112 protein-coding genes and 1 tRNA gene (1 of these 113 only partly in view) are annotated in these 115343 nt (G+C 56.0%); 77 read left to right on the top strand and 36 right to left on the bottom strand.

Annotation, left to right across the window (positions count from 1 at the left end):
- Positions 1–467: 467 nt before the first annotated feature.
- From H8K03_13480 to H8K03_13505, 6 genes are all read right to left on the bottom strand, one after another.
- A complete protein-coding gene (locus H8K03_13480) occupies positions 468–1154 on the bottom strand; it encodes a hypothetical protein (GenBank protein UVT18825.1) in 687 nt (228 codons plus the stop codon).
- A gap of 44 nt (positions 1155–1198) precedes the next feature.
- Positions 1199–2302 carry a hypothetical protein gene (locus H8K03_13485; protein ID UVT18826.1) on the bottom strand — a complete coding sequence of 368 codons (1104 nt, stop codon included), beginning with the start codon at positions 2300–2302 and terminating at the stop codon, positions 1199–1201.
- A 10-nt stretch (positions 2303–2312) separates the two neighbouring features.
- Complete coding sequence (ppk1, locus tag H8K03_13490; protein UVT18827.1) at positions 2313–4391, bottom strand: polyphosphate kinase 1; 2079 nt, start codon at positions 4389–4391, stop codon at positions 2313–2315.
- Between the two features lie 328 nt (positions 4392–4719).
- Positions 4720–6450, bottom strand: a complete 1731-nt coding sequence (locus H8K03_13495) for an ABC transporter ATP-binding protein (protein ID UVT18828.1) — start codon at positions 6448–6450, stop codon at positions 4720–4722.
- Positions 6451–6543: 93 nt separating this feature from the next.
- Positions 6544–6762, bottom strand: coding sequence for a hypothetical protein (locus tag H8K03_13500; GenBank protein UVT18829.1), 219 nt, complete (start codon positions 6760–6762; stop codon positions 6544–6546).
- A 30-nt stretch (positions 6763–6792) separates the two neighbouring features.
- Positions 6793–6888, bottom strand: coding sequence for an AURKAIP1/COX24 domain-containing protein (locus H8K03_13505; protein UVT18830.1), 96 nt, complete (start codon positions 6886–6888; stop codon positions 6793–6795).
- Positions 6889–6982: 94 nt separating this feature from the next.
- Between H8K03_13505 and H8K03_13510 the strand changes: the two genes are divergently transcribed.
- Positions 6983–7501: a hypothetical protein gene (locus H8K03_13510; protein ID UVT18831.1), complete on the top strand. Its 519-nt coding sequence runs from the start codon at positions 6983–6985 to the stop codon at positions 7499–7501.
- A gap of 2 nt (positions 7502–7503) precedes the next feature.
- Positions 7504–9138, top strand: coding sequence for an L-aspartate oxidase (gene nadB / locus H8K03_13515; protein UVT18832.1), 1635 nt, complete (start codon positions 7504–7506; stop codon positions 9136–9138).
- Here nadB and H8K03_13520 read toward each other — a convergent pair.
- From H8K03_13520 to H8K03_13535, 4 genes are all read right to left on the bottom strand, one after another.
- Positions 9071–9688 carry a lytic transglycosylase domain-containing protein gene (locus H8K03_13520; protein UVT22480.1) on the bottom strand — a complete coding sequence of 206 codons (618 nt, stop codon included), beginning with the start codon at positions 9686–9688 and terminating at the stop codon, positions 9071–9073. The genes nadB and H8K03_13520 overlap by 68 nt on opposite strands.
- Before the next feature lie 187 nt (positions 9689–9875).
- Entirely contained in the window at positions 9876–10751 is an 876-nt protein-coding gene (locus H8K03_13525; GenBank protein ID UVT18833.1) for an aminotransferase class IV, read from the bottom strand.
- 16 nt (positions 10752–10767) lie between these two features.
- Positions 10768–12243: an anthranilate synthase component I family protein gene (locus tag H8K03_13530; GenBank protein UVT18834.1), complete on the bottom strand. Its 1476-nt coding sequence runs from the start codon at positions 12241–12243 to the stop codon at positions 10768–10770.
- Positions 12158–12382, bottom strand: a complete 225-nt coding sequence (locus H8K03_13535) for a hypothetical protein (protein ID UVT22570.1) — start codon at positions 12380–12382, stop codon at positions 12158–12160. The genes H8K03_13530 and H8K03_13535 overlap by 86 nt, the downstream gene beginning before the upstream one ends.
- A gap of 26 nt (positions 12383–12408) precedes the next feature.
- Between H8K03_13535 and H8K03_13540 the strand changes: the two genes are divergently transcribed.
- The 4 genes from H8K03_13540 (at position 12409) to atpF (ending at position 14259) form a co-directional block, all read left to right on the top strand.
- Positions 12409–12627, top strand: a complete 219-nt coding sequence (locus tag H8K03_13540) for an AtpZ/AtpI family protein (GenBank protein ID UVT18835.1) — start codon at positions 12409–12411, stop codon at positions 12625–12627.
- 31 nt (positions 12628–12658) lie between these two features.
- The gene (locus H8K03_13545) at positions 12659–13408 is read left to right on the top strand and encodes a F0F1 ATP synthase subunit A (GenBank protein UVT18836.1); all 750 of its coding nucleotides are present in this window, start codon (positions 12659–12661) and stop codon (positions 13406–13408) included.
- 36 nt (positions 13409–13444) lie between these two features.
- Positions 13445–13675, top strand: a complete 231-nt coding sequence (gene atpE / locus H8K03_13550; GenBank protein ID UVT18837.1) for an ATP synthase F0 subunit C — start codon at positions 13445–13447, stop codon at positions 13673–13675.
- A 77-nt stretch (positions 13676–13752) separates the two neighbouring features.
- Entirely contained in the window at positions 13753–14259 is a 507-nt protein-coding gene (atpF, locus tag H8K03_13555; protein UVT18838.1) for a F0F1 ATP synthase subunit B, read from the top strand.
- Between the two features lie 23 nt (positions 14260–14282).
- Here atpF and larE read toward each other — a convergent pair whose 3' ends face one another.
- From larE to rlmN, 4 genes are all read right to left on the bottom strand, one after another.
- Positions 14283–15092 carry an ATP-dependent sacrificial sulfur transferase LarE gene (larE, locus tag H8K03_13560; protein ID UVT18839.1) on the bottom strand — a complete coding sequence of 270 codons (810 nt, stop codon included), beginning with the start codon at positions 15090–15092 and terminating at the stop codon, positions 14283–14285.
- Between the two features lie 19 nt (positions 15093–15111).
- Entirely contained in the window at positions 15112–16509 is a 1398-nt protein-coding gene (locus tag H8K03_13565; protein ID UVT18840.1) for an insulinase family protein, read from the bottom strand.
- A gap of 6 nt (positions 16510–16515) precedes the next feature.
- Positions 16516–17814 (bottom strand): insulinase family protein, encoded by a 1299-nt coding sequence (locus tag H8K03_13570; GenBank protein UVT22481.1) that lies wholly within the window; start codon positions 17812–17814, stop codon positions 16516–16518.
- 103 nt (positions 17815–17917) lie between these two features.
- Entirely contained in the window at positions 17918–19018 is a 1101-nt protein-coding gene (rlmN, locus tag H8K03_13575; protein UVT18841.1) for a 23S rRNA (adenine(2503)-C(2))-methyltransferase RlmN, read from the bottom strand.
- A 135-nt stretch (positions 19019–19153) separates the two neighbouring features.
- On the opposite strand from rlmN, the gene H8K03_13580 reads away from it, so the two are divergent.
- The 9 genes from H8K03_13580 (at position 19154) to H8K03_13620 (ending at position 28536) form a co-directional block, all read left to right on the top strand.
- Entirely contained in the window at positions 19154–21457 is a 2304-nt protein-coding gene (locus H8K03_13580; GenBank protein UVT18842.1) for a transglycosylase SLT domain-containing protein, read from the top strand.
- Between the two features lie 64 nt (positions 21458–21521).
- Positions 21522–21776, top strand: a complete 255-nt coding sequence (gene zapB, locus H8K03_13585) for a cell division protein ZapB (GenBank protein UVT18843.1) — start codon at positions 21522–21524, stop codon at positions 21774–21776.
- A complete protein-coding gene (locus H8K03_13590) occupies positions 21769–22065 on the top strand; it encodes a cell division protein ZapA (GenBank protein ID UVT18844.1) in 297 nt (98 codons plus the stop codon). Before zapB ends, H8K03_13590 begins: the two co-directional genes overlap by 8 nt.
- Positions 22066–22613: 548 nt before the next feature.
- A complete protein-coding gene (rny, locus tag H8K03_13595; GenBank protein UVT22482.1) occupies positions 22614–24185 on the top strand; it encodes a ribonuclease Y in 1572 nt (523 codons plus the stop codon).
- On the top strand, positions 24182–24961 hold the full coding sequence (locus tag H8K03_13600; GenBank protein ID UVT18845.1) for a TIGR00282 family metallophosphoesterase: 780 nt from the start codon (positions 24182–24184) through the stop codon (positions 24959–24961). The genes rny and H8K03_13600 overlap by 4 nt, the downstream gene beginning before the upstream one ends.
- 173 nt (positions 24962–25134) lie before the next feature.
- On the top strand, positions 25135–26436 hold the full coding sequence (gene xseA / locus H8K03_13605) for an exodeoxyribonuclease VII large subunit (protein UVT18846.1): 1302 nt from the start codon (positions 25135–25137) through the stop codon (positions 26434–26436).
- Between the two features lie 55 nt (positions 26437–26491).
- Complete coding sequence (xseB, locus tag H8K03_13610; protein UVT18847.1) at positions 26492–26749, top strand: exodeoxyribonuclease VII small subunit; 258 nt, start codon at positions 26492–26494, stop codon at positions 26747–26749.
- A gap of 54 nt (positions 26750–26803) precedes the next feature.
- Positions 26804–27574 (top strand): TlyA family RNA methyltransferase, encoded by a 771-nt coding sequence (locus H8K03_13615; GenBank protein UVT18848.1) that lies wholly within the window; start codon positions 26804–26806, stop codon positions 27572–27574.
- Between the two features lie 41 nt (positions 27575–27615).
- Positions 27616–28536: an SDR family oxidoreductase gene (locus tag H8K03_13620; GenBank protein ID UVT18849.1), complete on the top strand. Its 921-nt coding sequence runs from the start codon at positions 27616–27618 to the stop codon at positions 28534–28536.
- Between the two features lie 88 nt (positions 28537–28624).
- Here H8K03_13620 and H8K03_13625 read toward each other — a convergent pair whose 3' ends face one another.
- The 7 genes from H8K03_13625 to der all read right to left on the bottom strand — a co-directional run bounded on the left by H8K03_13625 (position 28625) and on the right by der (position 35131).
- Positions 28625–28945: a rhodanese gene (locus H8K03_13625; protein UVT18850.1), complete on the bottom strand. Its 321-nt coding sequence runs from the start codon at positions 28943–28945 to the stop codon at positions 28625–28627.
- A gap of 112 nt (positions 28946–29057) precedes the next feature.
- Positions 29058–29747 carry a leucyl/phenylalanyl-tRNA--protein transferase gene (locus H8K03_13630; GenBank protein UVT22483.1) on the bottom strand — a complete coding sequence of 230 codons (690 nt, stop codon included), beginning with the start codon at positions 29745–29747 and terminating at the stop codon, positions 29058–29060.
- Between the two features lie 63 nt (positions 29748–29810).
- On the bottom strand, positions 29811–31517 hold the full coding sequence (locus H8K03_13635; protein ID UVT18851.1) for a hypothetical protein: 1707 nt from the start codon (positions 31515–31517) through the stop codon (positions 29811–29813).
- A 28-nt stretch (positions 31518–31545) separates the two neighbouring features.
- Positions 31546–31851, bottom strand: a complete 306-nt coding sequence (locus H8K03_13640; GenBank protein UVT18852.1) for a zf-HC2 domain-containing protein — start codon at positions 31849–31851, stop codon at positions 31546–31548.
- A gap of 26 nt (positions 31852–31877) precedes the next feature.
- A complete protein-coding gene (locus H8K03_13645; GenBank protein ID UVT18853.1) occupies positions 31878–32492 on the bottom strand; it encodes a sigma-70 family RNA polymerase sigma factor in 615 nt (204 codons plus the stop codon).
- 62 nt (positions 32493–32554) lie between these two features.
- On the bottom strand, positions 32555–33601 hold the full coding sequence (locus tag H8K03_13650; protein ID UVT18854.1) for a hypothetical protein: 1047 nt from the start codon (positions 33599–33601) through the stop codon (positions 32555–32557).
- Between the two features lie 171 nt (positions 33602–33772).
- On the bottom strand, positions 33773–35131 hold the full coding sequence (gene der, locus H8K03_13655) for a ribosome biogenesis GTPase Der (protein UVT18855.1): 1359 nt from the start codon (positions 35129–35131) through the stop codon (positions 33773–33775).
- 93 nt (positions 35132–35224) lie between these two features.
- Between der and H8K03_13660 the strand changes: the two genes are divergently transcribed.
- Positions 35225–35923 carry an HAD hydrolase-like protein gene (locus tag H8K03_13660; GenBank protein ID UVT18856.1) on the top strand — a complete coding sequence of 233 codons (699 nt, stop codon included), beginning with the start codon at positions 35225–35227 and terminating at the stop codon, positions 35921–35923.
- On the opposite strand, the gene H8K03_13665 is transcribed toward H8K03_13660, so the two are convergent.
- Positions 35901–36551 carry a class I SAM-dependent methyltransferase gene (locus H8K03_13665; GenBank protein UVT18857.1) on the bottom strand — a complete coding sequence of 217 codons (651 nt, stop codon included), beginning with the start codon at positions 36549–36551 and terminating at the stop codon, positions 35901–35903. The genes H8K03_13660 and H8K03_13665 overlap by 23 nt on opposite strands.
- Positions 36552–36720: 169 nt before the next feature.
- On the opposite strand from H8K03_13665, the gene H8K03_13670 reads away from it, so the two are divergent.
- Genes H8K03_13670 through holA form a run of 3 tightly spaced genes read left to right on the top strand, consistent with a single transcriptional unit; the run spans position 36721 to position 40945 of the window.
- A complete protein-coding gene (locus H8K03_13670) occupies positions 36721–39156 on the top strand; it encodes a leucine--tRNA ligase (GenBank protein UVT18858.1) in 2436 nt (811 codons plus the stop codon).
- An 11-nt stretch (positions 39157–39167) separates the two neighbouring features.
- Positions 39168–39827: an LptE family protein gene (locus H8K03_13675; protein UVT18859.1), complete on the top strand. Its 660-nt coding sequence runs from the start codon at positions 39168–39170 to the stop codon at positions 39825–39827.
- A 5-nt stretch (positions 39828–39832) separates the two neighbouring features.
- Positions 39833–40945 (top strand): DNA polymerase III subunit delta, encoded by a 1113-nt coding sequence (gene holA, locus H8K03_13680; protein UVT18860.1) that lies wholly within the window; start codon positions 39833–39835, stop codon positions 40943–40945.
- Here holA and rpsT read toward each other — a convergent pair.
- Positions 40917–41195 carry a 30S ribosomal protein S20 gene (rpsT, locus tag H8K03_13685; GenBank protein UVT18861.1) on the bottom strand — a complete coding sequence of 93 codons (279 nt, stop codon included), beginning with the start codon at positions 41193–41195 and terminating at the stop codon, positions 40917–40919. The genes holA and rpsT overlap by 29 nt on opposite strands.
- 85 nt (positions 41196–41280) lie before the next feature.
- Here rpsT and pyrF point away from each other — a divergent pair, with 85 nt between their 5' ends.
- The 3 genes from pyrF (at position 41281) to H8K03_13700 (ending at position 42671) form a co-directional block, all read left to right on the top strand.
- The gene (pyrF, locus tag H8K03_13690; GenBank protein UVT18862.1) at positions 41281–41994 is read left to right on the top strand and encodes an orotidine-5'-phosphate decarboxylase; all 714 of its coding nucleotides are present in this window, start codon (positions 41281–41283) and stop codon (positions 41992–41994) included.
- Positions 41995–42056: 62 nt separating this feature from the next.
- Positions 42057–42133: transfer RNA gene (locus tag H8K03_13695), tRNA-His, on the top strand.
- A gap of 79 nt (positions 42134–42212) precedes the next feature.
- Entirely contained in the window at positions 42213–42671 is a 459-nt protein-coding gene (locus tag H8K03_13700; GenBank protein ID UVT18863.1) for a hypothetical protein, read from the top strand.
- 20 nt (positions 42672–42691) lie between these two features.
- Here the strand turns inward: H8K03_13700 and H8K03_13705 are convergent, their stop codons facing one another.
- On the bottom strand, positions 42692–42850 hold the full coding sequence (locus tag H8K03_13705; GenBank protein ID UVT18864.1) for a hypothetical protein: 159 nt from the start codon (positions 42848–42850) through the stop codon (positions 42692–42694).
- Between the two features lie 994 nt (positions 42851–43844).
- Between H8K03_13705 and H8K03_13710 the strand changes: the two genes are divergently transcribed.
- The 22 genes from H8K03_13710 to H8K03_13815 all read left to right on the top strand — a co-directional run bounded on the left by H8K03_13710 (position 43845) and on the right by H8K03_13815 (position 61081).
- Entirely contained in the window at positions 43845–44057 is a 213-nt protein-coding gene (locus H8K03_13710) for a DUF3562 domain-containing protein (GenBank protein UVT18865.1), read from the top strand.
- A gap of 308 nt (positions 44058–44365) precedes the next feature.
- The gene (locus tag H8K03_13715; GenBank protein UVT18866.1) at positions 44366–44716 is read left to right on the top strand and encodes a hypothetical protein; all 351 of its coding nucleotides are present in this window, start codon (positions 44366–44368) and stop codon (positions 44714–44716) included.
- Between the two features lie 686 nt (positions 44717–45402).
- Positions 45403–45831, top strand: a complete 429-nt coding sequence (locus H8K03_13720) for a hypothetical protein (GenBank protein UVT18867.1) — start codon at positions 45403–45405, stop codon at positions 45829–45831.
- Positions 45832–46476: 645 nt separating this feature from the next.
- Positions 46477–49023 carry a response regulator gene (locus tag H8K03_13725; GenBank protein ID UVT18868.1) on the top strand — a complete coding sequence of 849 codons (2547 nt, stop codon included), beginning with the start codon at positions 46477–46479 and terminating at the stop codon, positions 49021–49023.
- Positions 49024–49286: 263 nt separating this feature from the next.
- Positions 49287–49682, top strand: coding sequence for a hypothetical protein (locus H8K03_13730; protein UVT18869.1), 396 nt, complete (start codon positions 49287–49289; stop codon positions 49680–49682).
- Positions 49683–50014: 332 nt separating this feature from the next.
- A complete protein-coding gene (locus tag H8K03_13735; GenBank protein UVT18870.1) occupies positions 50015–50260 on the top strand; it encodes a hypothetical protein in 246 nt (81 codons plus the stop codon).
- Between the two features lie 49 nt (positions 50261–50309).
- Entirely contained in the window at positions 50310–50672 is a 363-nt protein-coding gene (locus tag H8K03_13740; protein UVT18871.1) for a response regulator, read from the top strand.
- A gap of 192 nt (positions 50673–50864) precedes the next feature.
- A complete protein-coding gene (locus H8K03_13745) occupies positions 50865–51392 on the top strand; it encodes a Slp family lipoprotein (protein UVT18872.1) in 528 nt (175 codons plus the stop codon).
- A 224-nt stretch (positions 51393–51616) separates the two neighbouring features.
- The gene (locus H8K03_13750; GenBank protein UVT18873.1) at positions 51617–51904 is read left to right on the top strand and encodes a hypothetical protein; all 288 of its coding nucleotides are present in this window, start codon (positions 51617–51619) and stop codon (positions 51902–51904) included.
- A gap of 26 nt (positions 51905–51930) precedes the next feature.
- Positions 51931–52215 (top strand): hypothetical protein, encoded by a 285-nt coding sequence (locus H8K03_13755; protein ID UVT18874.1) that lies wholly within the window; start codon positions 51931–51933, stop codon positions 52213–52215.
- Between the two features lie 64 nt (positions 52216–52279).
- Positions 52280–52762, top strand: a complete 483-nt coding sequence (locus H8K03_13760; protein UVT18875.1) for a hypothetical protein — start codon at positions 52280–52282, stop codon at positions 52760–52762.
- 593 nt (positions 52763–53355) lie between these two features.
- A complete protein-coding gene (locus H8K03_13765; protein UVT18876.1) occupies positions 53356–53685 on the top strand; it encodes a hypothetical protein in 330 nt (109 codons plus the stop codon).
- Between the two features lie 468 nt (positions 53686–54153).
- Positions 54154–54444 (top strand): hypothetical protein, encoded by a 291-nt coding sequence (locus H8K03_13770; GenBank protein ID UVT18877.1) that lies wholly within the window; start codon positions 54154–54156, stop codon positions 54442–54444.
- A gap of 1862 nt (positions 54445–56306) precedes the next feature.
- Positions 56307–56633 carry a hypothetical protein gene (locus H8K03_13775; protein ID UVT18878.1) on the top strand — a complete coding sequence of 109 codons (327 nt, stop codon included), beginning with the start codon at positions 56307–56309 and terminating at the stop codon, positions 56631–56633.
- Between the two features lie 623 nt (positions 56634–57256).
- On the top strand, positions 57257–57448 hold the full coding sequence (locus tag H8K03_13780) for a hypothetical protein (GenBank protein UVT18879.1): 192 nt from the start codon (positions 57257–57259) through the stop codon (positions 57446–57448).
- A gap of 58 nt (positions 57449–57506) precedes the next feature.
- Entirely contained in the window at positions 57507–57770 is a 264-nt protein-coding gene (locus H8K03_13785; protein ID UVT18880.1) for a hypothetical protein, read from the top strand.
- A 146-nt stretch (positions 57771–57916) separates the two neighbouring features.
- Positions 57917–58348, top strand: coding sequence for a hypothetical protein (locus tag H8K03_13790; protein UVT18881.1), 432 nt, complete (start codon positions 57917–57919; stop codon positions 58346–58348).
- Between the two features lie 186 nt (positions 58349–58534).
- Positions 58535–58864 (top strand): hypothetical protein, encoded by a 330-nt coding sequence (locus H8K03_13795; GenBank protein ID UVT18882.1) that lies wholly within the window; start codon positions 58535–58537, stop codon positions 58862–58864.
- Positions 58865–59436: 572 nt separating this feature from the next.
- Positions 59437–59733, top strand: a complete 297-nt coding sequence (locus H8K03_13800; GenBank protein ID UVT18883.1) for a hypothetical protein — start codon at positions 59437–59439, stop codon at positions 59731–59733.
- Positions 59734–59907: 174 nt separating this feature from the next.
- A complete protein-coding gene (locus tag H8K03_13805) occupies positions 59908–60297 on the top strand; it encodes a response regulator (protein ID UVT18884.1) in 390 nt (129 codons plus the stop codon).
- 215 nt (positions 60298–60512) lie between these two features.
- Complete coding sequence (locus H8K03_13810; protein ID UVT18885.1) at positions 60513–60938, top strand: DUF4282 domain-containing protein; 426 nt, start codon at positions 60513–60515, stop codon at positions 60936–60938.
- Positions 60935–61081, top strand: coding sequence for a hypothetical protein (locus H8K03_13815; GenBank protein ID UVT22571.1), 147 nt, complete (start codon positions 60935–60937; stop codon positions 61079–61081). Before H8K03_13810 ends, H8K03_13815 begins: the two co-directional genes overlap by 4 nt.
- 132 nt (positions 61082–61213) lie before the next feature.
- Here H8K03_13815 and H8K03_13820 read toward each other — a convergent pair whose 3' ends face one another.
- Entirely contained in the window at positions 61214–61960 is a 747-nt protein-coding gene (locus tag H8K03_13820) for a ribonuclease H-like domain-containing protein (protein UVT18886.1), read from the bottom strand.
- 334 nt (positions 61961–62294) lie between these two features.
- Here H8K03_13820 and H8K03_13825 point away from each other — a divergent pair, with 334 nt between their 5' ends.
- Entirely contained in the window at positions 62295–62585 is a 291-nt protein-coding gene (locus H8K03_13825; protein UVT18887.1) for a hypothetical protein, read from the top strand.
- Positions 62586–62879: 294 nt separating this feature from the next.
- Here H8K03_13825 and H8K03_13830 read toward each other — a convergent pair whose 3' ends face one another.
- On the bottom strand, positions 62880–63101 hold the full coding sequence (locus H8K03_13830) for a hypothetical protein (protein UVT18888.1): 222 nt from the start codon (positions 63099–63101) through the stop codon (positions 62880–62882).
- Positions 63102–63305: 204 nt separating this feature from the next.
- Here H8K03_13830 and H8K03_13835 point away from each other — a divergent pair, with 204 nt between their 5' ends.
- Positions 63306–64130: a hypothetical protein gene (locus H8K03_13835; GenBank protein ID UVT18889.1), complete on the top strand. Its 825-nt coding sequence runs from the start codon at positions 63306–63308 to the stop codon at positions 64128–64130.
- A 54-nt stretch (positions 64131–64184) separates the two neighbouring features.
- Here the strand turns inward: H8K03_13835 and H8K03_13840 are convergent, their stop codons facing one another.
- Entirely contained in the window at positions 64185–65465 is a 1281-nt protein-coding gene (locus H8K03_13840; GenBank protein UVT18890.1) for an NAD(P)/FAD-dependent oxidoreductase, read from the bottom strand.
- Between the two features lie 278 nt (positions 65466–65743).
- Between H8K03_13840 and H8K03_13845 the strand changes: the two genes are divergently transcribed.
- Positions 65744–68059, top strand: coding sequence for a mechanosensitive ion channel (locus H8K03_13845; protein UVT18891.1), 2316 nt, complete (start codon positions 65744–65746; stop codon positions 68057–68059).
- Positions 68060–68343: 284 nt separating this feature from the next.
- Positions 68344–68499 carry a hypothetical protein gene (locus H8K03_13850; GenBank protein ID UVT18892.1) on the top strand — a complete coding sequence of 52 codons (156 nt, stop codon included), beginning with the start codon at positions 68344–68346 and terminating at the stop codon, positions 68497–68499.
- Positions 68500–68572: 73 nt separating this feature from the next.
- On the opposite strand, the gene xth is transcribed toward H8K03_13850, so the two are convergent.
- Together xth and H8K03_13860 are read right to left on the bottom strand one after the other, a co-directional pair.
- On the bottom strand, positions 68573–69346 hold the full coding sequence (xth, locus tag H8K03_13855) for an exodeoxyribonuclease III (protein ID UVT18893.1): 774 nt from the start codon (positions 69344–69346) through the stop codon (positions 68573–68575).
- A gap of 104 nt (positions 69347–69450) precedes the next feature.
- On the bottom strand, positions 69451–70359 hold the full coding sequence (locus tag H8K03_13860) for a LysR family transcriptional regulator (GenBank protein ID UVT18894.1): 909 nt from the start codon (positions 70357–70359) through the stop codon (positions 69451–69453).
- Between the two features lie 315 nt (positions 70360–70674).
- On the opposite strand from H8K03_13860, the gene H8K03_13865 reads away from it, so the two are divergent.
- Both H8K03_13865 and H8K03_13870 read left to right on the top strand, forming a co-directional pair.
- Positions 70675–71187 (top strand): DNA starvation/stationary phase protection protein, encoded by a 513-nt coding sequence (locus tag H8K03_13865; GenBank protein UVT18895.1) that lies wholly within the window; start codon positions 70675–70677, stop codon positions 71185–71187.
- 135 nt (positions 71188–71322) lie between these two features.
- Positions 71323–72375, top strand: a complete 1053-nt coding sequence (locus tag H8K03_13870) for a c-type cytochrome (GenBank protein ID UVT18896.1) — start codon at positions 71323–71325, stop codon at positions 72373–72375.
- Between the two features lie 76 nt (positions 72376–72451).
- On the opposite strand, the gene H8K03_13875 is transcribed toward H8K03_13870, so the two are convergent.
- Positions 72452–73294 (bottom strand): mechanosensitive ion channel family protein, encoded by an 843-nt coding sequence (locus tag H8K03_13875; GenBank protein UVT18897.1) that lies wholly within the window; start codon positions 73292–73294, stop codon positions 72452–72454.
- A gap of 9 nt (positions 73295–73303) precedes the next feature.
- On the bottom strand, positions 73304–73753 hold the full coding sequence (locus tag H8K03_13880; GenBank protein ID UVT18898.1) for a hypothetical protein: 450 nt from the start codon (positions 73751–73753) through the stop codon (positions 73304–73306).
- Between the two features lie 172 nt (positions 73754–73925).
- Here H8K03_13880 and H8K03_13885 point away from each other — a divergent pair, with 172 nt between their 5' ends.
- Positions 73926–74906, top strand: a complete 981-nt coding sequence (locus H8K03_13885; protein ID UVT18899.1) for a formylglycine-generating enzyme family protein — start codon at positions 73926–73928, stop codon at positions 74904–74906.
- Positions 74907–75063: 157 nt separating this feature from the next.
- Positions 75064–75882, top strand: coding sequence for a polyphosphate kinase 2 family protein (locus H8K03_13890; GenBank protein UVT18900.1), 819 nt, complete (start codon positions 75064–75066; stop codon positions 75880–75882).
- A 555-nt stretch (positions 75883–76437) separates the two neighbouring features.
- Here the strand turns inward: H8K03_13890 and H8K03_13895 are convergent.
- Positions 76438–77127 carry a glycerophosphoryl diester phosphodiesterase gene (locus tag H8K03_13895; GenBank protein ID UVT18901.1) on the bottom strand — a complete coding sequence of 230 codons (690 nt, stop codon included), beginning with the start codon at positions 77125–77127 and terminating at the stop codon, positions 76438–76440.
- On the opposite strand from H8K03_13895, the gene H8K03_13900 reads away from it, so the two are divergent.
- The 7 genes from H8K03_13900 to H8K03_13930 all read left to right on the top strand — a co-directional run bounded on the left by H8K03_13900 (position 77126) and on the right by H8K03_13930 (position 87893).
- Positions 77126–78148: a ParB N-terminal domain-containing protein gene (locus tag H8K03_13900; protein UVT18902.1), complete on the top strand. Its 1023-nt coding sequence runs from the start codon at positions 77126–77128 to the stop codon at positions 78146–78148. The genes H8K03_13895 and H8K03_13900 overlap by 2 nt on opposite strands.
- Positions 78149–78220: 72 nt before the next feature.
- Entirely contained in the window at positions 78221–78571 is a 351-nt protein-coding gene (locus tag H8K03_13905; protein ID UVT18903.1) for a 4a-hydroxytetrahydrobiopterin dehydratase, read from the top strand.
- A gap of 39 nt (positions 78572–78610) precedes the next feature.
- Positions 78611–80461: a RiPP maturation radical SAM protein 1 gene (locus H8K03_13910; GenBank protein ID UVT18904.1), complete on the top strand. Its 1851-nt coding sequence runs from the start codon at positions 78611–78613 to the stop codon at positions 80459–80461.
- A gap of 392 nt (positions 80462–80853) precedes the next feature.
- Positions 80854–82098 (top strand): hypothetical protein, encoded by a 1245-nt coding sequence (locus H8K03_13915; GenBank protein UVT18905.1) that lies wholly within the window; start codon positions 80854–80856, stop codon positions 82096–82098.
- A gap of 155 nt (positions 82099–82253) precedes the next feature.
- Positions 82254–83141 (top strand): MoxR family ATPase, encoded by an 888-nt coding sequence (locus H8K03_13920; protein UVT22484.1) that lies wholly within the window; start codon positions 82254–82256, stop codon positions 83139–83141.
- 8 nt (positions 83142–83149) lie between these two features.
- A complete protein-coding gene (locus H8K03_13925; GenBank protein ID UVT18906.1) occupies positions 83150–87133 on the top strand; it encodes a formylglycine-generating enzyme family protein in 3984 nt (1327 codons plus the stop codon).
- Between the two features lie 244 nt (positions 87134–87377).
- On the top strand, positions 87378–87893 hold the full coding sequence (locus tag H8K03_13930; protein ID UVT18907.1) for a type VI secretion system tube protein Hcp: 516 nt from the start codon (positions 87378–87380) through the stop codon (positions 87891–87893).
- A gap of 191 nt (positions 87894–88084) precedes the next feature.
- Here H8K03_13930 and H8K03_13935 read toward each other — a convergent pair whose 3' ends face one another.
- A complete protein-coding gene (locus H8K03_13935; GenBank protein ID UVT18908.1) occupies positions 88085–88366 on the bottom strand; it encodes a hypothetical protein in 282 nt (93 codons plus the stop codon).
- 106 nt (positions 88367–88472) lie between these two features.
- Positions 88473–89279 (bottom strand): inositol monophosphatase, encoded by an 807-nt coding sequence (locus H8K03_13940; protein UVT22485.1) that lies wholly within the window; start codon positions 89277–89279, stop codon positions 88473–88475.
- Positions 89280–89488: 209 nt separating this feature from the next.
- On the opposite strand from H8K03_13940, the gene H8K03_13945 reads away from it, so the two are divergent.
- Positions 89489–90004 (top strand): hypothetical protein, encoded by a 516-nt coding sequence (locus H8K03_13945; protein UVT18909.1) that lies wholly within the window; start codon positions 89489–89491, stop codon positions 90002–90004.
- A 222-nt stretch (positions 90005–90226) separates the two neighbouring features.
- On the opposite strand, the gene H8K03_13950 is transcribed toward H8K03_13945, so the two are convergent.
- On the bottom strand, positions 90227–91156 hold the full coding sequence (locus H8K03_13950; protein ID UVT18910.1) for a UDP-3-O-acyl-N-acetylglucosamine deacetylase: 930 nt from the start codon (positions 91154–91156) through the stop codon (positions 90227–90229).
- A 686-nt stretch (positions 91157–91842) separates the two neighbouring features.
- Here H8K03_13950 and H8K03_13955 point away from each other — a divergent pair.
- The 13 genes from H8K03_13955 (at position 91843) to H8K03_14015 (ending at position 112291) form a co-directional block, all read left to right on the top strand.
- On the top strand, positions 91843–93432 hold the full coding sequence (locus H8K03_13955) for a TolC family protein (protein UVT18911.1): 1590 nt from the start codon (positions 91843–91845) through the stop codon (positions 93430–93432).
- On the top strand, positions 93429–94217 hold the full coding sequence (locus H8K03_13960; GenBank protein ID UVT18912.1) for an efflux RND transporter periplasmic adaptor subunit: 789 nt from the start codon (positions 93429–93431) through the stop codon (positions 94215–94217). The genes H8K03_13955 and H8K03_13960 overlap by 4 nt, the downstream gene beginning before the upstream one ends.
- 10 nt (positions 94218–94227) lie before the next feature.
- Complete coding sequence (locus H8K03_13965) at positions 94228–95412, top strand: hypothetical protein (protein ID UVT18913.1); 1185 nt, start codon at positions 94228–94230, stop codon at positions 95410–95412.
- Positions 95301–95609: a hypothetical protein gene (locus H8K03_13970; protein ID UVT18914.1), complete on the top strand. Its 309-nt coding sequence runs from the start codon at positions 95301–95303 to the stop codon at positions 95607–95609. Before H8K03_13965 ends, H8K03_13970 begins: the two co-directional genes overlap by 112 nt.
- Positions 95606–97738, top strand: coding sequence for an HlyD family efflux transporter periplasmic adaptor subunit (locus tag H8K03_13975; protein UVT18915.1), 2133 nt, complete (start codon positions 95606–95608; stop codon positions 97736–97738). Before H8K03_13970 ends, H8K03_13975 begins: the two co-directional genes overlap by 4 nt.
- Positions 97739–97910: 172 nt before the next feature.
- On the top strand, positions 97911–103817 hold the full coding sequence (locus H8K03_13980; protein ID UVT18916.1) for a cadherin domain-containing protein: 5907 nt from the start codon (positions 97911–97913) through the stop codon (positions 103815–103817).
- A 13-nt stretch (positions 103818–103830) separates the two neighbouring features.
- Positions 103831–105744, top strand: a complete 1914-nt coding sequence (locus H8K03_13985; GenBank protein UVT18917.1) for a PAS domain-containing protein — start codon at positions 103831–103833, stop codon at positions 105742–105744.
- On the top strand, positions 105741–106616 hold the full coding sequence (locus H8K03_13990; protein ID UVT18918.1) for a hypothetical protein: 876 nt from the start codon (positions 105741–105743) through the stop codon (positions 106614–106616). The genes H8K03_13985 and H8K03_13990 overlap by 4 nt, the downstream gene beginning before the upstream one ends.
- A gap of 189 nt (positions 106617–106805) precedes the next feature.
- Positions 106806–108053 (top strand): diguanylate cyclase, encoded by a 1248-nt coding sequence (locus H8K03_13995; GenBank protein UVT18919.1) that lies wholly within the window; start codon positions 106806–106808, stop codon positions 108051–108053.
- Positions 108054–108182: 129 nt separating this feature from the next.
- A complete protein-coding gene (locus tag H8K03_14000; GenBank protein UVT18920.1) occupies positions 108183–108863 on the top strand; it encodes a succinate dehydrogenase cytochrome b subunit in 681 nt (226 codons plus the stop codon).
- Positions 108860–110773: a fumarate reductase/succinate dehydrogenase flavoprotein subunit gene (locus tag H8K03_14005; GenBank protein ID UVT18921.1), complete on the top strand. Its 1914-nt coding sequence runs from the start codon at positions 108860–108862 to the stop codon at positions 110771–110773. The genes H8K03_14000 and H8K03_14005 overlap by 4 nt, the downstream gene beginning before the upstream one ends.
- A gap of 8 nt (positions 110774–110781) precedes the next feature.
- Positions 110782–111570: a succinate dehydrogenase/fumarate reductase iron-sulfur subunit gene (locus tag H8K03_14010; protein UVT18922.1), complete on the top strand. Its 789-nt coding sequence runs from the start codon at positions 110782–110784 to the stop codon at positions 111568–111570.
- Between the two features lie 196 nt (positions 111571–111766).
- Positions 111767–112291, top strand: coding sequence for a PilZ domain-containing protein (locus H8K03_14015; protein ID UVT18923.1), 525 nt, complete (start codon positions 111767–111769; stop codon positions 112289–112291).
- 15 nt (positions 112292–112306) lie between these two features.
- Here the strand turns inward: H8K03_14015 and H8K03_14020 are convergent, their stop codons facing one another.
- A complete protein-coding gene (locus H8K03_14020) occupies positions 112307–112606 on the bottom strand; it encodes a hypothetical protein (protein UVT18924.1) in 300 nt (99 codons plus the stop codon).
- 96 nt (positions 112607–112702) lie between these two features.
- On the opposite strand from H8K03_14020, the gene H8K03_14025 reads away from it, so the two are divergent.
- From H8K03_14025 to H8K03_14040, 4 genes are all read left to right on the top strand, one after another.
- Entirely contained in the window at positions 112703–113305 is a 603-nt protein-coding gene (locus H8K03_14025) for a LemA family protein (GenBank protein ID UVT22486.1), read from the top strand.
- 40 nt (positions 113306–113345) lie between these two features.
- On the top strand, positions 113346–114218 hold the full coding sequence (locus tag H8K03_14030) for a TPM domain-containing protein (protein UVT18925.1): 873 nt from the start codon (positions 113346–113348) through the stop codon (positions 114216–114218).
- A complete protein-coding gene (locus tag H8K03_14035; GenBank protein UVT18926.1) occupies positions 114205–114867 on the top strand; it encodes a hypothetical protein in 663 nt (220 codons plus the stop codon). The genes H8K03_14030 and H8K03_14035 overlap by 14 nt, the downstream gene beginning before the upstream one ends.
- 130 nt (positions 114868–114997) lie before the next feature.
- On the top strand, positions 114998–115343 hold the 5' portion of the coding sequence (locus H8K03_14040) for a polymer-forming cytoskeletal protein (GenBank protein ID UVT18927.1). Its footprint extends 155 nt past the window's final position; 346 of the gene's 501 nt are visible here — the first part of the coding sequence; its start codon is at positions 114998–115000; its stop codon lies beyond the right edge, outside the window.

Genomic DNA, 115343 nt, shown 5'->3' on the forward strand with positions numbered 1-115343 from the left:
TTCTCGGACGAGAGCCGGTGGGATCCTCGCGCCCCGTTCCGGCTCTCGTCAGCCCACTTCGCGTTCACGATTGAGTCTCCTTCTACTGAGAATCGATAAGGCAGTTGACTTATTCGCCTTCTGCAGAGAACGCTTTATACATGACTCCCAACACGGCACCCAGCAACAACGCTTCGATAATCAGTGTTCCCATTTCTTTCACCTCCTTTCCCGTCTTGACGGTTCCACACCAGTCTGTCGTCGAGTGCGATCTTTGCCGCTCAATACGGAACAAGCTTATCGAGAGATTGTTTCTGACTGGTTAAGGCCATGCTAAGTCGGTGTGAAGCGCGGTTAAGTCTTAGTTAGGAATGCGTTTTCAGGTGATGAACAAGCGCGGAGCGTCAGAAGGGGGGAAGAATGGGATGGAGTTTCGCTGATGGCGGTTCAAGTCAACCGGGAGTAGAGGAGATGGACGGCGAGCCTCGTTATTCGAATTCCTCCCATCCACTCAATCGGCTGCCGAGCACCAGGGTTCGTCGCGTGGTGGAAACGAGGATAAGACCTTGGTCGTTATCCACTCCCAGGATTTGTTCGTGTACGTCCAATGGTTTCGATGCAAAACCACCGAGCAATGGGGTGAATCCCACCAATCGTTCATTGGTAATGAAGACGGCTCCATAGTCGTTGCTATGGAAGCGACGGATCTTTTCACGCATGGCCAACGGCTCTTCAAGCCATAGGCCGTTGACTCCGCGAAATCCATATACATGACGATCCGTTCTCACGATGCTGAAGGTCGGGAGGATCTTCCGCTCGAGGACCTTTTCGTTGAGATCCAGTTCTTTTTTGCTCCAGGTCAGGGCACGGCTTGAAAACCCTAGGAGGCGGCGAGAGGTCACCACAATGCCATTGATCCCGTTCGCGTCCGAAGCGATCACGACCTCCTGCGCATCTAAAGGTATCTCCCTCCGGCCGCTCAAGAGACTGGTTGCTACGGCAAGGCCGGACTCTACTCGCACGGTGACGTCAGACTGAAGTTCAGCCCGCGTGACGTCTTGAGCAAAGACCCAGAACAGAGCACAAGAGACAGCTAATGGCATGCGGCCCAGCCGGGAAGAGTGTTCGGCTACGTGCATAGTGGATTGGATGGATTCCCCATGTTCCTTGTCCACCAGTCGCACGCTTCATTACTGGAGGACAAACTCCAGCTAAGTGCTTAGCGCCCACCACTCATTGGAACGAACGACAGACCGATGGAGAGCGCGATCAAGACGATGATGATCCACTCAAGGACCTCCATCCGCCTGGTGCCGGCTCGATCCGACATCTTGCCGTAGATACTTTCCAGCGTCTGCAGTTTGCGGAGGATGCTCGCGTCCCAGGCTTCCAAATGGAACCGTTGGGAGACGAGCCGATACACGCGCGCGAGGTACTGATCGCCCAATAACTTCAAGGTGTTGGTGACACGTTCGAAGAGCAGGGCGTTATCGACCTGCAGCTGCGCAATGTGCATCGTGTCTTTTTCATGGGAGCCGGGCAGCGACAGGAGGCGCGGCTTGCGAGATAAGGCCTCGTAGGCCTCGTCCAGCGCTCGGTCGAGTTGTTCGTCGAGGATTCGCATCTCCAGCAATTCGACGTTGGCGAATTCCAGCACAGCGCGCACGTCGTCCATGTCTTTGCCGAACAACACTGCCGAGTGCCAGTCGATGATTGCGGCGTCCTCTCGCCCGAACGAGATCCGGCAGGAGACGGCGTCGGCCACTTCCTGGTCTGAAAACGGGGTCCGTTCGGCGCGCAGGAGATGGGCCAAATCGGGTTCGTTACTCGACCACAGCGGAGGTTTCTCCGGCACTGAGGATTCAATTAAAAAGATGATGTAATCTTCCACATCCTTTGCAATGGATGGCCGCTCGATTGCAGAACCGAGCGCGTGGACCAATTGCTCCACGCGGCTGCGCGATTCAGTCAGCAACCGGTCGTTCTCATAGAGCGACTCGCTCAGATCCAATAACCGATCAAACGGTCCTTCAAGGGGAAAACGATAGGTAATGGTGACGGCTCCAAAATCGTACACCATGACTTCGACCGTCGGGCTGGCCTGATACTGGCTGACATCGAAAACACTCCCTTCCTGAACCAGCCGCAGCGGAGCCGGCCGATACTCGAAGTACTGAGGGGCTCTGGTCTTATGACGAAGACGCCCGCGTTCGGCTCCGGCGATGATATGCCGTTCCGCATCAGTCAGGTCGATGGAGTGCCCCACATCATAGGCAAAGAGGGCGAAGCAGACCCCTTTCGTGATGGTCAGGTTTTGCAACATAGGACTGATCCTATGACGGCCGCATCCAGCTCCCTGCTTGTTCGAGCATCCGCTGTTGGGAATCGAACGGAGGTTCTCCGGGGCTCGGAGCCACCCGCTCATAGGTGCCGTCCCGGGTCATTCGGCGGAGCTGGACCGTGTCTCGTAGATGCGGAAGCAGAATGTCGTCGCGGATCGCCTGTCGGAGGTCGGGTGATTCCACGGGAAAGACCACTTCAATTCGGCCGTCAAGGTTTCGAGGCATGAGGTCGGCGCTCCCGAGCCACAGCTCCTCTTCTTGGCCTGATCGGAAGTAAAAGATGCGGCTGTGCTCGAGAAACCGTCCGACGAGCGAGGTCACCGCGATCCGCTCGCTGACACCCGGGACTCCCGGACGAAGGCTGCATATTCCCCGTACCTGCAAGTCGATCTGCACTCCTGCCTGAGAGGCCCGATACAGCGCCTGGATGCAGGTGGGGTCCGTCAGCGCGTTCAGCTTCAGCGCGATGTACCCTTGGCTGCCGTCATGGTGCCGGGCCGACACGCGGTCGATCCGTTGGACGATCCCTTCTCTGACTCCGTCCGGCGCTACCATCAGGCGGTGATAGTGAATCGAACCGGCGTATCCGGTCAGCGCATTGAACAGCGTGACGACATCAGACGTAATGGCCGGATTGCGGGTCAAGAGCGCCAGGTCGGTATAGACCCGGGCCGTTGCGGGATTGTAGTTCCCGGTGCTGAGATGGGTATAACGGGCGAGGCGGTCTCCTTCTCGTCTTATGATGAGACACATTTTTGCGTGGGTCTTAAAGCCGACCAGTCCATAGACCACGTGAACACCGGCCCGTTCCATTTCCTGAGCCCACTGGATATTGTGTTCTTCGTCGAAGCGAGCCTTCAGTTCCACGAGAGCCGTGACTTCTTTGCCGTTTTCGCGGGCTTGCATCAAGGCCTCCACAACAGGCGACTGGCGCCCCACGCGGTACAGTGTCTGTTTGATCGCCACGACATCCGGATCGGTGGCCGCGAGGCGCAGCCACTCAACGATGGGCATGAAGCTGTCGTACGGGTGGTACACCAGTACGTCTCGGTCTCGAATCGAGGCGAACATATCCGGCTTGGTCAGGATTGGGGTCGGCTTGTGGGCTGCCGGAGGATCTTTCAGATCGGGTCGGTCGAGTTGCGTCAATTCGATCAAATCGGCCATGCCGAGCGGACCGGGAACTGCCTGGATCTGATCCGAGGCCAGTTCAAGGTTGTGCGCGAGCATCTCACGTATCCGGTCCGGCATCTTTCCACTGACTTCCAGGCGGACGGCCGTTCCGAAATGCCGCAGGCGAAGGCTTTCTTGGATCGCCTCAAGCAGATCGGCGGCTTCATCCTCTTCGATGTCGGGGTCCGCATCGCGCGTGACCCGGAAGGGATAGGCCGCGATCACCGCGCAGCCGGGAAACAACAGGTCCAAATTCGCGGCGATGACGTCCTCGATCCACACAAACCCACTGGGCGCCGGCTCAGGACCGGCCCCTGTCGAGAACTCCGGGACGTTGAGCAAGCGCGGGAACAGAGGTGGAACTTTCAGTCGTGCAAACCGTTCCTGACCGTCGGTGTGACGGATGACGATCGCAAGGTTCATAGAGAGGTTGGAAATATGGGGAAACGGATGAGCGGCATCGAAGGCGAGAGGGGTCAGAACGGGAAGAACCGCGGTTGTAAAGTAGTCACGAAGGTGCTTCGTCGCATCCGCCCCGAGATCTGAATGGCTGACAAGGTGAACTCCGGCCTCCCGAAGTTTCGGCAAGAGATCCCCTTCCCAGCAGTTCAGGTGTCTCGTCAACAAGAGATCAAGCTCCCGTTTGATCGATTCAAGTTGCTGTTTCGGTGTCAGTCCATCGGGCGGGGCGTCGACCGCTCCGGTGTGCAATTGCCAATAGAGACCGGACATCCGGATCATGAAAAACTCGTCCAGATTTCGGCTGAAGATGGAGAGGAATTTTACCCGCTCCAGAAGAGGATGCCGGGTATCCAGGGCTTCTTCTAAGACCCGTTCGTTGAAACGTAGCCAACTCAATTCACGATTGATATAGAGAGAGGAGTCTGCGAGGTCCATGTGCCTGTTCCAACCTAAAGCCGACCGTCCGCCGAAGCAGCTGTGATCTCGCTGCCTAGATTGAGGATAGTCGCCTCGGTGGCAATGACTCAAGAGCGGTCGAGTAAATTCTTTGTTAACAGAAGGCGCTGTGTGAGTCCTGTCCGGAACCCTCCACTCCACAATATCGAGTTCCACTTATCCTCAGGCTTGCAGAACCTGTATGACAAGCAGTCGCGAGCATACCACTCCTCAAAGACTCGTCATCGAGCGAAGAGCTAGGGAGGGATCGAGTGAACAGCATGGCTGCGAGAGCTGTATGGCTCAGGGGTGAGTCCAGAACCTAACCTCAAGGACTCGGTTCATTCAAACGGATGGTGTAGAGATAGTGATATAAACCTTTGCGTGCCATCAGTTGCGCATGGGTCCCTTCCTCAACCAGTTTGCCCTTGTCCAACACTAATATGCGGTCGGCGCGCTGAATGGTCGACAGTCTGTGGGCGACCACGAAGGTCGTGCGACCTTCCATGAGATGCTGGAGTGCTTCTTGGACCAACCGTTCAGATTCCGTATCGAGCGATGAAGTGGCTTCGTCCAGTAACAAAATGCGAGGATTTTTCAGGATGGCCCGCGCGATCGCGATTCGTTGACGTTGGCCGCCTGAAAGGTTGACCCCCTTTTCACCGACCACGGTTTGGTACCCATCGGGCAGGGCGGTAATGAAATCATGCGCGTGCGCGGCTTTACTGGCTTCCCAGACCGTGGCGTCACTCGCCGTCATATCACCGTAGCGAATGTTGTCGAGGATCGTTCCACCAAAGAGGATGGTTTCCTGAGGGACCAGTGCGATCTGCCGGTACCAACTCTCGAGGGTCACATCCCGCAGATCTCTGCCGTCAATGGTGATCCGACCTTCCGCCGGATCGTAGAAACGATGGAGCAGGTTGATCACGGTGGTCTTGCCCGCGCCGGTCGGGCCTACCAAGGCGACGAGTTCGCCGGACTTAGCTTCAAATGAAAGGTTGGACAAGACGGGATGGCGAGGATCGTAGCTGAATGTGACGCCGTCCACTCGCACATGGCCGGCGATTGTCACGAGTGGTTGAGCGTCTGGTCGATCATAAATGTCCGGCTGAGCATCCAAAATTTCAAAAACCCGTTGCATCGCTCCCTGAGCCTCTTTGACCTGCGCAAACACGCGGGCGCCCGAGCTGAATGGACCGATCAAGATACCGGCGAATAGGACGAAGGCGAACAGATCGCCCGGAGTGACCACCCCGTCGATGACCTGTCGGCCCCCATACCACAGAACCGCCGCCGCCGATGAAAATGTCAGGAGGCTGATCACCGGGATAAAAACGGCCATGATACCTGCTCGGCGGAGTGTGAGACCGAGTGTTTGATCAACCTGTTCGGCAAAGCGAGTCTTTTCCCGTTGTGTCTGGACGAACGATTTGACGATACGAATGCCGGAGAGTACTTCTTCGACCAGCGTGCTGACCGAGGCGGTGTGATCTTGAATCGAGGTCGAAAGAGATTTCAGCTTGCGACCAAAGACCTTGGCGACCAGAACCAGTGCGGGGAGGAGGATCAAGATCAAGAGGCACAGACGCCAATTCATCATGAGGAGGAAGGTAATGCCGCCGACGAAGGTCACGAGTTGTTTGACGCCGTCGATGGGAGTTTCCGTGACGATGGACTGAATGACCGTCACGTCGTTCATCAATCGGGAGAGCAATTCTCCGGTACGCCGCCGCGCAAAAAAGCTGATAGTCAGCGTTTGTAAGTGGCTGAATAGATGCTTGCGAAAATCGGCGACGACGTGCTGCGAAACCCATGCGGACAGGTAACTATGGCCCATCGAGCACATTCCCTGGAGAAGGACCAAGCCCAAGAAAAGGCCGATCGACTGCGTCATCTTGTCGGCGTCTCGCTGAACGGTGATGAGATCCCAGAGAATGCCCGCAAGCCGAACCAAGGAGAGATTGATGAGTGCCACCCCCGATACCAGCAGCCCTGCCAGGATCAAACGCGGCAAGTAGGGTCGAACAACAGGCAAAAATCGCTTGAAGATCAACATCGCTGGTCAGAAGGCATGATCTGCAACGAAATTGTATTCTCGCCCACGGCGACGTTGAACGCTATCGAAGTGACAGGAGGTGAGACGGAAGGCCTAAAGTTGCGCGATCGACTCAATGAGATTCTTGTTGATCGCCACGAAATCCGACCGATCCTTATCGTTGATGACGACGTCGGTTAGGCTGATGAAGAGACGTGCTTCTTCGTTGATCGCGTCGGAGACACGATTCCGCATGGGAGGGACCAAGAAGTCTCCCACGTAGGTGCAATTGACCGTCCGTACGCGGATGCGGACTTTCTTGCCCTCGGCCACGGTCCCTTCCTCCCGCCATGCAGGCTGAGCTTAGCTTTTTCGGCGCAGAAATTTCTGACGTTGGCGCAGCTTTTTGTACTTATGCTTGCGCATCTTCTTTCGGCGTTTTTTCAACACGCTGGACATGCTGTGTGTCTCCTTAGGGTGGCCGAGTCTAAAAGCTTTCCGCTCAAAATGCAAGCTCACAGCGCCTTTCGCCCCTATGGTATACTGGCCCTTCATGCGTACCTGGAGATCCTATTCATCGGCGTCCTTGTTTCTCGGGTGGCTCATCCTCCTGGCGATGGCGGTAGGTGGATGCCCGTCAAAAACCATTCAGTACCCTGCGGAGCACGAGCGGCTCCTTCGCATCGATCAGGCCGTGGACTCCCTGCGGAGCGCCTATCAACGAAAAGATCGGCCCGGGTTTCAAGCCGTGATGTTGCCGTCGGATCAGATGGAAGACCTTCAGCGCCAGGCGGAGATGGACTTCGAGGCGTTTCACTCCATCGCGCTTGAGTTCATGATCGAACGGGTCGTCATCGAAAAGGACGACATCGACGTCTTTGTCCATTGGCAAGGGACGTGGATGAAAGATGCCAACGACACCGGTGTACGGCAGCGCGGCCACGCGCGATTACAGTGGGTCGGGACACAGTCGATTCTCTTGCGCCGGGTAGAGGGAGATCTACCGTTCGGGATGAAGACGAAACAGATGCTTTCGTCCGAGCCTCTCTCGCCGCAGAACGTTCCGCGATAACGATGCCTCCGAACGCCCAGGAAGCGGATTTTCTCGTGATCGGAAGTGGAGTCGCCGGGCTCCGCGCCGCATTGGAGCTCTGCCGCGTGGGTCGGGTGATCATGCTCACCAAAGGCCATCCTCTTCAGAGCAATTCAATCTTTGCACAAGGCGGTGTTGCCGTCGCGCTGAGTGAAGAAGACGATGTCGCCATCCATTTGACGGATACAGTGAAAGCGGGACATGGGTTGTGTCGTCGTGAAGCGGTGCGCGTTCTGGTCGAGGAAGGACCGGATCGAATTCAAGAGCTTATCCGGTGGGGAGCGAAGTTCGACAAGACCGGGGGGAAATTTGCCTTTGCTCGAGAAGCGGCCCACAGCCGCAGCCGAATCCTCCGGGCTCGAGGCGATGCCACGGGAAACGAGATGGTCCGTGTCTTGATGGCGCAGGCCGCCAGACACAGGCGAATTATCCGATTGGATTACCACTTCACCGTCGATCTTGTGGTCGAGGAAGGCCGATGCTGTGGAGCGGTCGTGCTCGATGAAAATTCAGGACAGCAATTCACGATTCCCGCAAAAGCGGTCGTCCTGTCGACCGGTGGAGCCGGGCAGATTTTTGCTCGGACCACGAATCCGCCCAATGCGACCGGCGACGGGATGGCTATGGCATTTCGTGCGGGAGCGGAACTACAGGATATGGAATTCGTCCAGTTTCACCCAACGTCGTTGTATCTACCGTCGAGCCCGCCGTTCTTGTTGTCTGAGGCCATGCGGGGAGAGGGAGGCCAGTTGCGCAATAATAAGGGAGAGATGTTCATGCAACGGTATCATCCGCTCGGCGTCTTGGCTCCGAGGGATATCGTGGCGCGGGCCATTTGGGCGGAGATGGCGGCGACGCGCGCGCGACATGTCTACCTTGATGTGACTCACCTGGGGGCAGATTTCGTGAAACGACGCTTTCCGACGATCTATGCGACCTGTCTTCGCCATGATATCGATATCACGGAAGAATGGATCCCGGTTTCTCCAAGTGCCCATTACATGATGGGTGGGGTGGCGACCGACATCAATGGGGCCACGACGCTGCCGGGACTGTTCGCAGCCGGCGAGGTGGCATGCAGTGGCGTGCATGGCGCCAACCGGCTGGCCAGCAATTCTCTATTGGAGGGGCTTGTGTTTGGGATGCGGGCCGGTGTTGCCGCTGTCGCGTGGGCGGCTCGCTGTTCGATGCCGACGATGACTGCTCACCCCGAGCGCTTGAATCGCGGCCACGTTGACCGATTGGAGGACGCGGAAAAGGTACGAAGTTCGTTGCGCCGAACGATGTGGGGGCAGGTGGGGCTGGTCCGTTCTCGGGAGTCGTTGATTCGGGCCACGGCTCAGCTTGCCCGATGGGAGCGCATGGTGTCCCGAACCTTTGCGACGCGGGCGGACTTGGAGGTCAAGAACATGGTGCAGGTGGCGCACTGTGTGGCGGAAGCGGCGTTATGGAGAGAGAACAGCGTCGGCGCCCATTATCGCTCCGATTTTCCTGAAGCTCGCCGCCCGGGGTGGAAGCTGCATAGCCGATTGCGTGTGATCGAACGCGCTACTGATCAGGCGGAGTCGAGGAAACAGGGGCAGATAGTGGCACTGCGTATCCCGAAGAGGGGATGACGTGTCCGGCTGAAGCAAGGTCACGTGCAAGAAAGGTTCGGTAGTACCGCAACACCTTGCGAACATATTGACGGGTTTCGTCGATCGGCGGAAGAGTTCGGTAACGGTCTACCACATGTTCCCCCGCATTATACGCGGCAAGTGCCAGAGGGAGATTCCCGCGGAATCGATCAAGCAGTTGTCGCAAATACTTGGTTCCTCCACCGATATTATCTTCCGGATCGTAGAGATCCCGCACATCCAACCTCAACGCAGTCTGCGGCATCAATTGCATTAATCCGATGGCGCCTGCCCGGGATACCGCCTGGGGATCAAAATCAGATTCGGCCTTGATGACGGCACGGATCAGGGCTGGGTGCAGCTGATGTTGCTGTGAGAATCGGCTGATCATCGGTTCCAACTGTTGTTCCGAGATGATGGGGTGCAGCCGATTCGGTTGGAGGTCGACCCGCCGGTACCGAGCATCCGATGGAACATTGGTGAGAGATATGGTCCCCTTGGCATCGATATATTGGTAAATTTCAGAGTGGACACTGGGGGTCGCCATCATCAGGAGAAAGCCGCTGCAGAGAATGCTGGAGGCCGCCATGCGGGGCCACCTGTGGATTGAGTCAGTTTGGCGTCTGAGTATTGGCATCGTCAAACGATAGCAGCCTGGAACAGACAGTCAAGGAAATGCAGTTCTTATGCCTTTGTGGGGATCTGGAAGATGCTGGAAAAACAGGAGGATCAGAAAATCATGTCGAGCCGGCTGGTTCCAAAAAGCGCTCTCGTGCGGCAATGAATTGCTCTCTGAGTTTTCGGGTCATCCGACCCGGTGTTCCGCCTCCAACCGGTGTGTGCCCTACCCGGGTCACCGGCATAATTTCCATGCTGGTGTTCGTTAAAAAACACTCGTCGGCCCGGTGCAACTGATCGGCAGGATAGTGTCCTTCTTCGACGGGGATTTGGAGTTCCCCGGCCAGCTGAATCACGATCCCTCTAGTGATGCCGTCAAGCAGGCCGCACTCCAACGCGGGTGTTCGCAATATGCCGTTCGTCACAAAGAACAGATTGCTGATCGTGCACTCGGTCAGATGTTCCTCCCAATTGAGCAGGATACTATCGAATGCGCCGACGGCAATGGCCTCGCGTTTTGCCAGAATATTGTTCAAGAAATTGATGGCCTTGATCTGCGGCGACAATGCACTCGGCAGGTTCCGCTTCGTGGCAGCGATGATGACATGGACACCCGCCCCATAGAGATGGGACGCCGGAGACACCAGAGGCTTGGCCATCACGACAACAGTCGGTGATGGGCACAGAGACGGGTCTAAACCAATGTCTCCCGCTCCTCTCGAAACGGTGATCCTCAGATAGGCATCGCGCTGGTCAGTTCCAATGTCGTTGCGTGCCATCGCCTCATGCAGAATATCGGCCCACTCCTTCAGGGGAATCGGGATCGTCAACCCGATTGCTTCAGCGGATCGGAACAACCGTGACAGATGTTGATCCCGCATGAAGAGGCGGGGGCCGTACGAACGAAGCGTCTCATAGACCCCGTCTCCATAGAGAAATCCATGGTCGAACACGGAGATCACGGCGTCTTCGCCTCTCACAAACTTGTTATTCAAATAGATCCACATCGGGTCATGAAAAGGCACTGAAAAAGGCCTGAGCCTTATGGATGGTTTCCTCGTACTCATGGGCCGGGTCGGAATCAGCCACAATCCCCGCTCCAACTTGCAGATAGCCTTTCCCCTGCTGCATGACCAGCGTTCGGATGAGGATATTGAAATCAAGGTCACCGCTCCAGCTGAGGTAGCCCATCGATCCGGTATATGGACCGCGGCGGACCGGTTCCAATTCTTCGATGATCTCCATGCAGCGAATCTTGGGGACGCCGGTAATCGTTCCCCCCGGGAACATGGCCTTCAACAGGTCGAACCCAGTTGCGTGATCCTTCAAGGTGCCGCCTACATGTGAGACCAGGTGGTTGACATGAGAATACTGCTCCAAGGTCATCAGTTCGTCCACGTGGACGCTTCCAAAACGGCAAACCCGGCCGAGGTCATTTCGCTCAAGGTCCACCAGCATGACATGTTCCGCGCGTTCCTTTTCATTGGCTCGCAGCTCGCCAACAAGTCGGTGATCGTCGGTCACATTGTTCCCACGGGGTCTGGTGCCCGCGATCGGCCTGGTGTCGGCTTGACGACCGTCGAGGCGAACGAGGCGTTCTGGTGATGAACTGATGAGGCGAACCGCATCGAACCGGAGCAATCCTGAGAAAGGAGAAGGGTTCAACGTCCGGAGGCGACCATAGGCCGACAAATCGGCTTGAATTGCTCCCTGAGAGAGCGTCTCACAGCTCACGGTGAAACGGTGTGAGAGGTTGGCCTGGTATATGTCTCCCGCTGCAATGTACTCCTGGCAGCGGCGGACATTTGTCATATAAGCCGACTGATGCTGCTCAGGTGTGAATGTGAGGTTGCCGAGGTTGCCCTCATACGCCTCGACACGGTTGAGTCCGGTTAACTGGGCTTCGAAAGCCGCGAGGCGATCGTTCCCTTCACGAAGAAGCTTTTCCCGAGGCTCGCCTAAAAATCGTTCAAGCGGTGGGCAGAACATCAGCATCAGATGGCCGAGTTCATGGTCCACGGCTGCGACTAGATCGAAAAATGCGAATTCCAGATCCGGACAGGCAAGGTCATCGAAGGCCAACGAGGGCAACTTCTCGAACTGGCGGGCAAGATCATAGCTCAAGTAACCGACTGCTCCGCCGAAAAACGGCGGAGCTTCGGAAGGACGAACAATCTGCTGGCTCTGCATCAGATGGGCCAAACGTTCAAAAGGGCCCAGCCCCGTTTTCATGTGGCCTTGGGTCGATCGTTCCACGAACTGTTCAGCTGTTCCGGACAACCTGAGATAGGGATCGCTGGCGAAGTAGGAATATCGCCCCATCGTCCCGCTACCGTTGCCACTCTCAAACAGAAAGGACGGGTGACGAGTCGAGGCGGTTTTGGCGTACAGCTCAAAGGAGCTAGCCGAGGGACAAGGGCGCGTCACGATGAGAGGCGAAGGAGGTCCTTGCAAAAATGAGCTCGACGATGGTGCGATCCGCCGCATGTTCAATGACTTCCTTGTACAAGGAGCGTGAGCCCACTATACCGCAGAGATTTCTGGTGGGATAGGGCTCTAACGGCTTGACATTCCTCACGGAGTTTTGCTTAAATTGCTCGCCCATCAACGGCAGAGTTCTGCTCACGTGCTCTCGCCTCCCATGGGTCTCGGATGGCCCCTTCACAAGATCCCTTATACGCGGGGCTCGGCCAAGCGGTCCGGATCGCAACAGATCTGCTCGCTGCGCTGATTGTCGGGGGAGCGCTGGGGTGGGTCTGCGACACATACCTCTTTGATTCTACCCCCTGGGGGATGATTGGAGGTCTTGTGTTAGGCCTCGCGACAGGAATGAGGAATGCGTATCGGTCGGCCCAACGGTGGAAGACGTAACGCCGATCGATAAAGAAAACACAAGAGTATCATGGAAGAAAGCCCGCTCCATCAATTCGAACTTCAGAACTGGATTCCGATTTCGCTAGCCGGATTGGACATTTCCATCAATAAGGCCGTCGTCTTCATGTGGATCGTCGTTGCGGTGACGGCGATGTTGATGGTGATGGCAGGATCGGCCCGCAGGCTGGTGCCCGGAAAGTTGCAGAGCATGGCGGAAATGATGGCGGATTTCATTCGCAGCATGATTTTGGATACGATGGGCAAAGAGGGGATGCGATTTTTCCCTCTCATCGCCACGCTGTTCCTGTTTATTCTCTTCAGTAATCTCATCGGGTTGATCCCAGGCAGTTACACGGTCACGAGTCAGGTAGTCGTGACGGCTGTCTTTTCCTGCGTGGTCTACGGGCTCAGCTTGGTCATAGGATTTTATTTACATGGAGTGAAGTTCCTCGGCATCCTTGTTCCGCCAGGCACGCCCGGCTGGCTGGTGCCCTTGATGATTCCGATCGAAATAATCAGTCAATTGGCACGGCCTGTTTCGCTGGCTGTCCGGCTCTTTGCGAATATGACGGCAGGCCACGTCATGCTTGCGGTTCTGTTCGGCCTGACGATCGGTGGCGGGTTGCTGATCGGGTGGTTGCCCTTTACGTTTACGGTGGCAATCTATGTATTGGAATGTGGTATCGCGTTCATTCAAGCCTATATTTTTACGATATTGACTTGTGTCTACTTGGGGGACGCATTTCATTTGCACGGACATGATGAGCACGCGCATTAGCGCGTGCGCGTTTAGACAAGGGAGGAGTAAGCCATAATGGATTCAGCAGCAGCAGGGTTGATCGGTATGGGATGTGCGGCGGCAGGGTTTGCCGGGGCCGGTGTGGGAATCGGCTACATCTTCGGGAAGATGATCGAAGTGGTGGCCCGTCAGCCCGAAGCAGAAGCTCGCGTCACGAAGTATATGTGGATCGGATTCGCGTTGGTGGAAGCCATTGCCTTGTATGGCTTGGTCATTGCCTTCATCATCATGGGCTTCCGCAAATAACAGTGCCGAGCGGTGAGTGCCCGGTGCTGAATAGCACTCGGCGCTCAGGACTCAGCACACAGCACTTAGGTTAAATTATGCCTCAGTTTGAATCGCATTTTTTCTCTTCCCTGATCTTCTGGGAAATCGTGTCGTTCGCGATTTTGTTTTTTGTGCTCTACAAGTATGCCTTCCCGGGCATCCTGAGCGTTCTTGAAGAGCGCGAAAAGAAAATCAAGGACAGCTTGGATCAAGCCGAGCTTCATCGAACGGAAGCCGAGCGCCGGTTGAAGGAATATGAAGCCAAACTCAGCGCAGCGGGGAAAGAGGCGGAAGCCATCCTTGCCACCGCGAAGGAACGGGCACAACGGCTCCTCGATGAAAACGAGCAACGGTTAACGGCGGATGCGGAACGAATCAAAGGGGAAGCTACGCGTGAGATCGAGCAGGAACGGCGCAAGGCGCTTCAAGACATTCGGACCCAAACGACCGAGCTTGCGTTGATGGTAGCCGAGAAAGTGGTGCAGCGGAGCTTGACTGAGGCTGATCAGAAAAAGTTCGCAGACGAAGCGCTCGACGCTCTTTCCAAATCCTATGGGCGATAACGTATTGTAACGTGCGGGTGGAGTCAGCTCAGCGTGACTCCACCCGCCCGATACCCTTCCAAATCCACGGTCACGAATTTAAACCCCAATTCCTTCAATTGTGCGCTGATTCTGGCGCATCGGGCTGCTTCCATGAACCAAGGCAGTTCGTCTTTCGCTACTTCAATCCTGGCTATTTCCCCGTGGTTTCGCACTCGAAAATGACGGAATCCCTCGTGTTGGAGCACGGCTTCGGCTCTTTCGACTCGGCTTAATTTTTCGCTGGTAATCACGATCCCTCGCGGGATTCTTGACGAAAGACAGGCTGCGGCCGGTTTATCCCAATTTGAAAGCCCAAGTTCTTTGGCCAGGATGCGGATGTCGGACTTCGAGAGTTCAGCTTCGACGAGCGGGCTGCGAACTCCCCATTGGCGAGCGGCGTTGATGCCGGGACGGTCGTCACCGAGATCATCAAGGTTGGTTCCGTCCACGACATACGCAGCTGCCTTGGATTCACGGAGATTCCCAAGAAGCCGGTACAAATCGGTCTTACAGTGAAAACACCGATTTGCGTCATTCTTGACGAAGTCGTCGATGGCCAGCTGATCGGTTTGGACCGTTTCATAACGTGCACCGATTTCCTGGGCGACCCGCTCGGCAGTTTCCAACTCGATCGAGGGGAACGTCGGAGAGACGGCCGTGATACCGACCGCCTTTTCATGGAGTTGCTCGTGAGCGACCTTCAGGACGAAGGTGCTGTCGATTCCACCGGAATACGCGACCACTACCGAGCCCATCTCTGTCAGGAGGGTTCGGAGCCGATCGAGTTTGTGCTGGAGAACAGCCGATTGCATGGAGTGCTCTTCAGGCTGTCTAGTGGCGGACCTTCGCCTTGGTGATGTTGCCGACGACAACAAGCGCGTAGTGTTGAGGATCCAGGTACTGTTTCGCGACGCGCAGCACATCTTCCTTTGTCACCCGTTCGATCCACTTTGTGTACTGACTGAAATAGTCGAACCCCAGCCCAAAAAACTCTACCTGCGCCAAGACCTGCGCCAACTTGGCAGTGGAATCCAGCCGCAACGGGAAGCTGCCCATCAAGAAGGATTTGGCCTCAGCCAATTCCTGATCACTGACCGAGGCCTCCCGAATAGCCTTCATTTCAGCTAAGACACCGCTGATAGCCTGGTTCGTGGTCTCGGTTCGAGTCTGAAGATTGATCCAGAAAGAGCCTGGCATCGCCCGGGCGTCGTAATGGCTCATAATGCCGTACGCGAGCCCCTGCTTGTCCCGAATGGAATCCATGAGACGCGAGGAAAATCCACCGGCACCCAGGATATGATTCATCACGGTCACGGCGTAAAAGTCCGGGTTGGTTCGACTGATTCCGGGGTGACCCAGCACTATCGTGGATTGCGTCAAATCCTTCTCAATGAGCTGCACGGCCTTCTTGTCGATGGCGGCCGGCTTCCTGACCGACCTGGTCGGCCCGGGACCTTTCTTCCAGGATCCGAAATGCGTCTGAACGAGTGCGGTCGCTTGTTCGACCGTCACGTCACCGACGATCGTGAGGATGACTTGGTTGGGGAGGTACTCCTTAGCGTAAAAGCTTTGGACATCCGCTAACGTGATCTTGTTCAGTGTCTCCTCGGTCCCGTTCACCGGCCAACGATAGGGATGATTCTGGAAGACCAACTGATTGAACGCCTTAATGGCGACGTGCCCGGGATCGTCATTGTCGCTGACAATTTCCCCAAGGATTTGTGAGCGAACCCGTTCAAATTCCTGCTTGGGAAATGCCGGATGCTGAAGGATGTCGGCAAGGAGGATGAAGCCGAGGTCGATGTCCTTTTTGAGGGTGCGTGCCGATGCCGTCGTGAAATCTTCGCCCGCTTGGGCTCCCAGCGAGCCGCCGACAAAATCAATCTGCTCAGCCAGCTGTTTAGAAGATCTCGTTCCTGTCCCTTCGTCCAAGAGGCTGGCGACTAAATTCGCCACACCTGCTTTGTCCGGTGGATCTTGCGCGGAGCCGGCCTTGATGAGGGCATGAATTTCAACGATCGGGAGAAAATGCTGTTCCAACACCAACACGGTCATCCCGTTCGGGGTGACGAATCTCGTCGGCGAAATGTCCGCCGCAAACCCTGTCGTCGTGACGCAGGTCAACAACGCAGCACACAAGACCCATCCCAACGCACCTCTTCCAGCGCATCCTCGGACAGATGGCGGATCGGGAGAGCAGCGCTTGTTGGTTCTCGGTTCGTTACCCATAGTCGACTAAGACTTTCCTTCGTTGACCGCTGTGGGATTCGATTCGGGGGGCTTGGACGGCGTGGGAACGAGAATGCCGACGGTCCGATTGTCCTGGGTGAGGTATTGCTTGGCGACGCGCTGGATATCCTTTGCGCTGACGGCGCGAATGCGCTCCACGAATTGATCGACCCGCCGCCACCCGGCACCGACGGACTCCGCTTGCCCCATCAACATGGCATGGCGGAAATTCGAATCCTGCTCGAAGACGCGCGACGCTTCCACCTGGTTCTTGGCCCGCTGAAGCTCCAGATCAGACGGCGGCTCATTCTGAAGCCGCACGATCTCGCGCTGCAAGGCTTCTTCGACCGCCTCAACTTTCGCGCCGGGGTTCACCAATGAGTAGAAATAGAACAGGCCGGGATCTGTCTGCAGCAAGCTGTATTCAGCCCCGACCGCCAATGAGTTTTTCTGCTCATACACCAAGCTCTGGTACAGACGGGAGCTTTTCCCATGCGAAAGGATCGATTCGAGGATGTCGAGGGCATAGGAGTCCTCGCTCGAATAGTTGGGCACACGAAACCCCATCATGACAAACGGCACCTGCGCTTCCCGTTTGAGGATGAAACGGCGCTCACCTCGTTGATCCGGCTCCTGCGGCAGGGCTTGCTTGGGCGAGGGACCTCTGGGGATCGGTTCAAAGAGATGCTTGATCGTCGGAAGCAAGGCGTCGGCCTTGATATCGCCCACGACGATCAGGGTTGCGTTGTTGGGAGAGTAAAACGTGTCGTAGTGGCGCTGTAAGTCTTCCAGAGACATCGCGTCGATATCGGCGAACCAGCCGATCACAGGCCAATGATAGGGGTGGCTGAGGAAGGCTTGGGCAAACAGGGCCTCAACCAGCGCCCCCTGCGGGTCGTCCTCGGACCTGAGCCGGCGCTCTTCCTTGACGACTTCACGCTCGGTTTGGAATTCGCCGTTGTCGAGAAGGAGGCCCTGCATCCGATCGGCCTCCAGTTCCAAGGCCAACCCGACACGATCAGCAGCCACATTCTCGAAGTAGGCGGTGAAGTCTTGGCTGGTAAACGCGTTGTCGATTCCGCCGTTTTTCCGGACGATACGGGAAAATGATCCTTTGGGATACTTCGCCGTGCCCTTGAACATCATGTGCTCGAGCATGTGGGAGAGTCCGGCCCGACCCATGACTTCATTACGGGAGCCGACCCTATACCACACTTGCACCGTGGCCACCGGAGCCTTGGGGACCTCAATCAGCAGCACTTTCATGCCGTTTGAGAGCTGATATTCGTTTGGTTCAGCTCCCATCGACAAGGAGGTCGAGCCAAAGACGAGCAGTGCCCCAAGAATGCGGGTAAACCAATAGCGTTTGGAAGATTGTCTGATCATGATGTTCGTCGAAAAAACCATGCTAGCAACGAGTTTCAATGGGTGTCAAGGTTAGGGGGGTTCGGTTGCCGGAGAGATCTCCGAGTTGTCCGCAGGCGCCGAATACGTCACGTCCTCGGCTCTTGCGAACGAACGCATCGAGGCCGGCCTCGCGGAGGGCGGATTGAAAACGAAGGATGTCTTGTTCCGATGGGCGATGAAAACGACTACCTGGAAATTCATTGAACGGGATCAGATTGACCTTGCACCGTATGGATCTTAGCAACTGTACCAGGCGGCGGGCATCAGCCGAGTGATCATTTACGCCTGCCAGAAGAACATACTCGAACGTCAGGCGCTGATGGGAAGCGAGCGGATAGCGACGACACGCAGCCAAGAGTGCCCTCAGCGAGGCGATCTCGCTCGCGGCAGGCATCAGTTCTCGCCGCTGTTCTTCAGTCGTGGCATTAAGCGAGACGGCGAGATTCACACCGAGCGCCGCAACCTCCGTGAGGCGGGACGCCAGTCCCGCCGTTGAAACCGTGATACGTCTGCGCGACCATCCAAGGCCCCACGGTTTGTTGGTCAGACCGGTGACCGCGGCCTTGAGCGTTTCCAGATTAGCCAGAGGTTCTCCCATTCCCATGAAGACGAGATTCGTGATGCGTTCATTGGAAGCCAGCACATCTTGGGCGCTCAGGATTTGGTCGATGATTTCGTGAAGCTTGAGGTTTCGTTTCAGCCCCATTCTTCCGGTCAGACAGAAACCGCAGTCCAACATACAGCCGACCTGCGTCGACACACACAGTGTCAGCCGTTCTTCATCCGGGATCAGGACGGCTTCGATCGTCATTCCATCATCGAGCGCCAACAGCAATTTCCGCGTTCCATCCTGGGACCGCATGACTGTGACTTGAGCCGAGCGACCAATGGCGGCAGATCGAGACAACATCAACCGATCAGGCATAGGGAGGTCGGTCATATCGGTGACAACCCGTACCCGACGCTGATAGAGCCAGCGCAAGATTTGTTTGGCACGATACGCCGGCCAGCGCTGTCCGCAGACAAACTTCTCCATCTGGGATTCGGTGAAACCCAAAAGATTTGTCGCTGTATTCGAATGGGCCATCGGCACGTCGGGCATAGCGTCCTCGATGACAGGAGCCTACCACAGCGGGAGCTGAGCCGCATACGGCCTCACGCATCACTGGGCTCGAAACTTCTTCCATTGTCGGCGGCCCTGTATATAATGAACGCGGGTGAATGTCGGTGAGTCTTCATGAGAACCTATACTAAGGCTCATTCCATCGTCGGCGTCGGCTTGGTGCTGGCTGCAGGGCTGGCAATTGCGCTCAGCGGTTTGTTCTCACGCGACGCGCATACCGCGCAGGTCGCCACACCGGAACAATCAAATACCGATACCTGTCTCTCGGCAGAGGACTGTTTTCTGGCTGCGGTCTGGCCGAAGGAACGACTCGGCAATAGCTTGACGAAAGATCAAGTTGTGGCCCTGAGGTTGGAACGTCTCCGAAAGGTGATGGAGGGATTTCCTGCTTCGCAGTGGGCTAAACGCGCCGGGTTGCTGTCCGGTGTCATTCTGATAGAACGAAACCCTGCAAGCGCACTTTCTTACCTTCGGGCAGCCCAACGGGATTTTCCGGTGCTCGACGATTACATTCGATTCTGGATCGGCGAAGCCTTGCTGCATGCGGGCGATGCCAAGGAAGCGGCCGATATGTTTGAAGGCGTACCGCAAGCGGTTCCCGATTCCAACCTGCTCAACCAAGTCGCGCTTCGTGCCGGGGAAGCGTGGTACCAAGCTTCCAACTGTTCTGCAGCCGTGGCCTGGCTTGTGAAAGCAGTCAATGGGAATGACAAGGATCCACAGATCGCTCAGGCGTGGTTACGGTTGGCCACTTGTTATCTTCGAGAAAATCAACTGACCGAGGGGCGGGAAACGCTGAAGCAACTCTGGGTGAAGTTCCCGCAGACTAAGGAGGCCAAGGAAGCCGAAACTCTGCTCGGGACCAATATCGGGGGGGAGTCTTGGACAGCTCCGGCCGACACGCATTATGCGCGGGCGCAGGCATTCTTAGCACAGTCGCTCCATGTGGAGGCGATCGATGAGTTGAAAAAGTTCATCGCGCGGGAACCCTCCTCTCCGAATCGCTGGGACGCCAAACTCAAATTGGGTATCGCCCAGGTTCGGCTCAAGCTGTACGATCAGGCGCGCGACACGTTTTATGCGCTGACCGAGGAGCAAGGCCCTCGGGCTGACGAAGCCACCGTATGGTTGGGGAGGGTCTATCTACGGCTGGGACTGGGAGACAAGCTGTTGGAACTTTCCCGCACGCTGTCGAAGCGAACGCTGACTCCGGAACAGAAAGGGCAGATCAACATATTTGCGGGGATCTGGCTGGAGGACCAAGCACGGTTCGATGAATCGATTGCAAAGTATCGACTCGTTGCTAAGTCGGGAGACCCGATGTCGCAACGGACGGAAGCACAATGGCGGGAAGGGTGGGTGCTCTACCGAACGGACCGCCATCGTGACGCGATCCGTGTATGGCAGCAGATCGTCGATCAGAAGGACAGCGACTTTGAGCCGCAGGCGCTTTACTGGATTGCCCGGTCCTACGGCCGTGTCGAGGATGCGAAGTCAAAGGAAGTGTTCGCGCAGCTTTGTCAGCGGTTTCCCTTCACGTACTATTGCCAGTTGGCGCGTGAACAAACGGGCATCTCGACCGCCGGTAGGACGGAACCGGAGCCCTCCCCCATCTCAGCTGCATCCACCCAGCCCGCATCGGAGATACCTTCAGCGTCGGTTCAAGATACTCAGCCAAATAGTCGGGCACAAATCGAGCTGCAGTCATCATACCGGCGGGCGGTCGAACTCAGGACACTTGGTCTCGATCAAGATGCCGCGAGAGAGCTTGCCGCGTTGACGGATCGATATAGTCGTGATCCCGAGGTATTGGCCGCCTTATCGATGATGTTGAACGAGGTCGGCGCGTACCATCATGCTTTGCGTCTGGTACGATCCCGGTTCCGAGAAAAGTTGGAGCGAACCGGCGGAGTGATTGCCGACGGTCTCTGGAATGCGGCCTATCCAACCGGATTGCTCCCTACAATCAAAATGTTGGGAGCGAATGGGGTTGACCCGCTTCTTGTTGCGGCGATCATTCGAGAGGAAAGTCAGTATGATTGGAGAGCTGTGTCTCGTGTCGGCGCCATCGGATTGATGCAAGTCATGCCGGCCACCGCCAATGCGGTGGCTCAACAGCATCGCCTTCCGAGCCTGTCGAGAGAAGATCTATTCGATCAAGAGATCAACATCCGGATCGGAGTCCGGTATGTGGAGCAACTGCTCACGCAGTTTTCCGGCAATCTCGTACAAACGATCGCTGCGTACAATGCTGGCCCGATCGTCGTGGGAAATTGGGCGGCGACCTATCGCGGGCGGAGCGAGGATGAGTTTGTTGAGTTGATCCAGTATCAAGAGACCCGGCAGTACGTCAAACGGGTGCTTCGCAGCTACAAGGAGTATCTGCGTCTAGCCGGGATTCAAAGATCCATTTCTTGACAAGATATTGTGAAGTTTTTATAGTGTACCACAATTCATAGGGCCTAAACAAAGAGGAGTTGCAATGTCGTTGGATCGACTTGATGCCCTGGAAACTCGGATTCGTGACTTGGTGAAGCTGGTTCAAGAGCTCAAACGAAAGAATGCGCTATTGGAAGATGAAGTCAAGACGGCTCGCCAGCGGTTGGTCGCTCAGGATGATGTGAATCAACGATGGGAAAAAGAGCGGATCGATATCAAGGCGCGAATTGAAAAAGTCATGAGTGAGATCGAGTTGCTTGAATGTGTCGAGGAGCCCAAGGAGGTGACCATTGACTAAGACTATTGATGTCGAAATTTATGGTCAACGGTACGCAATCACGGGTGATGGCGATGATGCCTATATCCGACGGCTGGCACACTTTGTCGACGATCATATGAAACATTTGGCCGAAGGGATGAAAACGACGACCCCAACGAAACTCGCGGTGCTGACAGCCATCAATCTTGCCCATCAGCTTTTTGAATCTGAGAAGAAACGAACCCAAGGGGAAGCCGATGTCGAACGACGGATGGTCACGTTGATGGAGTCCATTGATGAGCAGATGCCGACATCTCTCTTTCGATAGGAATTCACCTTGCTTTCCGAGAGTCCCTTTGTTATCGTATAGATAGGTGGGTGTATTGATGGGTAGGAAAAGGATGATATCGTAGAATCGTTGATTATTGGAAATGAGCGTAGTGAGTATAAGAGAGAACATTTTACTGATGGGGTACGAAGAGTTAGTACGGTGGATGCTCATGGTAGTGGGGGTGTTTGGTCAGGGGCTCTTATGTGCTGCGCGTCGACCAATTGCCCAAAGTAAGGATATCCGGCAGCTGCAAGCCGGGCGAAGTGAGTACCTACCGTCCATGCCTGTTTCAGTAACTGGCCCTCCTCAACGACTGAGAGCTGAACACCGACAGCCGTGGAGGAGCGGACAGAGAAGTGTGTTGGGTATGGCATCGTGCCCTGACAATCTCTTATGTTTCCAGACGCAACGGTTCGCAGTCTCCTAAGTCCCTTCCATCCTCACCCCACATTGTGACTCGTGCCCACTTATGCTCGATCTGTTCGTGTGTGTTATGCCGGGTTGAGTAGATTTCGCCTGGCGCTTCCAAGAAGGGGGTGACTCCCATTTCAACCTCAATTGTCGTTTACGTCATACTCTCAGGAATCATCGGCGCGTTGATTGGTGCAGGGATATTTGAGCTTCTGCGGCGCCGCATGACAGGGGCCAAACAAGCTGAGGCGGAAGAGTTGGCCAAGCAGGTTGTGCAGAATGCGCAACGCGAGGCGGAGACTGTGCTCAAGGAAGCCAAATTTGAGGCTAAGGACCTCGTGTTTCAAGCGAAGTCCGAATTCGAGCAAGAGCAGAAGGCAAAGCTTGGTGAGCTCTCGGCGATGGAAAAACGTGTCATTCAACGAGAGGAAGGGTTCGATAGAAAGCTCGCCGCCTTGGAAAAGCGCGAAAATGATGCGCGCAAGCGCGAAGCGGATTTTACGAAACGAGAAGAGGGGCTCGTGGCCAAGGAGTCTTCCTGTGCCAAGGCTGAACGCGAGCATCGCGACGCGTTGGAACGGGTGGCCGGCATGACGGCGGAAGAGGCTAAAAAACAATTGATTGTCGAGATGGAGTCGCAGGCGAAGCTGGATGCCGTCGGGATTGCTAAACGAACGATCGAAGAAGCCCGTGAGAATTCCGAACGGGAAGCCCGGGAGATCATTACCACGTCGATTCAGCGTGTCGTGCGCGACTATGTGTCGGAGTCCACGATCTCGGTGGTTCCCATTCCGAATGATGCCATGAAAGGTCGGATCATCGGTCGGGAAGGGCGGAATATCCGTGCGCTTGAGGCGGCGACGGGCATTGATCTGATCATCGATGAAACCCCTGAGGCGGTGATCATTTCAGGGTTTGATCCATTGCGGCGCGAGATTGCGAAAGTGTCGCTGGAACGGCTGATGCACGATGGACGGATACATCCCACGCGAATCGAGGAGATCGTCGACAAGGTCAAGGTCGACATCGACAAGCTGATGTACGAGGAGGCGGAGAAGATCATCTTTGAGCTGGGGCTCTCTGATTTTCATCCGGAGTTGATCAAAGTACTGGGGCGTCTGAAGTATCGAACGAGCTACGGACAAAATAACCTCTATCATGCCCGCGAAGCCTCTTACATTTGCGGGATCATGGCGTCGGAGTTGGGCCTCGATGTCAGGTTGGCTCGCCGTGGAGCCTTGCTTCATGATATCGGCAAGGCGGTCAGCCATGAAGAAGAGGGACCGCATGCCATGTTGGGGGCCGAGATCGCCAAGAAATACGGAGAATCCCCCCAGATCGTCAATGCGATCGCTGCGCATCACGAGCAGGTGGATCCGATCTGTCCGGAAAGCGTGCTCGTGGCGGCTGCAGAGGCCTTGTCGGCGGCTCGCCCCGGGGCCAGACGGGAGGCCCTCGAATCCTACGTGAAGCGTTTGGAAAAACTGGAATCACTTGCAACCGGCCACAAGGGAGTGCAGAAAGCCTACGCGATCCAAGCCGGGCGCGAAATTCGCGTGATCGTGCGACAGGAAGACATCACCGATGCCGAGTCATTTCAACTGTCCCGTGAACTCGCGAAGAAGATCGAACAGGAGTTGACCTATCCTGGGCAGATTAAAGTCACCGTGATTCGAGAAAGCCGATACGTGGAATACGCCAAATGAAGGTTCTATGTATCGGAGACATTATGGGAGAGCCGGGCCGCCGGTCTGTCGCCCGGGTGGTGCCCCGCCTGATTGCGCAGCGCCAGATTGATGCGGTCATCGCTAACGGTGAGAATGTTGCGGGGGGGTTCGGGATCACGCCGGATCTGGCCGAGGAACTCTTTGAAATGGGCATTTCGGTCATCACGACCGGAAACCACGCCTGGGATAAGAAAGAAGCGGTCGATTACTTCTCTCGCGAACCCCGCGTCTTGCGTCCCGCCAACTATCCGGCGGGAGTCCCGGGAAACGGTCACGTCGTCATTGAAACTGCCGGCGGGGAGCGGCTGGCGGTGCTGCAGCTGATGGGCCGGGTCTACATGCCGACGATCGATTGCCCATTTCAGGTGGCGAAACGTGAGCTCTCGCGGTTGAAGCGAGAGACATCGGCGATTATCGTCGATATGCATGCGGAAGCCACGTCTGAAAAAATGGCCATGGGGCATTATTTGGATGGAGAGGTCGCGGCGGTCGTCGGCACGCATACGCACGTGCAAACGGCCGATGAGCAAATCCTCCCGAAGGGCACCGCATATATGACGGACATCGGAATGACGGGGCCGCTCCATTCGGTGATCGGAGTGAAGAAAGAATTGGCGATCGATAAGTTTTTAACCGGCATGCCGAGACGTTTTGAAGTGGCCTCTGGACCGTCGGTGTTTTGCGCGGTGTTGCTCGAGCTCGATCCCCGCTTGGGCAAGGCGATCGCGTTTGAACGAATTCGCCTCATCGATTAGGTTGGAACACTGAAATAGGCTGGGGCCTGCATGTCTGCGGTGGCTCAGCTGTGATCATTGAGTACCTCGCGAGTGTCATAAGGAGAGGACTCACGAACACATACTCTCGCTCATCTCTATCATCTCCCGATGTCTCCTCGAGGCAGGTCCTCACCGTTTCGGAACTGAACGCCATGGTTCGGGCTTCCCTCGAAACTGACTTTCCCGAGGTGTGGCTCGAAGGGGAAATCTCGAATCTTCGCGCGCCGGGTTCCGGGCATGTGTACTGTACACTGAAGGATCAATCGAGTCAGGTTCGAGTAGTGCTCTTTCGTTCGGTCGCGATTCGTCTGCGGTTCGATTTGGAGGATGGATTGCATGTCGTTGTGCGGGGGCGGCTCTCTGTCTACGAGCCGCGCGGTGAGTACCAGGTCATTCTGGATCATCTTGAGCCCAAAGGGCGTGGCGCTCTCCAACTGGCGTTTGAGCAGCTGAAGCATCGTCTCGAGTCGGAGGGGCTCTTCGATGGGAAGCGCAAACGAGCATTACCGGTATTTCCTTGGACGGTCGGAATCGTGACCTCATTGACCGGAGCGGCGGTTCGAGACTTGATCACCGTGTTGCACCGTCGATGTCCCATCTTGAGGATTGTCATCGCGCCTGTGCAGGTACAGGGGGCCGGATCGGCTGAGCAAATCGCCTCAGCCATTCATGCGTTGAACAAACTGGGCTTTATCGATGTGATGATTGTGGGGCGAGGCGGTGGTTCGATGGAGGATCTGTGGAGCTTCAACGAAGAAGTCGTCGTACGAGCCATCGCTACGTCGCGGATTCCGATCGTGTCGGCGGTTGGTCATGAGACGGACGTCACACTGGCAGATTTTGCGGCAGACGTACGGGCGCCGACGCCATCGGCTGCGGCTGAAACGGTTGCTCCCGTGTTAGCTGAGGTCGTAGCCTGCCTAAGCAGGCTCACCACCCAATGTCGGCAGGCTATAAGCTCGCAGTGCCTGGAACACAATCAGCGCCTTGACCTTCTGCTCGCCCATCTGGTGAATATCCGGTTCAGAATTCTCAAGGAAGCCCAACGTGTGGATGGTGCGGTGGCGGGCATGCGAGAAGCCGTGCGCGCCCAGCTGAAGGAAGCGATGGCGAGCGCGCAAGCATGGACCCACGTGCTGATGTCGAAGAGCCCTGCCATCCAAGTGCGCCGGGATATGGTGATCATTCCACAACTACGATCGCGGTTGATGGGGGCGGTGAGCCATGGCCTGAAATGGAGGGCGCAGCAGGTCCATGCCTATCTCGGCAGATTGAACGGTTCGAGTCCGCTTGCCATCCTAGATCGAGGCTATGGAATCCTCGAGACGGCGCAGGGGCGCCGGGTCATTCGGGATGCCCGGCAAGTCTCTGTTGGAGAAGAGATCCTGGCACGTTTGGCAAGGGGCCGGCTACGCTGTACCGTCGAGGAAGTGACGCCGGACCCGTCGGTTTAAAAGCGAACCAAGACCTCGTTATAATGGCCCTCGTTGCTGCGTAAAGGAGAGCATTGTGGCTGGAGTGAAATTTGAACAAGCGATGGCCAGACTGGAAGCCATCGTGGGTGAATTAGAGAAGGGAGATCTGCCGCTGGATGAATCGCTGAGGATTTTTGAGGAAGGCATCCGGCTGTCCAAGAATTGTCTGAAAGTATTGGAAGACGCCGAACGGAAAGTAGAGGTTCTCGTTCAGGACAAGAATGGAAAGAAGCAGTTGCGCGCCTTCACGTCCGATGACATCGACCTACAGAGTTCCGCAGAGGATTCATAACCGGTCGATCGTCTGATCACCGTTTGGTTCTCATTCGCTCCCCTTTTCAATTCGATGGGTACGAAAGCACGACTCGAGAAAGATCGTTGTGACCATGTGCTGGCGGCCCAGGGATTGGTGCAGAGCCGGGATGCCGCAGCCCGCATCATTCTTGCCGGAAAAGTCAAAAGCAACGGCGTGATCGTCGATAAGCCGTCCAGAATGATTCCTGTCGATGCGTCCATTGAGATTACCGGAGAGAGTACGCCGTTTGTCAGCCGAGGCGGTGAAAAACTGACGGCAGCGCTGGATTCCTATTCGATCGTCCCTCAGGGCATGATCTGTCTCGATGTCGGATGCTCGACCGGCGGGTTCACCGACTGCTTGCTGAAGAGAGGGGCTGCAAGGGTGTATGCCGTTGATGTCGGCTATGGTCAGTTCGATTGGCGACTTCGGCATGACCCGCGCGTCGTGTTGATTGAGCGAACCAACATTCGCTACATCGCGCGCTCTGCCATACCGGAACCGGTTGACCTAGTCGTCGTGGATGTTTCCTTTATCTCTCTGACGAAAGTCCTTCCGCCCATCACTCAATTTCTGCGATCGCAAGCCAGAATCATCGCCTTGATCAAACCGCAGTTTGAAGTGGGGAAGGGCCAGGTGGGTCGAGGCGGCGTCGTACGCGATGAGACCCAGCGAACGGAGGCCGCCCAGAGAGTCGTACGGTTCGCGATGGAAATGGGATTACGGCCGGTGGGGACTATGGCGTCTCCGATCAAGGGGAAAAAGGGAAACCAGGAAATATTAGCAATCTTTGAGTACAACGCCCCGTTTCATGGTATGTAAGGTGTGTCGCAATTGCCGAGACAGATCAATCAGGAGGGCCAATGAAAGTACTCGTGACGGGCGGCGCAGGGTTTATCGGGTCTCATGTGGTGGATCGACTGGTCGAAGAGGGACATCAAGTCGTCATCGTCGACAATTTGTCCACCGGAAAACGCAAGAACGTCAACCGCGCGGCGAGTCTGTATAAGACCGACATTACCAGCGGGCGTCTTGAACGGGTCTTTCGCAATGAACGGCCCAACATTGTTCTGCATCTCGCCGCCCAGATCAGTGTGCGCAACTCGGTGGCCGATCCGGTGTTTGATGCGCAGGTCAATGTCCTGGGAACCATGAACGTGTTGCAGCAAGCCGTTCGGTACGGATGCCGAAAGGTCGTGTTCTCCTCGTCCGGCGGTGCGATTTATGGTGAACAGGAAACATTCCCAGCCTCTGAGTCCCACGTGAATAACCCGCTGTCACCCTATGGGATCAGCAAACTGTGCGGTGAGCATTATCTGTCCTACTTTCAACGCACAAGCGGCATTCCAGTGGTCAGTTTACGGTACGCCAATGTGTATGGACCGCGGCAGGATCCCGAGGGAGAAGCCGGCGTCGTTGCGATCTTCATTCAGAAGATGTTGAACAATGAGCAACCCATCATTAATGGAAATGGCCGTCAAACGCGAGACTTCGTGTTCGTCGATGATATCGCTGAAGCGAACCTGGCCGCCATGGGTCAGGACGCGCATGGGGTCTACAATGTCGGCACAGGGACCGAGACATCCGTGAACGAGCTGTTCCGCGTGCTTGCCGATCTCACCGGTTCCGGTGCCAAGGAAGTCCATGGGCCGGCCAAGCCGGGTGAGCAGCTGCGAAGCGTGATCGATCCATCCAGGATCAAACAGGAATTAGGATGGGAGGTCAAAGTGGATCTCGCCGACGGGCTCAAGCAGACAGTCGAATTCTTCCTGGGGAAAAAGTAGGCGGCGCTTCTGCCACCCATCACCTCTGTCTCGGGAGAGTAACGAGGCCGTCGGGTGCTGACTTTAACTGTGCCAAGATCCGGCTGAATCAGTATCGAGGAACGGACCCATCGACTTGAACAGACCAGGCATCGATCCCACCGACCAAGTTCTTGACGTTGGAAAATCCCTGCTGAAGAAGAAATCCTGTCGCGTCGCCGCTCCTCATCCCGTGGTGGCAGTACGCGATAATTTCGGCATTCTTGTCCAATTTTGACATTGAGTTGGGCAAGGTCCCAAGTGGAATCAGGATGGAATTGTCCAGCTTGGCGAGCTGATTCTCCCAAGGCTCTCGGACATCCAAGAGTATCAGCTTATCTCCATTATCGATTCGGGCCTTCAATTCCTGGGGGGTAATGGCAAAGTTCATGTCACGTCCTCCTCATGGCTGGAGCGAATCATAAGCGACCGGAGAAAAGGCTGTCAAATGCGGCTTGTCACTCAGGCATGCCGGATGTCCTGCGTGTCGCAACTTCCGTAACTCAGGCCGTTTCGAACTGCCATCGCCCTCGTCGATCGGGAAGCGTGAGCGCCTGATCGAGATGGTCGATGAAGTCTGCCCGTGGAATCTCTTCCGCGCCGAACCGCATGACATGAGGCGAAGATTGCTGGCAGTCGATGAGCTGAAAATCCCAGTCCCGGAGCTGTTGTACGAGCCTAACCAGCGCCACCTTTGACGCATCGTCGACGATGGTGAACATCGACTCGGCAAAGAATGCGCCACCGAGCGCCACACCGTAGAGGCCGCCGACCAAACATTCACCGTGCCATGTTTCAACGGAATGGGCAAAGCCGAGTTCGTGCAGCTGCGTGTAGGCGTCCAGCATGTCACTGGTGATCCACGTCCCGCCACCGGGATATTGAGGGCGCGGTCCCGCGCACTGTTCCATGACCTTCCGAAAGCTGGTATCGAGGGTGACCGTAAAGACGCTCCGACGAAGGCTTCGGTTGAGACTGCGTGGGACATGAAGATGTGTGGGGAATAACACGGCGCGGGGGTCCGGCGACCACCACAGAATCGGTTCGTCTTGGTTGTACCAGGGGAAAATACCCTGCCGGTACGCTTCGAGGAGCCGGTCAGGGCGGAGATCACCCCCCACGGCCAGCAGGCCTTCTGGGGATGCCTGATTGACCGGCGGAAAACGAAGATCGTGCTGTTTCAAACGGAACATCGTCACGTACGATACGTGAAGCGACGCAAGACGACGCTGTCCGAAGCAAGATGAATTGGGCAATCACTCTTGGGGTTTCTCGGCCGCCGCCAGGATGGGCCGGAACATCGGATCCGCATCGAGCACCGCCTTTAGTAATTCGCTGTGGAGAAAATAGCGCCAGACCTCATCGTCTTTGTCCGGTATTTCGTCAAACCAATGCTTGGCCTCGGTCAGGTGCCGTAACATTTGTCCCTTGTCCCCATAGTCCGGCATAAAAATCATGCTGTAGGCCATCGTGTATTCCGAGAGAAACTTATCGATCGGCAACTCGGCGATGGCCGACGCCGCACGAGCGTCTTCGTATGCCCGGACACTGTTGGGATCGTGCAACACCCGATTCCAAGCCACTTTGTTGATACGGGACCAAGCCAGCTGAACAAGCGCCTCGGCTTTGGGTGTTTTTCGGTCAGCCGGAATATCGTTGACCAAGGATTCGAACGTGTCGATCATCGGACCTTGATCGTTGTTCCACCGATACGCCATCCCGAGCCGGAAGCGGTTATCCAACTGTTCAGGATGGGTTCGAGCGAGGGTTTCCAACGCGGGCAACAGCCGGTAGAGAAAGTCTGCCGGGGTCGGTTGCGAGAATCCACCCATCTCCATTGCGTTCGAGAGATCCAGGCGGCCGGCGGCTGCATAGATATTCCAATAAAACTCGCCGACGGTCAGGGAGAGCGCCGGATCCTTGACGGTCAGTTTGTGATTCTGGGCGGCTTCGCGAAGCAAGACGGCATAGAGATTTTTGGTCAGGACCATCAGGGCGTCCACCTGATTCGGGTCGATGATCAGGATGCGATTGAGCATGGCGACTCGATCGCGCAATTCGGGAAACGTTGCAGCGCGAGCTGCCGCTGCCGTCAGCGTTCCAGGCTGATCGTCGGGGCCCCACCAGGTAATGGACTCGGGAAGGGGACGGCTCAGTTCGGTCGTGAACGGGATCTTTTCGGCAACCATGCCTGGCGCTTCGGGCCTGGAGTCCAGGGGAAGATGGGAGACAGCGGTGTCTTGCGGGAAACCGTGTTTTCTGAGTCCAGTGAAGACCACCCATCGAGTCGTGATGGATTTCACTGCGCGTCGCTCCCGTTTGATCGTATTCGTCCAGTGGACGATGCCCGGTCCGTACGTAACCGGCGATGCCAGTGGGTCGTGATAGTGGACGGTTAGATCAACCACAGTGGTCGGGACGCTGATGACTTTTCCATTCGGCTTCAGTCGGAAGGATCCATTCGGGATCGAGCGGCTGTTTGTCACAGTAAGATGAAGACCCGTTCCGGGAGGTGAGACCCCAAGAGCATCCATCACAAAGGCAGAGGCTTGAGTACGGGGCAACTCGTCTCCATAAAACGCCAGAGGGCCCGTGCTTGGCCAGAGGACGTTCAATCCAACATCAGACCGTTTCAAGATCGGTGCATGGCCGGCAGTCAGTGCCTGCCAACAACCGTCGTGCGAGGGATCGGCTACAGGGGAGTTCTTGGGGCCGGCCGACGGAACCGTCACGAATTTATACTGGCACGCGAAGTCCAGTTGTCCGGCCGTGATCCTGTCGCCTTTGGCGATGGCCTCGGTATAACGAAGGGCCGTGTCTATGGCGGCCTTGTGGGTGGTTCTGTGCTCCTTCGCCATTGGAGGAAGATTGGATACCGCAGCGGCAAGGTCCGGCGCAGTTGCAGCGAAAACCGTGAGCAGTCCCGAGAGGATCAAGATTCCATAGAGTGTGCGCATATTCATGACGAAAAAGAAAATGAGGTGTTATAGGTTACCGTGTTTGGGCGGTTTGAAGGATCTTTCGGCGCATGAACGCCCGTTCGGCCGTTGATAAAGTTGGGACCTGGCTCCGGCGACAGAGCGACACGATCTGACGCAACGACGCGACAAAGGTCTCACAATTCGAACAGGCCCCCAGATGCCGGCGAATTTCCCGGCAAATACTCCCGGAAAGTTCGTCATCGATATAGGCGGACAGCTTGCGAAGGATATTCAAGCACCGGCTTTTCCCGTGATCGTGCCGGTGCCGAGTCGCTGCGGAATGTTGTTGCCTCCCATACGCGCTACGTTTGGCCATAGAGAGCGTGTCCTCCACAAGCTAAGTCAGTCGTGTTCATGGTCGGTGAACGCCTCATCAAGACCCCGCGCGCTGAGTTGACGGCGCACAAACAGTCGCGCTCGGTGCAGGCGTGATTTGACCGCGCGTTCATTCAAGCCCATGATGGTCCCTACTTCTTTTGCGCTCAGCCCTTCCATATCACGAAGCACCAAGACCATTTTGTACTTCTTCGGCAACTGGCTGATCGCGGCATTAAGGGCCTGCCGTAATTGCTTATTCTGGAGCGCTTCTTCGGGACTGAACCCATCGATCGGGATCTGCAGGCGAAACTCTCCATCGGATGTGGGGATGAATTCCTCGAGCGACAGCTCCCGTTCCGGGGCCCCTTTTCGTTTTCGCCGCATGCGCAAGCACGCCCGTGAGGCGATGGTATACAGCCATGTCGAAATCTGCGCCTCACCACGGAATCTGTCGAAGCCTCGATAGGCATTTAAAAACGTCTCCTGCACCAAATCCTTTGCGGCTTCCGGTTCGCCGCACAGTCGGTGAGCGAAGCGATATATCAGGTCTACATGATCTCTGTATAGAGTATCAAAAGTCTTTGCATTTCGGGAAGGAAGCGAGGCCGGCGGACGGCGAGTGGTGGAAGATGCGCCCATAAGCAGCGCAGTCTACGGGGGGATGGAAAAGAGAGTCAAGACGAAGACGGGAAACTGAAGAACTACTTCAGTCGGTGAAATTCTACGACGCTGCCATGTGCGTCGAGCTCCACCGTGATGGGGGTCCCTTCCCTTAGCCCGTCCAGTGCGGTCTTTCCTGGATCGGTGGGGAAGGTCTGTTCTCCGCTCGGAGTCCAGAGTCTGATGCTGGTTCGATCTGGAGCGGCAAATTCCAACGGACCGGTTACAAAACGACGGACCGGAGCAGGATCACTGGGCGCGGAGAGATCCGTCACGACGTGATGGTCATGCATATGCAACGTCATGGTCTGTCCGACCTTGGGATTCTTGATGCCGATGTTGGCGTTGACATTGATGATGCCGATGGGAGTTCGGAAGAAAATGAAGTTGGATTTCAGTTTTGAGACGGTGCCGGTCAGCAACACGTGTGCACCGGATCCGCTTGCACCGATCTGGCCAATCTGAAGGTCGAATTGAAGGTCATGGACGCCGATGACGGTGTTTGTCTCATCAACTTCAACCGTTACGGGATCGCCCTCTTTACGGGTCGCGAACGCCCGCTCGTGGCTGCCCATGTGGAATGCCTTTTCGCCGTCAGGCGTCCACCACAGCAATCTCTTTTCATCCTCATCGCTTCGTTTAAACGGTCCGCTAAGATAGCGGTGAACAAGCATCCCATCGGTTCGCTTCACGATATCGATCGCAAAATGGTTTTCATGGACCCAAAAGGAGACTTCCTGCGAGGCCGGGAGGGTTTTGAGGGTGGTCTTCGAACTGAGTGAAAGCAGCCCAATCGGTGTCCTTAGAAAGACAATGCCCGGCTTGGCTCGCCAGACCCGGCCTTTGAGTGTGATGGACGGGTTCACCTCGCTGACGGCAGCAGGGCTACTGGTCGAAGGTTCTGCGGCGGTCTCGGGCTGACCCGACTCCTCCGATTCAACCGGCGCCTCGTCCTCGGCAGGCGCCGTATCGGACGGAGGCTGACGCTCCTCTTCCACCGCCAGGCACAATCCGGTCATACCGAGGCTGACAATTCCAATAAGGAACAGGGTACGAAATGCGCGGGAGGTCTGGAAGAATCGAGTCATCGGCATCGAAGTATTCGATCGAGGGATGGCGCAAATTGTCCTGATTGATCTGAATGGCCGGCTCCTCTTGAGCTGTGGCCATAGCAATCAATTATGCGAATAACATGGGCTCCTATCGGAGTCAACCCGAAAGCGAGTTGCCTTGCATCCCGAACGGGGGAAAAGGATCGCCTATTTTTTTCGAACGAGGAGGCGAAGCGGTGTGCCGGTAAACTCGTAGGTCTCGCGCAACTGATTCTCCAAGTATCGCAGGTACGAGGGCGTGAGGTCTTCCGGATGGCCGACGAACAACGCAAAGACCGGCGGTTTGGTAGCCACCTGCGTGATAAACGCCGATTTCGTCACGGCTGAGGGTTTGTGTTTCCGTGCCGGCAACGGATGGGTGACGAGAATCTTCTGTAACCAGGTATTCAGCACGCCGGTGGACACGCGCTTGGTAAACATGGTGTGCACTTCCTTGAGGAGCGGGAAGAGGCGACGAACGGTGGACTCCGGTTTGAGGGCCGATCCATACAGGATCGGAGCCCAGGTTAGGAAGGGAAATCGGCGACGAAGCTCGAGATCATATTCCTGCTTCGCCTTCGCATCTCCGGCTCGTAAGTCCCACTTGTTGATCAGAAGAATGCAGGCACGCCCCTGCTTAAGAATGGCCCCGGCAATCTTGGTGTCTTGTTCCGTGACTCCTTCCATCCCATCCAAGAGAAGGACGGCAATGTTGGAACGACCGATGGCGCGGAGCGACCGCAGCACGCTGTACCCTTCCACTCCACGATCGACCTTGCCGCGCCGTCGAATACCCGCTGTGTCGGTGAAAATGTAGCGTTGATCGTGGTGCGTGACCAGCGAGTCGACCGGATCACGCGTGGTTCCCGGAACATCGCTGACGACGACTCGCTCTTCTCCAAGCAGCGCATTCACGAGGGTAGATTTGCCGACGTTCGGGCGTCCCACAACGGCAACGCGGGGCAGTTGTTCCAGTTCGCCGGATTCGTCAGCCGGTGGGAGCAAGGGATAGATCGCATCCAAGAGCTCAGCGACACCGAGGCCGTGCTCGGCGGATACGGGATAGAGCTGATCGGTTCCCAATCGATAGAAGTCGGCGAGCAACGGATCGGATTTCGGGGTATCAATCTTGTTGATCGCATAGAGAAGGGGCTTCGTCACTCCGCGCAACAGCCGCACGACCTCATGATCCGCGGGTGTCAATCCTGATCGACCGTCCAGCAGCACGATGAGGATATCCGCCTCGGCAATGGCCATTTCCGATTGCCGTCGGATCAGGTTCAGCATGCTGTTGGACGAGGAGAGATCCAGTCCTCCCGTGTCGACCAGCCGAAACTTGCGGTTGCGGTACGCGGCGTCGGCATAGTTGCGGTCGCGTGTGACGCCAGGGACATCGTCCACAATGGCGATTTTTGCGCCCAAGATCTTATTGAATAGCGTCGACTTTCCCACATTCGGCCGGCCGATGATGGCGATGAGAGGAAGCGGCGCTGAGGATTCAGTGCTGAGTGCCGGGTGTAAGGACATAAGAAACAGTCAGGATCCAAAAAGGGAGATGCCGGACCCTAGCATAGGATTTTTCTCAAAGACAACCTGCCTCCTTCGGGTATACTTTCCGCTATGACTCACAACTCGGTCCCCAACACGCAGGACGTCCTCGACTGGACTCACATTGACGATGTGCTGCTCGATATGGACGGGACGTTGCTGGATCGCCATTTTGACAACTTCTTCTTCGAAGAAGAGCTGCCGCGTCGATACGCGACGCTTCACACCCTTTCGTTTGAGGAGGCTCGCAATCGGCTCATGGCGATGTACCGGTCCGTGGAAGGTGAGTTGGCCTGGACAGATCTGCATTACTGGACGAAGCGGGTCGGGATCGATGTGGTGGCCATGCACAAGGAACTCGATCATATGATCGGGTTTCTACCCGGCGCCGAGCCGTTCTTGCGGGGGCTACGTGAACGCGGGAAGCGGATCATTATCCTGACCAATGCCCATGCTTCCGGCGTCTCTGTCAAGACAGCCAAGACAGGTCTGGATCGATACGTCGATCGGATCGTCGATGCCTTTGAGGTGGGCTATCTGAAAATGCGGACGGACTATTGGCCAGTTTGCCGGCGATTGGTGGGATTCGACCCGGAGCGGTCGCTCTACGTCGATGATGATGAAGGTTGTCTTCAGGCCGCGCATCGGTTCGGCATCCGGCATCTGGTCCATAGCGCCAAGTCGAGTTCGCAGTCGCCCGCCCAGGCCTCCGCAACCTTTCCGTCTGTCGAAAGCATGACGATGTTGCTCAATGGCTATTCGTTGCAATGACGTTGTCCCTCCCTTCTTGCGAGGCAGTTCCCCGATACATTTCTCCGCCGATGCGCGGGATCCCCTCCATGACGAAACGGTCGAGTTGTCGAACCACCAGACCGGCATCAGCAATGAGCCGGTCGATTCGGCGATTCAAGTTACAGCCGCAACCGATCAGATTCTGAAGCGGATTCAGTCGATCCTGCCATAGAGCCACACGGGCGTCGTCACTGCGGCCATGTTCGAGAAACAAGAAGCGCCCGCTCGGCTTCAATACACGACGAATTTCCCGGAGAGCTTTCACCGGATCGGCAATCGTACACAGCGTCCAGGTACTGACGGCGCAGTCGAAGGTGTGGTCCGGGTAAGGTAAGGTCTCTGCGCTCTGCTGCGTGATATCAACGGGAAATCCCGCTGAGGCGCAGCGTTGGGCTAGCCGCACAGGGAGCATCGTCACCGGTTCAACCGCCTGCAACCGAGCCACTCCGGCCGGGTACTGCGCCAGGTTTAAACCGGTCCCAAGGCCGATTTCCAAAACCTCTCCCCGCGCTGTCCGCAGCAAGTCTTGCCGAAGCTGCTGAAAAGTAGCTCCGTTCATCACGTGGTCCATCAAGCGCGGGAAAATGTAGGCGCCATACCAACCCATATGAATCGCTTTCGTTTTCGAATGTCTCCCTTGCCTTACCTTACCCTAAGTTCCATGGACGTGGAACGGCCAGGAATTGGCAAGACGCAGCCGCTCAACGTCCTGGCATTGTTGTTGCCCCCGCCGGTCTATGTTAGAGTCCTTCCTTTTTGAAGGGACTTTGACGGCCATGAGCAAAGGGTTCGATCACCACGCCATCGAAGCGAAGTGGCAGGCCTATTGGGACGAACACCGACCCTTTCAAGCTCAGCACGATCCGGCCAAGCCCAAATTTTACTGCCTCGATATGTTCCCCTATCCATCGGGGTCCGGGCTCCACGTCGGCCATCTCGAAGGGTACACCGCCACCGACATCGTTTCTCGGTACAAGCGGATGAGGGGCTTCAACGTGCTGCATCCGATGGGGTGGGATGCATTCGGTTTACCGGCCGAACAGTATGCCGTGAAAACCGGAATCCATCCGGCGAAGACGACGGCCGAAAACATCGCCACGTTCAAGCGGCAGATGAAGCGCGTGGGGCTCTCATATGATTGGGAGCGGGAACTCAGCACGACCGACCCTGAGTATTATCGCTGGACGCAATGGATCTTCTTGAAGCTCTTCGAGCGAGGGCTGGCCTATGTCGCGGAAGTACCCGTGAATTGGTGTCCTGCGCTCGGGACGGTGCTGGCCAACGAGGAAATCATCGACGGTAAGAGCGAAGTTGGCGGGTTCGACGTGATCCGCAAGCCGATGCGCCAGTGGGTGCTGAAGATCACCGCCTATGCCGATCGATTGCTCGAGGACCTGAAACTCGTGGATTGGCCTCCCAGTACGTTGGAGATGCAAAAAAACTGGATCGGGCGTTCGATCGGCGCGGAAGTCGAATTTTCATTGGCCGATCAGAAGGGCGCGATTCGGGTGTTTACGACCAGACCGGATACGCTGTTCGGGGCGACCTATATGGTTCTGGCACCTGAACACCCGCTCGTCGATGTGATCACGAGCGAGGGGCAAAAAGACGCGATTACGGCCTACCGCGAGGCTTCGGCGAAGAAGAGCGATCTGCAACGGCAGGAACTCGACAAGGAGAAGACCGGCGTATTCACCGGCGGCTATGCCGTCAATCCCGTGAACAACGAACGGCTGCCTGTTTGGGTCGCGGATTATGTGCTGATGAGCTACGGGACCGGCGCAATCATGGCTGTACCGGCGCATGACGAGCGCGACTGGGCGTTCGCCCATCACTATCAGCTCCCTATTCGAGAGGTCATTTCCGGGGGACACGTCGAGGAGGCGGCGTTCACCGACACGGATCGCGGGACCGTCGTGAATTCATCGACTCAGGATGGCGGTTTCTCGATCAACGGCCTCACGCCTTCCGAAGCGATTCCGAAGATGACCGACTGGCTGGCGAAGCAGGGAAAGGGAACACGAGCGGTCAATTACAAACTGCGCGATTGGCTCTTTGCCCGCCAGCGGTATTGGGGTGAACCCTTTCCGATCGTGTGGGTTGACGGAGAAGCGCACCCGCTCCCGGAGGAGCACCTTCCCCTCGTGTTGCCGGAGGCCAACAATTTCAAGCCGTCGGGTACCGGCGAGAGTCCCTTGGCGAACTTAGGCGAGTGGCTGGCCACGACGGATCCCACCACGAAGAGACCTGCTCGGCGCGAGACCAATACCATGCCGCAATGGGCCGGCTCTTGCTGGTATTACCTCAGATTCATCGATCCCAAGAACACGGCCCAGTTGGTCGACCCGGTGAAGGAACGATATTGGATGCCTGTGGATCTCTATATCGGAGGTAGCGAGCATGCCGTGTTGCACCTTCTCTATGCACGATTCTGGCACAAAGTCCTGTTTGATGTCGGGGTGGCCAGCACGCGTGAGCCGTTCATGAAATTGGTTCATCAGGGGATCGTGTTGGGAGAAGACAATCAGAAGATGTCGAAATCGAGGGGGAACGTCGTCAATCCCGATGACATGATCGATCAGTTCGGCGCGGATGCCGTGCGGCTCTATGAGATGTTCATGGGACCACTCGAAGCGATGAAACCGTGGAGCACCAGGGGCGTGGAAGGAGTGACGCGATTCTTGGAACGGGTCTGGCGGCTGATGGTCGACGAAGACGGCCGATTGTCCAGCGCCGTCGTCTCAACAACTCCGAGCCTTGACCATCAACGCCTGCTTCATCAGACGATCAAAAAGGTCACGGAGGATATCGAGGCGCTTCGTTTCAATACGGCGATCTCGCAAATGATGATCTTCACCAACGAGATGACGAAGGCCCAGCAACGGCCGCGATCCGTGATCGAGCCGTTTGTCCTGCTCCTCGCTCCGTTCGCGCCGCATGTGGCCGAAGAGCTCTGGGGCTGCCTGGGACACCAACCCAGCGTCTCGCAGCAACCGTGGCCGACCTTCGATCCGGCCATGACGGTGAGCGAGCGCATGACCATTCCCGTTCAAATCAACGGGCGGCTCAGGGCCAAGATCGATGTGCCGGCCGACGCGGCACGCGAAAATGTTGAGCAACTCGGCCGCGAGGCGGCGGCGGAGTGGTTGCAAGGGAAAGAGCCGAAAAAAGTCATCTACGTCGAAAAGAAGCTGATCAACTTCGTGATCTAGGGAGATGCGGCGTGCCGGGTGTTGAGGTCACAAGAGGCATGGGTCACGGGGGAAGGCGGAACCTCCAGTCGGAACTCGGCGCTCTTGTCGCAGTCGTGCTCGTATCGAGTCTCGTCGCCTGCGGCTATCAATTTCGAGTCGAGGGAGCCGGACCCACCATCGGAGGAGCGGCCGCTCCCACTTCCACCGAGCCACCGCCACGACTCATCATCCGGACGTTGCTCAACAACAGCTTCGAGCCGAATCTGGAAACCCGATACACCAATTACCTTCGCGAAGAGTTTTCTGCCGGCAGCGGGACGCAGGTGGTTCCTGAGTCCGACGCGGCGGATCTCGTGCTGACCGGGCAAATTCTGTGGGTGAGCGTGCCGACGCTCAGTTTTTCACAGACGGCAACGTTGGAAAGCAGGGCTGAAGTCGTCGTGACGGTTCGGGTGGAAGATATGCGGTCGAAAAAGATGGTGTGGTCGCAGCTTGCAAAGGGAGCGTCGGAGTTCTTCATCACGCCCGATCTCCAATTTAATCGGGCGTTGCAGAATCGGGCGATGGAGCAGGCAGGTCGCTTTGTGGCGGCGGACTTGGCGGCGCGGTTTCTACTGCAAGTTGAAACCGGTGCACTGACCAAGCCGGTGTCCATACCCGCTCCCGGGCCTCATTCGAACAACGAGTAGAGCCAATGTCATCGGCCGTGAATCATGCGCAGTTGGAATCAGTGCTCAAACAGCAGGCGCCGGCGTCTTTGTATCTGGTCGTCGGGGAAGAAGACCTGCTGAGAGATTATGCGCTCGCCGCGATCAAGCGCGCGGTCCTGGGCAGTGATGGGGATGAATTCAATTATGAGTTGTTCTACGGGGATGAGGCGAGCGGGAGCGATATTCGGAACAGCGTGGCGGCAGTGCCGGTCTTCGCGGAGCGCCGCTTGGTCGTGGTGAAGACGGCGGAAAAACTGTCCGCTCGGGAAAGCGACCTCCTTCTCGACTGTGTGAAAAGTCCAGTGGACTCCACGACCCTGGTGTTCGTTAGCCCAAAGCTGGACGGTCGGCTGAAATTTTCCCAAGCCCTGACCAGAGCGGCCGTTGTGGTCGATTGCTCACCGCTCCGGGATGCTCAGTTGCCTCCGTGGATTGCCCATGAAGCGAAACGGGTGGGGCTTCAGCTGGAAGAAGAAGCGGCGCAATCACTGCAAGAGGCCTACGGCTCATCCCTCTATGGTGTGCGCCAAGAATTGGAAAAGCTGGCTTCGTATGTGCCGCCCGATCGTCCGGTCACCGCTGCCGATGTCCATCTGCTCCGCGGCATGGAGCCCGGTGCGTCCGTGTTCGATTTGACGTTGGCCATCGCAGAGGGCCGTCGTGGACGAGCCCTTTCGATCTTGGCGCGCAACCTTGAGGCAGGGGAGGCTCCGCTTCGGATTCTCGGTTCTCTTGCCTGGCAGTATCGTCGCCTCTGGAAGGTCAAAGAGCTGTTAGCCAGTGGCGGCCGTGATGGGGAAGCCGCCAGAAGTTTGTGCATGGACCCGTGGAAAGTCCGCTCTTTTCTCGATCGGTTTTCCGAACCACATCTTCACGCGGCCCTGCGTCTTTTTCTGGACGCGGACGGGAAGCTCAAAGGGGGAAGCGGCAGCCGTCCACGGATGGTGCTGGAGCACCTGCTGTTGAAGCTGTGTGAGGAGACCGCAGGAAAACGGGTGGAACCGCCTCGCCGTCCCCCTGTGTCACCGAAACGAGTCCCTGCGCGGGTGGTGTCGAACGTGCGAACGATTAAGAGCCGGAACCGGACAGAGCGTTGACACGAAGCGCCAGACGCGACACACGGCGGGAGGCAGTGTTAGGATGAAGGACACCTTTCGAAACGGCTTTTCCGATCGCCGAGGTGGCTTCCAGCAAGCTGGTCTTCGCCTCATCCGCCTTCTTTCCGGCCACGGCGGACTGCACTTTCTTGATCAGCGTCTTGACTGTGTTGATGGTGGCACGATTCCGCTCATGACGCCGCTCGGCTTGGCGAGCTCGTCGAATAGTCGATTTGTGAGTCTGAGGCATCGAGTACTCCTGTAGAAAAGAAAATGACTTCTATCATAGGGCATCGCCGATCGTCAAGGATCGGTCCTGCAGAAGGAGCAAAGGCATGGTGAAAATTGCAGCGCGCGACCGACTCATCTTTGCGTTGGATGTGCCTTCAGCGGCAGACGCCGATCGACTTTTGGATCGACTCCACGGGCACATTTCTTTCGTGAAAGTCGGCCTTGAGCTCTATACGGCTGCAGGCCCTGAGATGGTGAAGCGGATTGTGGAACGAGGAATGCGGGTGTTCCTCGACCTGAAGTTTCTGGATATCGAAGAAACGGTCCGTCGCGCGACGAGCCGGGTTGCGGGGATGGGCGTGGATTTCCTCACCGTCCATGCCAATCGCAAAGCGCTCACCGCGGCCGTGCAAGGGCGGGAGGGTTCATCGCTGAAGCTGCTGGCCGTGACCGTGTTGACCAACTTCGACGGCCAGGATCTGCGGGAGATGGGGATACAACGGACGGTTCAGGACCTGGTCACAGCGAGGGCATTGCTCGCCTCGGAAGTCGGCTGTGACGGTGTCGTGGCGTCCGGTGAAGAAGCGTCAGCCATCAGGCAGAAAGTCGGACCTCGTTTTGCAATCGTCACGCCGGGAGTCCGGCCGACCGGCAAGGGGGTGGACGATCATGCGAGAGCGACGACCCCCACGCAAACGATTGCGTCCGGCGCAGACTATCTGGTGATCGGTCGGCCGATTCGTGACGCGGCAGACCCACCGGCAACCGTCGACGCCGTTCTGGCCGAAATGCAAGCGGCGTTCGATGCACGACAGTAAAGAGTCTTGGTTGCGACGGCAATCCGCGCTTTGTTAATATCATCCTTCCTCAAGCCCTCGTGGTGGGTGTAGCTCAGCTGGTTAGAGCGCCGGATTGTGGATCCGGAGGTCGCGGGTTCGAAACCCGTCATCCACCCCACTTGCCTTCCTCGCAACTACTGGATAGGTCAGCTGATCTGACGATGCTGGCACCGTGAATGCGGCTAAGGAGGAACGCGATGAGAAAAATCTGTTGGTCACTCGCCGTTATTGGGGTCGTTGTGGTCCCATTTGTTCATGTCCTCGGGTTTGCACAAAACTATCCTTCAAGTGTCACTCAGAAGGTACTTTCCGCGCAACGGGACGTGAGGACCATCGGTATGCCTGAGTACCGAAAGATCGTTGATAATCCTGCTAATGCGCTGATCATCGATGTTCGTGAGCCCGACGAGTACGCAGCGGGGCATGTGCCGGGCGCAATTAACATTCCGCGCGGCATGCTCGAATTCCAGATTTGGAAACAGGTCGGCTTTCCTGCCAAGAGCGAACTCGACAAGCCGCTGTATCTTCAATGCTCGAGTGGCAACCGTGCCTCTCTCGCGGCGAAATCCCTTAGAGAGCTAGGTTTTACCGACGTCACTGCCGTGGTGATGAGCCTAGATGAGTGGCAAAAGGCTGCCAATCCGTTTGTGAAGTAGGGGTGTTCCAGGTACAACGTTCATAGCTCACGGTCGTGGTCGTCGATGACCATCGGCTGCTGCGCCAGGAATTGCGGAGCCTTATCAGTGCTTATGATGGCTTCACGATGGTGCAGACCATAGATCTGAAGGGATAAGAACAAGTATTTCCAACGGTTCTGATCCAGGAGTTTACGCATTGTCTATGCCTATGGTACAACGTCGCGCATGGAAAACATCCGACCAGAAGTTGGGAAGTTCCTCCGTTCGTGCGAACACTTGTTTGGCTTCACCCATGAGAGCGGACAGCTCACACCCGAGGAGTGTCAAGTCCTGGAATACTACGTTGAAGAACTTCATAAACAGATAGCATCTCACTGTAGTGCTTCCACTGCTCATTGCCCCGAAAACCCAACTTCTGTTTCTCAGCCTTGAGAACTATCACACCGTCTTGGCCTCTTCGACTTCTGCTCCTGACACCGCTTCCATCATCATTGAGTGTCACGTTGGAACACTTAGGCTCTAGTGATCTGACAACCTCGCATCCCTCGGACTGACTGCTCCTCGGCTGGTAATTTATTCCCTGCGGCATGGAGCGATTACCATAGTGCTGCAGTACGGCGAACCCGGCCGAAACTCTCACAGGGTATTCAACGGGGAATGTGCATGAGCAGTATGTACACAAAGAGTTGATCTCAATGAAGACGCTAGAGGAAGGACATGAACGGTTGCAGTATCTCAAATTCTGCGCGTTTTGAATCACTCTAGAGAATCTTGGGATTTGTCGGGCGGCGTTCCGGATTCGGCGGTTGTTTTGACCATTCGTGTCGCACGAGTATGAAGCGTCTCGTCGGCTTGTAACTCTTCTCTGAATGACCCTAGTCTTCCGAGATATAACCATTTGATATATAATGGATATCAAGTTCTACGAGCGACCCGCTGTCGGCTATGAAGTCCTCCTGTTGAGACCGGTTCAGGATGTAAGCTCTACGACACTCTCCGAACCGTCATTGAGTACCGTTCCGGATCTCTGTACAGCACTATCTATCCCTTCGGCGGGCTGATTCGGGATATGCGGTTGATCGAAAGGCAGTCAAGGAAAACCTAGGCACTTCACTAGTAAAGTTACTGGTTTGGTGGTCTGTCTCTAGACATTTCGTCTGGATGGGATCAGCATCATCGTGGAGTGTACTCATGGTATCTCAAGTAGAGACGAAGGTCATCGAGTATGATGTCAGAGACTTGGCAAAGCGATTTGCTATGCCACCCTCCGAAGCGCATGACATGCTCTGGAATGAAATCCACCAGCTTGAACAGGCCGCTCGCATTCAGGATTTTGTTCCCGTGCTCGCGCCGAAACACGTCAAGGAGCATCTCCGAGATAGGCCCGCCCAGCAATCCGCCTGAACGGTCTGTCGCCTCGGTTAGTGAAGCTACTTCCCCCGCTCGGCGACTCTTAATCCATTCTTGATAGTTACGTAACGACCCAGTGCCACTGTGCGGACAGCGACCGGCGCACTATGATCACTTCGGGAGGCTCGCGAGAGGACAAGGCTTAGGTCACCTCGCAATCTGGGACATCCCCTAGTTGGTCAGGTGATATAGGGGAGATAAGCTCAGTGAGGGATGTCCACTACTAACTAGGTTTTCTGACGACAGATCGAGCACACTTTTCAGAATGAGCCACGACCAGCTTATGGCGAGGAGACGCGATAATGCCCAATACCGTCAGAGGTTTCTTCCACACGCTCGCACACGCGGAACAGACGAAGTTCGAAATCGCAACTCTCAAGCAGATTCCGACTATTGATATGCAGGTGTATGACCAAACCGGTGTTCAACTCACCGCTGGTACCGCCGCATCGCCAAATAGTTCTTTCGAGAGTCTCAAGGACTCCCTTGGATTCGGTCCATTGAGCCTGCCTCTCTACCCGGAGGGCGTTCGCCGTGGTGGGCCGGTTCTCGATATCCAAGCCGATGATCGTCACATCGATGCGATTGCCGATGTGTTGGATCGATGCGGAGCGGAGGACATCTCAATCTTCACAGCAGCAGAACGGAAGTAATTCAACCAGAATCATGGCTGGTAGAAACCGGCGTGACCAATCTATCGAACCCAGGACACAACAATGCCTGACTATAAGCATCGCTGGATCGAGTTGAGTCCTAGACAAGATACTCACGATGGGATGTGGCGCTGTCATTATATGATTATTGAATTCAGGCACATGTCGTGGAGGTATCGCCAAGGATATCCTGACGGAGTCTTCGCGTCCCGTGATGCTGCCGCCTCTGTTGCTCTGGAGGAAGCGCAACGTCTCGTCGATGCAGGCGTCGATCAGATGGCCAGCGTAGGTACTGGTGAACAACAGGGCAGAAGGGAGTACGCCGAAGACGGTTCATGAGCTGGTGGGGATGCTATAGCTTTGTGACGCATTTCTCCTTCCATTCAATTCAATATAGCCCTCCTGACATCCCCAAATGATTCGTGTACTACCCCAACTGCGTCAGCTCGGAAAGCTCTGAGCGACCTTCAAGAGATAGTACTGAATCAGCTCCACTTCAATGTATGTGAGTTCCTCTACCTTTACACTGCAGTCGAGTAAGATTTCTGAGGCAACCATGTATTGCCTGATCTCTTCGCGCAGGGTCATGGGAGAGACTATGCAGTGTTGAAGTGAAGTGGATTCTTAAGGTAAGGTGAGCGTGTGGGTGTCAGCTAAACTGGCAATTGTCTTAGCTTCTGACATCCATGAAGCCGCTTTACTCCGATATTCTGAACGCCTCAAAGTACCGACACAAGTTTCCACCACACGCACTAGTAGACCAAATCAAGTCCGATCTGGCCTCCACCGGCATGGTAGGGAGTGGAGCAGCGATAAAGCTCATCTCCTTGACCTATTGTTTGAGCGCCGAAACGGTCCTGTATGAATTTGCGGCTCATATATTGAGAAATCTCCCGGATCTCGGGCTCACTTCCCAGGAGAGCCTCCTTGAAGTCATCGGCGAAGCGTTCACGACCATCATGGCGGAAGCCAGAGGATGCGCCCTGAGAGAGCTTCCAATCGAGGAGTCACGGGAGTTGGCATCAAGTTACTTCAATGAACGAAGCGGTCGTTTTCTGGAGCAGTTGCAGAGGAAAGTCCACCAAACTCTCAGTGACCAGTTAGAGCAAAGCTAGCCCGATTCTGAAGATTCAGAGCTGTGTTGAGGTGCCCCACCATCCTCTCCCGTTTACGTTAGTACCCTAGGGTTTGTCCTAGTGCCGCACCCCATTGAGGCTGATTAGGCTGGGGCCTTCTGCTTACGAGGAACCCAACCTATCGGTCCGTGAAAGGAGCGCACAACATGACTATGACGGTTAAATACTGTCTTAAATGTGGTGATAGGTTGTCATACACGGCACCGCGGAATGAAGACGAAATCAAATTTTACTGGGCCAAGCTCCGAAGGCATGGTTCGGTCACTCGCCAGGGAATATGTGATGGTTGTGGACGGGAGGCCAGCATAACCAGTTATCCGGTACCAGATTGGGTCACGCAAGCTGTCTAGAGCATCCACGTCGTGACTGTAAGATTTTCATCCACCCCACTTGCCCTGCTCGCAATGACTGGATAGGTCAGCTGATCTGACGATGTTGGCACTGTGAATGCTGCCGCTGGTTGCGCGGGGGCTTGCTGGGGGGTAGCGTCCTCGTCCATCTTGGTGTATGTGTATATGCAGGCCGGTCCACATCAGGGGGCAACCTCGTGCTCTCCAGACCGGTTCTTATCGACCTAGCTCCCATATCGGCACAAGCCAGTACAGTGCTTCCCCTGCTTTACCGATGACGTCCTCCAAGCCCAGTTTCTACCAATTACCCGTACAGATTGCGGCGATCACGGCGGTGGTCGTGGTGACCTGGCTGGCGGCGTGGCAGTATATGCAACAGTCGCTGATACAAACAGCCGGGGAAGCTCTCAGTTTAGGGGCGGCGGAAATCGCCTCGAAATTCGATCGGCTGATTTTTGAACGCTATGATGATCTGCGCGTCATGGCGGTTGTTTTGTCGAATCGTATAAAAGAAGATCCGCCGTTCGTGCAGCATTATCTTCACACGGTTCGGGACACCCGTAAAACATATCATTGGGTTGCGGTGGCGGACAGGGAGGGACGCTTGGTGGCCTCAACTTCGAATGAATCTCCGCGAGGGATGGATGTCAGTGCGACCCCCTGGTTTCAGGAGATCCGCGCACTGGCCTTGACAAGGCCAGATGCCACCTTACTGGGAGGAGTTGATGCCTTCTTGGCCGAGGAAGGTGCACCTGATGCGATCGCGATCTCACGAGCCATCTACGATTCGCGCGGAAGCTTTGCCGGCGTGGTAACGAGCCGTATCACCCTCTCCGTCTTGGAAGAGATTGCAGTGGAAACGCTGCCCAGTTTGCCCAACAAAAGTTCCATGTTGACCGATATCGAGTACCAGATCATCGCTGAGGATGGAGTGGCCTACGTCGACAGTGACTTGGCTCATAAGGGCCGATCCAACTTTTCCGCCCTGAAAATGAGATCGCTGGAATTGGCGCGCCAAGGTAAGGGGCGTTATATCGAGGAAATGAACCTGCGGAAGCACATTCCCATCATCACAGGTTACAGTCACACCAGGGGATGGGGTCAGCCCGATGCGTTTCGGTGGACGGTATTGGTGAGCATACCCACGGCGTCGCTAGTACAGCCCGTTCGAAGTTTTCATTTCAAGGTCGGAGCAGTCGGCGTCGTCATCGTCCTGCCGATCTTCTATCTCCTCATTTGGATGCAAGGACGATTGCTCAAGGAATGGAAGCTCGCCCAGGCGGAACGAATGCGCGCCACGGCGGCCGAGGCACAGTATCATCTGTTGTTGCAGACTACGGATCAGGGCATTTTCGGAGTGGATCACAACGGGCGCTGCACCTTTATGAACCAGTCAGGGGCCAAGATGCTGGGCTATATGCCCTACGAATTGCTAGGGCATCCCTTCCATGATCGTGTGCACCGTGGAGGCGACGTACTCTGTGGCGATCAGTGTGTGCTGCTACGGGCTCTTTCACATGGGAATTCCACGCGACTCGAGGAGCAGGTGTTCCGGCGTAAGGATGGGACTGTGCTGGAGGTGGAATGTTCGGCCTTTCCCCTCACGGAACCCAGCCATACCACTGACTTCGTGTTCACGTTTGTCGATATTACCGAGCGTAAGCAGCGGACCAAGGAGTTGATGCTGTACCAGGGGCGTCTGCAGTCGCTCGCGAATCAATTACGTAAAGCAGATGAGACGGTCCGCCAACGCGTGGCGACCGAGCTCCACGACAATCTTGCGCAGACGCTCGCCCTGTGCCGGATGAAACTGGAAGCCCTGTCGCGCGCCACGACGCCGTCGTGCGCCGCCGGCATTGCGCCAATTACGGAGCTGATCAAGGAAGCGTTGGCAGTCATTCGACAATTGATGAGCGATTTGCGACCACCGACGCTCGGGGGTGACGGGGATCTAGCTGCAGCGGTCCAGTGGGTTACGGAGAAGCTACAGCGCCATGGATTGGTCGTCCGAGTGATAGATGATGGCAAGCAAAAGCTGTTGGATGCCGAGGTATTGCGTACTGCATATCAGTCGCTCCATGAGCTGCTCTTCAATGTGCTCAAGCATGCGCAGGTCACCGAAGCGACGGTGCGGCTGCGCCGAATTGGTGACCATCTTGCCATTCAAGTCAAGGACCGCGGCGCTGGTTTTCAAATGGAGGGCTCGCAGGCACCCACACGGGAGGGTGGGTTCGGTCTGTTCAATCTACAAGAACAACTGCACGCGATCGGCGGACGCATTCGGGTCTGGTCCGTCCCTGGGCGCGGGTCCCGAGTGACGATGCTGTTCCCGTTGCAGACCCGTACGGTCACGGCGCTGGCCGGGTATCAAGGGAAGCAAACCTCCACTGCAGCCCAGCCCGGCAACGGAGATGACCGTCCCAGTCAGCTTCGGATTCTCTTAGTAGATGATCATCAGATCATGCGGCAAGGTCTGCGCAGCATGCTTGAGAGCGAACCGGGATTCGAAATCGCCGGCGAAGCGATGGACGGAGAAATTGCGGTAGAGCTCGCCGCCTCAGTCCATCCTGACGTTATCCTCATGGACATCAATATGCCGAAGCTCAACGGCGTGGAGGCCACCCGTCGCATCAAGCACCAGTTCCCAAACATCGCCGTGATTGGACTATCGATGCACGAGGATCCGAAGCTTGAGCAGTCGATGTACGAGGCCGGCGCCTGCGCTTACTTATCGAAGGGCACGGCCTTCAATGTCGTCTGCGACACGATCAGCAAGGTGCGGGGCGGGGACCGCACGACGGAGAACCATCCTGTCAACTGATATTCCGTGGCGAGACTCGGGCAGCAGATTATGATAGGACAAGCCGATCAGTATGGCCGCTGGCATGGCATGTCTGTGTGGGTGAGTTAGCTCGCTGTTCACCATGAGAATCCAGTTCGAACACGCTTATATGCAGCCAACTCTGGCCATCCTACTGGAGAGATCATGAGATCTGACGAGACGGGGCCAGTGAACGCTCTTTCAGGTTACGCGGGGGAGTAGTCCACGACAGTAGAGACTCAGCGAGCATTCAAAGGCACATCATGCGAGTCGCGCTGGTTCTGATCATTCTCCTTCTCAGCGGATGTTCCCAGGCCAGGCCAGACAGGGCTATCTATTCCGAATCCGGACCTGATCAGGCTATCGACCGAGCTGACAGTTATTGGACAGAAGAACGCAAAGCCCTGTATGAGCGGGCCCGTGAGGGAGCACGTCAGGCCCGTGAACGGTACATCGCGACCAACCGTCCGGCGCTTCAGCAACAATTTCGACAGGAAAACCCCGGTCTGACCGATGCGGAAATCAATGCGCTTGTCGATGATGCGCTGGAGAATGGGTTGCGCCAAGCCGTTGGACGCCGAAGATTGGATCCCGCGAGACCGCCCATTGACTGTATGTCTCCACAATTGGGACGTTCCGTCTTCACGAACTGCTATTAGCAAGCGCTGCACTCGCTAAGAAATGGGCTTGGCGTTTCTCTTCCGTGGCCTTCTTCACTAAATCAACCATATCTCGGCCCACCTCCGGTCACTCACTGAGAGCGGGCGTTGCTTCACTTCGCCTTCGTCGGCGCCTGGGGCATGGGTGCCAGCGGCTCAAAGGGTTGTCAATCCGCTCTCTACGCCCATGGCAACGCAAATGATGTGCTGATTAGGAAACATCCGGACCTCCCATCCCCCCCTTTCGGCGTACCTCGTTCGAATCTGGCTCGAATCTTCATTCCTGATACGGTTGACTCAAGCACGACGCACTTACCAAGAGGAGGACCGAGATGACCTGTACACGCTGTCAGGGATTGATGCTGGAAGAGCAGATGATCGATATGGAAGCCGGGTATGGCGAGATGTGGAGTCGCAGCTGGCGCTGCATCAATTGTGGCCACCGGGATGACGCCGTCCTGCAGCAGTCCCGTCAGCTCCACGCCCAGCCGATCTTGGTCAGCGCCCAGGCCGTGATGGTTGAAGAGACCGTGGAGCTGCCGTGGGAATCGGATTTGTCTGAGCCGCTTGCCGCTTAAGATACCGGCTGGCCCAAGAGGGGCTCTGGCATGGAAAAGGGACAAGCTCATGAGACCAGTCACCATCCTAATCATTGAGGATCATGCGTCAGTTCGCACCCTGCTGGCGCTAAACCTTGAAGATGCCGGCTATCAGGTTTGTGAGGCCGCCAATGGCCGGCAGGGACTCGAACGGTTTCGGGCGCAGCCCGTGGATTTGGTCATCACGGATCTGGAGATGCCAGAGATGAACGGCCTGGAGGTCATCCTGGAGTTGACCCGGGCGTTCCTGAATGTGAAGGTCATCGCCATGAGCGGGCGTTCCGCAGAAGAACTCCAGAAGGCAAAGCTCCTCGGGGCTCGGCATACCTTTCCAAAACCGCTGGATCTCGAGGCGTTGCTCTACGCAGTGCAGTATGAACTGCAGCACTAGCCACGACAGCACCGTCACGCCAACCTCTTCAGAATGAGCGTCGATCTTAGGGGGTTGAGTTTACCGTTCGTTTGATGGATAACGAACAACGATCGGGTACCAAGAACGGAAGATATTCCCACGATATGGCTCGATGCAAATGTGAACGTTTTGACCGCTCAGCGTGCTAAGCTCAACAGTATGCGGATTTGTGTGGGCAGATTGACTCAGGTCCTTTTCCTATCGGCTCTGTGCGTGACCGTCGGGTGCACCGCTGTGCCACGAAAATATCTGAAAGAGGTAGATCCGGGTGTCACGTTGTCTTCGCTGGCCGCCACGCCCGAGCGTTATCAAGATCGGCTTGTCGTATTGGGCGCTGTCATCGTGAAAGAGGAAATTCGGGGTGGAAACCTCTGGTTGCACGTAAAGAATCGCCCACTCAATGAGAATTACCGGCCACATCTTCCCCCCAGCCCAAGCGATCACGAAGGCGGGTGGTATTGGATCGTCGTGAAGAACCATCACACGTTGCCCGGTTCCTACCGCCATTGGGCTGATATGACCATCGTCGGTCGTGTCGTCGGTGTTGGTCCGGAAGGACAGCCACTCCTGAAATTGGTATATGCACGCGGGTGGGGCATGTCCGCGGAACATGATGGCGTGTGGGAACACAGTGTGGATGAGAACTATGGACCCACGACTCCACCAGAGCTCATCCGTGAATCGGACCCATTCCAATAACGAACGAAGAGTACCCCCGTCAGTCTCCCCTTCGAGATTCGCTTCGTCTTAGGCCTATGTAGCGCCTTAGGCATACTCGAGACGGACGAGCTCATCGACGTATGTAAGACGACCGGCATCGTCCGGCTAGGGATCCTACCAGCAAGTAACCGCACTTACTCATGACAAAATGACCTCCGTTATGGATCCTACCCGGTAGGTGCCCTCGCTATGGAGGTGAGCCTATGGCCTCTCAATTAAAATCCGTCACCCTCTGTAACCTGTGTGAAAAAGTCTATGATTCGAACCGATCCTTGTGGGTGAAAGTGAATGACTACCGTGCATATCATGGCGAACCAGCCGACAACTATGTCTTCACCGAAGCGATTTGTGACGCGTGCCACACGCTGTACGCAACAATGATCGGAATGCGCAACAAGGCGAACCGAGTCACGGGCTCGACCGTTGATGATGGCTTCATTGCGGCGCTGGCACCTGACAGCACCTCAACAATTGACCATGGTCTCGCTTAGGCAGGTACTTCAACATGGGAGGTCACATGAAAAAGCGGCGTGCTAAACAAGTTGTGAATGCCACGAAACAACTGATGCGACAGGGGAAGAAGACTTTGCGAGGCAAGGCGGGAGCTGCGGCTCGAAAACTCAAGAAGACCGTGGGCGGCGTTGCATCCACAGCGAGCCGGCGACTGAAGAAAGGAGTCAAGAGGACAAAATCCACGGCCGCTAGTCGTCAGGCGGGGAAGCTCGGTCGAGCCGTCGGCGGATTCCTGGGCCAGGCGATCGGCAGTGCCCAGAAACTTGTCACACAAGTCGTGAAGAAGTAGAGCAGAGCGGAGGTGAAGACGCTGTCATGGAAAAGATGATGACTGAAGATCCATCGAACCGGCAATGTTCACTCCTCTGAGCGACTTTTATTATGCCGGGTGTATGATCAAGTTGACTCCGGATCGACTGGCGGATGGGCAATGGGGATGCCGGTATTCAATTGTTGTGGAATCCCTAAAGCCAAAGTCCAATTTGAAAGAGGGGCATGTCGAGGCAGACTTTTCAACTTCTATAGACGCAGAAATAGCGGCATTGAAAGCCGCGAAGTGCATTATTGATTCAGGTATACCGCTGTTCAATTTTAATGTCCTGACAGAAGGAACTACGGCTCAGAGATTTCAGTATCGCGACTACCATTCTGATGGCCGCACGATCAAATTGCTGCCGGTCCAACTAGCGAATGGGAGCTGGCAATGCGAGTATATACTTTTTGAACCTGGCAAACTCCCAACCGGCAAAAGGCGCGGATTGGCTGATGGCACCTTCGCTACAGTCACGGAGGCCACCGCGGCTGCCTTGAAAAAGGCGAAACGTGTCATCAGTTGATTCAGCAATCGATCAGGCTCACAAACTCGGCTTACCTGCTCGTCAACAACCGGGCAGAGTGGAACGTGACGAAGACAGTTCATGGGCCGGGTTCCCTCCCATTAGACACTTGGTAGCCCAATGGCTTAGGGTGATCTGAGAGTCCACACCCCTAAACGAGGAGTAGGCCCATGCCCGGAATGTTTGGCGCTCATCCTCCGCTCATGCTGATCGCCATTGCCATCGTCATGATAGCGATTGTGGTATTCGCGCTGATGACGGCAGGTTACTAGGTTGGGTCAGTCTGATGCTGACGGTGTCAACGACAGCGATGTTGATCGACTTTAGGCTTCTTCCCGGTCTCCGATCTTAACGATGAAGACGGACAGTTTCTTATCGTTGATCGTGTAGATATGCGGTAAGGGCCTGGCCGAATGCGATCAAGGTCACCCTCGCATTCATCTTCTCCACACCATCTCGACGGAGGGCGAGGTCGAGTAGGGTGGTGAGGGAGAATGCAAAGCGCCCCCTAAGGTCCTTCCTAGTAGGGAGATTACGGCTCATTCGCTACCATCGTGTCGATGTGAGACACGATAGGGCGGCGAGGAGTCCATGTGTCGATTTTTGCCAGCGTGGTGTTGTGCGGTGTTCTGATACTCGTGAGTACAGCGTTCGCTGAGGACGAGCAGATCCTGCTACTGTTATCCGCGAAGGGCACCCAAATGTCGGGCCTCTTTACCGCCAAGGATCACTGGGAGGTGCGTTGGAAGGGCGACGAAGGACTCTCTATCATAACGTTCGATCGCGAAGGCAATCGTATTGCCGCGATTGCCTATGCAGAGCACGGCGGAGGCGGGAGCGCTTCTCAAGAACAGGGCGGGACGTACTCGCTCAAGGTTATCAGCGAGGGGGCCTGGACCGTGACGGTCGTGCAGCAACCATGAGCATTTTATTATGGTGATGGCTGCCTCGACGTGCGTCGAGTAACACAGCGAAACGGACCGAAATGCTTTAAGAGCGACAACCTCATATGCTGCACCGGGATCCGAGAATTCAAGAATATCCTACTGTGACTTTCCTCTAGCATAGTGCAAGCCATCACCCTGGTATCCATTGAGATACGACACGTATCCGTCGAGATACCATAAGAGGATTGGTAGAAACCCAGTGGGATGTCACAAATTCACCGCACCAACCCGATTGTCGATTGCATGTAAGGACGATTGCACTGTTGATCAATCAGCAGCGGTACCGCATCTTCTGCTGAACCAGTAACTGCGAACGCAGGGCCTGTTCAACGGCATATCCGGACACGTGGCGCTATGACCATTCTATTGGGGCGGATTGGCATAGCTTCTGCACTTCCGGAGTCCAGGTGAACACGTTCCAGATATTGACCAGCAGGAGGGATTGTGACGAATCCTGGAGGTAGTGAGCCTGGAAACATTGGAATCATACAGCAGTGCCTTGAAAGGTGGTTTCGTGATGTCACGCCGGGCCCGTACACTGAGCGCTTCGTCTATCACGATGGCGCGCAGACTTCAGAACTCGCACTCGACCGTGAATTCGTCAACGATCTCCGTCCGGAGAACCTCAAGGAGTATATGGAGCATACCGTGCTCCCCACGCTCCGTGCGAGTCCTGGAAAGATCATTCGAGCAGGGACCGACGGCCTCAGTGTCCGTGCAAGACAGACGCACTGACCAAGTGCCCGCGACACGGAAGGAGGCTCATGTTCAAGGGATGGGTGGAGACTCGAGAAAACGACAATGCCGGACTATAAGCATCGCAGCATCGAGTTGGTTCCCAGACGTCAAGCTGATGGGGCCTGGCATTGCGAGTATCGCATTATTGAATTCCGACAAACCTGTTGGGGGTATCACAAAGGGTGCCCAGACGGCGGCTTCCCTTCCCGCGAAGAGGCCCTCGCGGCAGCCCTGGAGGAAGCGAAACCTATCGTCGATTCACTCGAGCCCCCTGCACAGGTTCCATGGTCCGAATACGGCTCGGTTCTAGGAACATACGGGGACAGGGTGAAAAGACTGACTTTCGCTTTCGCTCAGTCGTTGGTCTTCTTTGGTACGAGTGTCCCGCGCAGAGTGTTCTTCCTCCCGAATTGGCGAAAATAGTGGACACCATCGCCTGAGTTCTTCACTGCTCAAAAAGGCCTTTATACATTCTAGGATAGAGTCATGGAGTGGCTTCTGTGACCCAGATAATTGCGCAGACACGCATGGTAGCAGCGTTTGGTACCTCATTCGCAAACTCGGCTTCCGTATGGTACACTTCATGCGTCGAGCTGTGATCCTCGCGCTCATTCCTTCCTTGTGTTGTCCTTGTGTGATCGAATAATAGGTGTGTGGTAGGGTGGTCGGGCAAAGGCCTTTGTGTCAATCATCGAGTCCGGCACTGAGCTGGAGGATGGGTGCAAGCTCAGCAGGCCACACCACGACGAACGCATACTTGGTAGAAGCCTCTCTGAGCGTGAAGATCGTAGCCAAGAACTGATTGACCATGTGCACGGTAATTCATTTCGTACGAGAGATAAGTTATGAGTACCTCGTGGTGGACGAAGCCCTCGCACCGACGGAAAGCACGCATTCGTAGAACGAGGATACGCTGGGATCTTCTGGGACTGCCAGATCCGGCCGGAACCTCCTCCGCACCGTCAATTGAGGATGTTCGCCGCCAAATCATCTCCGCCTCAAGCAATGGGCTGAGCCCTGATACACTCGCTCGTGCTCAGGCAAACGACTCTCTCCGTACATCAGTTCCGAAAGCAACTCGGGCATCTCGAAAGCGAGGGACCCGTTCCTAGAACGCCTCGTGCCTTACGACGCTGTATCAGAAGGAGGACATCATCGGAGGACCAGGAAAAACTACCAGCGGCAAACGTGAACGCGAACGAGCACGTCAACAGAAGCAGCGGACGAAGGAAGAGCGGCGCGCGCAACGTCAGGCCAACAAGGTGAACCGGAGCCCGACGGTCGAGGGGGAAGATCCGGATCTCGCTGGTTTGCGCTGGGGTCCTCAATCGCCCGCGTACTGACGCCGGTATACCCGTGAGCACTTCTCTGCGCTTGCTAACTATTCGATCGCGAGTCACCAAGTAATACTCCGGCCTCTCACCAAAGAGGTCACTCGATGCAACGGACATTTCTAAAGTGGCGGGACAGTCTCGTAATGGCTCCTTGACACCTTCCGACGGTTGCCCTAGCCTTACATCGGTAGTTGGCTATACGTCTAGTTTCCGATGACCCTGACAATTCCTCCCAACGACCGTATTTATAAGTTCGCAGCAATCGGTGGACTCATTCTCATTATCTTATCCGTGTATCTTTCCGAGCAAACGGTTTCATAGTCCCTCAGGCTCCTCCCGTGCCGGCCGCCACAGGCTACTTCTCATAAATTCATAGGATTCGGATGTCACTCTGACCAGGCTGTGCCTTTCCCATAATCCAACATCCAATGCCGGCTCGCTGCTCTCCTCCCTATGTGCTTTCCTAGTACGCCAGCCCCGCGAGGTCCACTATGCTTGGTGAAAATCCTTCACAAGGAGAAACGTATGCGACGACGGAACCATCCTCCCTATGTGCTCATGCTTGCGATCAGCGTGGCGGGGTTCTGTTCACTCGCGGAAGGGTCGCTGGGACCATACGAAGCGAAGGGTGCCAAGCTCAATCACAAACAGATGCCTCAGCAAGCGAGCGATGATTCGTCTCGGCTGGACAACCAACAGCAGGGAGCTGGCGACGTATTCGAAAGGGAGAATGCTAAGGCGCTGCGCAAGAGCCCAGTCGTGTCGCCGTCGAGAGAACAGCGCAATCCTGAAGGGAAGGTACGGCTCAGGGTAGGGGGTCAGGCACCAGTCCCACCAGGCCTTCCGGAGTGAGTGGTGATCTAGAGCCTTCTCTGTGACTCACTGGGATTGTTACTAGGTTCACACTAAGCGATCATTGACTAGAATGACGGTCGTACTCTCTACTCCTCAGCATACGGAGGTCTCGATGGCCATTGCACCAGTCAAGCAGCTATTCCCTCAACGACAGCACTGCGACTCACGGCGTTCCACAGGGGCTCAAGGGCTCTACTCTGACAGAACCAACGAGAGAATCAGGATGGCACATCTGTTCATGGGCGTGCTCAAGTGCTTTGTTCCTCGTATCAAAATATGATGGAAGATGTGCCCGGATGAAAGCGGGGCGCAGTTAGATTTCGTCAAGTTGTGATCATCTCCTTACTCTGTTCGGACTCCACCCATGAGGGCCTAGAACATCACCGCGACATTTGTTGATCGGTGATTCCCCAACACATAGCCCCATCGCTTCTCGAGAAGCCACTCCACTACTCTCTCGTTCCATTGAGAATGCCTGTGAACGGGATATTCTTGGTGAATATTTTCTTCTATCCAGATATATATCAGGTGTGAAGACCCTGACGTCGATTGGTCAGAGAACGAGTTCAAGGTGGATCGCACTCTTTCTCTGTGTCTGTGTGCTGGCGCAGGTGGTCGGCATGCCGATGACGCTCCTGAGTCTGTTGACGACCTCCGATGTGCTCGCGGAATCAGGTTCCGAAGATCCCTCGATGCTTCCCCAAGTGCCTGAGCTCCGTCCCTTCAGCGCCCTACACCTCCGTGTCGACGGACATACGATTCCCCATCTGCCGGTGTTGGCCGCGTCCGTCTTCCATCCGCCCTTGACCTAATCTCACTCCGCACAAGACGTGTATCGGCGACCGGGCTCCTGGCCGTGACGATCCCGCCATGTTCGATGCGCTCAGTGTCGAGATGAAGGGGCTTGTGAGCGGCGATCAACAGGCCGTCACTCGGGCAACGGTCGGGGCTTCAAATTATCAAGTGAGGTGCATTATGCAGCGAGGGCTCCGTCTTTTTCGTGAGGAACCCGTGAGTCTCGTACTGGTTGAACTCCGCACCCCGGGTATGGACAGATTGGATCTGATTCGAATGCTCCACCACACCCATCTGAGGGCGAAGATTATCGCCATGGCCGGAGGTATCGGGGACTGAGAGCATCTCGCGGTGTATCAGGGCGTTCATACGACGCTCCAGAAACCATTCAGTCGGCAGGAACTCTTGGAGGTCGTGCGTGCGCAACCGGCGTCGTCCCGTCCTGTCGGTGTGAGAGACAACCACGTTGAGGAGAAACGATACGAATGAGATGCTTGTTGGCACTGCTCGTGATTCTGACTTCCCCTGTTTTTGCGGTGGCAGGTGAACCGGACACACTGCTCAGCCTCGTGGCGGACTACGCCGACCATAAGCAACGGGTTCAAGACTTTCGAGCGACGAGGGGAAAGGGTTCTTCACGCGACACTGGACAGCTGATTGAACTCAAGAGGGAACTGCTCGTGGCCATCAAGGCCGTCGATGAGTATCGGGCGCGACTCCTTCGAAGTCGAGAGGAGGCCGTCGCACACGATGTGCCGCTTGCACTCAAATATGCCTACCTCGCGATGTTTCATGTCATCTCGATGGAGTTAGATCACACGCTGTATCGGTCAGATTTGGCTCTCACGCTGTCAGAGAAGTATGTCGACATCTGGCTAGCGGTTGATCCGTCGATTCCCGTGATGGCTGTTCCCTAGCAAAATCGCGTGCCGAAATGCTCTGCACTCCTACTGCAACACTGACAAGTATGTATGGATGCCCACAGATCACCTTATCGGACCAAGTGCCCACTAGAAGTTCAGTCGCGGGACAGCTGGTGCTCCCGCGGTGCCCGGATGTAACATGTTGTGATTGGATCCGCGCCGAACAAAAGGAGGGATACCATGTATCGATTGATGAGCGTTGTGATGTGTGGTTCGCTGCTGCTCGCCGGCTTGGTGTTCGCCGCGGAGGAACAAATCATCCAGGAACTCACTGCAAACGGATCGCGGACGACGCGGCCGTTCACCGTGAAAGACGGTTGGGAGGTGCGGTGGACAGCCACGAATGATTTCTCGCTCTTTCTTCTCGATGCTCAGGGACAACAGCTGGAGGCGCTGGGGAATTCGACCGGCGATGCTGCCGGCGCCACGTATCACGCGAAAGGCGGGACCTACTCTCTCAAAATCTCGAGCAATGCGCACTGGACGGTTACGGTGGTGCAGCTTCCCTAGCTCACACGGTTTGTTCAGGTTCCCATAACATATGGATTGTATGCGGAGTCACTCGATAGTGTGAATGGCCATTCACAGAGACCCGATCCCTGGTGGGGGAGCCGAGGGGAAGGCGAGCCGATGCTGAAGGAATTGCATCGTGAGCCGTCACTGAGATAGCTGCCTCTTGTCGGGTCGTGCAAGCGGATCATCCAAACATGATCGCGCCACCCGCACGATTTCGTAACGATGGGTGCCGGCAACGGTAGAGCAAACCGTTGCCGGCCGCGCGAATCACTTTGATGATCCTGTCGGGCACGCGGGGCCGTTCTGTCTGCCGCTTTTGGTTGGCGGAGAATCGTGCCAGGCAAGGGCGGCTTGATGATGCGTGGGGCTCCCCTTGTTCGCCAGCGACTTTGAGTCGCCCAGGATCGCGGCAGGGGAGACGCCTCTTGACTTGCCATCCTTCATAAGATACACGATAACTCGTCGTAGCAAGTCGCATCGTCGGCAGCCTGTCAGGGTGCTCCCTACTGATATTTCTCTTCAGAGAACCTCTGGGCGAGAGCCCTCCACCGAGAAAAACGAACGACGTGCTACGGAACATCAGCGGCGCCACAGACTTCATCGATCATCCACAGGTTACGGTGTGCCTCATTCTTTTACTCTGTGTCTGTGTGCTCGCGCAGATGCTCGGTGCCCCGGTGACTCTGCTCAGTCTGTTGACGAACTCGGACATGCTTGCCGGATCGGTTTCTGAAGATTTCTCGGTACTCCCTCCGGTACCTGAACTCCGCCCCTTCAGTGCCCTGTGTCTCCGTGTCGATGGGCATCCAATTCCCCATCTGCCTGTATTGGCCACCTCGGTCTTCCATCCGCCCCTGACGTAATCTCACGCCAGCCTCCATGTGAGCATCGGCCATCGGGCCTTTGGCCAGAGATGTTACCGCCATGTCCGGTGTTCTCGTGTGCGCGAGATTGAGGGATTCGCGAGCGGCGATTGATCTGCCGCTGTAGCCGAGGCGTTGACCGGTCGGCCTCGAGACCGTGAAAAGGGGTCTATCATGCAGAGAGTGCTCGTGATTGAAGACGAACCAGAAGTACGGCGACATGTTCAACAGGCCTTGGAAATTGAGGGCTATTCTGTCCTGACAGCCGCCGATGGGCACGAAGGGCTCCGCCTCTTACGCGAAGAGCCTGTCGATCTCGTGCTCGTCGATCTCCTGATGCCCGGGATGGACGGTTTGGAACTGATCAGGCAACTCCGCCGTACCTGCCTCACTGCCAAGATTATCGCCATGTCCGGCGGAATCGGGGACTGGAACTATCTCCAAGTCGCCGCGTATCTGGGAGCCCATATGACGCTGCAAAAGCCATTCAGTCGGCAGATGTTGCTGGATGTCGTGCGGGCACAGCTGTCGCCGGATTCAGGGTGCAAGGGCGGCCGCAGCTAGGGAGCGACCTCGCGAGTTGCAACATTCAAACTCTCTAAGTGATATCTCGGGTGTCTTCGACAGTGAGCCGCTCCATGAGGCGAGAATAACCAGCGGATGGATATCGAGGGTTTGCAAAAGAACCGGCTGGGAGCGAGTATGTGGAAAGCGTCTAGCGAGGCGGACCTCACTCGAGGCTCCGCGCATCCATCCACTGTCGACCGGAAGGAGTAGATATGAAATGTCCCGAATGTTTGACGGAAAACGATGTCTCCGCCACGAAATGTTCGGTGTGCGCGCATCCATTTGCCCCACAGCCGGTTCGGCCTGTGGTGTACACCAGTTTCTACGGGGGGTATTTTGCCTTTCGCGAATTGGTGACACCACATCTCATTAAGGTGGTGTATATCGTGGGAGCCTGCTTCATCACTGCGGCAGGGGTCATATCGATCCTGTCACCCGAAACGTTGAGCGGGGGGTATGAGGCGGACCCGATCCTCACCCGCTTTGGAGGGATCATGGTTTTACTGGTTGGAAATCTGGTGTGGCGGATGATGTGCGAAGGCGCCATCCTGCTCTTTAGCCTCCATGAGATCCTTGTCAGCCTCGACACTCGGGCCAGGGTCATGATGGCTCGGCTTCAGCAGACCTCGAGCGTGTGACGCATGACCTGACGGACATCCTCTTTACCCTCTTCATCGTGTTTGTGGCTGCGCAGGTCGGTGCGGAAGTCGTCGGGCGGCTCACGCTCCCTGCTGTGGTCGGCGAGATTGCGGCCAAGGATCGGCCTGGCCGCGATCATTGAGGCGTTTCTGGCCGGGATGGTGGTCGCCGAAAGCCAACAGCGTCATACGCTGGAGCACCAACTGTCACCTAATGATGGCGTTCCTGGTGCCATTTTTCTTTGTGGTGACCGGCGCGCAGGTCGATGCGTAGGTCAACAGCCTTTTAACCGGCGGACCATCTCGGAGTAGAAGATGTCGGCCAGCCGCTCCAAATTCACGCAATCCGCTTCATTATAGCCGAGCAGCCGCTCTCTGGCGGCCTCATCATGGGAGTGCCGCCATCGATTCCACAGCAGGACCGCATCATGACCATCCAAGCCGTGCAGATCTGCCGCGCGAGCAATGTCCAGTTGCGCCTCAATCGCCTTCAGTCCCCCTCGGTATCCAAGCTGCCGGCCAACAAAGCAAAGGTCAATATGAGGTTGGTTCAGGGGAAGGCCGGGATAGTGCGTGAGCAGCATCGGCACATCAAACGTCGTCCCGCAAAAGGTTACCAGTAGATCGTATTGCGACAATTCTTCCCCAAGTTGCCGCTGGTCCAGCGACTCACCTCGAACGAATGAGGTGAAGCGACCATGGGCGTATAACCCCACGACGGTGATTTGTCCGAACGAATCCGTTTCGATATCCAGATACACGGCGCGGTCACGAAGCCATTCATAGAGCCGCCACTGCTCCCGCTGAGGCAAGATCACGCCGAAGTAGCGCGCATCGTCTTGAGAATAATGAGCATGCGCTTCGGCGACACCTTCGTCATACAACGCCTTCCGGCCTGCGCTGATGCCTCGAATGGAGGAGGCCGCGAGAAAATGCGACCAGGTGTCGATCCCTTCCAGCCACAGCCGCCGTTCGCTCGTGCGCCCTATTCCCGGAAGCAAACAAAAGGTGGATGTAATCATGTGAGTCTGTACGAGGCTCGTCCGTACATATCCAGATCGTTAACGCACAATCCCGTCCGGCCAATTGTCTCCCGGCACATATGCCGATTTCAACGTCCATATGTATAAATCGGACGATGAACCAGACTCTTCAACGGTCGACTTCCTCCGATTCGGTCTGGTGCGGTTTTAGTGTTTGTTATAGTGAATCGAAAGGAGTCGAGCACGGACATCTCCATGCTCTCGTGTGCCGGAGTGACAAACATCCTGGTACAATCATCGAGGAGTGTTCAAACCGAGAGCACGTATGCTGCTTGCGTGGGACGGGCTGTCACCACCGGAGAGGAAGGTTGCCATGTCACGACTTATAAGCAGAACGCTAAGCGGTTTCATATTACTGGCCACGACAATGGCCAGCCTACCCAATTCCGCACTGGCAGCTCCGCCCGTGCAAGGAGAAGTGGTATCGATTTCAGCCGGTGTTCCGGGAACGATGGTCGTTCGAGACGATAAAGGGCAGCTTCATATTCTGAACCTCACGCAACAAACGCAACTCGGTGCCCAGTTTAAACCGGGAGACAAAGTGCTTGCCTTCATGAGCCCATATGGCGTGAGCGCGGTTCAGCTCCAGGTGGGAGTTCGCTAGGTAGTTCCTATGACCCGCAAAGAAGCGATCAGCACATAAGAGACCTCCGCGAATTTGAACTCTATTATCAAAGTCTATTGCGGGATTCTCGTGGGATCTCCTAAGGGTCCAGAACTGACGTGTGCTAAGTCACTCATCTGGGAAGAGTCGTGCCCGTCCATGGTCCGTCCGTAGCCGGCCGACCAGGCGTGGTTTACGACCAGCGCCCAAGTCTATCTGCGCGACAAGCTAGGATCGTACACGAGGCATAGCGGTTCTGCCCTGACTCGGAGCGAATTATTTTGTACGTATGCGCTATTCGTGTCGGAATGCAGCGAGGAGCCCCGCCGCGCCGAGAAGCCCGCCTAGGATGATTAGGAACGAGGAAGTGTCAGGCAGATTTGCTTCCTGGGGAGGTGGCCAGTCGATAAAAAGGCCAAGCGCGATGAGAACGGCACCGAGAGCCTGCAAGACCTTCCATCGAATCGAAATCCGCTGAAACGTCTGCTGTGATCCTTCTTCAGACTTCCTATCCATAGCCAGTCTCACGAGCGGTTCAGCATAGCATGGGCTATGGACCGGTGTGTGAGCGATGTTATATCCAGAGGGTTCCGCAGGGGCGGTTTCCGCATCTGTTCCCCGATAGGCAATTACCTTGTGGCGTTCGGTTTCCCCGAGACCTCTGACAAGAGACCTATGTTTTAGAATGCGCTAGGTGTTACAACACTTGACGAGATGTTCATGGAATGGCTGAAGAAGAGCTGGAATTGGTTCTGGCGGCAAAGTGTGCTCAACAAGGTCGTCATCCTCGGCCTCTTCGCCGCATTTGTGCCGTTTGTGCTCCCCACGGTCGTAGCCTGGTTCAGACCGACGATGATTCACGTCGGCGTGTCCTTCTACACGTATGAACGAGGATCCCAACCGCAGGGGATGAATACGCTCTATTTCTTCGAGAGGCGCAACCTTGTGTCCAACTGCAGCATCCGCCGTGACGAGCAGCCTGTTCCGAACGGTCGCGCCAAGGCGCCCGATCCGCAGGCCTGGGTCTTGATCAAGCTGTTGCTCGAAAATGTGGCCGATCGTGACATCACGAATCTCCGGGTCGGTCTGAGGTCTCCCGCCATCAATCAGGGGACGCAGGTTTTGACTGCTCCAAGTTTGGTGGCCTCGGGCAACCGGGAAGCGCCGCCGGACGTGAAGCCCTTGTATGTCCTTTCGATCGCAGCTATTCCGGCAGCGAGCTCGGTGGTTGTCAGCTTGAAGACTCCCCTCGATGACAACTTGCGTGAGTTTATCTATGTCAAACGCCGCCCGGTGACCATTCAGGCTCCCTATGTATCAGCGGATCAATTCAGGCAGTATCCTCCGATCGTCTCGCGCACAAATGCGGTCAAAATGTTGAATCGCGAGGGAGTGTTGCGAACCAGTGACGATGCCTTTACCGATGAAAAGCTCCAGGTGACGATGTTGTCTTCGGATGAGCCGGCCATGAAGGACGGAGGTGTATCGTATCAAGTCCTTCCACGGGCAAAGGCCTGTTCAGAAGCAGAAGCGGGCGTGTGGTGACCTTCAACTCCGGAGAACCGGCGTCAACTGTGCGAATCGACTTGTCAATCACGGTCAGGGCGAGGGGATCTTTGCAGTAAGCAGACTCCTCGCCGCCGACTGTCCAGCCAGCCATCCTGTCGTCCACGCCCATTGAAAATTGAACCCGCCGATGCGGCCGTCGCAATCGAGGATCTCCCCGGCAAGGTAGAGTCCAGAAACCAGCTTCGATTCCATGCTCCGATAGTCGATTTCATCCAATGGCACCCCGCCGGCCGTGACTTCAGCAAAGTTCCATCCTCGGTCTCGCTCAATCGGAAATCGAAACCGGGTCAGGGCATTCAGTAATCGATGCCGATCGACGCGTGAGACCTGAGCCGCAGCTTTCAGCGGGTCGCAAGAGCAGTGGTGGCAGAGTGAATAGGCGAATCGCTCCGGAACCAGCAACGCCATGGTTCGGACCAAGGAACGCTTTGGATGGTCCGTTGCCTGAGCGGCCAACCAAGCCTTCAACTCCTCAGCTGTGCGACTCGGCGCGAAGTTGGCATAGAGATCTACGGGCATGCCTTGAGATGTCGCCAGCACCCAGAAGCGGCTGGCGTCCATCACCACGGGCCCGCTGATCCCGAAATGAGTCCAGAGTAGGCTCCCTATGCGCCGATCCACTTCTCGACCATTCACCAGAGTGATCAACTCCACGTCATGCGACAAGCCTGAGAGCGCCGCATGAAACATGGAATGATCCAGGACCAGAGGGACTAAGGCCGCGACTGTCGGCGTCACCCGATGGCCGAGGGATCGAACCAGCCGATACCCGAATCCATCGCTTCCCGTTCTCGGCAAGGACTGGCCGCCGGTGGCGAAGATGACCCGCTCCGCGCGTATTGAACCACGGCTATGATCCACTAGAAATTCTGAGTTTGCCCAAGATATGTCACTCACACGATGGTCCGGACATATTGTGACACCGGTGTGGCGGGAACGCTCGAGCAATGCATGGAGTACGGTGCGCGCCTTGTCGGTCGTGGGAAACAACTTGCCCGTCGGTTCACGTTTCAATGCAACACCCAGCGACGCAAACCAGGCGATGGTTCGTTCAACGGAGAAGCTCGCAAGAATATTTCTGATCACGTGACGATTGCCGAAAAAATCCCTTGGCGTCACGACATCATGCGTGACGTTGCAGCGTCCGCCGCCTGATATCAGAATCTTGGCGCCTATTTGTTTGGCGCCATCCAGCAGGAGAACCTGTCCTGAATGCCCTGCCTTTGTCAGGGTTTCCGCCGCAGCGATAGCAGCGGTCAGCCCGGCTGCGCCGGCTCCCACCACGGCAATGCTCACGACGTCATCGGTCATCGCATCCTTCGTGCTCAGAGAATTCCCATCGCAGATGTTCTTCTACTTCTCCCATCCCATGCGCGCTTCTGTCTCCCGGGTACTATCTAGCAGGGTTATTCAAGCCGAACTAGTGGATTGCCTAGTAGGCGATTGGGGGAATGGGTCCCTAAAGTGAACAGTTGCGTATCGCAAAGCATTCTGTGACTCAAACGCTTACACATGATCATAGGTCGAATCCCGCGTGCCTACGCGCTGAGTCTTGTCGGAAGCTCTTACCACGATTCGAGGTATAGTTGGTGTCGATCTCTATCGGATTTCCAACCGTCAGGCTTCAACTTCTTTTGATCCTCGCATTCGCCTTGGAGGGATTCGATCGACCCTTCGAGCAATTCGTTCATGCCGCTGAGCCCAATACCACTGTGTCCGATTCCCATGGAAGTGGAAATCAAGACAGCGGGACTATGCCCAGCGGAATCAACCTTACGCTCCTCGGCGATCGACGCAAAGAAGCACAAACGGAACTGAACGCCATACGGGCATCTCTTTCATCCAAGAGGGCTGTCGGCGCTCTTCAAGAGGAGCAGCTGGAACGGCAGGCGCTACTGGAGCAAATCGTGCGCGGCTATGACGAGCAAGTGAGTGATCTTCAGCGGCTTACTGAAGCGCGTCAGCGCCGTACCGATACCCTCCGCAGCGCCGATGAATGGAAAGGCCTTCCAGAACCGCCGCCTTATTCGGTTTTCCTTGCAGATCAGTCGTGGGACGCCGTGTATTCCCTCGAATTAGCTGTAGAGGGTTTGCAGTCTCAACGGGAGTTGCTCACATTGCGATTTGAACAGGCGCGCGAAGCGCTGGCAACGGCTGAGGAGCGGCTGCGGCAGGCGTCGGAACGATTGGAAGCAGCGAAAGATCCTGCACAGGTAGATCGGGAACGCCGCCTTCACGGGCTAGCCGTTCTACACGCTCAGGCTGCTTCCGTTCTCCTTGAAGTGGCGCAGCTCTCAAGGAAGCGGGTTGAAGAAGAGCTGGATGGCACGAAAGCGCGGCTCGCGTTCGAACAGCGGCGGCTTGACGCAGTCTCCGCTCATGTCGTGTTCAGCGAAGCAGATCTTGCCCAGATCAGAAGTCGCTCGGATAAAGAACGTCTGCGATTGGAAGAAAAGCTGGAAGAGACATTCAATGAGCGTCAGCGGCAGTCTCAGGCCGTGCAGGATGCCGAGCGTCGACTGGATCTTCTTCGCCGGAAACAAGCAGGAAAGGCTTCAACGGAGGAGACGCCGGCGCTGTCTCGTGCAAAGGCGGGGGTCGAGCTCGCTCAGGCCCGAATGGACAATCTCCTGACAGAGGCTGACCTCTTGCAGCAATCGATGAACGTCGTGGCCGGAGAGCGCCAGCTGTGGGAGAGCCGTTTCGTCATCGCCCATACGTCCGAGCCAGGGAAAGCACGGGAAGCCTACACACGGGTCATGCCGCTCTTCGACAATTTTCACGCTTCCCGGAATTATTTACGCCAGCAGGGTGGGATTGTATCCGGACAGATCAGCGAGCTGGAGAATCGGGTGCGCCATTCGCCGGCGCCGCAACGTGCGACACTGCAAGACCTGCTGCGCGCATTCCACGAGCGGCAGGAAGCCTATACGCGCGCCTTGCACCGAATGGATGAAGCGGCGAGGTTCATGGAACGGTGGCGAACTGAATTCAAGCAGCAACAGAGGGAATTACCGCTGTTCGACCGCCTTGAAGAATGGCTCGCCCGCAGCGGAAGCGTGATGAAGGACGCATGGACGTACGAGCTTTTCTCAGCGGAGGATACGATTGACGTCGACGGCAAGACGATGACCGGCTACCGCAGTGTGACAGTCGGGAAAGGGCTGACGGCGCTGGCAATCTTTTTGATCGGCTATGTTGTCTGCGTCTATGTGGCACAGGCCATCGGTCGATTGGCCGCGACGAAATTCGGCATGGCGCAGGATGTCGCCAATCTCATGCGCCAATGGAGCCAGGCATTGCTCGTTACGTTTTTGATTGTGTTGAGCTTCACATGGGTCAAGATTCCATTGACGATCTTCGCATTTCTAGGGGGTGCTTTTGCCATCGGCGTGGGATTCGGAGCACAGACGCTCCTCAAAAACGTCATCAGCGGCATTCTGGTTTTAATCGAACGGCCGTTGCGAGTGGGCGATCTCATTGAAGTCGATAACATTCGAGGTCGAGTGACGTCGATCGGCCTTCGTTCGTCCACTGTCAGAGACGTCAAAGGAACGGAGACGTTGATTCCGAACAGCAGTTTCCTCGAGAAGTATCTCACCAATTGGAATTATTCCAGTCGGGTGGGCCGATTTTCCCTTCGCCTCGGTGTCCCATACGGCATTGCCGCTCAGCAGGTGTCGGATCTGCTCTCCGCCCTTGCTTTGCAGCACCCCCAAGTCATGAAACAGCCTCCACCGCAAGTGCTTCTGGATGAGTTTGGGTCGCAAGCCCGCGTCTTTACAATGAATTACTGGCTCGAAATTGCCCCCGAGATAGATCCGAATGGGATTGCCAGCGAGTTACGCTTTGCAATCGAGCAAAAATTTTCGGAAGGCGGGCTGAAAGTCTTGCCGGCAGCCTAATTGAATATCAATAAGAGGGGACACGAATGACCTGTCGAAAATGCAAAGGATTCATGGTTCAAGAGCGACCATCGGGATCGTCCAATACAATCATCCTGCGGTGTCTCAATTGCGGATTGCTCCTCGACCCATTGATTGAGAAACATTGCGGCAATCATGCCCTGAGTAAAAACAGACTGGAGGAAGAGCGCCGATATTAGCGTATTCTAACTAGCTGTTAACACAACGTTAATCTTTGGATGCTACAACACCCTCGAGATTCATAACGGCAAGGAGGGATGCCAATGACGTGTCAAAAATGCAAAGGCCTGATGATCCAAGAGCGGCAACCGGCGGTGTCGTCGAGCACGATCATTCTGCGTTGTCTTAATTGCGGTCTGATCATCGACCCATTGATTGAACAGAATCGCAGCAACCACGTGCGAGCGAAGGCAGCCTAGAAAAAGCTCCTCTTTGGCACGATGCACACAGCTGCATGCATCCGCTTGGTTGGAGTGGGCGTCGCGTACGCAGTCAGACCGAAAATTCTGCCCACACAAAGGTATGGTCTGAAGACTCTTTCGCTCGCCGCGGCTCGACGTCCACATCCGCCTTGACGCACTTTTCCGCGAGTGGTGCCGTCGCCATGATATGATCGATGCGCCATCCCTTGTTGGCTGCCAGCGAACTCGGCGCACGGTAGTCCCAAAACGTATATTGTTGACGAGTCGGGTGGAGCTTCACAAAGACATCCTGGAATCCCCATGCCACCGTTTGTTCATAGGCTTTGCGGGCGGCCTCATGGTAGCAGACATGTTTCAGATGCTTCTCCGGACTGTGAACGTCCATAGGCCGTGGAGCCACATTCATATCCCCACACCAAATAGCCGGAGCCTGCGGCGACAGATGTTTGTCGAAGTAGTTCCGTAGTCGTTCGTACCAGGCTAATTTGTAGGCATACTTCGGCGAATCGATTTCGAACCCTTGCGGCACGTAGGTGTTGACGATGGGAATTCCATCGACGATGACGCTCAGCAAGCGAGCCTCATCCAAGTCTCCTCCATCGTCGAATCCATACGAGACAGCGTCCGGTTTTTTTCTGCTCAGGACCGCCACACCGTTATACGCCTTCATCCCCCGAAAGATCGTCTCATATCCGCTGGGCGCCAAGGCGAGCAATGGAAACTCGCTGTCCTGGACTTTGGTTTCTTGAAGGCATAGGACATCCGGTTTATGCCGATCGAGCCACTCAAGCACGATCGGCAAACGTTTGCGCAATGAATTGACGTTGAATGTCGCGATTTTCATCTCACGCGTGCTCCAAAGTGAAGCAACGCATCCTAGCAAAAGCCCTGGGAGGCAACAAGCGTGCGGAAAGAGGCGCTTCGAGATTCATGGCGGGTGGTTTTGGGTCAGCCTGCGATCATGCGGAGCCCCGGCACCTTGAGCTCATGAACGGCGTCCCGAATGACCTGGATGACTTCGGGCCTCGTGAAGCCGCGTCGCCATGCAAGTCCGATTCGACGACCGGGGACTGGGTCAGCCAGCTTGATTGCCAGCAAGCGTTTGTTCTCGTACTTTGGTGTCAAGGCGCTGCAGGGCAGTACGGTGATGCCCAGCCCTGAGGCTACCATCTGCCGGATGGTTTCGAGAGAATTCCCCTGCCACCCCTCGGTATCGGATCGACTGAGTTCCGGACATGCCTCGAGAACTTGTTGCCGGAAACAATGTCCTGCATGAGGAAGGAGGACCTTCTCGGAACTCAGCTGGCGGGAATCAAGGAGTTTCTTCTTCTGCCACGGGTGTCCGACTGGAACCAACACCTTGAACGGTTCATCGTACAAGGCGGTCGTGAGAATCGCCGGCTCGTCAAAAGGCAAGGCGATCATAATCACATCCAGCCTTCCACTTTTCAGCATGCCGGCCAAGTTCTGTGTAAGGTTTTCTTCCAGTTCCAGCGGCATTTTCGGGGCGCGAGCGTTCAGCAACGGAACCAGATCCGGAAGAATATAAGGCCCGACGGTCGCAATGACGCCGAACCGCAACAGCCCATTCAATTGATCTTTGCCTTGCGCCGCCAGAATGTTGATTCGCTCCACTTCTTCCAGGACTCGCTGAGCCTGATGGACGATTTGCTCTCCGAGCGATGTCAGTTGAATGCGGTCCCGGCGCCGCTCGAAAATCGTCGTGCCTAACTCTTCCTCCAGCTTCTTGATCGCGAGGCTCAGAGCCGGTTGAGTCACGGACACACGCTCGGCGGCACGCCCGAAATGGCGCTCCTGAGCCACGGCAACGATGTACTGTAATTCCGTCAGGGTCATCTCAGCCCATTCTATATAAATTAATTTAATCTTCCATTTATAGAATATCAATTGGACTTATGGCCAAGGGTCGGATACGTTGTACCCAGGCAAGCAAGAATGAACCTGCTTCCGGTTTCAAACCAGGGAGGGCGTCCTGCAAAAGAATGGGTTGTGATGATCGTCGGATTCATGGCTGTCACGGCCTGAGTGACAGTTTCGCAACCGGCCCGCGCTCAGCTGCGCATTGAGTCGATGGCACGAGTCATGATATGACAACCTCCCAATGATCGGCCGGCACCCACCGAATTTGGCCAGGCCGGGGGGAAGGACACCATGAAGAAATCAGAAAACGTCGCCAAGAGAATTGCCGGGAATGGCCCCCAGATCGATCTCGGGATCGAACCGACACAGCGGAAAGCCATCGCTCAAGGGCTGGCGAAAGTGCTGGCGGATACCTATACGCTGTACCTCAAAACGCATAACTTTCATTGGAATGTGACGGGCCCGATGTTCCAGACGCTGCATCTGATGTTCGAACAACAGTACAACGAACTGGCGCTGGCAGTGGATCTGGTTGCTGAGCGCATCAGGGCGCTCGGACATCCGGCTCCGGGAAGCTACGCGCAATTCTCGAAGCTGTCCTCCATCTCCGAAGCGACCGCTGTTCCCAAGGCTGAAGACATGATTCGTCAGCTGGTCGAAGGGCAGGAAGCGTTGGTGCGAACGTTGCGGAACGTCTTTGTCACGGCTGAAAAGGCATCGGATCAGGTGACGATTGATCTGCTGACTCAGCGCATGCAGGTGCATGAGAAAACGGCTTGGATGCTCCGAAGCCTGCTGGAGTGACCTGAGGGCGATCGCGGTCCCCACATACGGGCGATCCGCTTGAGAAGGATCCAGAGGTGGTGAACGATGAAGCGGCGAGTTCACAGAGATAGTCAAGAATCACATGATATGACATGTAGAAGGGAGGAGATAAAGATGAAGAGGCGGAAGCTGACGAATTCGATAGCTGTGCGTGCGTGTATGGTGTTGGGACTGCTGTTGGGATTCTCTTTCGGCGAAGCACAAGCCGAGGAGTACACGCTCAAGATTCCTTACGGTCTCGAAGAGACTGCTGTGGTTATTCCGACGGAGAATCCTTTGACGAAAGAGAAGGTCGAGCTAGGCCGGTTGCTGTTTTTTGACAAACGGTTGTCGCAGGACAACACCATCGCCTGTGCGAATTGTCATATGGCGAAATTCGCGTTCACGGATGGCAAGCGCGTCTCTACCGGCATCCGAGGCCAGAAGGGTGGTCGTAGTGCACCAGCGTCCTTCAACCGGGTGTTCAGCAGCGCACAATTTTGGGACGGCCGGGCCGCGACATTGGAAGCTCAATCGGTCGGTCCGTTTACGAATCCGATCGAGCACGGCTTTGCCAACTACGATGTGATGAACGCGAAGATGATGAAAATCCCAGGCTATCGGAAACTCTTCAAGCAAGTCTTCGGCGATGACACCATCACGACGGAGAGAGTGGGCATGGCCATTGCCAGTTTCCAGCGTACCGTACTGTCCGGGAATAGTCCGGCGGACCGGTTCGATCAGGGAGGAGAAACAGGGGCCATCCCAGAAGCCGCTCAGAGAGGCCTCATCCTGTTCCGTGAAAAGGCACGTTGTACAAAGTGCCACTCCGGGTTCAATTTCACCGACGAAAAATTTCACAACCTCGGCATCGGATGGGACGACAATACAGTAGATCTTGGCCGTTACATGGTCACTCAGAATCCTGAGGAACTCGGCGCATTTAAAACCCCGACCTTGCGTGAGATCGCTCGAAGCGCTCCGTACATGCACGACGGCCGCTTCAAGACGCTTAAAGAAGTCGTCGATTTCTACAACAAGGGTGGTGTCAAGAATCCCCATCAGGACAACCTCATCATTCCGCTAGAGCTGACAGATCAAGAAAAGCATGATCTGCTGGAGTTTCTCCAGACGCTCAACGGCGAAGGCTGGCAACACGTCTCTGCGCCGAAATCATTTCCGAAGTGATCGGACATTCGTAGCGGGCGAGTCATAGAGAGGGACTTCCATCGACGATCGGTCGAGGAAGTCCCTCTTTCATTTCTCAGCCAGGCAAAGATGGCGTGAAGGATTGAGAGAGGTACCGATGTAGAATCGCTTGTTCGATACGCGATCGTCCTCGATCCGGAGCCGGGAATCGAAGCACGAGATGGATCTTGCCGAATTCCGGCAATTGAATCGTGATGCGTGGTTCAGGCGAGGGGGCTTCCAACAGATTGGTCTGTTCCAGCAATTTCATCTGCCGCACCGCTTCATCCATGAACGGTGCGCATTCGTGTTTGGCCGCTTCCAGCAGGGTTCGTTCCGCCCGTTGCCAGTCGCCGTCGCTCTTGATCGGAACCGTCAGCGTATAGAGGCCATACTCCTGTTGTGGGTTCTCTTTGATCAAGGGATTGGTAAACAGCAGGCTGTTGGGGAAAACGGTCACGCGACCGGTATACAAATGAGCCGATTGCCCGGGGCCGATCTCCAATAACTTCGTCGCGAATACGTCGTGGTCGAGGACCACTCCGCGGTGACCGGCGATTTGGATCCGATCACCGACACCATAGACCTTACCGCCGACTCGAAGCGCCGCCCCGCTCCAGCAGAGGATCAACTCCTTCGTCGCCAACACTAACGCGGCCGCCAAGGCGATGATGGAGACGGCGAACGCTTGGAGTTCGTGCGCCCAGATAATCACCAGGCCGATGAGAAATGCGAACACGACCGAATTTCGGGTCGTCACGACCCAGCGCCGCTTGGACTCCATGGTGAGCGTCGGGTTGTTGGCGATCCATCGTACGGCCAACGTTCTGACGATGACCAGGAACAGCAAGAGGATCAGCGACTTCAATCCATCCAGCGCAAACGAGCTGTCGATCGAAATCCACTCGCTTTGGGTCACAGTCGTCCTTTACTTCGTGGTCAGCGTTTCGCGGGTACCCGGCACACATTCCTCGCGCTTCCATTGCTTGAGGACCTTCTCTTCGGAAAACGTCAACATGTACCGATAGCAATACAGTGTCGGTTTGGCGGTGTCTGCTCCTCCTTTGCCCATCATGCTCGTGACCGAATTGGAAGCATCCGCGATAAACGTGGGATTCCAGGTGGTGAGTTCCTGCTCGCTGAGCGCGAACCGATAGGTCCAGAGGCTATCTCCGCCGAGGGCTGGGGTCTTGGCTGTGTGTGGGGGGCCTAGTCGGTCACGCACGTCCTCCTGTGTCAGCCGTCCGACCCCTTTTTTGAGATAGGTGTCTCGCCACGGGCCTCCACATCCAGAGAGGCCGATCACCAGGACGACAAGCAGGACACGCGCTATAGTGGAGAGCCCGTTATTGATCGCGGACGAAATCGAAGCCGACATTCTGATGCCTACGCTACACCGGACGACTTGTAAGTGCAACTCCATGAGACCTTATGCGCAATCATCCTCCTTACGTTCGACGCGTTCTCACCGTTCGGGCAGGGAGGGAGCCGCTCGAGGTGGACTGGATTTAGCCATCGGTTTTCGGTACCTTACCTCACGGGGCAAAGGTATGGGTATCCGACGAATTCTTGCCGTGTTCTTCATAGGTTTTCTCACTCTGTCTCTGCCGTGTGGCGTAACAGCCGCGCCCGAAAGCCGGACGACCAAACCTGAATCGCCTTCGACGACTTTACCGAGACCTGACACTCTTTCCGTTCCCACCAAGCAGCCTGGTTCCAACGGAGAGATCAAGGTCGGAGACAAGATCAAGCCCGCGACGAACGGTGGAACCGTGCACCAGCTCGCCCTGCTCGTCTCGCCTTCTCACGAGATGATTGGAAAAGATGGTGCGCCAATGGTGCTGATTCCGGCTGGTGAGTTTGTGATGGGGAGCGATAAGGGTGATGAAGATGAAGCTCCAACGCATCGCGTCCACCTCAGCGCATTTTACATCGATAAATTTGAGGTGACGAACGGACGATTTGCCAAGTATGTCGATGCCATCCAGAGTGAACCCCCATGGGGATTTGCGGACAAAGAGACGCCTGTCATCCATGCCGATCGTCCGGTTCGGTGGGTGAACTGGATGGATGCCATGGGGTACTGCCTCTGGATCGGCAAGCGCCTTCCTACGGAGGCAGAATGGGAAAAGGCCGCACGTGGGACTGACGAACGGGTGTACCCGTGGGGTAATGATCCACCGACCTCGGTGCATGCGACCTATGGATTGAAGGAAGGTGGTGCGGAGAACGTGTCGATCATCGGCGATCATCAAAAGGGGCAAAGCCCGTACGGCGTGCAAGATCTGGCCGGCAATCTCTATGAATGGGTCATGGATTGGTATGGCGACGACTTTTACGCCCACTTTATCAATAGCCCTGCGATCAATCCGAGGGGACCCAGCGAGGGGACCGCGAAGGTACAGAGAGGGGGATCATATATCAACACTCCGTATCGGCTGCGGTCTTCGTTTCGCACGAAGGGCGATCCGAACGAACAGGATCCGAACGTTGGGTTCCGCTGCGCTCAAGACGTTCCGAAGCAGCCATAACAGGATGCCGATAAGGTTTTCCAACTTCGTCTCGCGTCGCCCGGCGGCTGATATCGACGCGTGTTTCGTCTGATTCCGCAACAATATGTGAGACCTCTTAGAAGGCTTTCGAGCATCGAGCAAGGAAGTCATTTCTGCGCCACGCAGGAGGCAACCAGTGAAACGATATCGTGTGAAACCCGGAACCCCTCTCTCACTGAAGCAGTACGATCCGGACGATACCGGCGAGTACAAGAAGAGCGAACAAGGTAAGGAAAAGGCAAAAGTTGAATTGGGCAAGCTCATTGCCAGTCTCGATGGACTTCAGGAGCGTCTATATGCCAATGCGACGCGATCGCTTCTCATCGTGCTGCAAGGGATGGATACGAGCGGAAAAGACGGAACGATCAAAAACGTAATGTCCGGCGTGAACCCGCAAGGCTGCAAAGTGGTGGCCTTTAAGGCCCCGTCCAACGATGAATTGGCTCACGACTTTCTGTGGCGGGTTCACCGTGAAGTTCCTCGCCACGGACAGATCGGCATCTTCAACCGGTCGCACTATGAAGATGTGCTGATTACCCGCGTCCATGGATGGGTATCCGATAAAGTTGCCAAGCGCCGTTTCGATCAAATCAAGGAATTTGAGGAGCTCTTGACCGAAAACGGGACGGCCGTTCTCAAGTTCTTTCTTCATATCTCAAAGGAGGAGCAGAAGGAGCGATTGGAAGTCCGTATCGCCGATCCGGAAAAGCGTTGGAAGTGGAGTTCCGGCGACCTTGAGGAACGCAAGTTGTGGGATGACTATCTGGAAGCGTTTGAGGATGTCATCGCGGCGACGAGCACCGAGTGCGCTCCCTGGTATATCGTGCCGGCCAACAGGAAGTGGTACCGCAATCTCGTCGTTGCGGATCGTGTTGTGGATGTGTTGGAAAACATGAAACTCAAGACGCCGCCTGCCCCCGAAGGTGTTGATTTCAGCAAGCTGAAGATCGTGTAGCCGGCTGTCTGGAGCAAATCAGGGCACATTAGGTAAAAGAGCCGAAATAACGACTTCGCCACGCCTCTTGACAAGGTTTCTTAATGAGCGTAGGGAAGGAGCCTGCGGCCCATCTATCAATCGAAGTTCGAGAGATCGGGTAGACCGCGCGGCTATCATCCAGGTCTCTCGGTGACTTCATCGCGAGAGGAGGGTGGATATGGACGACACGACGCCACCTGGCCCATTAGGCCCGCCGATGCGAGGGCGGGTTTCTCGTCGGTCATGCTAACCGATTCTCCGTCGGCTGTGCCATAGAGGCACTTTCAGCCCTCATCGGGCGGTAGCCGTCTCAAGCGGGGATATCCGGAGAGCAAGAGGAACACAAGAGCCTGGGATTGACGAGGTCTCCCCCGACTGGATACCTTGCATCACGAGTATCGTGCGGGTCTTTCGGGCCGCGACATTCAAAATCAGAATTCAGGCGTCCCAAGCGCCAAATCGCGGGCGGCCTCCCACCATAGTGCAGGGCCGCCCGCGCTGTTTCTGAATCCTTTCCTTCTTTAGTGTTCCCAATCAGATGCGATCGGGGAAATCTGAGATAAGGCCATCTACGCCGAGTGCCTTCATCTTCTTGATCTCGGCAGGTGTATTGACCGTGTAGGCGAACACGATCAGGCGTGTGTTGTGTAAAGCAGACACGAGGGATTTCGTCACCGTATCGACGCGCAAGCCCACATGAGTCGCTTGCAGCCTGGCGGCGGCGGAACCGGGATCCTTAGGCAGTCGCTTAAAGAGCACCAATGTCTTGGCCTCAGGATCGATCCTTCGAATGTGTTGAAGTTCCTCGTGCACAAAAGATGCGTAAATCACAGGCTTCGTGAAGCCGCTGGCACGGACGATTGCGCAGACATCGTAAGCCAGACCTTCTGTCTTTAGTTCCAGAACCAGTCCGATTCGTCCGCTCGCAGCCCTGAGAGCCTCCTCCAATGTCGGAACCGTCTGACCGCCGCCGGCATCCAGCTTCCGTATTTCTTCCAGTGTGATCTCAGAGACGAGTCCGCGACCGTTCGTTGCGCGGTTCATCCGCTCATCATGCAGGAGGACCAATTCGTCATCGGCAGTTCGTCTGATGTCCACTTCGGTGAGTGAACATCGTAGCGTAATCGCCCGTTTGATGGAGGCTAACGTATTTTCAGGCGTGTGACCGCAGGCACCGCGATGGCCGATGCGGAGGATCCTTCGGTTGGGGCTTCCTTTTGGCATGCCACTGTCCTACCATATCGGCGTGGGAGAAAAGAAATCCAAAAAAGCATCGTTGGCCAAGGGTACGAAACGTCGCCGGAAGCCGGCCGGAGTTTCTACCGGACTGGCCGCTCAAGAATTACAAGCGGCTGCACCGCCTGTCGCAGTGGCGGAGCTGCATCAAGAAATTGAGAAGGATGAAGGACGAGTCCTCTCAATCTACCGCGAACCGTACGGAGGGCGCTGGGTGGTTCTGGCAGCCCTACCGATCGAGCTCGTTGCCCCGACACCGTATCAACGGAATCTCTCCGACTCCCACGTCAAAAAATTGGAAGCGGCGATCGGCAAGATCGGGCAATTTCTTGATCCTATCATTGCCGTGCGCATATCGAAGCCCGATCAGGCAGCAAAGTACTGGACGCCGAATGGACACCATCGTCTTTCGGCCATGCGGACGCTCGGAGCCAGGAGTATCGTCGCCATCGTCGTCCTGGAACCATCGGCGGCCTACCAGATTCTCGCCTTGAATACGGAGAAGGCGCATAACCTCCGTGAAAAAGCGTTGGAAGTCATCCGCATGTACGAGGAACTGGCTCACCTCGATCAGGCGACCGAAGACAGCTATGCCCTGGAGTTTGAAGAGCCGGCGCTGATCACGCTGGGACTCTGCTATAAAGAACGGCCTCGGTTCAGCGGTGGGGCTTATCATCCGGTTTTGAAACGAGTCGACGCATTTCTGCAGAAACCGTTGCGTACAGCGTTGGACGTTCGTAAACGGCGTGCAGGGTCACTTCTCGCCCTGGATGATGTGATCGTCAAACAAGTTGAAGCCCTCAAGACCAAAGGACTGACCAGTCCCTATCTCAAGAGCTTCGTGGTCGCCCGCGTGAATCCGATTCGGTTCAGGCCCAAAGAGGCCCCGGCCCTGTCATTCGAGGACGCGCTTGATCGGATGATGCAGGCTGCGGAGAAGTTCAATCCAGACAAGATCAAGGTGGACGATCTGGCAAAGTCTGGAGGAAGTCCGGACGAGATAGAGTGATCACTCAGTCTTGTTTCCATGCCGATGGCCCCTTTACAATAGTTTCTTCGTCATGTTCCTGAGGAGGTGGTTATGGGTCTTGCCGACAACAAGTGTGTTCCCTGTCGTGGCGATGTGCCACCGTTGCCGAACGATCGGATTCAGGCGTTATTGAAGGAACTGGGTCGAGGCTGGTCGCTCAATGGCCAGGGGCATCTTGAACGGTTGTACACGTTCAAAGACTTTGCTCAAGCATTGGCGTTTGTCAACAAGGTGAGCGCGATCGCAGAGGCTGAAGGCCATCATCCCGATCTCTATCTGGCCTGGGGGAAAACCAAGGTTGAGATCTGGACACATAAGATCAACGGCCTGACTGAGAGCGACTTCTATCTGGCGGCCAAGGCCGACCGGGAATTCGAACCCTTTAGGGCCGCCGCTAGTTAATTCCAATCTAGTGTTTGCCATGAACTTACGGGGCATCCGATGAGTGGCGGAACTCAAGTCGCGCTCGTCAATATGCCGTTCAGCTACGCCAAGTATCCGTCGATTCAACTCGGCACGCTTTCTACGCTCTTGAAATCCAACGGGATTCCCGTCGATTGTCATCATTTGAACGTACGGTTCGCCCACCTGATCGGGATGGATTTGCACGAGGCGATTTGTGAAAAACGGGCGCTCTTCGGTGAATGGCTGTTTTCATACCTCTTGTTTCGAGCCAACCCCAAACGTGCGGAGTATCCGCAGGTGTTTAAGCCGGTGTTCGAACAGGTGTCTCAAGAGAGTGGGAAACCGATCGGATATTTCGAGGAGATGGCGACACGCATTGCCCCGCAGTTTCTGACCTGGGCGCTTCGCTCCATCGATTGGGGGCAGTACAAGGTGGTCGGATTTACCTCGACGTTCGACCAGAACGTGGCGAGTCTGACAATGGCCAAGTTGATCAAGGATCTCTATCCGCATGTCACGATCGTCTTTGGCGGAGCGAACTTCGACGGCGAGATGGGCCATGAGTACTTCAGGGCGTTTCCCTTTATCGATCATGTCGTAGTCGGTGAGGGTGAAGAAAGCTTCCTTCCGTTGGTACGTCAGATTCTGGCCGGCAAGACAGGAGGCTGTCTGAATGGCGTGGCCTATCGGCAAGGGGAGCAGATTGGGTTCACGGAGAATACGGAGCTCTTCTCCGACTTTTCGAAGACCGGACCACCCGATTATGACGACTATTATCACCTGCTCGCGGAACTAGGCCAAACAGCGCAAGGGTTGGACCGCATTCTTCTGTATGAAGGCTCGCGCGGCTGTTGGTGGGGTGAGAAACATCACTGCACATTCTGTGGGCTCAATGCGCAGAGCATGAAGTTTCGGGCGAAAGCGCCACAGCAGGTCATGCAAGAAATCGCTTATCTCTCGCATCGGTACGATGCGGTCCGGTTTCGTATGGTCGATAACATCATCGACATGGCGTATATCGAAGATCTTTTTGGAAGACTGGCGGCGGACCATTGCGACCTGGATGTATTTATCGAAACCAAGAGTAATTTGCAGAAGCGCCAGATCAAGACCTTGGCGGCCGGTGGCGTGAAATGTATGCAGCCCGGATTGGAAAGTCTGAGTCTCGCTCAGCTGCATGCCATGGACAAGGGCGCCACGCCGATGCAGAACATCATCTGCCTCAAATGGAGTCTCTACTATCGCGTGACGGTGCTCTGGAATATCCTGCTGGGTTTTCCAGGGGAGACCAACGAGGATTATCAATGCCAGCTCAACCTGATTCCTTCGCTGCTCCACCTCCAGCCCCCGGAGGCGACGGGAAAGTTCTGGTTACAGCGCTTCAGTCCCTATTTCACCCGACCACACGAATATGGAGTCCGCATTACCGGACCTGGACTGGCATACGAGTACGTCTATGACGCAGGGCAGATCGACCTGAAGAAGATCGCCTATGATTTCGAGTACGCACTCGACAACTGGCCGGTGGATCCTCACGTGTATCAAGAGCTCGTTGCAGCGATCGAAGGCTGGCAGCGAATGCATCGGTCGGGAGATCGCCCGTTTCTGTACTACTCAAAGGCGCCAAACTATGTGACGGTCTATGACGGCAGGGATCCAAAGGCACCGGTTCGCCGAAGATATGAAGGCTTGGCGGCGTCGGTGATCGAGATCTGCAACGAATCGGCAAAAAGCGTGGAGCAGATTCGCGCGGCCGTGACCGGCCGAACCGATTGCAGTGACGCGATCCTCTCCCCAATCCTCGACGATCTCAAGGCACATCGCGTCTTGTACGAAGAGCGCCGCAAGTACTTCACTCTGGCGATTCCGGAGAATCCCTATCTGTAAAGACAGTTGCCTCCATGGGATTTGCCTTCGATATGAAAAGCCGCTGAATAAGATCGGATTGCTATTGTTCCTGGCACTAGACAGTTTCTAGTCCCCACGCTACACTCCCGCCCATCAAACCGGGTCTTTACGTAAGAGCCGCTCGGATCTGTCGAGAGAGGTGGCCATGACGGTTAATCCGACCGTTCTAGGTGTACTCCTCACATCACACTGTGTGCCTGCGCTGCTACGTCGACCATTATTCCTAGTTTCACTCTATAGGTGACCAATTGAAGGAATCAAAAATGCGTCGCAGAGGTTGTCGTCTGGAATCAGATGTGTAGTTCTTGAACAGGACACGGCCTTCCATGTCGTTTGAGAAAAGAAACCTGAGGGTATTCTTGAGTTCCAGCATGGGCGAATTTCGTGCCCATAGAACCGCTGTAAAACAAGAGCTGGATTCCCTTGAGATTCCCAATTTTGTGTTTGAAAGGGAGGGTGCATCCGATCAAGCACCGGAGGAAATCTTTCGGGCGGCGGTGCGGGGAGCCAGTGTGTACATTGGGGTGTTTGGAAAAGCATGCGGAACGTATACGAAGGAAGAATACGAAATGGCTCGGGCACAGCGGGTTGCCTGTCATTTGTATGTTCAACAGATGAGTGATGACGAACGCAGCGAAGAGCTAAAGGAGTTTTTGAAAGGCCTCAGCGGAGTTTCGGACGTACCGACTCTGTACTATTTTCAATCCACAGATGATCTGGTTGCACAAATCAAGCGCGACCTCTGGGCCTGGAGAGATCGGTTAGTAGGTCATGAGAATTGGGATGAAAACCAAATCGATCTGAAAGACAGCCTGCCGATTTTGTGTGATCGAGACCTTCAGGAAATTCAATTGGAGACGCAGGTTGTCTCCTATTTCCAAGTGCGCTCCACACGACCGTTATTGCTGATTTTGCCCGGACCAGTTCAAGAAAAACATGGGCTCTATCTAGAAAGGGTCAAGTTGTGTTCCTTGGGTGAATATTTGGCTAAGGCCAGCATTCGGGGCGAGAAAAAAATCATCCGATTCCGGAAGTCTCCCTGCGCGATGACCACTCCTGCTCATCTCCAGATGGAAATCCTGGGGCTGCTGCGTGGGCAGGAGACGGGAGACGACGGAGTTATCGTGGCCCATATCAAACAAGCACGGATAAAGGCGCTCTTGATCGAAATACAGCTGCTGGCTTCTGAATGCGAGGGGAATCCTCAAAAGCCTCTGCAACTCATCGCGAGCTATCTGGCCGCCTTTCCCGATACCAGGGAAAGTGTCTTGGTGGGTGTTGTGGTGTCTCTGGAGGAGGATGAGAAACAAGGTTGGTTGAGTCGGCTGTGGGGCAGAGGGGGCTCAAACAGATCGGCCGATCTGTTTGAGAGGAGTATCCAGGATTTAGAAGAACGATATCGGGATGGTTCGAAGCTCCTGGTCAAGGTTTTGCCTCGCTTGACTTCTCCGAAAGTGGCTGATGTGCGGCGATGGTTGGAGCATGAGCTTGTGAAGTCCTCGGCCCTCAGGGTAGGGGAGAGAGAAATTGAGGCGATATTTCAAGGTCGCGACAGTCTGCCGATGGACGACCTCTATCCGAAGTTAGCGGACCTATTGGGAAAACGTAGGGGGTAAATCCAGTCGGTTTGCCATCAAATGGAAAACTTTTCCAAGGAGGAGATATCGTGCCATTTCCGTTTATCACAGGAATAGCCTCACAGCCGCCGGCCCAGCCGGTGAATTTGCCACAGCCGTCCAAAGCCAAGCAACTGGATCCTGTCGGCTATCTCATGGATCAGCCGTTGGTGGATGCGGTCAATGTGGCGTTGCTCCTAAGCCAGCCGTTGTTGCTGACCGGCGAGCCCGGCACAGGCAAAACCCAATTGGCCTACCGCGTGGCGTGGGAGTTGGGTTTTGGAGAGCCTCTACGCTTTGATACGAAATCAGGGAGCACCGCGAAAGATGTGCTCTATCGCTATGACACACTGAGCCGCTTTCATGCCGCCAATACGAATTCGGGCAGCCAGAATAATTTGGATTACCTGACCTACGTAGGATTGGGGAAAGCCATTGTCTTGTCTCGCGAACCAAGAGACGTGCAGGGGATTCTCCCACGGAACTTTAGGCACACAGGACCAAAACGCAGCGTGGTCTTGATCGATGAGATTGACAAAGCCTCGCGGGATTTCCCCAACGATCTGTTGTTGGAGATCGATGCCCTGCGGTTCCACATTCCGGAGCTGAATGCGGAGGTCGAAGCGGATCCGGAGCTTCGGCCCGTGCTCGTGCTCACCAGCAATTCGGAGCAGAATCTGCCGGATGCCTTCCTGCGCCGGTGCATTTACTATCACATTCCCTTGCCGGATCGGACAAGGCTGGCTGAAATTGTCCGAAGCCGACTCTCGGGCATCAGTCCGTCGCAAGAGAATTCTCTACTGCTGGATTCGGCATTGGACTTTTTTCATGAAGTACGCGAATTGGATTTGAGGAAGCCTCCGTCGACGGCGGAACTGCTCAATTGGCTGCAGGCGCTTGAACACTATGGCGTTGAAAAGAACAGGAAGGTAACCGATGCTCCAGAGTCTTTGAAAAAGAGTATCAGCACACTCGCGAAAACCCAGGAAGATAGGAATATGTTAATGACCTGGGTGCAGGAAAGATCTGCCAAGCCTTCCTGACGCACCAGATGTTGCATCCAGAGGAGATAGGTGACCTTGCAGACCATCTTAGACGAGAAGGCTATAGACCCTCGCTCTATCAAGTCCTGGCCGCGCAAGAGACGGTCCGCGAGGAATCACAGAGGGCGGTAGCCCTTGGATCCCTGGTGCGGCTTACAACTCTCCTCCGTCCGATCTTCTGTTCCACTCCCGAAGAGCAAGAACGGTTTGAGAAGATTTACCTTGAATGGTTGCGGGCTCGAAGTGGCCGGCCTCAGACCATTTCAAAGAGCCTACCTCCTCCCTCTGACACCGGTGCAACCCCCACACATTGGCGTCTGAAATTTGCGGCGGCTGGTTTGCTCGTCTTGCCCGCCCTTACATCGTGGTTTCTTTGGCAGGATCTTCGCCCACGTGAGGCGGTGGGCCGAGTCATGGCGGACAACCAGCCGGTTGCTCAAGCGACGGTGCAACTGGGTGAACAGACAGTTACAACGGATGCACAAGGCACATTCAAAGTTGCCTTCAAAAATGATGACATGCCGCTGCACTTGCATATCAAAACAAAGCAGTATCTCTCGAGTCAATCTCTTGCCGGGCAAACCATCAAAGCGAGTCGAAAGTTGTTCTACCTGTATCCAATAGATCTGGACACCCAATTCCCGATCGGTGATGTACAACTTGCCAGGGAAGCACCCTTGCCTATCCCGCCGCCGGTATCTGAGGTTACTGCGCTTCAGCCGTCTCCCCCAACAATAAGTCTGGAGAAGACACCAAGCCGTAGACCTCCGATTCCTCCCTGGTGGGCGAGGCTCTCCTATCCAACTGCCCTGGCTGTGCTGGCACCTGGGTTAGTCGTGCTGGTGTGGCTCCTCTACCGGTTCAGCCGCCGAGCCGTGCTTAAACGCCAGTCGAGCCTGATTCCTCCGCAACTCAAACAGATTCAGATCCAGGCCGGGACCCAGCGGATTTTCCCCTCGCTTTCGTTGAGGCACGTCACACAGCGTCTCCGCCAAACGCGCTTTGAGGAGTCTACTGAACTGGACGTCCGTAGCACGATTCACCGCACGATGAATCGTGGGGGCTTATTCACGCCAGTATTTGGCTCCAAACGCGAGCCTGGCTATGTGGCCCTGATCGACCGCGCAACGGTGGCCGACCACCAGGCCAATGTCGCGGCCCAATTGGTGAAGGATTTAGCCAAAGGGTATGTGTTGGTTCGTCAGTATGAATTTGATGAACAGCCGATCATGCTGCGGAGGGTGGATCCACTCCGTGGCGAACCGAAGCATGGAATGGGCGCGGCGGCCGTGGCGGCGATGATAGAGTTCATGGAATTAGGGGAGGTAACGGCCAAGTTTCCCACCAGTCGCTTGCTCTGCTTCGTAGATCCCATGACCTGTTTTGATCCCTTGACTGGAAAAATCCGACCATGGGTCGAAACGCTGGAGGCCTGGGAGGAACGCTTCCTGTTTACCACCCGCACGTATGGTCGATGGGGACATGCAGAACGGATTCTGAGCCGGCGCGGCTTTCAGGTCATACCGCTCTCTCTTCTCGGTCTGCGGCTATTTTCGCAACTTTTGGAGCAGGGCAGTCCGCCTGTAGCGGCTACCAAAGTTGCCTCACGAGAACGGGGGAGCCTCGAGGATCGAACAGCCCAACGATGGCTGGAGCGGCATCCGCCTTCACAGGACACCATAGCAAGGTTGATGAATGACATCCGGAAAGAATTGGGGCCGGACGGGATCCGTTGGTTAGCGGCCTGTGCCGCCTACCCGGAAATTCACTGGGCTCTGACGCTGGAGTGGGGCGTCCGTCTGTTCGGTCACGGCCCTACTGCGGAGGCGCTACTGCCCAAGCTCATGCCACTCATCTGGTTTCGGCAAGCTTTCATGCCTGATTGGTTCCGTCATGCGCTCTATGATCAGTTGACGGGGCAAGAAGCTGATCGGATCAGTCAGGAACTCGGCGAAATTATCAGTGCCCTGAACCCTGAACGGACCACCACACTCCAGCTCCATATCGCCTTGCAGCCGGGCGCGAAACAACAATCAGCCGATGCCGGTGGAGGGAGCAGGGCGTGGTTCCAGAACCTCCGTCGCAGATTGGCGATACAAGAAATGGGGCAAGCTGCTGAGCCGGGGAGCCCCATGCGCGACTACGTCATGCTGCAATACCTGTCCGGGAAACAAGGGAAGTCTCTCACCGCCAATGTGCCCAAGGCGTTGCTTACACTCCTGTTTCCCAAGGGACGACCTTGGTTAGGATTTCGACCGCTTTTCCTCGTGATGGCTGCATGCCTGGTGTCCACTGGCCTCTGGTGGTCGGAGGATCCTGCACCGGTACCCTTGCCGTCACCCATCGCAGATGTGGGGTTTCTTTCGGAGACGAATGAAGTGTTCCTCAAGCGTGAAAACGGGCGTGTGGAACGCTGGGGGCAGAAAGGTCAGGAGTTGGTTCTCCTGGAATCGGGTGAGGAGGGCGCCTTCGCCGATCGCGTGCTCAAGGTCAACATGGGGCAACTTCGCGTGGCTGATCTCACAAAAGAGTTCGAGCTGGCCTATCAGAAGGAAGGGCTGCTCCGTGTGACCGCGCATGAGGATGGACGGGAACTCGCACGAGAACCAGCGCCCGCGGCTCAGGTAGCGAGTCTGCATTGGCCAGCCGGTTTCGACGCATTCTTGGTGGTGGCCCACGCAGACGTTCCCGACTTAGTGAAAGTCAATGGGCTTGAGAGCTTGCGTCAGCGGGAGGTTGCGAGAAAGACGGATGAACAAGCATCTGCTGAAGCGAAGGCCAGAGAGGCCGAAGCGAGGGCCAAGGTAAAAGAGGCGAAAATAGCGGAGGCCAAGCGGCAGGCTGAATTAGCTGCGAAGAAGAAAGCCGCTGGAGATGCGCTACAGGCGGCTGATGAAAAGAAGCGCCAACAGTCTAAAGAGACAACATCAGCCGAGAAGTCGGCACCGTCGATGGACATCAAGCAAAGCGGTGTGCGTGAACCGGAACTCTTCAGGTCAGCGCAACAACAGCCGGAACCAAATATTCACGAACAGTCTCAGAGCCAACAACTGGCAATGAAGCAACCATTACAGGAGCAGCCGGTTGGGAAACTGCTTTCAACAATCACCGGTAAAGATGGTGCTCCGATGGTGCTCATTCCACCAGGGAACTTTCTGATGGGCAGCACGGAAGACGAGGTGGATCGGGCGATCCGATCTTGCGTCAATGAGCTGAAGAAAGATCAGCAAACCTGCGACGGCTTGTACAAGCCCGAACTCCCTCAGCACCAAGTCCGAATCGACGAGTTTTATCTGGACCAGTACGAGGTGACCAACCGACTTTTCCAACAGTTCGTTCAGCAAACCGGCCACCAGACCACAGCGGAGCAGAAAGGCAGCGCGATGTCCTTTAGTGAGGGAAAAGTGTGGAAGGAAGTGAATGGGGCAACGTGGAGGCAGCCGGAGGGTAGCGAGATAGTCTTTGCCTCAGGGCGTGCGGAGCATCCTGTGGTATCTGTGTCTTGGGATGATGCACAGGCCTATTGTCGGTGGGCCGGGAAACAGCTACCTACAGAGGCGCAGTTTGAATATGCGACCCGGGCGGGCACGACGACGGGGTACTGGTGGGGGCAAGGACATCCAGGGGCCCGACGAGTCGAAAACCTTGCAGACGAATCCGCTAGAGATTTCCTAGGAGGCATCATTACCGGCTATGACGATGGTGCGAGGCGCACCGCACCCGTCGGGTCCTATGAGGCAAATCCCTGGGGGCTGTATGACATCACTGGAAATGTCGCGGAGTGGACGGCGGACTGGTACGACGCCAACTATTACAGCAAGAGCCCAGTTCGCAATCCGACAGGGCCCTCTAACGGCCAGTATCGTGTGCTCCGCGGTGGAGCCTGGTCCACTGTACTGGTCTACCTACGTTCTGCATACCGCCTCTGGAGCACACCTACGCATCGGAAGAGCAATATCGGGTTCCGTTGTGCCCAGGACGTTCCGAAGTAACCTTTAACCTCTGTTTCCTTTTCTCCGGGTCTTATATTTTCTATGGTCTGCGGGGTGCATGTGACCGGATATTGCAACTTTTACATTAATCCGTTTGCCCTGAGCTTGTCGAAGGGCTCCTGATTCCGTGTCATTCCGTTCGTGGTTCGACAGGCTCACGACGAACGGAGGATCGTGCGAGGTCGGTAACCATTCATTGATCTACTCAAGACAGGACAGCTACCCACTTTCATAGGAGGATATTATGGCTGACGACTATTTCCTCAAAATCGACGGGATTGAAGGCGAGAGCACGGATGCGCGACACAAGGGAGAAATCGCACTGGATGCGTGGTCGTTCGGAGGGACGGCTGGCTCGGTTGAAGGAAAGCCGTCAGGGCCAACAAGGCCGGGTATCGCCAGCGGAAGATTCAACGCGCAGGACTTTCAGTTTACGGCGAAAGCCAGCAAGGCCTCACCGAAGCTCTTTGAGGCATGCGCCACGGGAATGCGCTTGAGAGATGTCACGCTATTCGCAAGAAAAGCAGGAGACGAAAAACAGGAGTACTTGAGGATCAGATTGACCGATGTCGTGATCTCTTCCTACCAACAGGGCGGATCAAGCGGGGTTAGCGATGCACCTGTCGAACAGGTAGCGTGCAACTTCGCCAGAATTGAAATTGAATACAAAGAGCAAAGCCCCGATGGTTCGCTTGGCGGCTCAGTCACCGCGATGGTCGACGTAAGAAGGATCAAGTCTACTAGAGCGAAGAGTCGCTGACTCCTACGGAGAGGACGGGATCTCCGCTCGATCTGAAAAGTTCCCCTAGTAGGCTGAACGCCTGGAGACTGTTCGGAGATCTACATCGACAACTGCTCGACCAGGTTTCTCATCTGTATGCCATGAACCAGTGAGGCTCCGCCGCAGATCGCGCAGGACGTGGAGAAGGTAAGAAGAGAACGATGGAACGATCAGGCATGACCGGGAGGCATGGGATCGACATTCGAAAGGGTTTCGGAAAATCGATTCCCTACGATGTCGGTGACCTTCGCCATCAGATCCGTCACCTCTTGCCATTCTTTGGGCAGTAAGTCATGCTTTAATTGAGGATGGATGGCCCATTGGGCCTCAACCTGCGTCCCTGTCCTGCTGACGAGAACGCGGAGCAGCTCCACATCCCACGCCGAGTCGGTAGCTTTATTGCTGGAAGGGGTCATGTTCGGTTGTCCGGAAGGGGGAACCGCGCGTGCCATGAGATGACCTCGGTCTTGCGAGCTCGTGTAGCATACCGTATTCAGCGTCAGGTTGTATATCCAGAGATCCACGGGCGAAGGATGTCTTGTCGTGAAGCAAGGCATTCTATCGCGACCCCTCTTGGGCGAGAACCTCAAGCATAGCCGAGTGGATTGGCCCATTGCTGGCCACAAGTTCCTGCCCATAGATGGTAAGGTCTCTCCCGCGGAAATCGGTCAGCCGCCCTCCGGCTTCCCGCACAATCACCGACCCGGCTGCCATATCCCATGGATGAAGTCGGACTTCCCAAAAACCATCGAAACGTCCCGCTGCCACATAGCAGAGATCTAGGGCAGCGGAACCCGTCCTTCTGATTCCCTGTGCCTTGAGGGCAAACTTGGAAAAGTGATCGAGGTTGTTTCGCGGCGATTCCCTGATGTCATATGCGAATCCCGTGACCAAGAGGCTGTTGTCGAGCCTGATTGTGTTGGAAACGTGAATGGAGCGGCCGTTTAACTGGGCGCCGCCATTTTCGATGGCAGTGAACAGTTCATTTCGTGTGGGGTCGTAGATGACTCCGAGGATGCATCGCCCATCGTACTCAAGGCCAATGGACACGCAGTAGGCTGGGTAGCCATGAGCGAAGTTGGTCGTCCCGTCTAACGGATCAATGATCCATAGATAGGGCGATGGAGTGTCTTCGACAGGCCCACGCTCTTCGGCCAAGAACCGATGGGTCGGAAAGCGAGTCTGGATAGAATCGATAACGCACTGCTCCGCGGCATGGTCTGCATCGGTCACCAAGTTGATCGGGTTCTTGTACTCGATATTGAAGCCAGCCCCGGCATACTTGAGAAGAATGGCACCGGCTTTTTGACTGGCGGCAACCGCTGTGTCTAGGAGGAGCTTCGCAGGAACTGATTCGTGAGGAATCGGCACGGCCTGATTTTAGCACGACACAAACTGTTCATATGAATAAATCATGATCCTTTCAGTAGAACAAGGCTTATCCACAGCAATGAGAAAAGTATTACTTGCGTGCAAGAGTACATACGTATAATGAAATGTATTATTCAAATAATATGTCTTGACACAGATTACAAGCAATGCTATAAAGCAAGCATGCTTTAGTCGGGGTGCTTGTGGAAGAATTAACCGACATCCTGGTTGGGCTGGAACAACGAATCAACGCGTATAAGAGCCGGTTCCAGGACCTAGAGAAAAAACGTCGTCGACTTGACGACGAAATCGCGACCATCAAGAAATACCTCGAACTTGCTGAAACCCTCTACCGGGTCGAGGCCGACAAGGCCAAGCTGGCCAGCCTCTCGAACCAGATCATTCCTACAGATGACTCCAAAGGTATGCGGTCTGCGCCTGTTATGGACGTGACCGATCAATCTCGAGAAATTCTTCTTGGGCGGAGTAAATATGTCGGGAAGAGTGTTCCTCAAGCCGCCTATGAAATACTACGCGAGTCCAATCGGGCGATGCATGCGAAGGAACTTGTGCAACGTTTGATTGAAGGCGGGTTGCAGATCAAAGGGAAAACGCCGCTGACTTCTATCGCGACGTCGCTCAAGCGGGATAAACGCTTCAGAAAGGTCGGTCCCAACACGTTCGAAGCCGTGGATGACATGCTGATCCAGGCTGTATAGCACTGGTCATCGGGCCTAACTTGAAACTGCGAAGGGGGGTGAGACTCTTGGCAACAAAGAAGGCAGCGAAGAAGAAGAAGAAGTAATCCCCGCCATGATGTGATACGCCGGGGGTGAGGTCACTTACCCTCGGCGTACCATGTGTCTCATTGCTGAAGACGGAAGAGCGCCCTGCCCGTAAGACACAAGCTACCCTCAACAATATCGATCAATATTGTTATTTTAGGAAGCCTGGAGCGCAACGGCTGATTGGAGGCGGCGCACATGTGTGACTGGGTGCGCTTTTTCAACCGATGGTTCCGCGTTCAGAAGGACCCACTTTTCCGGTTGCTGAAGGATCTGCTGAACTAATCGAGTGTGGAGTGCGTGCCCTGACCGGTCTGCGACGATGTGGCCGATGAAGGATACTCCCAGGAGAGAGAAGTCGCCTATAAGATCGAGGATCTTGTGACGGACGAACTCATCGTCGAATCGGAGCCCGGACTCATTGACGATGCCGTCTCCCGATAGCACGACGGTGTTGTCCAATGTTCCGCCCTTGCCAAGGCCACGAGCCCACAAGGCTTGGACTTCGTGCAAAAACCCAAATGTTCTGGCCTCGGCGATTTCGTTCTCAAACGCGCTCACAGAGCAGTCATAGGTATAGGTCTGTGTCTTGATCAGAGGATGTTCATAATGGATCGAATAGGTGATTCGAGAAGTAGAGGACGGTTCAATCCGTACGCGCTTCGATCCCTCGGCCACCTCAATCGGCGCCATGATCTTAAGGAAAGGCTGTTTTCGATCTAGCGATACGACTCCGGCCGATTGTATCAATCGGACAAACGGCGCAGCGCTTCCATCCATGACCGGAATTTCGGTTGCCGTCACATCGATCAAGACATTGTCAATCTGCAATCCTGACAACGCCGCCAGTAAATGTTCAATGGTTTGAACCTGGAACCCATTCCCGCTGATGGCTGTGCATAATTCGGTTGGGACTCGGTGTTCAACGGATGCGGAAAGATAGACATCAACGTCTGCTTGTCGATTGACAAACACCACTCCGGTGTCAGGGGGAGCAGGTCGTAGCGTAATAGACGCGGATCGACCAGAGTGAAGCCCTACGCCGGAGCATGTGACCGTTGATGCCAAGGTTTGTTGATTCCGCACAAGTCCTCCATTTATAAGATTCGCGTTATCGCTCTGTAAGCAATTAGCGAGCCTATCTAAATAAATCGTAAAGTATTGTTTTATCTATAAAATATGACCATTTATCACAATTCATACTGTATCTAAAAAGACACAACTGTGTATTACAAAAACCTGACACGCGGACAGGTGGCTCCTGTGTGAAGAGAAAGGAAGCTGTCTGAGAAGTAAAAAATAACATGTGAGGCATACGGAGACAACCTAGAATGTCCACCCACTTTGCTGCCGACGCCGGTCCGAATCGTTATAGTGTTGCGGCTGCAAGGCTTGCCGCTTGAATGTGGGGACGACACATCCACTCATACCCATTCTGATCTCATCTCACGCCGCACTGTGGTTCGGCTGGTCGTGTCACGCAAGGAGCCATGATTCGCACACGGCCGCATGACACCAGTCACCTCGACAGCCCAATTACTTGGCGGCATATGGATTCCACACCATAGGGTTGTCGCTGAACGTGGGATTAGTCTCTATACGTTTCCGACTCGTAGCTGCGCCACCCCACAACATGCGTAGTGTCCGAGGCTGCATTGGTCTCACTAGTGGAACGTACCAAAATATGAAAATTGATGACAAACAATTAAAGTTAGATACTCTCTACAAAGCTACGTAAGCCAACTAATCTAATTGATAGCAATGATAATGCTATGAGCGCGCGCTCGGTGTGCATTGGTCCGGTCGAACAGAAGATGAGCGACTCGGTCAATAAGCGGGATTCTTCAAGCGAACGAATGCGTGGTATCACTCGCCTGGCTTCGCCCATGTGGTTGCTGGTCATTGTTGCCCTCGGCACTGGTTGCGCCATTACACCGATACCGTTGACCGCTGATGAGGTCCAGTCACGGGTGAAACAGGATCGGGCAGTTCTGACGAAGGATCAAGAACCTCTCGCTGGCCCGGTGGATCTCTATGAGGCGATGGCCCGGGCGCTGAAGTACAACCTCGACGCACGGACTGAGCTGATGCAGAAGATGTTGGCGCAGACGCAGCTTGATCTATCTCACTACGCCATGCTGCCCCGTCTTGCGGCGAACGCAGGGTTTGACGGGCGGAATAATTTCCCCGGCGGCGTCGCACAATCCTTGCTCACCAGCCGGCAGGTGCTCGAACCCTTTACATCAGCAGAACGAAACATTTTCTCAGCTGATCTGTCGCTGAGCTGGAATGTATTGGATTTCGGTTTGTCCTATATCCGGGCAAAGCAGGCGGCCGATGACGTCTTGATTGCCGAGGAAGAGCGGCGGCGTGTGGCCAATCGAATCATGCAGGATGTGCGCATCGCCTATTGGCGGGCGGTCAGCGCGGAACGGATCCTCCCATCTCTCAAACTGCTCGATGAATGGGTGAGAACCGCCCTTGAAAAAGCACAAGCCGTTCAAGATGAACGGCTGCATACGCCCCTGGTTCCCTTGCAGTACAGGCTCGATCTCCTCAATACGCAACGATACATTCAGCAGTTATTCAGGGAACTCAACACCGCCAAGCTTCAGCTGGCCGCACTGATGAACCTTCCTCCCGAGCAAGAGAAAGAACTGGCCCTCATCGTTCCTGAGCGAGAGGCCCTCACCGTGAAGCTCCCACCCGAGATGTCGGGGTTGGAAGACCGGGCTCTACAGTCGCGTCCGGAGCTGCGCATGATCGACTACCGTCGTCGAATCAACGCGCACGAGGCCAAAGCCGCCATCCTTGAGATGTTACCCAGCCTGAATCTCCAGGCCGGTGGAAACTACAATAGCAACACCTTTCTCTTCAACAATCATTGGGCTGCCTATGCCGCCCGCACCAGTTGGAATTTGCTGAGCCTCTTACGGTATCCAGCTCGGGCCAAGACCATTGCGGCGCAGGATAAAGTTCTCCATACGCAGGATCTTGCTTTGACGATGGCCATCATGTCGCAGGTACATGTCAGCGTGGCACAGGTCGCCTATGCGAAGAAGGAGGTCTCGACGGCCGCTCTGTATTATGACACGCAGTCTCAAATTGCCGAGCAAACGCGTCTAGCATGGCGCACGGCCAAGCTGAGCGAACAGGCGCTGTTGCGTGAGCGTGTGGCACAGGTGGCGGCACAGCTACGCTATGACGCCATGGAAGCTGAGCTCCAAACAGCGTGGGCTTCACTGTTGGCGTCCGTCGGAGAAGATGTTCTGCCCAACAACCTGACGACCGAGCAAGGGCTGTCCGATCTGGCCATCCAATTACGGGCTCGCTGGACGAAAAGCAAGGAGTTGTTCGAGTGATTCGTCGCGACTGGTGTGTCGTCGGCAACTTTTTGGTCGGGATCTCGCTGGTATGGTCCGGTGCACTGCCGGTGAATGCCACCACGCTCGATGCGAAGCCGCCAAGCAGTTCGGCGGAACTCAGCACCATACGCGGTGTCGTCAAGGCGACCGCGCAGGCTACTTTGGCCAGCCAGGTGCAAGGCCGAATCAGCAAGCTACCCTTTAAAGAAGGCCAACGGTTCAAGAAAGGGGCATTGTTGGTAGCGCTTGACTGTTCCAAATACGAAGCGGAACTGGCCAGCGCGCAGGCTGAGTATCGTGGGAAGCAGAAAACCTATGAGAATAATCTGCGCCTGTCCGCACATCAGGCCGTCGGACATCTTGAGCTCGACGTTTCCCAGGCCGAGACAGAGAAAGCACTCGCTGCCGTGAGGGCCGCGCAGGTCAATGTCAGCGGATGTACAGTGCTGGCGCCATTTCCCGGACGTGTAGTCAAGGCCATCGCCAATGAGCACGAAAACGTATTTCCCAACGATCAACTCATCAGTCTCTTGGATGACAGCCGGCTCGAGATAGAGCTGATCCTGCCTTCGCGGTCACTGACATGGCTGAAAGTCGGCCAGCCGTTTGAATATGCGGTGGATGAGACGGGATCCTGCTATTCGGCCGTCGTGGAAGACATCGGAGCAAACGTTGATCCTGCCAGCCAGACAGTCAAAGTAAAGGGACTATTTCGTACGAAACCGGACCGGGTCCTCTCCGGAATGAGCGGTATCGCGTCGTTCGCGGAAGGTCCGCATTGATCACGCCGTTATGGTGTCAGTAGAAGCCCCACTTCACAGCGCACTTCCAAAAAATACCTCGTGGTCTACGCTTCTTCAACTGGAAGGGATGGTGCGGGCCGCCAGAACCACGCAGGAACTGCAATTTCTCTTCGTCAATGAAACGCGTCGCCTGGTCTCCTACCGCCAGGCCGTTTTGCTGATATCTCCTACAACCGCTTCGCCGAAGTATGAGGTACGTGCCGCATCGAGCGTTCCGGTCGTCGATCGCACGATGCCCCTTATCCAATGGACCGAATGCTTGGTTGATGACCTGCGTAAGGCATCGACAAGCCAGGAGATCCGTCATATTGTCGAAATCGATTGTCCTGCCGAATTCAAATCTGACTGGAAGGAATTTACCGCCGGTCATGGCCTCTGGTGTCCCCTCAAGCATCCGGACGGACAGATCGTCGGAGGCTTGTGGCTCACGCGAGAGCAGCCGTGGCCGGATCACGAACGCACGGTTCTACAGCGTCTCAGTGAGACCTATGCCTACGCGTGGCGGGCCGTTGGTCTGTCTCAGAGCTCGCGTTGGCAATGGAGGCTCAGCCGGACAACGACTTGGCTGCTCACCGGAACGATGGTCGGGGCCATGATCATCCCCGTCCCCATGTCGACGTTGGCTCCCGCCAAGATCGTGGCCAAGGACCCGCTGATCGTGAGCGCTCCGATTGACGGAGTCATCTCGGACGTTGTCGTGTTACCCAATACACAGGTCGCGCAAGGTGACGTGTTGTTCAGGTATGAGGACACGACCTTCCGCAGTGAATATCAGATTGCGGAGCGCAATCTTGATGTCGCGATGGCGCAGTATCGCCGCGCGGCTCAGGGAGCGTTCGTGGCAGCCGAACAGAAGGCCGACGTGCCACTGTTGAAAGCCGAAGTCGAGCTGCGGGAAACGGAGCGAAACTATGCGTACGAACGATTGAACAAGGTCAATGTCAAGGCCGAAAGGGCCGGACTTGTCCTCTACACCGACAAATCCGATTGGACTGGGAAGCCGGTTGTCGTCGGTCAGCGCATTTCGGTCAGCGCATTATGGAACTGGCGAACCTTCGGCAGGTGGAAGTCAGGATTGACCTTCCGGTTGACGATGCCATTGTGCTGCGGGAAGGGGCATCGGTGTCGGTATATCTCCACGCCCATCCGTTATCCAGCGTGCCGGCCACGGTGAGCCATGCGAGCTACCATGCCGAAGTCTTGCCGAACAACGTATTGGCCTATCGCGTAACAGCGCAGCTCGTGCAAAGCGAAGCAGAATTACGGATTGGCTGGCAGGGAAGCGCCAAGATCTATGGAGAACGGGTCTCACTATTCACGTATTTGTTCCGTCGCCCGATCTCCACGTTGAGACCATGGATTGGGCAATGACCCCGACGGTACCGCAAAAGAGCACGGTGATCCTTCCGCCAATGCGAGAGGATCTGCAGCTTCTCGCCGGGGTTCCAGCGGACGATGGGTCGCCGACCTGGGTCCTCGTAGACCCCCTCCGCGGAAAATATTTCCAGATCGGGTGGCAAGCCTATCAGATACTCTCACGGTGGAACGGCAGATCGGCAGAGGCCGTGACGACGGCGATTCATGCCGAGACGACCTGCCGCGTGACTCTCAAACACATCGATGATCTGTTGAAGTTCTTGCATGGACACCATCTCATGCGTGACCCGCCGCAAGGGGGCTACCGAACCTATGGTTCTCAATCAGAAGCGGCAAGGCCGCAGTGGCTGATGTGGTTGGTGCACCACTATCTGTTTGTTCAAATCCCACTGGTTCGGCCGAATCGGTTTCTTCGGGCCACTCTCCCATATATCGAATGGCTCTTCGCGCCATCGACGGCCTGGATCATTGGGCTCCTCGGGCTTATCGGTCTCTATCTCGCATCCCGCCAGTGGAACACTTTTACGGCCACCATGCTGCATTTTTTCACGCCGCAGGGCTTGATGCTGTATGTCCTATGTCTGGTCATCGTCAAGATCTTGCATGAGCTCGGGCATGCCTATACCGCGACGCGCTACGGGTGTCGCGTATCCACGATGGGCATCGCCCTCGTGCTCATGGTGCCGATGCTGTATTCAGATACTTCGGAAGCGTGGAAGCTCACCGCTCGTCGTCAGCGTGCGGCCATCGGTGCTGCTGGGATCATCGTTGAATGCTCATTGGCGGCGGTCTCGATTTGCGCCTGGAACTTTCTGGATGATGGGGTGGAAAGAAGTGTGACATTTTTTATAGCAACGACGAGTTTGGCGCTGGGGGTGGGAATCAATCTCAATCCCTTCATACGCTTCGACGGGTACTACGTGCTCTCCGACTTGCTGGGTATCCCCAATTTACATGACCGTGCTTGTACCTTTGGACAATGGCAGCTCAGGCGGTTGGTATTTGGACTGGAAACGCCGATGCCTGAATCGGTCTCTGCTACGCGGCGTCGCTTTTTGGTTGGTTTCGCGTGGGCTACGTGGCTGTACCGCTTTCTCTTGTTTCTCGGAATTGCCTTCGTCGTCTATCACTTCTTCTTCAAATTGCTGGGACTTCTTTTGTTCGCATTTGAAATCGGCTGGTTCATTCTGCTGCCGATCCTGCGTGAGCTGAAAGCCTGGTGGACGCTACGCGGAGCAGTGCGTGACCCGGGGCGAGTGTGGATATCGGCCGGAGCCGCAGTCTTGCTGGCTATGGTGTTCATCATTCCCTGGTCGGATCGGATCAGCTTGCCGGCGGTGTTGGAATCAACGCCGCATGCCACAATCTATGCGTCGGTGCCGGGGAGAATTGTCGAATTGACCGTAGCGGAAGGGGGACATGTGCAAAAGGGCGATGGAATGATGACATTGGAATCACCGGCCTTGGAAAAGGATATTGCCTTGACCAAAAAACAGATCGAGGTCGAGCAACTGAGAGGTCGGCGAGAGTCCCATGATCAGGAAAAACTCGCAAGGCGTGACGTGACGTTGGAAGAACTGAAATCTCGGCTCACTCAGCTCGAGGGGCTGGTGCAACAGCAGCACAATCTGTCCCTCGCTACGCCGATCTCGGGAGTGGTGGCCGACCGAGCCGAGGCCTTACATGTGGGACGATGGATCAATAGGGAGCTGCCGCTCGCGTACATTGTTGATCCGGTTGGAGAAGAACTGCATGCGTTGGCCACCGAAACCGACGTGGGTTATCTCCGCGTGGGCCAGTCAGCACGATTTATTCCGGAAGGTGCGGAGCGGCCGAGTTTGAAGGCGCAAGTCATCGAGATTCGGGACATCGATGAAAGCAGCTACTCCGTTCCTTACCTCGCCTCTCTCTACGGCGGCGAAGTGCCGGTTCGAGAAGATGCCAATCACAAATTGAGGCCGGAGACCTCCATCTATCGCATCACGTTGCGCCTTACCGAGCCGCCGCCACGATGGAACCAAGCTGTGCGAGGGACTGTGCTGGTAGAGGGCCCACGTATCAGCTTAGTCCACCACGCCTGGGAAAAGGGGGTTCGGATTCTGATTCGAGAAAGCGGAGTTTAAATGCGGCACGGTAGATTAGTACCGCAGCCATCACACTTAAGTAATTAGCATTTGTTAGAAATATGAATTTGCTTCGTGGGGCAGCGCTCGCCTTGTAACATTCCTTGATACATCGCGAACTCAGGTCTTGCCAAACTGAATGCGAATACTAGGTAGGCGAAAGAAAACCGGAGTGAAATCAGTCTGCGGGAAGCGGCCAGCGTCCGTACCAGTGAGTCCGCCTCTCCCCACGTATGGCCCTTCCTGGATTGCGCTCGAACCACGGATTATGTTCGACGGAGCCGCAGTGGCTACAGCCGGCACGGTGATTGTCGATCAGGTCGCGCAGCGGCAGGCGGATACGGCTACCTCGCCCGATCACGCGACAACGACTGACCACACCCCCAATGCGGCGCCGACAGGCGAGTCGCCACGCACGGGTGGTGACCAAGCGTTATTCGACGCCTTGGCGGCTTACGACACGCCGATGGCTCGGCAGGAAATTGCGTTCCTTTCCCCCAGTGTTCGTGACTACCAACATCTTCTCAACGGCATCAGTTCCAACGTCGAAGTGGTCGTGCTTGACCCCACGCGTGATGGGGTGACGCAAATCGCTGAGACATTCGCCACGCGCACAAGCGTCGATGCGGTTCATTTGATTGCAGAAGGGACGGAAGCGGAACTCCATCTTGGCGCCAGCATGATCACCCAGGAGTCGCTCAGCACGACCTACGCGCAGCAGTTCCGTCAGATCGGTCAAAGTCTCACTCAGCGTGCCGATATCCTGGTCTACGGCTGTAACTTCGGGCGAGGGAAGGCAGGCCAGCTCGCGATTTCGACCCTGGCATCCCTCACGGGTGCCGATGTCGCGGCCAGTACAGATCTGACCGGGGCGGCGGGCCTAGGCGGGGACTGGACGTTGGAAGTCAATACCGGTGTTATCGAGAGCGACATCGCCGTCACTGCACAAGGACAGACGGTCTATGGTGAGGTCCTCGATATCACGACCGGACTATTGGGGCATTGGACCTTCGACTCGAACGCAAATGATTCAAGCGGCAACAACTACAACGGCACGTTGACGAACGGCGCATTCGTCGATGGCACGGATGCCACAGACATCGTCGGTATCGCCAAGCTTTCCCTAGACATCTCGAACGACTATGTCGATCTATCGGCTCACAAGGGAAGTTTCGAATTTCTCAGTCAGGGCACCGTGGCGATGTGGATCAAAACCACCGGCACGAGCGCTGACCTTTTCGATATCGGCAAGACGACCGTTAACTCTAGCGTTGCCAGCCTGTGGATCACCGGGTCCGGCAAGCTCAGCTTTGAAGTGTGGGAAAACAACTCCGCCATCCTGCGAGTCAATTCGGTAGCCTCGGTCAACGACGGACAATGGCACCATGTCGCAGCGACGGTGAACACGAGCGGCAACAAACTCTACATCGACGGTGTCCAAGCCTCCGTGACTTATAGTCAGGGAAACTCATCAACCACGGCGTTTTACGACGATGTGACCGGGATCAATAACATGCAGATCGGCCGCTTCTCCCATTCGGCAGGTAATGGGCTCTACTACACCGGCTTGATCGACGATATCCGTGTCTACAATCGTGCCCTTTCCAGCGGAGATATGGGGGAGCTGTATGCCACCGGCAACGATGCGCCGACGATCACCAACCTGGCGGGAGACACTCTGGCATACAGCGAGGGCGATGGGGCGGTGGTGCTCGAACAGGGAGGCAACGCGGCGGTGACCGATGTGGATTCCGCCGACTTCAACACCGGGACCCTCACTGTGTCCTTCATGGCCGGCAGCGACAGCACCGAAGACGTGCTCAGCGTCCGCCATCAAGGCACGGGACCTGGGCAGATCGGGGTCAGCGGAGCGACCGTGACGTACGGCGGGACGACTATCGGAACGGTGGCTGGGGGCAGTGGCGGTGCGAACCTGGTCATTACGCTCAACAGCAGTGCGACGCCCACGGCCGTCACCGCTCTTGCGAAGAATATCACCTATGAGAACACGGATACCGCGGCGCCGACGACGGGGGCGCGCACGGTGCGCTATGTACTCACCGATGGGGACGGTGGCACTAGTGCCAACTACGATATCACCGTCACGGTCAGTGGGGTGAACGATGCCCCCATGGTCACGAGCAATGGCGGCGGGGCAGCCGCCTCGATCAACGTCGCCGAGAACAATACGGCCGTCACGACCGTCGCTGCCACCGATGTCGATGCGGGGCAGACGTTGAGCTACAGTCTGGCGGGTGGTGCGGATCAAGCGTTGTTCACCATCGATACCACCACCGGCGCCCTGAGTTTCAACACCGCACCCAACTTCGAGGTGCCGACGGATAGTGGTGGAAACAATGTGTGCAACGTCACCGTGCAGGTGAACGACGGCAATGGCGGCATCGATACTCAGGCCCTCGCCATCACCGTCACCAATCTGAATGAAGCCCCCATCATCACCAGCAACGGCGGGGGAGCTTCGGCCAGTGCGAACATCACGGAAAACACCACTGCTGTGACCACCGTGACCGCAACCGAGACCGACTTTGGGCAGACCTTGACCTACAGCCTCAGCGGCGGGGCCGACCAGGCCTTCTTCACGATCGACAGCAACACCGGAGTGTTGACCTTCATCTCTCCCCCAGACTTTGAAACGCCGGCGGACAGCGGCGGGAACAACGTCTATGACGTCACCGTGCAGGTGACAGACGGGGACGGCGGCACCGATACCCAAGATCTTGCCGTGACTGTCACCAACGTGAACGCGGCACCCGTAATTACCAGTAATGGTGGGGGCGCGTCCGGCAACACAGATGTCGAAGAACATACCACCATCGTGACCACCGTGACGGCCACCGATGTCGATGGCGGGCAGATTCTCACCTACCGTCTCAACGGCGGAGCCGATCAGGCCTTCTTCACGATCGACAGTAGCACCGGAGTCTTGAGCTTCATTTCCGCTCCCGATTTTGAAGTGCCGACCGACAGCGGTGGGAACAACGTCTACGACGTCACGGTGCAGGTGGACGACGGTAATGGGGGCATCGATACCCAAGCCCTCGCCGTCACCGTCACTGATGTCAACGTCGCCCCCGTCATCACGAGTAACGGCGGCGGGGCTTCGGCCTCGATCAACGTGGCCGAGAACAATACGGCCGTCACGACCGCCGCCGCCACCGATGTCGATGCGGGGCAGATTCTCACCTACAGTCTCAGCGGGGGTGCGGATCAAGCGTTGTTCACCATCGATACCACCACCGGCGTCCTGAGCTTTCTCGCCGCCCCGAACTTTGAAGTGCCGACCGACAGCGGGGCGGATAACGTCTACGATGTTGCGGTGCAGGTGGACGACGGCGAAGGGGGCATCGATATGCAAACCCTCGCCGTCATGGTAACGAACGTCAACGAGGCCCCCGTCATTACCGGTAACGGCGGCGGGGCTTCGGCCTCGATCAACGTCGCTGAGAACAATACGGCCGTCACTAGCGTGATTGCCACGGATGTCGATGATGGCCAGACGTTGACCTATAGCCTCAGCGGCGGGGCCGATACGGCCGAGTTCACCATCGATAGCGACACTGGGGCGCTAAGCTTTGTCACGGCCCCCAACTTCGAGGGGCCGACCGACAGCGGCGGCAACAACGTGTACGACGTGACGGTGCTGGTGAGCGATGGCAACGGAGGCACGGATACCCAGGCCCTCGCCGTCATGGTAACGAACGTCAACGAGGCCCCCGTCATTACCGGTAACGGCGGCGGGGCCTCGGCCTCGATCAACGTCGCTGAGAACAATACGGCCGTCACCAGCGTGACCACCACAGATGTCGATGCGGGGCAGACTCTCACCTACAGTCTCGGCGGGGGTGCCGATCAGACTCTCTTTGCGATTGATAGCAACAGCGGGGTGCTCACCTTCCTCACTGAGCCGGACTATGAAATCTCGGCCGATACTGGCGGCAACAACGTCTATGACGTGACGGTTCAAGTGAGCGACGGCAACGGCGGAATCGACACGCAAACCCTGGCTGTGACAGTGACGAATGTGAACGAACTCCCGGTGGTCACGAGTAACGGCGGCGGGACCTCGGCCTCGATCAACGTGGCCGAGAACGGTACGGACGTCACCAGCGTGACCGCCACGGATGTCGATGATGGGCAGACGCTCACCTACAGCATTAACGGCGGCGCTGATCAGGGTCTCTTTACGATTGATGTCAATACCGGCGTGCTGAGTTTCAACACCGCCCCCAACTTCGAGGTGCCGACGGATAGTGGTGGAAACAACGTCTACAACGTCACTGTGCAGGTGAGCGACGGCAACGGCGGCACGGATACCCAGAGCCTCGCCGTCACGGTCACCGACGTGAACGAAGCGCCCGTGATCACGAGTAACGGCGGCGGGGCCTCCGGTATCACCAACATGGCAGAGAATAGTACAGCCGTGACCATGGTGACGGCCACCGATGTCGATGCCGGGCAGACGTTGACCTATAGTCTTAGCGGCGGGGCCGATGCGGCCGAGTTCACTATCGACAGTAGCACCGGCGCGTTGAGTTTTCTCACCGCGCCCAACTTCGAGGCGCCGACGGACAGTGGGGGAGATAATACGTACGATGTGACGGTCCAGGTAGATGATAGCAACGGGGGCACGGATACCCAGACCCTGGCCATTGTCGTCACAAACGCCAATGATGCGCCGGTGGTGGCAGCCAACACTGGCTTCATGGTGGCTCAAGGCGGGACAGCTTCAATCACTCTAGGTGAGCTACAGGTGACCGATGTTGATAATACCCCTGTGCAGCTGACCTATACAGTGACCGTCGGACCAGTGAACGGTCAACTTCAGCTCTCCACCGCTCTCGGTATACCCATCACCGGTTTCACTCAAGCACAGATCAATGCCGGTGAGGTTGTCTATGTTCATAACGGCTCACTGACTACCGGCGACGCCTTTACGTTTACAGTCAGTGATGGAGCTGGGGGGAATATAGCGGCCACTACGTTTGGAATTACGGTGACCGGTGTGAATAACACTCCGACGCTGGCTGTGAATGGTGGCTCTACGGTCGTTCAAGGATTGCCCGATGTGATTACAGCGGGTGAGCTGCAAGTGATCGACCTCAACAATACTCCGGCCCAGTTGATTTATACCGTCACAACTGTTCCCAGTAATGGTCAACTCGAACTGACGACCAACCCCGGCGTGGTGATCACGACCTTCACGCAAGCCGATATTGATGCTGGCCACGTGGTGTTTGTCCATAGTGGCGCCGTCGCCGCGAGCGACAGCTTTACGTTCACAGTCAGCGATGGATCCGGAGGGACGATTGGAACGACGAGGTTTGCGTTTACAGTGGCACCGTTTATCCCACCGCCGGGTGATGGTGGGGGTAGCAGTGGCGCTGCAGGAGGCTCCGGAGGCACTGGAGGTACCGGTTTAGGGTCTGGCTCACGCTCAGGATCCGACACAGGGTCCACTCCTGGTCGTAGCAATGGAATCATTCCCCCTCAGCTGGAGCTGACTTCAGTGCCAATGGGGACGGCTGGACTGAGCAAAGAGGTCTCCGTCGTGGGTGCGACCCACGACTTGCCGCCGAGGACAGTGATGGCGACTCGATTGGTGGCCAGGATCGAACCTCCGGGTATTGCGGCCCAGGAACTGCCGAAGTTGTCGATGGAACAGCCGTCGCCGCCGATAAAGAAAGTCTTGGTCGTCGGGCACAAGCTTGTCGAGCAGTTGACCAGGTTAGCCGATGATCTGGAACGCGGAGTGCAAGAACGAGAGTCGCAGACTCACCTCATGGGGCGGGTGGCGTCATTCTCAGGGGTGGCCTTATCTGCGGGATTCGTCGCCTGGATTCTCCGTGGTGGGTCGTTGATCGCGAGTTTCCTGGTTTCGATGCCGGCCTGGAGGCGTTTTGACCCTCTGCCTGTGTTGTGGCTGGGAGAAAGCGATCGCCGAAAACGCGATCGCACGGCGCGCGAGGCAGATGAACATGAGAAGCGGCAATTCCGCGGCCTGGATCGCGTGTTGAAATCTTCGAATCACGGACCAAATAGACAGAATCGACGTCCATGAACAGAACTCAGTCATGAAAATCAAACCTTTGGTCTGGATCAGTTTTGGTCTGGTCAGTTTGACGATCAGCCTTATGCTGGCCGGCTATTCGCTTGTTGATTTGGTGCCTAGCCACGATCGTCAAGTATTCGAGTATCGGCGAGATTTGGTCGAGTCGCTCGCAGTTCAATACTCGGCCTTGGCTGAACGCGATCAGGTCGAAACGATTCATTTTGCGATGAAGACGCTCGCCACGCGGAATCAAAACATTCTGTCGTTGGCTCTCCTTCAAAAGACCGGCGTGGTTGTTGCGCAGGTCGGCGATCATGAGCAGGTCTGGGTTCAACCACCCGGTGACCAGTCGACGCTCCAATTTCTCCAAGTCCCGATCTTTTCCGCGGACCAGCCATGGGGAGTGCTCCAGATTGCGTTTCGCGAGTCTGAGACCTCCGGAATCAGACGCTTTCTGACCGATCCATGGGTACAGTTCCTGGCGTTCGTGAGTGTCATGGGATTCATTGGGTACCTCTTGTTCATGAAACGCACACTCCGGCAACTGGATCCCTCCGGCATCGTTCCGACACGCGTGAAAGCCGCGCTCGATGCGCTGACACAAGGCGTGGTCATGATCGACACTCAGGACCTCATCGTCTTGGCGAATGACTCATTCGGTCGCGCCGTCAATAGATCTGTGACGTCGTTGATCGGACACGATCTCGGGGCTCTCGAATGGACATCAACCGTTTCATCGGATTCGCTGGCCGTTCATCCGTGGACTCGAGCCATTATGGATAGAGAGTCCGTGGATAGGACTACTCTGCTCCTAAGCCTTCCTGAGGGCAAGCCGCGAAAATTTCTGGTTAACACCGTACCGATTATGGACGACGAATCGATGGTCAGAGGCGCGTTGGTCTCCTTCCATGATGTGACCGAGCTTGATCGGGCTAATACCCAACTCAAGGAAGCCAACAGCGAATTGGAATCGTCACGCCGTGAGATCCTCAGCAAGAACCAGGAACTCGAAGCGATGAACAGCAATCTTCACGTGGAAATGAATGAACGAAGAAAGGCGGAAGCAGAAAAAGAGAAACTATACAGGCAACTTATGCAGGCCTCGCGGCAAGCTGGGATGGCCGATGTGGCGTCAAATGTCTTGCATAATGTTGGGAACGTGCTCAACAGCATCAACGTATCGACGGATACCTTGCTGAAAACTCTCAAGAGGCCGATGGCGGGTGATGTCTGCCGGATTGCGTCACTGTTCCATGAGCATCAGAACAACTTACAAGAATTCTTGACGGCTGATTCAATGGGGAAGCAGATCCCTACCTATCTCGATTTGGTGGCCGAATCGCTGAGTGAAAGCCATCAGACACTCCAAAGCGAGCTCGACTCCCTCGTGAACAAGTTCGACCACATCAAACACGTGATTATGTCGCAGCAGGAGATCGCCCGTGCGGGGAATATCCGCGAGCCCGCGTCAGCTGAAAACTTGATGGAACAGGCCTTGTTGCTGGCGATCCCCGAGCCGGAAAAGTATCACATCCACGTCGCGCGGGAATACAGCCCGGTCTCCACGATCTTGACGGATCGCCATCAGGTCCTGCAGGTGTTGGTGAATTTGATCACCAATGCCAAGAACTCGATGGTTGAACACTCGGGGCTCCCCCGGCATTTGACGCTACGAATTGGAGTGTATTCCGATCGCAAACCGTTCGTTCGCTTCACGGTTACTGACACTGGTGGTGGAATCAAAGCGGAGCATATCCCGAAACTCTTCGCCCAAGGGTTTACGACGCGAACGGCCGGCCATGGACTGGGGCTACATAGCGCCGCCATTGTGGCCAAGAATCTTGGCGGAACGCTGCAAGCGGAAAGCGCGGGTGAAGGGTGTGGGGCTACTTTCACGCTTGATCTTCCGTTAGTCCTCGCAGAGGCCGCCGCATGACAGCCGATCATGCCACCGACAATCGGCGAATTCTTGTCATAGACGATAACGTCAACATCCACGAGGACTTCCGAAGAATGTTGGCGCTTCCGAACGATTCGGACTTATTCAGTCAGACTCGGACCGCCGTGTTCGGAGAGGTTCCGATTCTTCCACCGCCGGTACCGTATGACCTGGACTTCGCGAGTCAGGGACAAGAGGGCTTCAACCTTGTCCAGGCTGCTCTTCGGAGAGGAAAGCCCTATGCGGTGGCGTTCGTCGATATGCGTATGCCGCCGGGATGGGATGGCCTCGAAACAATTAAACATCTGTGGTCGGCCGATCCTGACATCCACATCGTGATGTGTACGGCCTACTCCGACCATTCATGGGAAGACGTAAGCCGCGGTATCGGCGAGACCGACAAGCTGCTCATTTTGATGAAGCCATTCAGCAGCATGGAGGTCGTTCAACTGGCCAAGGCGCTGACGACAAAATGGAACCTGGCACGCGCGGTCACATTGCAGATCGAGATTCTTGCCCTCAGCGTGACGCAGCGTACAGCGGAATTGCAGAAAGCAAATGAGCGTCTGCACGAACGTGTCCCCGGCCAGGCGGTAGAGAATGTCACGAGTCAGGCTCAAGGCGACGTTACGGACGCGTTTCGGCACAAGGAAGAGTTCTTGGCGATTATGAGTCACGAAATCTCCGTGCCTATGAGCGAGCTCATCAGTAAAGTCGCTCTGCTGGTCGATAGCCCTCTCAATCCAGAGCAGCGGGAACAGATGGCGACGATACAGAAGTGCGCACAAGATGTGCGGACGCTTCTCGGAGACATGCATGAGTTCATGGCGGGTCGGAGACTAGAAACTCAGGTGGAACATCGTCAATGACGATGATGGTCCGCTCCTCAGATAGATCTGGCTGAGCGATCATGGCTGCCGAAAATACAAACCTTCGAATCTTGGTTGGCCCTCGTATGCATAGCGTGCCGAAAGAGGCAGCCGCATGCGATGGCGTTGGTGGATCGGAAAAGGTCGTCTAGATTGCGGTCGGGCAGAACGATGAAGGAAGTCTAACCGGTGTCGACGGATCTTCTCAATCGCCGAATTTTAGTCGTAGACGATAATTCGTCGATTCATCATGACTTTAGAAAAATTCTTCAACCCGAGACGGGACAGAAAGCGCTGGAGCAGGCTCGTGCGGCACTTTTTGGGCAGCCTATTTCTGTCCAGTCTGCCGAAGTGTTCGAGATCGATTGCGCAGACCAAGGACAGACGGCACTTTCCTTATTAGAGGCGGCGAGCAATGATGGGCGTCCGTATGCCGTGGCGTTTGTGGATATGCGGATGCCTCCCGGGTGGGATGGGTTGGAAACCATCGAGCGTCTTTGGGAAGCTGATGCGCGGCTGCAGATAGTCATTTGCACGGCATATTCAGATCAACCTTGGGACGAAATCAGCGAGAAAATAGGCAGAACTGACAAGTTATTGATCCTTCAGAAGCCGTTTATCGGCATTGAAGTCATGCAACTCGCCGCTGCGCTCTGCCGGAAGTGGGATTTGGGGAGTAGAGCTGCATGGCGACTGAATGAATTGAGCCATCTCGTCGATGAACGCACGGCTGAGCTCCAACGTGCCAACCACCAGCTCATACAGATCAATGGCACGCTGAGGAGAACCGTGGCGGATCTTGAAGCGGCGCAGGCGGAGATTCTACGACAAAACGGTGAGCTGGAACGCCTCGCATCCCGAGATCCACTCACCGGCTGTCTGAACCGCCGCGCGTTCTACGCGCTGTTCGAAACGGTGTTTGCAGACAGTAGAAAACACGGGACCGAACTCTGTTGTTTGATGGTCGATATCGATCATTTCAAGCGGGTGAATGATCAACTCGGACACGCAGTCGGGGATCAAGCCATCCAAGCGGTCGCGTACAGTCTATCCGCGGGATTGCGATTGACGGATATCGTAGGGCGCTATGGAGGCGAAGAATTTTGCCTGATGTTTCCACGTACGACGCTCGCCGAAGCTTCGGACCTGGCGGAGCGACTGCGAATTCGAATTGAAACAGAGGCCGGCGGCCGAGTCCGCATGGCGGCCGGCATGGTTCTTACGGTGAGTATCGGAGTCTCGACGACATCCCTTGGAGCGCGAACTCCGTTGGAGCTGATCGATCAAGCAGACAAGGCTCTCTATGCCGCCAAGCAAGGTACGCGGAATTGTGTGATGGCGCTCGATCTGTTGGTTCCATGGTTGAAACCTTCCGAGCAACTCGAACTTCAAGTCAGGCGGATCACTCCACACTCAAGTTCACCGAATGCCCGATAGGCAAGGCCGGTCAGTTAGGATGACTGAATCCGGGAGCGTGATGGCACACCGTTGTTTTCCATCATGTGCACGACGCACCTCAGACTCCTGTGCGTTTTCTTGAATTCAAGACGTGTATAATGCTGGTGGATGACACGCCTGGTTAGTCATTTTCGGTCTTCCGTCGGCAGCAAAGTCGTGATGGCCCTGACCGGACTGGGGCTCATCGTCTATGTCATCTTCCACATGTTGGGGAATCTGCAGGTATTCGAAGGACCCCATGCGCTCAATAGTTACGCGGCGTTTCTGCACGAGATGCCGATCCTCTTGTGGACAGCCCGAATAGGGTTGCTGAGTATCGCGGTTGTCCACATCGTGCTGGCCATCCAGCTGACCTTGCGAAACCGCCGCGCCCGCCCGACCGCATACGCGATCCGTGATTATCGCCAAGCTTCATTGGCTTCAAGGACGATGGCGGTCTCCGGGGTTGTCCTGTTGCTCTTCATCGTGTTCCATCTGCTGCATTTGACGGCGGGCGTCGTCGATCCATCATTTTCCGATCGTGTCGATGCGGAGGGCTATCGCGATGTCTATGCCAGGTTGATCCATGCCTTTCGAAATCCACTCATCGTAGGACTCTACGTAGCAGGTCAGTTGGGGCTGGGCTTGCATGTGAGCCATGCCGTCTCCAGCAGCTTACAGTCCCTCGGATTGGAACATGCGGCGTTCAATCGTCTGTTCAAGTCCGCTGGTCCTGCGGTCGCGCTGTTGGTGGTGCTTGGCAATGTCGCCATCATTCTGGCTGTCTTCCTGGGGATTGTGCGCGCATGACGATGCTCAATGCAAAAATTCCCTCCGGGCCACTGGAAACGAAATGGGACCGGCGACGGTTCAGCGAAAAGCTGATCAGCCCCAACAACAAGCGGAAGCTCACGGTCATTGTCGTCGGCAGCGGCCTCGCCGGAGCCAGCGCGGCGTCAACGTTGGGCCAGCTTGGCTACCAGGTGGAGTGCTTTTGTTTTCAGGATAGCCCGCGCCGTGCGCACAGCATTGCGGCGCAGGGGGGCATCAACGCGGCGAAGAATTACCAGGACGACGGAGACAGTGTGGGCCGGTTATTTTATGACACCATCAAAGGCGGAGATTTTCGATCGCGTGAGGCGAACGTCTATCGGCTTGCTCAGGTCAGCACCCAAATCATCGATCAATGTGTGGCGCTCGGCATTCCGTTTGCCAGGGAATACGGGGGGCAGTTGGCAAACCGGTCATTCGGAGGCGTTCAAGTCTCCCGTACGTTCTATTGTCGGGGGCAGACCGGACAACAGCTTCTCTTAGGCGCCTATTCGGCGCTCTGTTGGCAGATTGAGCGCGGACAAGTCACCATGCGCCCGCGTACCGAGATGCTTGATCTTATTGTGGTCGACGGTCAGGCTCGGGGTATTGTGGTGCGGGATCTGGTCACTGGACGGTTGAGTGTCCATACGGCCCATGCCGTGGTGCTTGCCACGGGTGGCTACAGCAACGTGTACTACCTTTCGACCAATGCCAGCGGCAGCAACGTGACAGCCACGTACCGGGCATGGAAGCAGGGGGCGGCGTTCGCAAATCCTTGCTTTACGCAGATCCATCCAACGGCGATCCCGCCGGGAGACGCGTACCAGGCCAAGTTGACCCTGATGTCCGAATCGCTCCGCAACGACGGGCGACTGTGGGTGCCGAAGATGTCGGCGGATCACCGGTGTCCGGGCGACATTTCTGCTGCAGAACGTGACTACTTTCTGGAACGCCGGTATCCACGTTTCGGCAATCTCGCGCCACGAGACATCGCATCCCGCGCCGTGAAGGACGTATGCGATGAGGGTCGTGGTGTCGGGCCCAGTGGTCATGGTGTGTACCTGGATTTCGCCGATGTGATTGAACAGGAAGGGCTGGATGTGGTTCGCGAGCGCTACGGCAACTTATTCGACATGTATCATCGAATCACGGGTGAAGACGCCTATCACGCGCCGATGCGGATTTATCCGGCGCCGCACTATACGATGGGAGGTCTCTGGGTCGATTACAATCTTATGAGTACCGTTCCGGGGCTTTTCGTCATCGGCGAAGCGAACTTTGCGGACCACGGCGCCAACCGGCTTGGAGCCAGTTCGTTGATGCAAGGGCTCGCCGACGGCTATTTCATTCTTCCGTATACGATCGGCCATTACTTGGCGACGGCGAAGCTTTCCCTGATCCGAGAGGACCACAAGGAAGCTCGCGCGGCGCTTCAGCGCGTGACGAATCGGATCGATCGCCTGCTGAATGCGAAGGGGCGTCGAACGGCCGCCTCCTTCCATCGTGATGTCGGCACGCTGTTATGGAATCATTGTGGGATGTCTCGCAATGAGGCAGGACTCAAGCTGGCGCTAGCATCGGTCCCGGCGCTACGGGAAGAATTTTGGCGAGATGTGATGGTCCCTGGCTCTGGGGAAGCGTTTAACCAAGAATTGGAATATGCGGGGCGGGTGGCCGACTATCTCGAATTCGCCGAACTGCTCTGTCACGATGCGTTGCATCGGGAGGAGTCGTGCGGGGCTCATTTCCGCGAGGAGTATCAGACGGACGACGGTGAACCGAAGCGCGATGACAGCCGTTTCGCGCACGTGGCTGCCTGGGAGTATCGACAGGGGGCGTTGCCTATCTTGCACAAGGAACCCCTTGCCTTCGAGTTCGTACAACCGACAATGAGAAGCTATCAGTGATCGGCAACATGACATTCACGTTGAACATTTGGCGCCAGAAGGGTCCGGAGGACAGCGGCCGGTTTGTGACGTATGAGGCGCGCGACGTGAGCTCCGGCATGTCGTTCCTGGAAATGCTCGATAGTGTTAATCAAAGGTTGATCGCTGATGGCGAAGAGCCGGTTGCATTCGAACAGGATTGCCGCGAAGGCATTTGCGGAAGTTGTTCGTTGGTGATCAACGGCGTTCCGCATGGCCCGGACCGTGGCATTACCACCTGTCAGCTATACATGCGGCGGTTTCCTGATGGGGCCGTCATCACGATCGAACCTTGGCGGGCGCGGTCCTTCCCCATCATTAAGGACCTGGTGGTCGATCGCCGCGCGCTGGATCGGATCATGCAGGCAGGCGGCTATATCTCTGTCAACACCGGTGGAGCGGTGGATGGGAACGTCCTGTTGATCGGGAAGGATCAAGCCGAAACTGCGATGGATGCTGCCTCGTGTATCGGTTGCGGGGCCTGTGTGGCGGCGTGCAAGAATGCCTCGGCCATGCTGTTCGTGGCGGCGAAGGTGTCGCACTTGGCGAGTTTGCCGCAAGGGAAGCCCGAGCGAACACACCGCGTGAGAGCGATGCTCGAAGCCATGGATCGGGAAGGATTTGGTTCTTGCGGCAACCAGTATGAGTGCGAAGCCGTCTGTCCCAAAAGCATCGGTGTCCGATTCATCGCCAACCTCAATCGTGAATACCTCCGTGCCGGCGTCGTCGAATCCGGTCTTCTCAGTGAGCCGGAAGCCCCCCACGCAGAGTCCGATTAGGAAAACCACCAACAGTCTCTCCTGATTCCGCTTTTTGACCCTCGCGGGAGACGATCAGTCGCCGATAGCCTAATGGCCAAAAGGGTGAGTGGAAGCCGGTTTGCGCCAGATAGCAATCAACTTGACTGTGGGGGAAAGGCCTTTATATTGCAATCAGAGACGAGTCTATGTGTGGAACCGACGGAGATGCCGCCGCATGAGTCGTCAAGTGATCTGCCCACAATGTCGAAAAGACGGTGCCGCTCCCGCACGGCCGCAATCACTGCGTGAATTCGTCGTGGCGCTGGTTTGGATGGCTCCGTTTCACTGTCGGCATTGTGACCATCGGTTTCTCGCTCGTCGCAGAGGCACGGAAGGATCGTCACAGCTTATAGATCGCCGGGAACATCTCCGCATTCCCGTGCGTCTGTGTCTGTCGTTTTCCGGTGGAAAAATACGCGGCGATGGCACTGTGATGGACCTCTCACTCGGGGGTTGCATCATCAAGAGTGAGACGGAGGTGCATATCGACGACATCTTTTACCTGGAAATCGTCCTTGCCGAAGACGAGGTCCCGGTCGAGGTGGCGGCCATGGTGCGCTCCGTCAGTGCGCGTGGCATTGCGTTCAAATTCCTTCGCAAGGCTCAAGAGAACAAACGGCTCCTCAATTTTATCCAGTCACATTCGGGTTCCACATCCTCCGTGCTCTCCAAGGCCGTTGAGTCAACGGTCTCGACGTAATCCCTTTCGTTCGCCCTACGTCGGCGTTTCCCAGGCAGACGGCAAGGGATAGTCCGTTATCAGACGATCATGTTCGGCGATATCGAACGGCTCGATCGTCAGATCTTGCCGATCCATAGGCTCTGTACAGGCTGAAGAGCAGAGCACATCGATCAACGCTTGTGCCTTGTTTGTTGTGGAAAACCGGCAGAGGCCATGTTCGGGCATGCCTGATGACGGATGCCAGAAGGCCAGGTCGATCGCGCTGCCTTGATAGATGCCAAGGGTCCGGTGTCTCACTTGGAACCCGCCGGCTTCATCGTTCCTTCTCGGCATAGAACCTCTTGACCGACACGACTAAATGATTATCCCCATGGTAGCATGAAGGTGAAATCGGAGAACACTGCATCAGTATGGCCCAAGGAGGGGATGATGGGGCGCACCTTGTGGAAAGAGACGGCGATCGTCATGGTGATGATCGGTGCATTGTCGGTATCCGGTTGTGGCTACAACGATCTCCAAGGTTTGGATGAAGATACCAAGGCTGCGTGGAGTGAAGTGATTAATCAGTATCAGCGCCGTGCCGACCTCATTCCCAATCTTGTTGCGACGGTCAAAGGGTACGCGGCTCATGAAAAGGAAACGCTTGAAGGAGTCGTCAATGCCCGGGCCAAGGCGACGGGGGTGCAAGTGACGCCCGAGGTGCTGAAAGACCCGGCTGCATTTGAAGCATTTCAAAAGGCCCAAGCCGGTCTGACATCAGCGCTCGGCCGGCTCATCGCCATTGCCGAAAATTATCCGAACCTCAAGGCCGATCAAAATTTCAGGGATCTCCAGAATCAGTTGGAAGGGACGGAGAATCGCATCACGGTGGCACGCAAGCGGTATATCGATCGTGTCGCGGAGTACAACAAGATGGTCCGGTATTTCCCGACCAACCTGACGGCCAAGTTTCTGCTGCACCTGGAAGAGCGGCCTAATTTTACGGTCGCCGATGAGAACGCCGTGGCCAAGCCGCCCGACGTGAAGTTTTGAATCGAGGGAGAAACCGAGGAGAGGGTTGAAAGTACCCGGAATGAGCCGCCTCGCGTTCTGCTGTTATCTGGCCGCTGCCTCCTTCTTTTTAACACTGCCTGCCTTCGCGCTCGATGTTCCTCCATTGACGGGGCGAGTTGTCGATCTCGCTCACGTCTTACCCACCTCCACGGTTGAGTCGCTCACCGCTCAACTTGCGACGCATGAAGCACAATCGAGCAACCAGGTCGCGGTGCTCGTCATTCCCTCCCTCGAAGGGGAACCCCTCGAAGAATTCTCCCATCGCGTGGCGACCACGTGGAAACTTGGTCAGAAAGGCACCGACAACGGCGTCTTGTTGGTGGTGGCGATAGGAGAACGAAAAGTTCGAATTGAAGTCGGGTACGGCTTAGAGGGCACCTTGACCGACATTCGATCGGCGCAAATCATCAGACAGGAGATCGTTCCTCGGTTTCGCGCCGGTGATTTCCCGGGAGGAGTGACCGGCGGGATCAACGCCATTCTGAAGACAATCGAGGGGACCTATCAGGCACCCGAGAAAGCCGTCCCTCGACAGGAGAACGATGCCCTCACGCAGGTCGCGATTGCCGTCATTGTCGGATTATTCGTAGGGCTCGTGCTCATGAATGCGCACCGATTCATCGGGCCGGTTGCGGGGGCGGGGATCTCTCTGCTTTTGGCGCCCTGGTTGGTACCGGCGCTCATGGCAAGCGGTGTGACCCTGCTTCTGCTGTTCGTCATCGGTGCCTCCGGTGTTGCGGGAAGATCAATGCGACCCCGAGGGATAGATGATTGGGTCTGGTACAGTAGCCGCGGCGGCGGGTGGGGCGGAGGCTCGTTCGGCGGCGGAGGCGGTGGCTTCAGCGGTGGCGGCGGGAGTTTCGGAGGAGGAGGTGCCAGTGGAAACTGGTAATGGGCTTCGACTGACAGCCGAAGAACAGGAGCGGGTCAGGCTGGCGGTGCATACGGCGGAGCAACACACGAATGCCGAGATCGTTCCAATGATCGTAGGCCGGTCTGGGCTCTATCGCGATGCGCAATATCGGGCCGGACTGGTCCTCGCGCTGTCGGCCCTGACGATTCTGCTGACCACCGAACTGCTCTGGCTTCCCTGGGGTTGGCATGCCTCCAATGCGGCTTGGCTCGTGCTGGTCATAATCGTCGCTTATTGTGCGGGAGTATGGCTCGGCACTCTCGTGCCTATCATTCGCCTGCTGACGTCAAGCGAGAGGATGCGGCATAAAGTAAGGCTCAGAGCCGAGCGTGCGTTCGCGCAACATGCTGTGTCTCAGACGCGTGAGCGCACTGGCGTACTGATCATGGTGTCTCTCTTGGAGCATCAGATCTACGTGCTGCCGGATCAACCATTATTTCAACGAGTTTCAATAGAACGATGGTCGCAGATCGCACAAGCCGCTGTCGGCCGATTGAAAACGGGCGATGTTGTCGGCGGGTTATGCCTGAGCATCGAGACGTGCGGCCTCCTTCTTGCTGAGGTAAGCCCTAGCCACCGAGACGACAATCCCAATGAATTACCGAATGAATTGGTCCAGGAGCCGTGAGGAATCTTCCGTCCTCCCTTGGGCGCTCAACAAATAACCGTAACCAACCGATAGAGGAGAGACTCGGCGTGACCGTTCGGCTGGGTATGGACCATGACCCAATAAGGATGGATAAGGAGGGAGTCATATTATGTGGAAGCAGGAAGAGGGGGAAGGGGGAGAGGGAGAACGAGAGCGGGAACGCTGGGTGGAGGACAGGCGCAGCCAGCCTAAGAGCGGCCCGACACTTCCGGATGAGGTCGCCTTCGTCGGAAAGGACGTTGAGTTCAAGGGGATCATCACCTATTCCGGCACGGTACGCATTGATGGCGCGCTTGATGGCGAAATCCATACGGACGGCGGATTGCTTGTGGGGCCGGAGGCGGTGATCAAGGCCAAGGTCACGGCTGGGACCGTGGTGTGCCACGGAACCATCACGGGTGATATCCAAGCGACGAACCAGATCGTGCTCCGTGCTCCCGCTGTTGTGCAAGGCA

Origin of the sequence: Nitrospira sp., from assembly GCA_024760545.1 — a bacterium.
Classification (GTDB): domain Bacteria; phylum Nitrospirota; class Nitrospiria; order Nitrospirales; family Nitrospiraceae; genus Nitrospira_D.

Excerpts from the sequence above, each read along its gene's own strand:
- H8K03_13760 (UVT18875.1), top strand. The coding sequence starts at position 52,280 with ATGTTCACTCCTCTGAGCGACTTTTATTATGCCGGGTGTATGATCAAG.
- H8K03_13975 (UVT18915.1), top strand. The coding sequence starts at position 95,606 with ATGACCCCGACGGTACCGCAAAAGAGCACGGTGATCCTTCCGCCAATG.
- H8K03_14010 (UVT18922.1), top strand. The coding sequence starts at position 110,782 with ATGACATTCACGTTGAACATTTGGCGCCAGAAGGGTCCGGAGGACAGC.
- rpsT (UVT18861.1), bottom strand. The coding sequence starts at position 41,195 with ATGCCTCAGACTCACAAATCGACTATTCGACGAGCTCGCCAAGCCGAG.
- H8K03_13895 (UVT18901.1), bottom strand. The coding sequence starts at position 77,127 with ATGCCAAAAGGAAGCCCCAACCGAAGGATCCTCCGCATCGGCCATCGC.
- H8K03_13730 (UVT18869.1), top strand. The coding sequence starts at position 49,287 with ATGCGAGTCGCGCTGGTTCTGATCATTCTCCTTCTCAGCGGATGTTCC.
- nadB (UVT18832.1), top strand. The coding sequence starts at position 7,504 with ATGCCTCCGAACGCCCAGGAAGCGGATTTTCTCGTGATCGGAAGTGGA.
- H8K03_14015 (UVT18923.1), top strand. The coding sequence starts at position 111,767 with ATGAGTCGTCAAGTGATCTGCCCACAATGTCGAAAAGACGGTGCCGCT.
- H8K03_13935 (UVT18908.1), bottom strand. The coding sequence starts at position 88,366 with ATGGCACGCGCGGTTCCCCCTTCCGGACAACCGAACATGACCCCTTCC.
- H8K03_13905 (UVT18903.1), top strand. The coding sequence starts at position 78,221 with ATGGGTCTTGCCGACAACAAGTGTGTTCCCTGTCGTGGCGATGTGCCA.
- H8K03_13665 (UVT18857.1), bottom strand. The coding sequence starts at position 36,551 with ATGGGTTGGTATGGCGCCTACATTTTCCCGCGCTTGATGGACCACGTG.
- H8K03_13780 (UVT18879.1), top strand. The coding sequence starts at position 57,257 with ATGCCGATGACGCTCCTGAGTCTGTTGACGACCTCCGATGTGCTCGCG.
- H8K03_13930 (UVT18907.1), top strand. The coding sequence starts at position 87,378 with ATGGCTGACGACTATTTCCTCAAAATCGACGGGATTGAAGGCGAGAGC.
- H8K03_13495 (UVT18828.1), bottom strand. The coding sequence starts at position 6,450 with ATGTTGATCTTCAAGCGATTTTTGCCTGTTGTTCGACCCTACTTGCCG.
- H8K03_13755 (UVT18874.1), top strand. The coding sequence starts at position 51,931 with ATGAAAAAGCGGCGTGCTAAACAAGTTGTGAATGCCACGAAACAACTG.
- H8K03_13850 (UVT18892.1), top strand. The coding sequence starts at position 68,344 with ATGACGTGTCAAAAATGCAAAGGCCTGATGATCCAAGAGCGGCAACCG.
- rlmN (UVT18841.1), bottom strand. The coding sequence starts at position 19,018 with ATGCCCGACGTGCCGATGGCCCATTCGAATACAGCGACAAATCTTTTG.
- zapB (UVT18843.1), top strand. The coding sequence starts at position 21,522 with ATGTCGTTGGATCGACTTGATGCCCTGGAAACTCGGATTCGTGACTTG.
- H8K03_13645 (UVT18853.1), bottom strand. The coding sequence starts at position 32,492 with ATGGGCGCATCTTCCACCACTCGCCGTCCGCCGGCCTCGCTTCCTTCC.
- H8K03_13735 (UVT18870.1), top strand. The coding sequence starts at position 50,015 with ATGACCTGTACACGCTGTCAGGGATTGATGCTGGAAGAGCAGATGATC.
- H8K03_13565 (UVT18840.1), bottom strand. The coding sequence starts at position 16,509 with ATGGGTAACGAACCGAGAACCAACAAGCGCTGCTCTCCCGATCCGCCA.
- H8K03_13790 (UVT18881.1), top strand. The coding sequence starts at position 57,917 with ATGAGATGCTTGTTGGCACTGCTCGTGATTCTGACTTCCCCTGTTTTT.
- H8K03_13530 (UVT18834.1), bottom strand. The coding sequence starts at position 12,243 with ATGCGGCGGATCGCACCATCGTCGAGCTCATTTTTGCAAGGACCTCCT.
- H8K03_13990 (UVT18918.1), top strand. The coding sequence starts at position 105,741 with ATGACAGCCGATCATGCCACCGACAATCGGCGAATTCTTGTCATAGAC.
- H8K03_13725 (UVT18868.1), top strand. The coding sequence starts at position 46,477 with ATGACGTCCTCCAAGCCCAGTTTCTACCAATTACCCGTACAGATTGCG.
- H8K03_13805 (UVT18884.1), top strand. The coding sequence starts at position 59,908 with ATGCAGAGAGTGCTCGTGATTGAAGACGAACCAGAAGTACGGCGACAT.
- H8K03_13485 (UVT18826.1), bottom strand. The coding sequence starts at position 2,302 with ATGTTGCAAAACCTGACCATCACGAAAGGGGTCTGCTTCGCCCTCTTT.
- H8K03_13545 (UVT18836.1), top strand. The coding sequence starts at position 12,659 with ATGGAAGAAAGCCCGCTCCATCAATTCGAACTTCAGAACTGGATTCCG.
- H8K03_13795 (UVT18882.1), top strand. The coding sequence starts at position 58,535 with ATGTATCGATTGATGAGCGTTGTGATGTGTGGTTCGCTGCTGCTCGCC.
- H8K03_14025 (UVT22486.1), top strand. The coding sequence starts at position 112,703 with ATGGGGCGCACCTTGTGGAAAGAGACGGCGATCGTCATGGTGATGATC.
- H8K03_13985 (UVT18917.1), top strand. The coding sequence starts at position 103,831 with ATGAAAATCAAACCTTTGGTCTGGATCAGTTTTGGTCTGGTCAGTTTG.
- H8K03_13925 (UVT18906.1), top strand. The coding sequence starts at position 83,150 with ATGTTGCATCCAGAGGAGATAGGTGACCTTGCAGACCATCTTAGACGA.
- H8K03_13810 (UVT18885.1), top strand. The coding sequence starts at position 60,513 with ATGAAATGTCCCGAATGTTTGACGGAAAACGATGTCTCCGCCACGAAA.
- H8K03_13640 (UVT18852.1), bottom strand. The coding sequence starts at position 31,851 with ATGGCCAAACGTAGCGCGTATGGGAGGCAACAACATTCCGCAGCGACT.
- H8K03_13915 (UVT18905.1), top strand. The coding sequence starts at position 80,854 with ATGGGCGAATTTCGTGCCCATAGAACCGCTGTAAAACAAGAGCTGGAT.
- H8K03_13785 (UVT18880.1), top strand. The coding sequence starts at position 57,507 with ATGTTCGATGCGCTCAGTGTCGAGATGAAGGGGCTTGTGAGCGGCGAT.
- H8K03_13600 (UVT18845.1), top strand. The coding sequence starts at position 24,182 with ATGAAGGTTCTATGTATCGGAGACATTATGGGAGAGCCGGGCCGCCGG.
- H8K03_13710 (UVT18865.1), top strand. The coding sequence starts at position 43,845 with ATGGTATCTCAAGTAGAGACGAAGGTCATCGAGTATGATGTCAGAGAC.
- H8K03_13615 (UVT18848.1), top strand. The coding sequence starts at position 26,804 with ATGGGTACGAAAGCACGACTCGAGAAAGATCGTTGTGACCATGTGCTG.
- H8K03_13750 (UVT18873.1), top strand. The coding sequence starts at position 51,617 with ATGGCCTCTCAATTAAAATCCGTCACCCTCTGTAACCTGTGTGAAAAA.
- H8K03_13650 (UVT18854.1), bottom strand. The coding sequence starts at position 33,601 with ATGACTCGATTCTTCCAGACCTCCCGCGCATTTCGTACCCTGTTCCTT.
- xth (UVT18893.1), bottom strand. The coding sequence starts at position 69,346 with ATGAAAATCGCGACATTCAACGTCAATTCATTGCGCAAACGTTTGCCG.
- H8K03_14000 (UVT18920.1), top strand. The coding sequence starts at position 108,183 with ATGACACGCCTGGTTAGTCATTTTCGGTCTTCCGTCGGCAGCAAAGTC.
- ppk1 (UVT18827.1), bottom strand. The coding sequence starts at position 4,391 with ATGGACCTCGCAGACTCCTCTCTCTATATCAATCGTGAATTGAGTTGG.
- H8K03_13700 (UVT18863.1), top strand. The coding sequence starts at position 42,213 with ATGAGAAAAATCTGTTGGTCACTCGCCGTTATTGGGGTCGTTGTGGTC.
- H8K03_14005 (UVT18921.1), top strand. The coding sequence starts at position 108,860 with ATGACGATGCTCAATGCAAAAATTCCCTCCGGGCCACTGGAAACGAAA.
- H8K03_13540 (UVT18835.1), top strand. The coding sequence starts at position 12,409 with ATGGCCCCTTCACAAGATCCCTTATACGCGGGGCTCGGCCAAGCGGTC.
- H8K03_14030 (UVT18925.1), top strand. The coding sequence starts at position 113,346 with ATGAGCCGCCTCGCGTTCTGCTGTTATCTGGCCGCTGCCTCCTTCTTT.
- H8K03_13625 (UVT18850.1), bottom strand. The coding sequence starts at position 28,945 with ATGAACTTTGCCATTACCCCCCAGGAATTGAAGGCCCGAATCGATAAT.
- H8K03_13580 (UVT18842.1), top strand. The coding sequence starts at position 19,154 with ATGAGAACCTATACTAAGGCTCATTCCATCGTCGGCGTCGGCTTGGTG.
- holA (UVT18860.1), top strand. The coding sequence starts at position 39,833 with ATGTCATCGGCCGTGAATCATGCGCAGTTGGAATCAGTGCTCAAACAG.
- larE (UVT18839.1), bottom strand. The coding sequence starts at position 15,092 with ATGCAATCGGCTGTTCTCCAGCACAAACTCGATCGGCTCCGAACCCTC.
- H8K03_13635 (UVT18851.1), bottom strand. The coding sequence starts at position 31,517 with ATGAATATGCGCACACTCTATGGAATCTTGATCCTCTCGGGACTGCTC.
- H8K03_13740 (UVT18871.1), top strand. The coding sequence starts at position 50,310 with ATGAGACCAGTCACCATCCTAATCATTGAGGATCATGCGTCAGTTCGC.
- H8K03_13720 (UVT18867.1), top strand. The coding sequence starts at position 45,403 with ATGAAGCCGCTTTACTCCGATATTCTGAACGCCTCAAAGTACCGACAC.
- H8K03_13520 (UVT22480.1), bottom strand. The coding sequence starts at position 9,688 with ATGATGGCGACCCCCAGTGTCCACTCTGAAATTTACCAATATATCGAT.
- H8K03_13660 (UVT18856.1), top strand. The coding sequence starts at position 35,225 with ATGACTCACAACTCGGTCCCCAACACGCAGGACGTCCTCGACTGGACT.
- H8K03_13965 (UVT18913.1), top strand. The coding sequence starts at position 94,228 with ATGGTGTCAGTAGAAGCCCCACTTCACAGCGCACTTCCAAAAAATACC.
- H8K03_13510 (UVT18831.1), top strand. The coding sequence starts at position 6,983 with ATGCGTACCTGGAGATCCTATTCATCGGCGTCCTTGTTTCTCGGGTGG.
- H8K03_13910 (UVT18904.1), top strand. The coding sequence starts at position 78,611 with ATGAGTGGCGGAACTCAAGTCGCGCTCGTCAATATGCCGTTCAGCTAC.
- H8K03_13820 (UVT18886.1), bottom strand. The coding sequence starts at position 61,960 with ATGATTACATCCACCTTTTGTTTGCTTCCGGGAATAGGGCGCACGAGC.
- H8K03_13830 (UVT18888.1), bottom strand. The coding sequence starts at position 63,101 with ATGGATAGGAAGTCTGAAGAAGGATCACAGCAGACGTTTCAGCGGATT.
- H8K03_13630 (UVT22483.1), bottom strand. The coding sequence starts at position 29,747 with ATGTTCCGTTTGAAACAGCACGATCTTCGTTTTCCGCCGGTCAATCAG.
- atpF (UVT18838.1), top strand. The coding sequence starts at position 13,753 with ATGCCTCAGTTTGAATCGCATTTTTTCTCTTCCCTGATCTTCTGGGAA.
- H8K03_13900 (UVT18902.1), top strand. The coding sequence starts at position 77,126 with ATGCCACTGTCCTACCATATCGGCGTGGGAGAAAAGAAATCCAAAAAA.
- atpE (UVT18837.1), top strand. The coding sequence starts at position 13,445 with ATGGATTCAGCAGCAGCAGGGTTGATCGGTATGGGATGTGCGGCGGCA.
- H8K03_13570 (UVT22481.1), bottom strand. The coding sequence starts at position 17,814 with ATGGGAGCTGAACCAAACGAATATCAGCTCTCAAACGGCATGAAAGTG.
- H8K03_13715 (UVT18866.1), top strand. The coding sequence starts at position 44,366 with ATGCCCAATACCGTCAGAGGTTTCTTCCACACGCTCGCACACGCGGAA.
- H8K03_13955 (UVT18911.1), top strand. The coding sequence starts at position 91,843 with ATGAGCGCGCGCTCGGTGTGCATTGGTCCGGTCGAACAGAAGATGAGC.
- H8K03_13885 (UVT18899.1), top strand. The coding sequence starts at position 73,926 with ATGGGTATCCGACGAATTCTTGCCGTGTTCTTCATAGGTTTTCTCACT.
- H8K03_13880 (UVT18898.1), bottom strand. The coding sequence starts at position 73,753 with ATGTCGGCTTCGATTTCGTCCGCGATCAATAACGGGCTCTCCACTATA.
- pyrF (UVT18862.1), top strand. The coding sequence starts at position 41,281 with ATGGTGAAAATTGCAGCGCGCGACCGACTCATCTTTGCGTTGGATGTG.
- H8K03_13670 (UVT18858.1), top strand. The coding sequence starts at position 36,721 with ATGAGCAAAGGGTTCGATCACCACGCCATCGAAGCGAAGTGGCAGGCC.
- H8K03_13860 (UVT18894.1), bottom strand. The coding sequence starts at position 70,359 with ATGACCCTGACGGAATTACAGTACATCGTTGCCGTGGCTCAGGAGCGC.
- H8K03_13865 (UVT18895.1), top strand. The coding sequence starts at position 70,675 with ATGAAGAAATCAGAAAACGTCGCCAAGAGAATTGCCGGGAATGGCCCC.
- H8K03_14020 (UVT18924.1), bottom strand. The coding sequence starts at position 112,606 with ATGCCGAGAAGGAACGATGAAGCCGGCGGGTTCCAAGTGAGACACCGG.
- H8K03_13870 (UVT18896.1), top strand. The coding sequence starts at position 71,323 with ATGAAGAGGCGGAAGCTGACGAATTCGATAGCTGTGCGTGCGTGTATG.
- H8K03_13505 (UVT18830.1), bottom strand. The coding sequence starts at position 6,888 with ATGTCCAGCGTGTTGAAAAAACGCCGAAAGAAGATGCGCAAGCATAAG.
- xseA (UVT18846.1), top strand. The coding sequence starts at position 25,135 with ATGGTTCGGGCTTCCCTCGAAACTGACTTTCCCGAGGTGTGGCTCGAA.
- H8K03_13620 (UVT18849.1), top strand. The coding sequence starts at position 27,616 with ATGAAAGTACTCGTGACGGGCGGCGCAGGGTTTATCGGGTCTCATGTG.
- H8K03_13840 (UVT18890.1), bottom strand. The coding sequence starts at position 65,465 with ATGACCGATGACGTCGTGAGCATTGCCGTGGTGGGAGCCGGCGCAGCC.
- H8K03_13825 (UVT18887.1), top strand. The coding sequence starts at position 62,295 with ATGTCACGACTTATAAGCAGAACGCTAAGCGGTTTCATATTACTGGCC.
- der (UVT18855.1), bottom strand. The coding sequence starts at position 35,131 with ATGTCCTTACACCCGGCACTCAGCACTGAATCCTCAGCGCCGCTTCCT.
- H8K03_13920 (UVT22484.1), top strand. The coding sequence starts at position 82,254 with ATGGATCAGCCGTTGGTGGATGCGGTCAATGTGGCGTTGCTCCTAAGC.
- H8K03_13775 (UVT18878.1), top strand. The coding sequence starts at position 56,307 with ATGCGACGACGGAACCATCCTCCCTATGTGCTCATGCTTGCGATCAGC.
- H8K03_13705 (UVT18864.1), bottom strand. The coding sequence starts at position 42,850 with ATGCGTAAACTCCTGGATCAGAACCGTTGGAAATACTTGTTCTTATCC.
- H8K03_13835 (UVT18889.1), top strand. The coding sequence starts at position 63,306 with ATGGAATGGCTGAAGAAGAGCTGGAATTGGTTCTGGCGGCAAAGTGTG.